Here is a 115,343-nt window from a genome sequence, read left to right as displayed (position 1 = left end):
TCGCTTTCTTCTCCCTGACCTGTTATTGTCAAAAAGAAAAAAACTGTGGAACTTCGATTAACGGATGAAGTCTTATTATTCGTTTCTTAACGATTTGACAGGATTGGCTATTGCCGCTTTGATAGCCTGGAAGCTCACCGTCAAAATGGCGATGACGCCCGCTAGTAATCCAGTAACTATAAAAACTTGCCAAGGCACAGAAATACTGTAGTTAAAACCCTGAAGCCATTGATACATGATATACCAAGCTATTGGAGCAGCAATAAGAAAAGCTATGCCTACGAGCCTGATAAACTCACCTGATAACAACCGAACGACACCCTCAACGCTGGCACCCAACACCTTACGAACACCAATTTCTTTACGCCTTTGCTCTGCGGTGTAGGCAGCAAGTCCGAATAAGCCTAGGCAGGATATAACAATAGTAAGGCCAGAGAAAAATCCTGTTAGTTTAGCTGTACGTTGCTCGTTTTCAAATTTCGATGCATATTCCTCCGCTACAAATTTATAATCAAAGGGATATGCCGGATTGTATGTATTAAATATTTGCTCTGCCGCATTTAGATTTTCTGTCATGCGGTTTTGTGGATTGAGACGGATGTGTACCACCATTGCTTCTTGCTTAGGTCCTTCGATAATCATAGGTGTAACAGGATTATAGGGCGATTCAATGATAAAGTCTTCCACAACACCTATGACGTGATATTGGGTGCCACTATCACTAATCAACTGACCGATAGGATCCGTGAATCCCATCGCCTTTACCGCTGCTTCATTCAGCAACATGGCAGTTGAATCGGTGGGAAATTTCCGAAAATCGATATCCCTACCCATCACGATCCTGACACCGGCAGTTTGAGCGAAATTTGCATCGACACTGTATCTATTAAAATTTATGGTAGCACCTGGCGCTTTGCCTTTCCAATCAACACCCCACGTGGTACTCCAGCTTTCGGACAGGGGTGAAAAAGTTTTGCTCATAGAAAGAGCAATTCCTTTGTCTATCAGCTCCCTACGGATCAGTTCATAATTTTTCCCTATATCTCCCTCGATATCATGATAGATTAACTGATCCTTTTGATACCCGGCATCCCTATTTTGCGTATATTGAATCTGCTTCCGAACGATAAAAGTACAGGCTATAAGTGTTATTGCAAAGGTAAATTGCAAAACAACCAATATTTTTCTGGCTGAAAAAGCTGAGGAGGAAACCTTAAAAGATCCTTTCAACACTTTCGCAGGGCTGAACGAAGAGAGAAACAACGCTGGGTAACTTCCAGCTAGCAAACCTGTTAATAAAACAAAGCCAATTGAAGCTACCCAAAACCAGCTGCTTTTTATAGGAATATGCAATGGTCCACCAATAAGATTACTGAAAGTTGGCAATACCCCCAGTATGATTATCATCGCGATTAAGGCTGATAAACAGGCTAATAGTATAGATTCGCCAATAAACTGACCGATCAGTATACCTTTTTTTGCACCCGAAACTTTCCGTATACCTACTTCTTTTGCCCGCTGCTCGCTTCTGGCAGTACTGAGGTTCATAAAATTTATACAGGCGATCAACAGGATAAAACAGGCGATTAGGCTAAACATCCTGACCGTTTCAATACGACCCCCTGTATTTACGCCATTCTCGAATCTTGACCATAAATGCCATTTCGCGGCAGGATGCAAGAAGATAATTCCATTATAACCCTCTATCCGTCGCTGTACGACATCTTTGATCTGGTGATTAAGCTGTTGCTCAGAAACACCGGCTTTGGCTTCCACAAACGTTTGTAACCAAAGGTTTGTCCAATTTTCATCATATCCATAGTTTGCTACATAAAATGACCAAGAGAAAAGCGCGTCTACCGAACGGAACCGACTATTAGCGGGCATGTTTTCATAAACACCTCTGATTGTTACCTGTAAAGTGTCATTGAGAGAAACCTGCTTATTGATTGCAGGCTGATGGCCAAATAGTTTTTCGGCAAAGCGTTCGCTGATTACCACACCCCGCGGATCAGCCAAAGCTGTGCTTTCGTCTCCCTGTAAGAGTTTGACATCAAACATGGAAAGAAATTCGGGATCTACATAAACTTCTTTCTGCCGGAAGGATTTATCTCCCACTTTCCAAAGAAACTCGCCAGCAGCACGGAATCTCGTAGCGCGCTCAACCGACGATATTTCGTCTACCAGTGCCGGTGCCAATGGCTGTGTAGTAGCGTTCATGCTTCTAATCTCTCCATCAAAAGGCAATTGCAGATAGGCTTCATATAAGCGTTCGCTTTTTGAATAAAACTTATCAAAACTAAGTTCGTGCTGAACCCACAGCAGAATAAGCATTGTACCAACCATACCAAAGGCTAATCCAAAAATATTGATAAATGCGTATCCTTTGGCTCTTACCAGATTTCGCCATGCTATCTTGAAGTAGTTCTTGATCATGCGCTAAACTTTTAATCGTTGGCTTATTTTTATAAAAGTATCATTTGTTACGCCAAAATCAATACCTTCTGATAATGAGATAGATAATTTACATGAAACACGATTAACTGTCCGTTTTCGAACATTTGATGTTCAGTATTGGACAATATCTTTATCGAAAGGGAAAAAGAAGGAAACGATCATTCATATCTTGTTCGTTATATCGTGGGGTCACATCCGCGTTGTCTTCCGGATGAAAGTTTATTGGTCGGCTGATCATCGGAGAAAAACCTGCACTAACAAGGTATTCGTCTATAATTTTTTTATTTTTTCTTTTATGCTAGGTGGTCTCAAATGGTTTCCCTGCTCCTTTACTACCCCCTTTTGATCAATTAATATATAATAGGGAATGCCATTTATCCCCAACATTTGTCTTAGCTCTTGGCTCTGTTGGTTCGATAAAAAATAGTGCTGCCCTCCCAACTGATATTTGGAAACCGTGGACAGGTACCTGTCTTTTTCTGAGTCAATGCATATGTATACAAAACTCACACTGTCTTTCAATTCATTCTCTACTATTCTAGAATTGGGAAATTCAGCTAAGCACGGGACGCACCATGTAGCCCATAGATCGATATAGATGATCTTGCCTTTGTTCGCGGTTAAAATTTCATCAAAAACTTCTTTTGAACCTGAGGAGGCTACATCTCTAAAAATCGCTTCGCTGTAGAACTCGGGTTTTTCTATCCTATTCTTTGTTTCGAGATACAATTGATAAAGTGGTTCCCTTAAATATGGCTGTTTTATAAAGTCTTCGGCGATGTAATAATATTTTTCATAGGGCGCTATATTTTGTTTTTTTAAAGCATCGAAAAAAACATTGGTCAGCATGATTTCCATTAAAAGGCTGTCGGGGACGTATTTTATTATGCCGTGAATTTTTATTGAATCAACAGATTGGCTCGGTGCCATCAAACCTCCCGCCGGAGAAACGCCCCAATTATCGCCGACCTTGTGTTCACCCCTCAGTTTTTCGTTTACATAAGAAGTGAAGGCATTTGCAAAACTGTTAAGGGAATATGTGTTCATTAAATTGGATAAAGTTAGGGGTAATCGTTCCCTAAGCTTCTCAAAATAACCTTTCGGAACAACCCAGGAAGTGTCTGTCCATTCCAGGTGCCTTGATTCTCTATGATCCATCGGATAAAAATGGATATTATTATAATAATCGTCCTCGATGAAAAAGGAAGCCCATTGTCTGCTTTCTTGATTCGGCTGATGTTTTTGAATAAACGCTTCATATAACGCCTGGCCCTTCCGCCTGATTATATCATTAAATGCTAAATAGTCTTCTGTTTCCAGTTCTTTCACAGCCTTTGTCTGATTATCCCGGTTGGTATATATTTCATTTGAAAAATACATTTTTTGAAAAAGGGCAATATCCCGGTTGGTTTCCGCTCTGTCACCTCCGAATTGCACTGTTGATAGAAGTTGGGGTCTGCCGTTTTTGCTGCCATCAAATTCGATATACAAACTATCATTGGGGTGGACCAAGATCAGAAAGTTTGCATGATAAGTTAGCCAGGCATCGGTGGGATTATAAACCTCAAAGGTTGTATGGAACCTTCCGTTACTATCAGGCTGTATTTGCAGGGGTTCGTTTATCTGTCCAAGTCTATTTATAAACAATGTAACGGATGTTTTGGAATCGTAATTGGTGATCTGTCCAGCTAGCGTAGCTTTTTTGGCCTCTTGATACGAAAAGGATATCGTAGAATAAAAATTCAGTAGGATGAATATAAAAAGACAAGGAGTCAATGGATGCTTCATATTGTTCAAAAATTATATATCACGCTTTATTACAATGCCTTGGCGGACCGGTTTATGGGGGTTTTAACGTCTCTAATAAAATCAAACAGCATCTCATAGTCGGTATTTACAGTTGGTTGTCATAGGATGCACTATTGGACGCAGTCGGTTGAAGACAACAATTGCTTCAGCTGGGCAACCAGCTTATTGGCATCCATAGGATATTGTGTTTCAGCCAGCCGATAATTTCCTCCTTTATCCACGATGATATAGGTAGGAAATCCTCTCCCTCCTGTTTTTTTCATGATATCGTCTGTTAAAGCCCTTCCGGCCAGAATATGATGACCCTCCAAATTATAGTAAGGGATGAGTTTTCTCCAAACAGCCGTATTGTTGATATCATGGTTTGCAACATATAGAAATACCACTTCATCGTCCTTAAAACCGTTACGAATCTCCTCTGAATGTGCCTGAAGTTCTGATCTACAGGGGCCGCACCATGTACCCCACATGTCTAAAAAAACGACCTTACCTGCAAACTGTTGCAATAGCCCCTCTATGGTTTCAAAAGCTGTGCCTGTACTGTCCAATAACTTCATTTGCTCATTCAACGGGCGCTGATAAGCTTTCATTTTCTCTTCAAAACCAGCTCGAAAATGCGTAGCATACGCACTTGAAGGATATTCGTCGTTAAAGGCCTGATAAAGCTTGTCCAAGTTCTCCAAAAGACCTTCCTCCAACGATGTAGTGATGAGTCTGGCCATTAAAAACTCCTTCGTTTTCGCCTCGAAGTGGTGATCGATAATCTGCCTGCAGATCAGATTAGTTAGATCGTGGCCCAAAATAGCCTTCCCTTTAATAGTATCCGCATCAAACCAATCGCGGTAGAACGACTCCGGATTTTCCCGTTTCTGTTGCCAAAGTGCTTCCTTTGTTCTGCCGACGAACAACCAGCCCATCCGTTTATATGCCGGAATATGCAGCAATGCGTCATTTTGCTTAGGTGTGATCGTCAATAAGGAATCTAAGGCCTGATACCATAAGCCATTATTCCTTTCAAAAGATTCTCTTATTTGAAATTTATTATTCTCTAAAAAATGGTAATAATGGTAGGTTTGGGAATAAACGAGCTGAGTTTTTACATCTTTGACAAATGCATTTTGAGGTTGATATTTTACAATGTAATCGCTAAATAACTGCTCTTTTTTCGCCCTGTCGGCGGCCAAGTGGCCCAATACTCGATCAGGGGCTGTATCTTCCCTAAAGACCTCCAGATCCGTATAGAATAGGCTGAAACCAAGCGGTTGATTGTGCTGGCTCCCCCGTCCGCTCACTTGGGTTTCAACCTGATTGCTATCGCCTGCAAATTTAATTAATAGCGATAAACTATCTGTTGGCGACAAATAAAATTGCCTATCCCACAAAACCCGATCTTTCCCAAAGATAAATCCCTGCAAAAAAGTACCGGATGCTACACTTTTGCTGAATTCGAAACGACCGGTTGTATCGGGATAAACGGAAGAAATTTCCTGCTCACTACTACCGAGCTGCTCGGCCGGAAAATAAAAATTGATGCTATCTACTTTTTTGCCTAAAATTTTTCCGCTAACGGTTTGTGACAAGCATTGTTGATAGGAAATTGTAAAAAAGAAAACACCGCAAACAGTTAACACAAAAAGAAATCTATCGCTAAAAACATGATTTGCCATATATTATAGAAATGGATTGTTATAACTTATTTCATTTTTTGTAGCTATTTCATAGTGCACTACCTATGGAATCTGTTGTTTATAATGGTCGTAGCTCTGAGTACTATTTTGTTACGGATAGCGCTGTTAGTGGATAAAATACTAATATAATCTATATAAAATATAAAGACAAATGCTCAATTGTTAATAAAATGTTAACTATAATTCAAAAATTTTCGATTTGTTTTTTTTAAACATGAATTCAAAAATATTGTCTGACAACACAGTCAAAACAGTCATAACTGAAAATTTTGATTACAAAGAGATTGATGGATTGGGAAGTGGAAAAAAGAAACAAGTGTTTGCTAATAAACCGTTATTAAAAGATTTTGACAATCAATACGAGGAAAAAAAACGATATTCTGTTTGTTTCCGGTTATTTGGAAAGTCTGAAAGCAGATGGCACACCTATAGCCGATGGATATATAACATCGTGTTTTAACTTATGCTCCAAGCCCCCCGGCACAATAGATGATTGCATTGTAAAATAAGCAAGTTCTTCAACGAGAAAAGAGTTTAGAAACTATGTGGGGCCCCTGTTACATTAAATGATGGAAGTTGATCGCCTAAAAGCTTACTATCAAAAGGGATACGAAATGATCTTTCGATAAACAAAAAAGCCGTCCCGAGGTCGGGACGGCTTCCACAATATATGCAAAAATCAATTAGATCAACTTAACATTTACTGCATTGAGGCCTTTCTGGCCTTGTTGTACCTCAAAGGATACATCATCATTCTCCCGAATGTTGTCTTTAAGACCCGATGAATGGACAAAAATTTCACGTCCACCGTCTGACGGGGTGATGAATCCGAAACCTTTAGTTTCGTTAAAAAATTTTACTACGCCTTCTTGCATGGCAATTGAATTAAAATAAAAAAATAAATAATTGTCATAAAGATAGATATAAATTATTGTTATGCAAGTTTTTATCGAATAAAATATTTTCTGACCGACTGGTTACCAGGATTTCCGAACAGAATTTCTTTTAATTTTTTGTCTAAAAAATTTTTGTGTCTGTTTAAGTCCAATCAACGCTGAATATCACGACCCACCTTCAAATCCGATGAACATCGATTCTGATGCCTATACCGGCTTAACAACCCACAGACATTACTTAATCGATTTTATTTAATTAACTTTAGCACATGGATATCCTGCATACGGGTGAGTTTTTCGGGCAAACGAATGAAACACTTCGGTTTAATGGGCTTACGCTAACAGATACCGAATATACACATGAGTATGTAGATTGGCACTATCACGAGAACGCTTATTTTACATTTATCCTACAGGGAAATGTTATAGAAGGCAATAGAAAAGAGGTCTACCACTGCTCGCCCGGAAATCTAATATTTCACCACTGGCAGGAAGCACACTACAATATAAAACCCAAAGGCTTTACCCGTGGATTTCATATCGAGCTGACACCAGAATGGTTTGCCCATTGTAGTTTAGATAAAAATATGTTACAGGGCAGTATTCATTTAAAACACCCTGCGCTGACAACGCTGATGTATAACATTGTAAAGGAAACCAAGCTCGATGGCAAAGGGGCCCAACTGGCAGTTGACTCTTTACTGGCTGCATTGTTTACGACTGCTACAGGTACTGGTAAACCGCAAAAGAACACAAAGCCACTATGGGTAAAACAGCTCAGGGAATTATTGCATGATGCTCCAATGGATCAGCAATGGACGCTGTCTGCTCTTTCGCAATACCTGAATCTTCACCCTGTGCATTTATCAAGAGATTTCCCTAAATACTTTAATTGTGGTCTGGGAGATTATCTCCGAACATTGAAGGTACAGCGAGCGTTAAATTTATTTGCCGACGAGCAACTCTCGCTAACAACAATAGCGCTTCAGAGTGGTTTTGCGGACCAAAGCCACTTCATCCGCTCGTTTAAGGCTCTTCATCATATTACTCCCCTAGCTTACCGCAAGCTGCTCACTTAGGTTGATTTCATGTTAATACCGTTCTATTTTATACGTTAAACGATGCTTACCTTTGCGTAAATAATTAAAGAATGAAATTATACTGTTTATCGGTTCTGCTTAGTGGATTACTTCTTGCAGCACTTTCTCGTGATCATCTATATGGCCAAACAAATGATTCTGCCGTAAAGTACAACGAGCATATAGGAAAAATCAAATTTTCTGAAACAGCTATACAAGAGGATAAAGCCGACTCGGCCAACTTTCTAAGCCGATACACGTTAACAAACAGAAGTAACCTGTTTATTTCTGTTTTTCTCGAAAAACCACTCACTGGTTTCCTGAGCTTTCTGGCTCCAGATTTATCGACCGACTCTCTGGCAAAGATAGGGAACTACCAGTTCTCGTTCTATGTTGATGAGCACCTGATTTACCAAACCGAATTAATCCCCGGGGCACCTCTACCTCCGCAGCAGCAAACGGAAACCTTCTGGAGCCGCCCTTTAATCGACAACCAACATGAAGGAGCATTGTGGAGCCAATCGGCCTGGAATCGCTTTATGTATAATGGTGGTGATAATGCCTTGACCGATGGTAAGCATAGGCTAAGGATTGAGCTCCGACCTTACGTAAAAACACCTCAAATGAAGGTGGGTGATATCATTGCGTCTGGACAGCTGCCAATACAGGTGAACCGTAAAGTTATCGTCAATGTCGATACCGTGGAGCTTTCTTCGTTAAAACCTTATACTGGACTCGAAATATCCACTGATGATTTTGACAGTAAGCGAATCAGAGAACTTAAGGCCAATATCGAAGCGGACGTATTTAAACACATATCAAGTGTAGTCATACTGAAAAAAGGAAAAATATTGGTAGAGGAATACTTTAACGGTGCTACCCGTGATAGCTTACATGATGTACGATCGGTAGGAAAATCATTTGCTTCTACGCTTACAGGAATAGCCATAAACGAAGGATATCTGCATTCAGAGCATCAAACGTTAAAGGAGTTTTACGATCTGGAAACTTACGATCATTTCTCAACAGCGAAAGGAGATGTATCTCTAAAAGATCTACTGACCATGAGCGCCAATTTCGATGGAGATGATGATGATGCCAGCTCGCCTGGAAATGAAGAGTTTATGTACCCTACTGATGACTGGGTAAAGTTTACCCTAGGTTTACCAATGGATACGGTTAAATATGCTGGCCAATGGCACTATTTTACTGCGGGCGTTATGTTGCTGGGTAATACCTTGAACGATTTAGTTCCCAATAACTTGGAGGATTACGCGGAAGCTAAACTATTTGTCCCGATGCATATTACTGAATATCAATGGCAGTATACCCCACAACGTGTGGTAAGTACCGCAGGAGGTATTCGGATGAAGGCACTTGATCTGGCCAAATATGGACAGCTGTACCAAAACAAAGGTTCTTGGAAAGGTAAGCAACTCGTGCCAAAATCCTGGATAGGCAAAACCTTTACCAAACATGAAATCATCCCCGATCGTGAAGAGGAATATTACGGTTATCTATTCTGGAACAAAACCTACCAGAGTGATGGCAAAAGTTACGAGACTTTCTACTGCTCGGGTAATGGGGGAAATAAAATATTTGTATTCACCGATGAGCCTTTGGTTGTGGTTATCACGGCTACCGCTTATGGCCAGGCTTATGCCCATAGTCAAGCAGACAAAATCATTGAGCAGTTTGTTATTCCCGCTATACTACGCTAAGACTATATTATATAAAGTAACAAATTTAAATAGTTGGTCTTAATGACAAGTACTTGGTATGTGCGGCCGAACGGGGAGTTATTTACATTTTCACAAAACATGTTTCATCGGTAATGGAAACGGGATGAACGTGCGATCCATATCGGAAACACGGACCGAACACCCGGAGTTTCCGCTAACGAAACGAGAAGTACACTACGAGGAGTAATTACTTCTCAAAGGGGCAGAGTAGTTAATACCTCACACCCAATTGCTTCTCCAGAAAGCTCCCGATTGCCTGTACCAGCGCCGGTTCCAATAACTTGGCATTGCTGCCCGCCTGATCGGCTACGACTGCCCGGAACCGGCGCTCCTCATCGGGCTCAAAGCTCACCGTTGCTCCCGCAACTTCTACATCTATTTTATACGTATAGCCGATACTCAACAAACGTGCTTCAAAGGTATATGTACTATTTCTATAGGGCACTTCGATTAAAAATATTTCGTTCATTGTAACGTTTTTCAATTGATATTTTATTTTGTTGGGGCATGTCTTTGTACGCCCCTCAACTATAGCTCACGCGTTTTGAGTTTCGCCGCAGCGGCTTCTACATCAAATGTGTCAAAGCCTAACAGCCGGCCTATTGCCGACAGGCCTCCGTGTGTGAGCCGGTGGCTGTTCAACAGCGCAAGCAGCTCATCGTCACTGCCCATCAGGTCTTCTTCCCGGATAACTTCCAGGTACAGCGCATGATGAAGCAAATCTGCCAGGTGATGGTTGACATATAGGTATTCGGGTTTACGGAAGTAATCTTCGTTGAGCTGCCTGAATTTTGCCCTGAACCACTGCAGTTTTACATTGTTCTCACAGGTGATACGCCCATCACGTATGGTAAGCTCCCGCATGAACTGCCGGATCTCGTCAATAGTCATCAGCCCAGCCATGTACGAATCGCGCAGCGCATAATCCACACGATCTGCGCACAGATAGGGATATGGCTGTTCCAGCAAGGGATAGGCTTTGGTAAACAGGTCTTCAACATGGTAGCCGTGGCTTAAAAGTATATCAGGTATGGCAGATTCCAGAATGACCGTTCTGAAGAGATCTTCATGGTAATCCTCCCCTTCGCGCTCGAACAGATAATCGACTACATGCGAAAATGCGGTATGCGACACATCATGCAGGAGCGCAGCGATCTGCTCTTCGATATTACCGCCCAGATGCTTCACCAGATACATCACGCCAATGGAATGGTCGTAACGGGAATGGTTGATAGCTGGTGCTATAAGGAAGATAGCTCCACCCTGATGGATTTTTTTCAGGCGCTGCACAGGCGCCGAAGCGATAAGCGCCTCAATAACCGGTGCAATTTCAAATTCCCCATACAGGGTATCGTATATGATCATTATATGATTTATTCCTTGTGTTTCTATTCCTTCGTCCACTTATGCTGCATATCTGCTAGCATCTTTTTGATCTCTTGTAGATCGGTTTCCGGTTCCGGCAGTTTATCCGTCTGGTGTTTGACATATCGCCATATCTCCAGCACCTCGTTAGCCTCCACCGTATAGGGGGCGTAGTTTTTATTGAAGGAGCGTAATAGCAATGTGCCGTTTTTCTGCACGGTGACTTCCTTGAAAACAAAGTCTTGCTCGCCCCTGAGAATGACAATACATAATGTAGCGGGGTTTAGCGTTTTCCAGTCCTGTACGTAACGAGCCACCACCTCACTCCCCTCTGGAATGGGCAACATGGAATCTCCCGTAGTGGGGAACATCCTGTAGGTACCTCCACTGGGTAGGTTGGGCAGAGAAAACTTGGGCAGAGCCGCCAGAAACTCTGGATCGGCATAACCGGCACTGTAACCGGCTTTGGCCTTGATCGGTACATATTCCATATTTTCCCGGTTATCTGGCGTGACGGTAATCGAAAGTACACGCAGGTTTTTACCATTGATATATTCCCTACCGCCGGTTTCCATTTTGCGGAGATCGTATTCGCTCCAGTAGCTCAGATCGGTTTTTAGAAGGCGATCCACTGATATGCTAAAAAATTCCGATATCTTGATTAAATCTGCCAATAGTGGGTTTTCGGTCTGCCCGTTCTCCAGTGCGGTGTACTTGCTACGCGTGAACCCCAGCAGCTTCGCAAGATGCTCCTGGCTGAACTTTTTACGCTTCCGCAGAAAAAGCAGATTGTTCCTGAAAAAAACTTTTGTGCCTTCGCTTTCCATTTTTTATTGTCATTATTAATGACATTTTAACTGTTATTAATAATGACAAATATAAAAATTAATTTGGGAGATGAAAAAGGGCGTTGAAAAAAAGCAAAATCATTACAGCGCTTTATAGATCCAGACTGATTCGACCTAAACTGCCCGCTAAACTGTCGCATACGACCCTGCTAAAGATGAAATTTTGTTATGACCTTTGTTAAAAGTAAGATTGATAGCAATACAATCATCCAAAAAGTGGAGCAGCGACCACATAAAAAAAACGGGCTAACCGAAAAGCCATACGAGTCGGAATAATAAAAAAAATAATGTTATGTTAGAGAATAAGGTCTCATTGCACAGAGTTATTAAAGCATCTCCAGAAAAGGTTTACCGGGCTTTCACGGAAGCCCTCGCCATTGCATCATGGTTGCCACCCTATGGTTTTCTTTGCACCGTTCATGAAATTGATGTTCGTGTAGGTGGCACTTATAAAATGTCGTTCCAAAACTTCACCACCGGCAATAGCCACTCGTTCGGAGGGGAATACTTAGAAGTGAAACCCAATGAATTCTTAAAGTATTCGGATAAATTTGACGATCCCAACCTGCCGGACGTAATGACAACGTCCCTGTGGCTTAACAAAACATCCGTAGGGACAGAATTAAAAGTGTTGCAGGAAGGAATACCTGCTGTGATTCCCGCAGAAATGTGTTATCTGGGCTGGCAGGAATCACTGGAAAAGCTAATCAAGTTGGTAGAACCTGAAATCCCAGATGCTTAATGGGTTTATCTTACTTCGCTTTGACCCAGTCCAAATTTTATACATTGGACTGGGTCAAAGTGAAATTTTTACACTTTAAGATCAAAGACGTAAGCCTGATGGGTTATCTGCTTTCAATCTTGCCGATTTATTTAGAAATTTTATAATCCATCAGTGATTTTCCCAAGTCGCAGCGTGTAGGCATATAATGGAAAAAACAGCATCTACCGGAAGCTGAACCATAAAATCCTTCCTGTATTTATCTCTTTTTTTTACAGGAAACATATGCCAGTATCAGCGCAACCCAGCATCAGCCGTATACCTAAATAGTTACCAGCATTCATCTTTTATCTATTTGAAATTCACTATTCAACTAAAAAGGGGATAACGGCACTCGCTACCTTATTATGATCATCCCGAACATACACATACAGCCGGTATTGCCCTGCTCCGGGCGCTGTAAATGTAATTTCCGAGGCCATTGGTTCATCAATTAAATTTGGGATACCGGGGTGCGGACCATTATTGGGCCCTCCCAGTCCTTCGGGTGCAATCAGCCAATGATAGCTCAAGGGATCTCCATCCGGATCAGATGCCACCACCGTCGCCTGGTTCGTGCTACCCGGCGCTATTATCACCGTATCTTCCGCCCGCATACCATTCAACAGCATATCTTGCCGGGAATGGATCTGGGGTGCCCGGTTTGAAGGGTATTCCTCAGTCCAACAGAAGTGCATCGCATCCAATACGCCAAAAGCCCGTCCGTCTATATCATTCAGCCCAAACCAAGTCAATACCTCTCCATGGGTTTGGTAGCCGAGCGCAAAAACGAAAGAACCTATACATCCATTATTGGCATTTGCCATGATATGGTCTTGAAAAACCGTTCGGTAAACCTGTTCCTTTTCCGTGCTAGTTTGCTCCACCAAACGTTTTGGGTTTCCCCAGGGCAGTATACGATCTGGCTCTGGGTTCATCTGCCAGGTGCCACGCGGGCCGAACTCCGAAATAATATAAGGTTTATCCCACTCAGCAGCCTGTAGATTTGTTATTACACTGGGCAAATTGGGCGCATAAGAATTTATCGACAGGAAGTCCAGTTCAGTTACCTTCTCTTTGATCAGTTCCACCTTCTTCTGCTCTGAGTTTACCAACGCCGTTGTAACAGGATGATCTGGATCCTTCTGATGAATCATGGCGCAAATATCATTGATGGCATCCCACAGCTTGGTATTGGTATATGAGGCGTCTGCTTCGTTTCCCACGTACCACATAAGCAGAGCAGGATGATCCTTATACTGCTGTACCTGAACCGTCAATTGTTCCAACTGCGCCTGCACTGCTGCCTCGTTATCGTAGTCGAAATTATCTGCCTCTCGGTTTACCCAAAGACCCAGTGCCACCACCAGGCCATGTGCCTGTGCGGCATCCAACATCGCTTGGGTATTTTCGTTCACACTATAGGTGCGGAAAGCATTACCTCCATATTCGCTTAGTAACTGGCAATAATAATCTGGATCTGTCGCAGTAGACGCGCTGGCCGCTGCACCCCGGATGTAAAAGAGCTCCCCGTTTTTGTACAGGTGCCATTCTCCGTTGTTCTGTGCTAACTGCACCTTTTTGTTGGCCAGTTGCACCTCACTTACTTTTTCCGGTGCGGTATATGTTTCTAAATTTTTCTTACAGGAAACCGATAGGCATACCACCATCAGTCCTGTCATGTACATTTTGATAGGCATAAGATTTATAATATGGTTTGTAAACAATTTTTGTTAAGGCACGGCGATGATCTGTTTATCCTTTAGCAACTGGTCACGCAGTTTCTCATAACTTACTTTCTGCACCGCTTTGTTTTCATTCTTCAGTGCCAGGGCTGCAGCCGTTGCCGCTGCTTGCCCCAATTGCATATACACTGGTTCCATTCGGATAGAGCTATAAGCCACATGTGACGAAGACAAACAGATAGGTACCAGCAGGTTCTTACACTCTTCCGCTTTTGGTATCAATGCCTGGTAACTGACCGGATAAGGTTTTACGCCTTCAAACATGGTCCCCTCATAACGGAGCCGACCCGTGCTATCTACCACCTGCGAAACGAAATGGCAGTCCAATGCATATGTAGCCAATCCTACCGATTGTGGCGCTTCCACCTTTTCTTCTCCCCTGATATTATGTTCGGTCATCACATAAGACCCGATCATACGGCGGGCTTCCCGCACATAAATCTGGTAGGGAAAGTGTTCTGTATCAAGAAATTCGTCCTTCGGTAAGCCCCAGTTTTTCATTTCCTTCCGAATGGTATCCGTTACCCTCGGATCATTAGCCAAAAACCACAACATTCCCAAGGCATAATCCTTGTGCAGCTGTTCAATTTGCTGGCGTTCTGTATAGTCCCCTTCTGCATAATCGTAGCTTGCACCAAAGAAGTCGAGGTGATTTGTATCTGTTTTTCTGTTGGGCATGGGTGTTAAGGTAATGATCTGCTGTAAGGTTGTTTCCGGTTGCATCTGCAGTTTACGTGCCAGCACCTCGTACCAGTGTGCGTTATACCCTGCGGGTTTAGTTATTTCCAGGCGATTCGCCGGATCATCCGTAAGCGTTAGGCGGTAACAATAAGCCTGTGTGCGTCCATCGGCTGTTCCCGGAGCTCCCCACAGTTCCCCGTCTATATAAGGCAGCAGGCCACTGGCTGGGTTGCCCACTTCCACGTAAGGGCTCACCGATTTTTCATCCGATCCGATGACGTGATTCATACGGATTCCGTTCAAGGTTTCTTTGTAAGCACTATTTGCTTCTCTACCCACGATATAAGAGACCCCTGCCCGCGCCATCAGATCGCCCTCATAGGTTGCGTCAATGAACATCTTCCCCCCGAAAGAGCGTCCGCTTTCCATTGTAATTTCGCTGATATAACCTTTATTTTTCCTGACCTCTGCCTGTAAGTCCAGCCTTTCACCAAAAATCAGCTCTACACTCGCTTCCTCTAGCATCTCCTTCAAAATCTCTTCCGCCACATGTGATTCGTATACCCACTGCATGCGTAGCGAGTCATTCTTTCCTGTATACGTGCGTTTAAGCGTAGATAGCATAAAACTTTCTCTATCCTGATTGCGCCAGGCATTTGCCTTTTCATAATAGGCATATATACGTTGATAGAATTCCCTGGTGACACCCCCCACCAGCTGATTTCTGTTCATATCGGTTGCCGTAAGCCCCGAAGTAACCATTCCTCCCACATGTTGACCGCGTGCTATCAACGCCACCTTTTGCTGCATTCTACCTGCCTGAATCGCTGCGACAACTCCAGCAGCAGTTTCACCATAAACCACTAAGTCATATGTCTTTTGTATACCCAAAGCTTGCATTGTGCAGATGATCGCCACCGCAAGCGTTCCTAAATATCTGTTCATTATTATTTTTTGTTAATTTTTTAATACCCTTCATTTTGATCGAGCAGGGGATTTACCATTAGCTCGTCTTGAGGAACAGGCAACAGAACGTGCCAGTCCTGCACCGTAACGGTCGGATCTTGCCTGTTCATGGCTTCCTTCAGTTTGCCCATACGGAGGAGGTCGAAGCGCCGATGCCCTTCAAATGCAAATTCCAGGCGGCGTTCCAACAGAATGCTATCCCTGAACTGCTCGACAGACAGTCCCGGTGTGAGGTCGTGATCCGAGGCAAGTGATAGCGGCAGGCTATACGCTCTTCTCCGCACCTGATTAAAAGCATCATAAGCTTCAACGCTACCCGGTTGCAGCTCATGTAGCGCCTCTGCATACATCAATAATACATCTGCATAGCGGGCGATGTAATAATTATTCCCGCCATCATCAACATTAAAAGCATCGGGATCCTGATACTTGTTTACGTAATAAGGATAGCGGATAGAGGCGGGTGCCGCAGGCACGTGCAGCACGTTCACATCGCGTCTTAGATCACCCTCCGGATAAGCCTGAAAATGATTCAAGGTCACCGGATTATCGCCAAAACCGCCAAAACCATCCGGCGGTGGTGGTATGACCAAAGCCGAAGGTTTAAAATAACCCGCATAGGACGAGCCATTGGTATTACCGGAAGCGCCCAAGCTCAGGTATTGAATCTCAAAAATAGATTCTACCTTGTTTTCATTGGTTATTTCGAAGACCTCTTTATAGCTTGGCCATAAGTTATACTGCCCCATATCAGTGATTTCCTTTGCCTCATTCACCGCCTGTTGATAGCCTTTATTCGTCAGATAAACCTTTGTCAGCAAAGCCATGGCTGCCCCTTTCGTAGCCCTTCCCAATTCTGCAGTCTCATAATTTAATGGAAGGTGCTCCTTGGCAAAGACAAAATCAGCTACAATCTGTTCATAGACCGTTTCTATCGGTGCCCGTGCGATCTGGAGATCATCCAGCGATTCTGTTGCTTCCAGCACGATCGGTACTGCGCCATATAAGCGCACCAGGTTAAAATACATCAAACCCCTGATAAAATGCGCCTCCCCCAGATACTGCGCTCTTTTCTCCTCGGCAAAATCTATCTGTGGAATATGTTTCAAGGCAATATTTGCCCGGTTTATATTGCGGTAATGCACCTCCCAGTAACGGTAAACCAGATCGCTCGTAGCCGTAAATGAAAACTTATCCATTGCCAGCTTATCCACATTGGATGTATTCCGCCCGAAGCCCCACTCTGCATCATCGGTTCCCTGCGATTGTATGGTTTCATTAAACTGGTTATAGATATCAGGCGAGCCCAGCGAAGAGTACATCGCGTTGACCGCCGCCCGTGCATCGCTCTCGCTTTTAAAGAGGTTATCCGTTGTATTAATACCATCTGGCACCTGCTCCAATTTAGCGCAGGCAAGCCATACAGCGGATAGCAGACAAACGATATAAATATTTAAATTCTTCATGTTACAATAGGTTATCGATTCCATCATAAAATAGTCAGCTTCCATTAAAAGCCGGCGCGGACGCCAAACGTAAAAGTTTTCACATTGGGGTAGGCTGCCGAGTCGTATCCCTGCCGTACATTATTGCTACCGTAACGATTCGTTTCCGGGTCCATCCCCGAATAATTGGTCAGCGTAAACAAGTTCTGTGCATTCGCAAATAGCGTTAGCTGCTTCAGAATCTGCTGCGTCACTTTTTCCAATGGAATCTGGTACGAAAGCTGCACATTTTTTAGACGCAAATAAGATCCATCCTCCACATAACGGTCATAAGCATCATTATTCGGCTTCACGGTAGTTGCCCTGGGGATTTCCGTATCCCTATTATCGGGTGTCCATCGATTAAGCACCGTGCGACTCTGGTTGCGGAGGCCGGTGAGATCTTCCAAGGTAATGGTGTTCTGGTTGAAAATGGCATTGCCATACACAAATTGCAAAAAGAAAGAAAGATCAAAACCTTTATAAGCAAAGCGGTTGTTTAGCCCACCATAAAAATTCGGTTGCGCGTTCCCCATCACACGCCGGTCGGCAGCGTTGATAATACCATCGCCATTGAAGTCGATGAAGCGTACATCTCCCGGGCTTGCATTTGGCTGTGCGCCTTCCGCCACCTCTTCAATGGATTGAAAAAGGCCATCGCTGATATACCCCAAAAAATTACCGAGCGGTTCGCCAACCTTCAGCAAAGTGGTATTCACCCCTGCCGGTATGATCTGATCGGCATTACCCAGACTTAATATCTTATTTCGGTTCCACGAAATGTTAAAGCCCACATCCCAGCTAAACTCACCCTGCAGCGGCACCGCGTTAAGCGTCAGCTCCAGTCCCTTATTCTCCAGGGAGCCTATATTTTTCGTACCCTCTACAAAACCCGACGTAGCAGGCACGGTCACATCCAATAGCAGGTTACGCGTCTTTTTATAGTACACATCAGCGGTAAACGTAATACGGTTGTCCAGAAAACCCATCTCCAAGCCGATGTCGGTAGAAGCAGTCGATTCCCACCGTAAATTCCGGTTTGCAATCTGCGTAGGCGTAATCCCTGTGACGATCTGGTTTCCCAGTACATAATTGGCCCCTCCCCAGAGGTCTAGTGCCGGATAGTTGCCAATACCATCTTGGTTACCCGTTGTACCGTAGCTAGCCCGTAGTTTCAGGTCGCTGAACACATTCCAGTTTTTGACCATATCTTCCTCTACCAGCCGCCATGCCACCGCCACAGAAGGAAATAAACCCCAGCGATTGTTGGCGCCGAAGCGTGAAGAGCCGTCGTAGCGCCCGGTGAGGGTGAGCAGGTACTTATCCGACCATCCGTAGTTCACCCGGGCAATCCAGCTCAGAATAGTCCAGTTGGCCGTTTGTGAAGTAGGTAACACCGCTTGATCAGGGTTTCCCAAGCCCAAGTCATTACTGCTCGTATTGTCATTCAAGAAACCTGTTGCGGAGGCTCCCAACGCTTCATAGCGCGATGACTGTTGCGTATAGCCCAGTAAGGCATCCACTCGGTGCTGACCAAATTGCCTGTTAAAATTCAGCGTATTCTCGTTTATCCAGATGAAAGTTTGGTTGGTAGAAACCGTCCCTTCGCCTCCAACTAACGCTCCGGCATCCACCGTTTGCGGCATATAGCTATCGTTCTTCATGAAATTTGCGTCCAGTCCCCACATGGTTTTAAAGCTCAAGCCCTCCAACAGTTCGATCGATGCAAAGACATTCCCCAGCCCTCTGAAGACACGATTGAAATTTTTATAATCGTTCATCAGCCCCACCGGGTTATTAAAGCCAATACCCTGTTGATTATAGCGCGTATACGAGCCATCCCGTTGAAAGACCGGCAGATCGGGCGGTGTAGTCAACATGCTGAACATCGACGCACTATTTACCCGATTTGTTGTCACATGGCTGAAAGTAAGGTTATTACCGATCTTTATCCGTTTACCGATATTCCGATCCATATTTAAACGGGTAGAATAGCGTTCTATATCCGATGATTCCATGATCCCCTGTTGATTAAAATAACCCAACGACAGCAAGTATTGGTTATCCTCACCTCCCCCGGAGGCCGACAGTTGATAGTCGTGTAAGGGTGCCCCATCACGGAATAGTGCCTCCTGCCAATCGGTTGTTTGCGGATTCAGCGCCGGGTCATACAGCTGCGGCCCACCTTCAGACACACTTGCCTCGTTTGCCAATAGTTCAAACTCCTTGGCCGTTAACAGGTCCAAGCGTTTGATTTCCTTTTGAAAGCCTGTGGAAGCATTCAAGCTAATATTCGTTTGACCGCTTTTGCCACGCCGTGTGGTAATCAGCACCACACCATTTCCCCCTCTCGCCCCGTAGATTGCCGTTGCCGAGGCATCCTTCAGCACCTGAACCGACACGATATCCGTTGGGCTGATGGAATTCAAAGGGTTTAATGAGGTAGCATCCGTAGGGCTTACATAAACCGGAATCCCGTCGATTACATATAGCGGCTCGTTGCTTCCCGTGATCGAGTTTCCGCCCCGTATGCGGATACTATTTCCCGCTCCAGGTTGCCCGCCCGTTTGCGACATCATCACCCCCGAAACGCGTCCCTGCAGTGCTTGGTCCATACTCCTGATCGGCACCCCATTCAGATCGTCCATCTTTACCGAGGCAATTGCGCCAGTAATATCCGATCGGCGTTGCGTACCGTAACCCACCACTACTACCTCATTAAGATCGGCCACGGAAGATCTTAAGGTGATCTGCAAAGTGTCATTCCCTAAAATCTCTCTCTCCGCTGGCACGTAGCCAATACTTGAAAACACTACCACAACAGGTACTTTTGGCATATTTACCTTAAAATAGCCCTCGCTATCGGTAGAGGTTAAAGACTGCGTGCCATCTTTCAGTGCAATACTCACTGCAGGAATAGGGAGCCCCTGCTCATCCAACACTCTTCCGGAGAACATTATTTCCTGCTTTGTTATCAGACCTTGAGATTTTTGCCCATCCTCCTGCAATCGTTTAATCAAGATGTTCTTTTCCTTGACCGTATACGTCAAGGACTGCTCCTGTAGCACCTTTGTCAGAAATGCTTCCAGTGGCATATCCTTTACCTGGATGTTAACCGGCTTGGTATTACCGATTACCCGATTGCTATAAATGACAAGATAGCCTGTTTGCACCTTCACCTCTGCAAAAATCTGTTGCAGGGACTGGCCTTCCGCATGTAAACTCATAGTTTGCGATAAGGAAGTTGCACTTAGGTGCATACATGCCACGAACAATAAAAAGGCCGTTATCCGCATGACGAACAATAATTGGTTCATCGCTCCGGAAATTTGTATTTTCCAGAGCGATAATATCTTTTTTATCATTAAGTTTGAGTAATAATAGTTTACATTTCTGGTTAATCTTGGCTAGCATGTAGCTATTGCTTAAAAACAGGGGGTGGTTGCGACACTTCCCTGTTTTCAGACTAAAGGTTCATCAATTTACCATCCTTACCTCCTTTCTAATCTGGATAAAAAATCAATCAATATACAGTTTCTTATTTTCTAGCTTGAAGTCGATATCAGACCCCTTTAAGAAATCGAGAACCGTAAGCAGGTCGAGCTTCTGGCTCATTTCTCCCGTAAAGGTATCTTCCGGAATCTGCCCCCGATAGATCACTTCTATTCCATACCAGCGCTGCAGCTGTTTGATCATGTCATCAAAAGGTGTCTCCATAAAATAAAAATTACCCACGCGCCAAGCCTTCGCTTCATTCAGGTCTGCTGCCTTTAGCAAAACTTTAGCATCTAGTAGCCAAGCTTCATATCCGGGCCTCAGCAATTGCGCATCCCCTGACTCCCGCTCTTCCGTGAGCGCCTTCACGTTAACCGCACCATCAAACAAGGTGGTACGTGTTATCCGTTCATTGGTATAGGCCTTCACGTTAAAAGATGTGCCCAATACCTCGATCTCCTGCCCTTCACTTTCCACTTTAAAGGGTAGTTTAGGATTCTTTGCAACCTCTAGATAAGCCTCTCCCTCAATCTTCACTCGTCGCTCTGCACCTTCAAACGCCTTTGGATAGGTGATACTACTGGCCGCATTCATCCACACCTTTGTTCCATCGGGCAGTATCAGCTGATATTGTGTACCTGTTGGCGTATGCAGCGTATACCACCCGGCTGTTGCATCCAGCCCCTGCAGTGGCGAGCCGTCCTGGTAGGTTAATCGCTCTCCCTGCACCGCGATCCCCTTTTGATCTACCGCGAGCTGAATCGTTTGGCCATTATCCAATGTTAGTGTAACCGGACTATTTTCTGCATAGATCTTTGGGGCCTCATACATTGCCATTTCGCGTTTCTCAGCAGGGCGGTACGCGTATTGATAAAGTGCCCAGGAGAATAGCACAAGCACCAGCGAAGCTGCCGCCGCCCATTTCAGCCGCCAACTCATGCTGACCTTTTTCGGCACTGGCCGCTCAGCTATATCTTTATAGATATGTGCCATCATGCGCAGCTGTGCTGCTTCTTTTCCACCGTGATACACCCGTTCAAAATCCTTCAGGTGCTCCAATAGTTGGTCCTCATCCTTTGTCTCCCGCAGCAGTTGCTGTAAGGAAGGGTTGTTGACGAGGCAGGCACGTAGCTCTTCACGCTCAGCAGCTGTTAACGTGCCGGCAGCATGTTTATGCATCAATGCCAGGATATGATCTGTTTTATTCAAGGCTCAATTCGTTGTTATATCTATAGATACAACAAGAATTACCAAACCTTACAAACAATTTCATTTTTTTAGGGAAGTTTGGCTAGCAGATAAATGAGCCAAAGGAGGATAGGCTCTTTGAGCACCTTACGCAAAGCCTCCAATGCGCGCGATCGGTTCGCAAAAACCGCATTTGGTGACATTTTCAGTTCCGCGCAGATTTCGCAGGTAGTCAGGCCCTCTAGAAAAGACAGTTTGAATACCTCCCGTTGTTTAGCTGGAAGCTTCTGCAGTGCCTCATGCAGTTGCTGCAGCCATTCTGCGCGCAGTATTTTGGTGTAAACCTCCGGGTCGGCCATAAGCAATGCTTCATCCAGTTCATGATCAAAATACTGTTTGGCATGGGCCGACTTATTATAATTGAGGCAGGCATTTTTCGTGGCAATATAGAGAAAGGCCTTGATGCTATCCTGTTGCTGTATACGCATTCTTCCCTGCCAGAGTTTCACGAAGCTGTCTGCCACGATCTCTTCCGCCACACCATCATCACGCACCAAACTTTTAGCGAAGTAAAGCAAACGTTGATTATAGTATTTGAAAATTGGAGCCAATACCGTTGTGTCGCCCTCATGCATGCGCTTCAGCATATTCGGAATTTCCTTCATTTTGGTCATTGGTTACGGATAGGAGCTCCAATTGTGTTATACCTGGCCTGCAATTTCAGCATAAATTTTAGCATTGTCCAAAATTTTTTGATTTAAATAGGTGTGTCATTCATACTTATCGTTATTTCGATTTTTCGATTTAAACAAGTTGACATAGGCCGGTTTAAAATAGGATGTACGCTACAAAGTCGAAAAATATAATTTGTCAGACTATTTATATAAAGTACGATAAAATCAGCTAAATTAGTAAGTGTACTTCGGGCAAATCATTTTTACGATTCTTGCTATCTGTGTGTTTTTAACTATCGAAAATTTGTAATTAAACCCGCTTGAGCGAGCTCCGGAAACTGGGTTATATAAAAAGCTTGAGTAAATAAACTCATCGGAACTGATCTAGATATTTTTGCAGGGTACCCAAACCAACTGATCTTCTTCTTTCATTTACATGAGCTCCGTCTTCGATAGGCATGATTTGTGCTTTACCGCTTTCATCATATTTGATCTGTGTTCCGTACAATTGTTTCTGTCTGTCTGGATAGGTATCTTTCTTGATATATTGGTTAATTTATTCTAAAAGATATTATATAGCGTCATTAGGTTTATCGTTCATTTCTAATATAAGTTCGCCTCCTTTAAGCATTTCGTCGTGCCGAAGGGCATATTGATGATAAGGTTTTCCATTTAACTGCATACTTTGGATATAGCGATTTTTCGACGAATTATGAGGGGCACTAATGGTAAAATAAATGTCTTTCCCTCGTTCATTCCCAATACGGATGCGGATACGATTAAAAACAGGGCTTGTGATTTCATAGGTCCCGTCTGCTGCTGCAACTGGGTGGATACCACTGGCCGCCAATACATACCAGGCAGACATCTGGCCAACGTCTTCGTTTCCTGCCAGCCCTTTTTCAACCGCATTATGATACGCTTGTTCACAAATTTGTCGCGTCCACTTTTGTGTCAATGAAGGCTTGCCAAGCTTATTGAACATGAAAGGAACGTGATGAACCGGTTCATTGGCGTGGTTGTAAAAGTCGTTCCAACTGAAATCGGGGGGTGTTTTTTCGAAGAATTCCTCCAAATCGTTTAACATAACATCCTTCCCTCCCATCAAATCAGCTAAACCATCAACATCATGTGGAACAAACCAACCCTGCTGATAAGGGTTACATTCAATGGTACCATACCAATGTTCTTCTCTGCCCTTCGCTGGCCAGGGAAGCCAGTTCCCTGCTTCATCCCTTGGCCTGAACCATGCCTTTTTGATATCAAATACATTTTGGTACGCCAAGGATCGCTTTAAAAACTTATCCGCATCATCTTGTTTACCAAGCTTTTCTGCCAATTTCCCAAGGCACCAATCGTTATAGGCATATTCCAAGGTTAAAGAGACACCCTGATTGCCCGGTGAATAATGCTGAGAACCATTCCCAAACTTTTCCAAAGAACCGACTGCTAATTGATAAGCCGCTTCCACATCGTAATTACGGATCCCCTTTGCATAGGCTTCCGCTAAAACATTCACTGCGGGATTTCCAATCATACAGCCCGAATAGGCATTTAACAATTCCCAACGTTCAAAATACGTTTTGTTCTTTTCCCTGGCCAAATCGGTCAACGAATTTACCACATCACCTACCACTTGCGGATTAATGAGGCTCTGTAAAGGCATTTGGCTTCGGAACACATCCCAGCCACTGAAAACCGTACGTCGTACGTGTCCGTTACTGGCTTGATGGATTTTTCCATCTCCCCCCGGGAAACGACCATCCACATCCTGCAAGCTACGCGGATCCAGTAGGGTACGGTACAGAGCGGTATAAAACACGGTCTTTTCTTCTTCGGTACCACCCTCAACCTGTATCTTCGACAATGCAGCTGACCAACTTTCTCGAGCGGCAATATGCACCTTGTTAAAATCCCAGTCTGTTATTTCTGCTTTCAGATTCCGTTCGGCACCGGCTTCATCCACAAAAGAGATACCGACCTTCATCAATACTTGCTCCTGATCTTCGGTAGCAAAAGTGGTGTAAAAACCAATATGTTTACCCTCCGCCTGCTGTGTTCCGGCTAGTATCTCGGCATTTGCAACCCATTGCTGGTAGTATTCGGCCTCGACGTTTTCCTTTTTTCGCTTAGCAGTATCTGGAATTGACGCGCTCCAAACACCGACATTTTCCAGCGGTTTACTAAATTCTGCATAAAAATATACGGTATAATCCGCTTGTCCCTCCCCATTGCCCCATCCACCACCATCGGGGGTACAACGCATCCAACCTGAAATACTATTTTTATCGCGAACCTGTACAGATTGAGCGGTTGATGTTCCTCCCACCCGTCTGGCCAAATCAATCTGGATGTTGGCTTGTTCGCTCTCTGGAAAAGTAAAACGCAAGATACCACTGTGCGGTGCAGCAGTCATTTCAGCCCCGATAGCATTATCTGTTAATTCTACCCCGTAATAACCAGCGGTGGCCTTTTCCGTTTTCTTTTCGTAATGACTTCTATACCCCGTGGTTTTACCCTCGACGCCTGCATTGGTTTTAAGCGGTCCTGTGGTGGGCATCACCAAAAAATTACCTAAATCACCAAACCAACCAATCCCACTCATCTGTGTAAAAGCAAAACCTTCGATCGTTTTATGTTCATAGCTATAACCCGACCCGTTATCTCCTCCTGTGATGGTATTTGGACTCAATTGAACCATCCCAAAGGGGGTGGTTGCGCCCGGAATTGTTTTTCCCAAACCGTGATAAACGCCAGCAGCCCCCACACTGGTGCTGGCCCCAATAAATGGATTAACATAGTCTGCCAAAACAGGTTCTTGCTTATCGTTTGGTGCACTGCAAGACAAAGAGACCAAGAGTAGAAAAAAATAGATATAGCCCAAATTCCTTTGTAACTGGTTATTCATATGATCATGGTGTTATAGTGATATGGTGTTTCTCTGTTATCAGCTTTGAGCCCTCTATTATCAGCAAACATGACGCGACCGCCATCTTTAAATGGTTTGACCGACTGGCTAATAATTAGCGTGAAAATGATCAGGAACGCCAGTCAAAAGTACCCCTTTTTTAACATTTATTTGTTTTTATTCTTATATTTTGATGGGTAGTGTACGATGGCGGGGGATTTGTTGTGCGATAGTATGGACACGAAGCTTTGAGGCGTCAATTGGTGATCTCATCCGTCTATAGACAGATGAGACCGTTATGCAGTATTATTCGATGCAATTACTCCGATAGCTTTCGACAATGCTCTAAGTGCCCTTTTATCGTGGGAAGCGTATTTTCTATAAATGTTTTGAGTTCGGGATCCTTTACCGATGTCATCTGTTTCTCAAATAACGAGATGGTCTTTGTATGATCTTTTACCATCTGTTCGATGTAAGCTTTGTCGAATTCTTCCCCGGATAGTGACGACAAATTCTTTTTGACCATTTTTTTTTCTGCTGTTGGCTCGATTGGCAAGGAGATCTCTTTTTTGTCTGCCAATATTTTCAGTTCTTCGTTCGCTTTTGTATGGTCGGTAATCATCATATTGGCAAATTCTTTGACTTTAGCATCTTCGGCTTTTTCGACGGCAAGCTCGCCGAGTTCGACTTCAGCCATGCCTCCATTAACCGCTTCTTTCACAAATTCCTCGTCATTCAGGTTGCCTCTTGCTGATTCAACGCCCCCGCCCCGATCTTGACCTGTAGCGGTTAATGTTGTATCTGAATTGCTGGTACCACTTTCAGATGTGCTACTGTTACACGCAAATAATGTAAGTATTGCCGGTGTGATTAATGTTAATATTGCTGTTTTCATAGTTAGCTACTTAATGTACTATTAGGACATTCAGGAATCCCATTTTGTTTTTTAAATCACAACAAAACACCAAGTAGAGATGTAATTGTACATGAAAAACAATAGTTAATAATTTGATGATATCGCCAACAAAACGTAAACTTTTTTGTAGATCAAGTATCTCAGTAATGTTTTACTGATTTCTTTTTTTGTTGATAGATAGATAAAAATATGGGTCTAAATATTCTTTCAGTCGTTTGGGGAGTGAAAAACTTACAGACAGCCATTGATTTTTGGAGTAAAGCTTTAGACTATGAGTTGAAGCGAACACCAGATGAAGATTTTGCAATATTAACACCAAAGAATAGGTCGGGAATTCAGTTGTCACTTAAGTTAACAAAGTCAGCCAAACCTCAACGGCATCATATAGACTTAATAACAGACAACCAGCCAGCAGAAGTAGAAAGATTAATCAAGTTAGGTGCCAGGAAATTGACAGAATGGAATTATGAACAGGATGCAGATTACGTAGTTCTGCATGATTCGGATGGAAATTCGTTTTGTGTTGTCCAAGCGGAGGATTTTTCTGACACACAATTTTTAGTTAACTTTTAGCAATTGTAGCAGGATATTGACAAAGGTCAGGATCTATGTTTTTTTACCTTGGGAGCTCGTGGTAGCATTAACAACAATAAATACCCAATCAAAAACAAAACCAGTGGAATCGACATACTAGCTACAAAATCCGTTATCATATATTTACATCCTACCCATACAAAAAATGCATTGCAAGAGATGGTTAAAATGAACACGAAATGTAACCTACTTAAATACGGAAAATCCTTCACGACTAGATATAATATTATCGAGCCTAAAAAAAATAGACCTGCGCCGAACATCGCATTAAAACCTATCCATAATTTCCACATGATCCCAGACTCGTCCATTTGTATATTCGATGACTTAAGTCGAGCTATTAAATCGTTATCCGCTGGATAAAGGTCTGTCGAGAAAAACGTCCCGTGCAAATGTAATATTCCACAGACCAGGATAATGGCAGCAGCAATGATAAAACTAATCTTTGCTATGTAATAACTTTTTAAATTTATACGCATTGTTTTTAATTTATTTACCAAACAGGTCAATACAAGATTGTATAAGTTTGAACCATCATATAACAGAAGAAATGGGTGCGGATAAACGGCGTTGCCAGTTATACCACTAATTGATTGTTGCTTTCTTTACTGTCTTACCTGCGGAGTAAGGCTGTTATAATCGTCGTTCCCAGCATAATAATGGTTAATACCATAACATGTGGCTCCGGGATAATGTTCGACAGCAGAATAAGGAAAACCAGCATGGATAAATTGGCCGTGATTACGCTGAATTTAACTACCGGCAATTTTAGTTTCGTGTAAATCAAATTGATAAACCCGTCAAAAAGCATTGCCAATCCCGCAGAAAAAAACCACATCTTAGATTCGACCGTTTCAAAATCATCATAATAAAAGGTGTAAGCCATGTGCCCTAAAGCAAAGATGATGATTAAAGCAATCAATATTTTGTAAGTCGTAAGCATCTTTTTTTTGGTAAAGGTGGTGCTTTAATAAATAATAGTGTTTGTAAAAAAACGACAATTATTTTCCGGAGGGATTGTGACGGGTAATTTTTTTATACTCCCTCGACAGATGGGCATGATCGTAGTAGCCTGCATCCAATGCAACTTGCAATAGGGTTTCATCTGGATTCTTGGCTTCTATTAATTGTTGGGATAGGGTGAATTTAATAATCCTGCAAAACTGTTTGGGCGTAAGTCCTATGGTCTGCTTAAAGAGGCGTTCTGTCTGTCTGGTCGATCTGCAGCACAGGGAGGCTATTTCATCGAGGGAAATTCTTCCTCCTGATCCGGCAATTGCAACTGTAGCTTTTTTTAAAGGGTTGTCGTATGCTTTCAGCTTATCCAAAAAGAAATTATCTAAAGCCTTTTGGAAGTTCTGTTTTAAACTTGCTAACGGTGGCAGCATAGCTTCACTTACACGGGCACAATCATCTTTTACGTCGCTTAAGGAATATGGCGGATAGAAGTATCCAAAACACGCCGGTTGAAATCGAACTCCCAAAAGTAAAACATCGGAGGGTATACGTTCATAGATAGCTTCGGTTAAGGCACCGCCCAGATAAATACCGTTCTCTTCCAGTACAGTGTTTTTCTGTGCTACCATGAACTTTTTCCCTAAGTTTGCTACAATGTCAATACAGCCGTCCGGATATAACACATCATAGCCTTCTTCTCCCCCTTTTAGCAGCCAGTAGGAACGTAAATATGGGGTTAGACATGCAGAGGGATGGTAATATTCAAATGGCATATGCGTATATTTTTAAATATTATTTTTACATATACATATACAAATGTACGTGAAGTTTTTTAGAGCTGTATACAGACGTATAAACGAATCCTCATCTCGGTTTCTTATCTGACACTGGTTTAATACGATATTGCTTTTTTAACACATCGAGTAACACTGCTCTGTCAATCCCTTTTGGCGCCTTCAGTTTTAAATTCAACCATGTATCGTTCAATACCGCAAGATGATTGTCGGCATAAAGGCTATCTATTATTTGTTGAAGAGAACTGTTTTTTAGTTCAATTCCATTGATTGTTCCATTTTCCAATTGGGAGACCCTAAACACCTGTTCACTCCTGTCCAAATAACCCAATTCATGGATCGATAAGGCAAGGTCTTCCCGATTAATCTGCAGCACCTCTTTGTTATGAAACAAAAGTAACGACAACATAATAATCATCCCATTCCAGCAACCGTGCTGTGCAACACCCCACCAAAAACCTAGTTTTAAGCGCGTGTAACTTAGCAATAAACCTCCGAACAATTGCGATCCGACTATTAACGGAGCCATCAGATAAAAAAGAAATTCTTCATTACTATAGTTACTTAAGTGTATCAAACCAAAAACAGCCACAAAGGTATATAGGATATACCGATAGTTTTTTGCCCAAAATATGCGGGGTTTTAAACGAAACCAACCTTCTATTTTACGCCAAAGCCAATTTCTGTCATAACGCAATGGTAAGCGGAATACCAATTCTTCAAATAACGGAGCGATAATAACGGCATATAAAAGTATCACCCACAACTGCATGCTGAGTAAAGGTCCCCGCAACACCAACAGATACCGATCAACCAGGTAGATAATAAAAAGTACCATACCGGTAAATAGTGCTTTATAAGAGATGGCGACTAAGAAAATTCGAACTTTATCTTTTGCAGTTAGCCGCTCCTGAAGGTATTCTGCCGGCTGCTTTATAAAAGCATTTATTTTTTTTATTTCTCTTGGGATGAGATTCATATGGGATTTCGGATTAAACCTGCAATATAATAAAATAAAAACCGCCCTTCAAGTCTTGCGGAGTTTAGCCTATTACCATTGGAGGTATGTCCGCCACATCGTTAATCCTCCTGCTGCACAGCTTTAAAGAAAACAGTGTTTGCTCCATCAAAGTGAGGCTGAAACAGCCCGTTGCCTATGTCTTCAAATGTTACCGGGACTTTGGCTGTCCGACGGGGTCGCACCTCGTCTTCGGAGAAGTGCGTATGGAATACATAGTGGTAGTTGCCATCACCCCCCACAAATAAATCTCCATGTCCGCTTCCGGGCCAGTCCGTGTTATGTACGCTCAGAATAGGGTTTTCGCCTGCTTTCTGCCACGGTCCCAAGATATTGTCACTTACAGCATAGCCTACTGCGTATTCAGGGTGACGAAAATCATTTGCTGAGTAAAACATGTAGTACCGGTCGCCCAAGCGGATCACGGTGGGGCCTTCGGCTACAGGCCAGCTTACATTGTCGACATTTTCCCAAGGCTGATCGGCTACAATTAAGGTTTCCAGTGTTTCGCTCTTTATACCCGAGTAGTCATCTTCCAACTCCACTACGTAAATACGGTTTCCTTCCGACAACCGCACGTGAAAAAGATATCGCTTGCCATCCTCATCGGTAAAGACAAATGGATCAATTTGTTTTATACCATCTGCCAAAGGGCGCTGTTCTGCTTGTTCAAATGGCCCTAGTGGACTGTTACTGGTTGCAATCGCAATGTTTTCATTGGCGGTATAAGCCATGTAAAAAAGGCCGCCTTCATACCACACCTGAGGAGCCCAAAAACCTTGGTCGCCAAATACATCCGCACGATCTAGGGCGTATCCTGAACTTGGGCCTGCCGGCCCCTCCCATATCTCAAGATCTGTCGATGTATATACTTGAAACCCCTGGTTGGGATTCTGGTCATTGGTGCCGTACAGATAATACACGCCTTCATGATAAAAAACCGTTGGGTCCGCTTGAACCACATCTTCATAGTCTGTATCATCCACTACTTCATGATCTTCATCTACCGCCCTATACGCATCGCTTTTAGCACATGCGCCAACCAAAACTGCGATCGCAACTCCAAAAATCCAAAACCTTGAGAAATGCATAGTCAATCTTTTAAATTAAACATTTGATTAATTAATCGTTTTAACTACCAGGCAATAAAACTTTGTGGCGGACAGCATTGACCTCAACGTCACAAAATAAATGGTAAATACCATGTGTAGTCTACGAATTTCCATATGGGTATAACGAATTATACAATTGGTTATTTAAACAGGCGTAATTGGTATTTTACGCACCTTCACAAAAGAAGGTAATTCATCCTAAAGAGGCACATCATTTTGATTCATTGTTTCTTCGGTTTGTCTCAAAACGCAGGTTATCCCCGTTTAACTTGCGAAATCCCAATTTTAATTTGATCGGCACCTAATTTTACCCATTCCCCTATGGTAAAGGAAACTATCTAGATGTTTCGAAACTTACTGACATAGGGTTGTCACCCGTACTTTTTTAATTTGCTATGGTAGTGTTAAACACTGTTCTAAAATGGAAAAATTAGATTTAACAAAGGAGTATAAAACCTACTTCACAGCGAAAACGACACCCGAGATTATTGAAATAGGAACGGCACAATTCCTTTCTTTAACTGGCAAAGGTGACCCCTCGGGTAAATCTTTCTTGGAAAAAATCCAAGCACTGTACACAACTGCTTACACGATCAAATTTATGTTTAAGCAGTCGAGCAAAGATTTTACTGTTTCAAAATTGGAATGCCTATGGTGGTTTGACGAAAATAAATTTGGTGGGCTTTCCTTTTCAGAAACACCAAAAAAAATAGCGAGAAGCGAGTGGGAATATCGCCTTTTAATCAGGTTACCTGAATATGTAACTGAAAATGATGTAAAAAAAGGTATTGAAACAGCCTTTAAAAAAAAGAAAATCGAACTTATCAAGAAAATTGAGTTTTATGAAATGACAGAAGGGAAATCTGTACAGATGCTCCACACTGGACCATTTTCAACAGAGCCGGAAACATTGGAGAAAATGGCTTGTTTAATGAAAGAGAATGGGTTTGAAAAAAATGGATTGCATCACGAGATTTATCTATCGGATTTCAATAAAACAAAACCGAACAGACTAAAGACTATATTGAGAGAGCCCGTAAAATAAGAAGCCCCGCAGCTAGGGTTGTATAAAGCGTATGGATAATCTGAAAAACCTACAATATGAAAACGCGAGAAAAATCCATCGGACTAACCAAAGATGTTGGTTGGCAATTTGGACTGAGAAAAACGTTCTCCTACTCACAGGAATATCTATGGGATTTTATGTTTTCTGACAAAGGACTGGAGATTTGGCTTGGAAAGCTTAATGAAAGACTGGAAATCAAAAAAACATATAAAACCAAAGAAGGAATAGAAGGCCTTGTCCGGGTATTTACGCCATATTCCCATATCCGAATGAATTGGAAAAAGAAAAGCTGGGATAATATGTCAACCGTTCAGGTAAGAGTAACAGGCAATCAGAAGAAGGCGACGATCAGCTTTCATCAGGAAAAGCTTCTAGACGACACCCAGAGAGAAGAAATGAAAATCTATTGGAATGAGAAAATGAAAGAAATTGAGAAAAGATTAGCGATTGAGAACTGATATCACTATGGATAACAGCATAATTATAACAACCATTATTGTATCACAGTACAAGGCAGGTCTCGGTATGCTTCGCCAAGCCATTGAGAAAATACCGCTAGAGCAATGGAACAATGAAGAATATAACAATCCAAACTGGCAGATTGCCTATCATATTTTATGGGGAGTAAAATTCTATCTTGGAGCTAACCCTGAATGTTATATTCCTTGGGAAAACGCTATTGATGGTGCGGAAAGCCTTGGTGGAAGCCAAGACTGGGAAAACCCTGATGAAGGCGTAGTTGTGGAAGGCAGTCATACAAAAGAAGAATTGTTCGCATTCATCGACGACATTGAAAACAACCTACAACACGCCGTTGAAACGTTACCGCTCGACCAAGATTCGGGGTTTGAATGGTATCCTTACACTCGTTTAGAGCTACATATTAATAGTATCCGTCACATCCAACACCATACAGCACAACTTATTGAGCGGCAAAAAGAAAAAAGAATGACAGGGTTTCCCTGGTGGGCAGATCAAAACCCACCACAGGAATGGTAAAATTGCCTTCTTTGACAATTCTTATAACAAGCGGAATGATCGGCCGGGCTCATCTATGGGAACTTAGTACATCAACTATCTATCTAACAGCTTAAGCCATGTACCGAACGATGCCGCTTTCTTATACCGTGAATATGCTCTCCATAGCTCTTCGGTTAATCCTCAACTGCCTCATAGTCTAGGGGTACCATATTTGCGATTCGGCTCGCCCATCCCCAATAATCCCCAATCAGGAGATCATGCGGACTGTAAAAAGTGCCGTTCGCGTCGATGACAACCCGACTTCCTGGTTTAAAGTGTAACATTGAGATAGGATGTTGTACTCCTCTTCTCGTTTTTAACTGTTGCATAACGAATAATGGTTCTTCTTTAGTCTCAGTGCCAACAATTTGCAGATCGTGTGTACTTGAGAACCATTTATTTCCATCATCGTCAACTTTTATAACACTGTCGGCCGTTAATAGATCCGAAGAGAGATAAGATAGCGTGTCCTGCTGTTTCATGACTTTCCGATAGTACGAAAGTGAATCGTCGGGGTAGTTTTTCCGCTCTTTATCAATTTGCATTACACGAGATTTCTCTTTATTTGGGCTTTTAATTAAATAGCGTGCCTCAAAACCTTCTTCAATGATATTGTTTTTATAAAGACTTCTAATAAAATGCATAAGTGAATTCTTATAAGCCTGCTCTCGACGTCGTTCGAATTTCTTTCCGGTATCAATCTTAACAAAATGCGGATAACCTGCGTAAAAATGCGTTTTACGGCGATAGTCTATATGAAAATCGATCAATAGATAATCTATCTTATACCCCAAAGCTTTGTTTTCAATGGTAATTGGCTTACGCGCAAAGACCTGCAGTAATCTTCTTTCTTTATCGTATTCAAAATAGATATCTTCTTTGTTCAATATTTTACAAGATCGGGCGTTTCTCCCCGTACCGATAAAAGCTTCTTCGAAAACCCTCCCCCACTTACGCCACCCAGCGCCCGGATCAGCTTCAACAACCACCTCATCTAATACATTAGATGCCGGCTTTATCTTAACCAGCCGCTTTGCAAGTTTGTTTTTACCCACTTGCAGGATAAACACCAAAGGCTCAAAGCCTACCGAGGATACGACTACTTCATAATTGCCCGGCTGCTTGATCGAAAAAGAGAATTTTCCAAATTCATCGGCACTACTGCCGATGCTGGTGTTATTTAAGTATATACTTGCTCCAGCAATAGGCTGGTCATTCTCGCCGTTAACGATTCTGCCCTGTAAGACAACCTGGGTGTAGCCTAAGACAGGAAAAGTTATGAAAAGAAAAAGGCAACTTAACTTTCTGAATTGGCACATATGACTGAGCTACGGATATCCTTAGTTATTTATAACATAGTAACATTTAGTTTTGTTTACCTATAAATTGGCGGTAAAAGCGGCCTGGATGATAGACTGTCTTGTTTTGGTTGACTGGAAAACACATATTTCTTTTTAGAATGAATACCAGACCAACGAGACTTCTCTGCTTCGCTCATGTTTCTCATTTCTAATTTCAATGCTTGTCTGTCAAGTTGAGCTTTACTGTTCAACTTCTAATTCCTAAATACCTTATTATCTCAAGTTCAGCATTTGAATTTGGGTATAAATTACTCCAAAAAGGTCTCTTTAAAAATAAGTTTTCTTTCGAAATCCTGAACTTAGTTTTTCACAAAGATTTTTCAAGGGGTGTTGACCGTTTTTTATCATGTTCCATTGTATCCATTCGAACGGCATAATCAACGTGATTAAGTTTTTTTGTAAAAAACGGCTGTTTTATGACTTTGGGAAAAAATCTGAACAAAGTAGTTTGGATAATCTTGTGCTTTATTATGGAAAGTGTATTTTGGGTTCCTCAATATATGCAAAGGTTACCATACGCGATGCAAGCGATAACCAGCCGGTTAACATTAAAAAGCTTCTTGTTTCGCTGGAAGAAACCATGCAACGTGAACAGATCCCGGGAACCCATGCTGTCAATAGTGAAGATACGGTCTTGTTCTGGTCTTTCTTTTTTACCTAGTTGCCGTACTTTTCATCAACGGCCGGGTAGGTATGTGTATACGGAGTCTTTAATTGTTTATTCTTTGAAATCCCATATATTAGTAGGGTTAAATAGATTTTTGACTTTTAGGTTTTGGAATTGACGCACTTTTTTTTCGCTTTTACTTCGGGTAGCTTATGGTTACTGTCCTTTCTTTTCCTGATGAACGTTCCGGGTGTTAACGTCAAAGCTAACCGATGGCTAGGAGCTTTTTACTTTATCCTTGCCTGCACTTTTACACAACTTTACATCGAATCCTCTGATTTTGTTCATCGATATCCCTTACTTATTCATTATTTGGAACTACCAAGGTGGGCTATGCTCCCCTGCTTTTATATGGCCATGCTATACTTTGTTAACCCTGGAAGGAAGTCTTTGACCATTTTTTTTCATTTTACACCTGTACTGCTTTTTCTTCTTTTTTCACTTGTGTATATTATGCCTCCATTTTCGGGAAAAGCCAATCCATTACCAGACTTACCTAATTTTGCTCCTTTGATAATCAGCCATTTCTTTTCCCTTCAACTAGTCGTTTACTGGTTGCTGTGTTTTGTCGCGGTACGCATCCATGCCCAGAATATACGCCTGATAGCTTCTTCCATCGAGCGCATCGACTTGACCTGGATAAAATATGTGCTGTTTTCACTGCTGTTCTTATTGTTTTTACGTATATCCGCAAGCGTATTTGAGCCACTATCGGCCTACCTACCGGTGCTCTATTTTCTCGGTACCGCGCTGCTTGCTTATTTTTCTTTGAAACAGGGCGTCATTTATCCTATACGGCCAGCACAGTTACACGAATTGACCGAAGTATTCAGTAAGAAACCAACAACTGAAAGACTGACTACCGAACAAGTTGACATGCTCAAAACAAAAGTTGTGACTTTCATGGAAAAGGAAAAATTATATTTGGAACCCGGACTAACATTGCCTGCGCTAGCTGATAAAATTGGGATCAGTACGCACGAGCTTTCTTATGTGTTAAATAACGGACTATCTAAAAATTTTTATCAGTTTGTTAATGAGATGCGTGTGGAGGAAGCGAAGCGTTTGCTGGCATCTGACGAGGTTAACCGTCTGGACATGCGTGGTATTGCCACCTACGCCGGATTCAATTCTAAAACCACCTTCAATACAACCTTCAAAAAAATAACCGGCCAAACGCCAACAACATTCTTAAAATCTTTCGAAAATCCCACCTAGGTCAAAAGCACTTACCCATTTATTAAAGATGTATGTAACGGTGTACCTCTAGAGCGGGAGGAATTTTGAGCCTATTAAATCATCGATCGAGCTGATTTTGTTGTTTTCGTGTAAGGAAATAAGCTTTCTGTGTAAAGATTTATTATGTTCAGGACAATTTAAATAATTTCGCCTCCTTACAAAAGTACCTAAACTTAAAAGATCTGCATGGTTCGTTTATATCTCATCCCCTTGTTATTTCTGCTGTTGTCATGTAGCCATCAACTGAAACATTCGGCGGCATATGTTCCGCAAAGAAATGATACAACAGCTATTTTTGCAAGTTGTATAAACTCTACTGAATTTGAGAGTATAACTGAAACGGAAATCGGTGACACCATAATTCTTATTAAAAGCCCCATTATAGAAAACACTTGTACAATTAAGCAGGAAGTGCAGAAGTATTCCTTGTATGCAGAAAATCCAATTTTTGGTAAGCAGACAATACATGCTTTTCCGGTTATTTCCATGGAAAACATAAGCATTGGAGGTAATAGAGCTAGCTGTCAATTGCTAAATCGGCAAACAGGCCTTCTGGGAAGTTTCAAATTGGAAAAAGGAATAGATGAAGAATGGATGGTAATCGACTTTGCCTGTTCTTCTCTTCTCAGTTATCGATACCCTTAGAAGTGTTTTACCGAATAAATTTATCAATGCATTTTCCCGATTCATATAAAAAAAGGCCGTTAAAAAAATTAATTAAAATAATCTTGAAGGTCCGGTGCAACGACTTATACATACAATACCTTTAAGGCATCTCCGCTTGTATTTTTATTTTGTTAATAAATAGATTTGTATAAATAGCTGATTACCTACTTTAGTATAACGGTTATATGCGATACGGGATCCCTCGTTGGAATATACAGGTGCTCCTATTGGTCGCTCTTCGTCAGAAAATCTTGTTGTTATACGGTTTGTTTGTCCCGTTTCAATATTCGTAAGCAGTATACTGTTATCCGCTACATATATAAACTCTTTACCACTTGGATGTATATTAAATGGGCCTTGAATGCTAAAAGCATTTTTAGTAAACTGTTATGGTTCACCACCATTTAAGGGCTTCTCTGCCTTTATTTTGCCCCGTTTTGAAGAGGATCTCATCAGTTTTCTCATTTGATGGATGGATGAACTTATTAATTAGCGTATTTTAAGTTGTATTCATCTTAAAAAATTATAATCAACAAACGAATAACACAACTGTGTGGGGTCAAGTAAATACCTACTAAATTATAGGCCCTAGCTCTTCAAGTTCTGCCTCGGTAAAAATACGAGACCGGATAATAAAACCCATATCCAACACGCTCTCTAAAGAAAACGAAGCGCCTCTACCTTCTAAAACATCCAACGTTAGTTGTGTATGTTTCCAATAAGTAAACTGATCTTTTGCCATGTAAAATTTGCAACCTTCAATTTCGCCTAGGCAAATATCGCTATCCCCAATTCTAAATTCATTTGCTTGAAAGCAGTGAGGATAAGAGCCCTCGCAACAACCACCGCTTTGATGAAATATAAGATCACCGTAATCTTCTTTTAACCGCCTTATCACTTTCGCAGCCTTTTCTGAAACTAAAATTCTTTTGGTGCCCATGGTGTTTTAAATTAATGGACGTCTCAAAACATACGATAAACAATGGTACCGTACATTTTGGACATCCTATATGTTTGAATGTATCACCCTAGAAAAAGCCCAGTTTCTGCTTACTATAGGAGATTAACATGTTCTTGGTTTGGCGATAGTGATCAAGCATCATTTTATGGTTTTCTCTACCGAAACCTGATTTTTTATATCCACCAAATGGCGCATGCGCGGGGTAAGAATGATATTGATTTACCCAAACACGGCCAGCTTGGATGGCTCTCGGAACCTGGTATATTTCATGAGCGTCACGTGTCCAAACGCCAGCTCCAAGGCCGTATAACGTATCATTGGCAATCTCAATGGCTTCTTCAACCGTTTTGAATGTTGTTACGCATACCACGGGGCCAAAAATCTCTTCTTGGAAGATGCGCATTTTATTATTCCCCTTAAAAATCGTCGGTTGTATATAATATCCTCCCCCTAAATCTTCTTCTAAGTTGTTTATTTCACCACCAAGTATTACTTCAGCTCCTTCAGACTTTCCTATTTCCAGATAGGATTTAATTTTTTCATACTGCTCATTTGATGCCTGTGCTCCCATCATACTGGCATCGTCGAGCGGATGACCTGTTTTGATCGCTTTTGTACGTTCTATAATACGAGGCATCAGCTTATCATATATGTCTTCCTGGATGAGAATGCGCGACGGACAAGTACATACTTCTCCCTGGTTAAGGGCAAATAATACCGCTCCTTCTATGGCCTTATCAAGATAATCATCATCTGCATCCGCAACTGAGCTGAAAAATATATTGGGTGATTTACCGCCGAGCTCCATGGTTGAAGGAATGATATTTTCTGCCGCATATTGCATAATTAATCTTCCAGATGTAGTGCTGCCAGTAAAGGCCACTTTCGCTATTCTTGGCGAAGAGGCTAAAGGCTTACCCACTTCTACGCCATACCCATTTACCACATTGAGTACCCCTGGAGGGATGATATCTCCAATCAGTTCCATTAAAACCATAATGGAGGCTGGAGTTTGTTCTGCAGGTTTTACCACAGTACAACACCCAGCTGCAAGCGCCGGCGCTATTTTCCAAGTGGCCATCAGTAAGGGAAAATTCCAGGGAATAATTTGTCCAACCACACCAATAGGTTCATGCAAATTAATGCTCACGGTATTTTCATCATGTTCTGAAATACTTCCTTCATCAGTGCGGATAGCGGCAGCAAAGTATCTAAAATGATCGACTACCAAAGGTAAATCTGCGTTGAGCGTTTCGCGTATAGCTTTGCCATTATCGACCGTTTCAACTGCCGCCAAATACGTTAAATTATCTTCTATTTTTTGCGCTACCTTCAATAAAATGTTACTCCTATCTGCAGCTGAGGTTTTGCTCCAAGTTTTAAAGGCACGATGTGCGGCATCTAAAGCGAGGTCAACATCTTCTTTGCTTGATCTGGCGGCCTTTGTAAAGACCTTACCATCTACCGGTGATATGTTATCAAAATATTTACCGTTTACAGGCGGCATAAATTTACCGTCTATAAAATTGTCGTATCGTTCTTTGAACGATGGTTTTTCTATAAGTGCCATAAAATCAGTTTAAAGAGTTTTATAAAAAAGTAGATTATTCGAAGATAGGTCTATAAAAACTTTATCTTTTGCACAATGTTATCAGAGTAGTGAACAATACTATCTAAGGTGTTTCGGCACGTTGATTATGTTGTACCGTAATTTGAAAATTTATAAATTTGATATTATCCCAATTGTAATATTATGGCAAATGGACAAGTATTGACTCAGGTACGATTAAGCAAAGAAAGGGAGTTAAGAACCGTTGTTGAGAACAGGAGAGCTTATACCTTGAATAATTGTGAGCTTAATGTATTCGAAACCTATCAGCGGTGCAACAAAGTCCCTTTAAAATTCAATGATTTTGTGATTACCAATATGTTGAGAGGTAAAAAAGTGATGCATCTTTTTAACAGTCCAGGGTTTGACTACCTGCCTGGCGAAACAGTTATAGTGCCTCCAGCCATCCAAATGCTTATTGATTTTCCTGACGCAACTTTAGATCAACCAACGCAATGTACCGCCTTAGCAATCGATAGGCAGCAGATTATAAATACTGTTGATTACTTAAACGAACACCATCCACGTGAAAACAACGAAATTTGGCAGCTGGACTTTACGAATTATCATTTTCTGAATGATGCAGCTTTATCTGCAACAATTAACAAGTTAATTGCAATTGGGAGCAGTGATGAGATTCATAAAGACGTACTGGCAGATTTAACACTCAAAGAGCTTTTGATTCGGATCATGCAAACACAACATTTAATACTTGTTGAGAAAGAAGGATCTTTTGTAGGAAACGAGCGTATGACCGTAGTAGTTAATTACATTCGTGAGCATTTAGCAGAAAATCTACATATAGATACGCTTTGCAAGAAAACCGGAATGAGTAAACCCGTATTTTTTAGAGTGTTTAAGCGGGAGCTGGGGGTAAGTCCAGTCGAGTTTGTAATTCGTGAGCGTATACGTTTAGCCAAAAAATACCTTTCTAATAATAGTTCTATAAAAGAAGCCTGTTTTGCTGCCGGATTTAATAGCTTAAACTATTTCTTTCGGATGTTTAAAAAACATGAAGGGATAACACCTGGTGCCTACCAAACGATCACTTAATTTCACAAATGCGATTCATGGCTAGACTAGCTCGAACATCCTATGAAGAGTATCGTATTTAATTCCTATATAATCGTTGGTAGTTTATCTCTTTATAATTTATTCCTTTGCTCATTTCTGCTTGATATCCGACAACATTTGCTCGACCTTCAGGAGACTGGTTTCCGGTTCTGGCAGGTTATTCTACTGATAGTTGACGTATTGCCATATTTCCGGCGTCTCATTCATGTTTACTGAATAAGGCTGGTAGTTTTTAAGCAATACTGTTCTGTATTTTTGTAGGATTTATCGGATGATTTTTGATTTCCAGCATTGATCCAGTCAAAAATCATTGGAAATATCCTATCCATAAAAGTTTCACTTTGTTGGATAGCTGTTTGATCGTTTATTTCCTGATTAACGGATATTACCGCATCTAAATCGGGAATTAAAATCAAGAACTGCCCACCCCAGCCCATACCGTATGTAAGTTTTTTATCCTTATACCTTTTGTGGTAAAAACAAAGCCCATATTCGGTATTTGGCAAGCCCCAGGGAGCCGGAAATGTTTTTGTAGGTTTAAGTAGAGCTTCTACCCACTTTTGAGAAACAATCGGTTTTCCTCTATAATGACCACCGTTTAGTAACAGCCTTCCTATTTTATTCATGTCAATGGTACTCATACGTACACTTAATAACCCACTGCCATCATAATAGCCATCTTTCATCTTCGCCCATTCTACCCGTTGAATACCCAAAGGTTCAAATAAGTATTTGCGAGCAAAGTCGAAGGTAGTTTGTCCGGTGGCCTTTGAAAGGATTACTGATAATAGATGGGAAGCTGCGTTGTTGTAATAAAGTTCTGTACCGGGTTCTGACAGCAGAGACTGCTTCAATACGTGACCTGACGGGTTGTTAAGCCCCAGATAAATATCCAACCGTTCCAGATTTTCATGCCACAACCCGGAAGACTGGTTCATTAGGTCCCCTAATGTAATATTAAGCTTACGTTTGTCGGTTTCGTCTTTTAGCTCGGGCAAGAAATCAGCAATCTTTGTATCAAGTGATCTGATAAAACCTTTATCAATCGCGATTCCTATCAGCACCGCCTCAACATTCTTAGTTAAGGATTGATTATTGAAAAGATCATTGTTCTCTTTACCGTTAAAAGACCCCGCATAGGCAATGCTGTCTTTTACGGACACCACGAGCGAAAAAATCGCCCGGTTATTGTTGATATGTGAAGAGGTATCAAAAAAAATCTGGGACCTCCCGGTCTCCGTGGTGACGACCAATACTAAAAAAATGATTATTCTCATGAAATAGGAATAAATACATAAATTCGACAGCTCAAAATAATCTTTTGTTGTCAAAGACGCAAACCAATTAGTGGCCGATTAATTTTGACCACCTACTATTGGAGACGATAATTGAAGTATATAACTTTTGAAGAACCACCTCGCATACGGCCTTCAGCATTAAATATGCAATAATAACACTGATAAGCACATAGCTTTTGGTAGAAGGATGGCTCAATTTTTGTCGATTCATTGTGAACTTGTTACACCTTTTGCAAACGTTATGAAATTAATAGTTATATCGATAGGTATTATCCTGATTTCTGCATGTACCTCTACTTCTGATAACTGCACGGAAACTTCCGGTAAAGACAGTGATAAAATCGAAGTTACAGGCCAGTACGGTTATGGGCCGGGGGCAGACAAAGGACGGACGGGAACCATGACCGTTTTTCCGAACGACAATAAAACCTTACTGTTCGGAATCGATTTATCGGTAGGGCCACCTTCTTATAATATGGGCGCGCTGTTCGATACCCTAACGGTTGATGAATCCGGTCATCTGGCAATTTTTGAGAACGACAAAGGCTATGGTGATAAGGGCTGTAAGTGGGAGGTGATGTTTCATGGTGATTCGTTGACTATAAAAACGCTTAATGGAGCAAACGAATGTGGCTTTGGCAATGGTGTATACGCAGATGGCACTTATCGGCTAATCGACCGGAATCTACCTGACGCCTATACAGACCAAGTTGGCGATACGATATATCAGACCAAACGCCAATGACAGGTTAAACCGCTGGTTTGGGGCTAATTAATCGCTTTTCTAGCTTGGTGAACCTGAACCCGCTACCGTCTTGTTTAAGTACCAGCACGGGATACATAAAATAATCAATATTAATTTATCTATTCGTCAGTTCTAAGAACGGTCACTGGCTTTGCATTTGCAGCTCGCAGAAGTTGATAGCTAATTATAATTAACATAATTAGGATCATCATTCCACCTGCAGCAACGAACACCCATAAATTTAGGGATGTTCTGTAGGCAAAGTCCTGTAACCATTGATTCATAAGAAAAAATGCAGCGGGAAATGCAATGAGCATGGAAAAACCAATCAGATAAAGGTAAGTTTTTGCCAGCATACCATAAATACTGTAAACATTGGCGCCGAGAAGTTTGCGGAGACCGATTTCCTTCATTCTTCTCTGTATAATAAACCCTAAGAGGCCAACCAGTCCAGATGCCGCCAGAATAATTGCAATACACGAGAAATATAAAAACAATTTACCAAGTTTTTCTTCAGCTTGGTAAAGATTTTGATAACCTTCATCCAGAAAGCTATAGTTGAAGGGCACATCTATTTCCTTTACCGCATCACGGTATGTCTCTTCCATTCTTGAAATAATATGATGCATATTTTGACGGGAATTGATTTTAAACGCCATCATAGTGGAATTTTTACTGAGCATTAACACCAAAGGTTGGGAGGAAACCTTCAAAGAACCATCATTAAAATTATCCATTACTCCCAACACGCTCAACTTAACCGGCTCACCTCCCATCTGGTAGACAGACTCGCCACCGTTTCCCTTATAACCTAGTATATCGGCTGCTTTAGCATTGATTACAACAGCAGAAGAATCGTTTATTTCGTTAGGTAAAAAGTTTCTCCCTTTTAACATCGGTATTTCTAACGTAGGAATAAAATCAGCATCCACAAACCAAGTTCGCAAGGCATGTGCCTGGCCTGGTGCTGCTGTTGCCTGTGTGTTAAAAAGGCGGGTATTATCTCCAGCATAGGCGGGCAAAAAACCGGCCATAGTACCTTTTTCCACACCATTTATAGCTAGTATGTCCTGCTTAAATGACAGCGCGTGAACACCTAAAACAGCGGTGTTGTGCAGCACAATTACTTGATTTCGGTTGTAACCCAGTGGGGTATTTAGCACAAAGTTCAGTTGCTTATACACGGTTATTGTACCGATAATTAGCATAAGCCCTGCGGCAAACTGTACCATCATCAGACCGTTTCTGAGTTTTTGTCCCTTTAAATTAAATGGAATTCGTCCCTTGAGGGCTTTTGAGGGTTGAAAAACGGAACTAAAGATAGCGGGATAAACAGATGCTAATAGCCCTGCAAAGGTGGCAATAATGAGACCTATTGGCGTGAGCCACTTTCCCGTTCCGCTAAACAGCCTGATATCTTTACCAGAAATTTGATTAAAAACAGGGAGGGAAACATACAGAAGAATGAGGCATAGTACGATTGTTATAGTAGCAATCAGTGCAGATTCTGAAAGAAACTGCAAAATAATACCCCGTCTGCCAGATCCCAGTACCTTTCGCACCCCCACTTCCTTAACGCGAGTAATCGATTGTACCGTACTGAGATTAATATAATTGAAGCATGCAATGATGAGGATAAATAATCCGATACATCCAAGCATATATACATATTTGATGTTACTCCCAACTTCCAGCTCTTCAATTGTGGAGTATAGGTGGATGTCTGTTAAAGGGAATGCATAGAATCCAAAACGCCCTCCTTTCACTTCAATGTCTTCTAATGAGCTATTTATAAAGTTTTTCAATTGTGGTTCGGCGTAGCTTTTCGTTAAATTCTTGAGATAAGCATCGATTTCTCCAATGGAAACTCCTTCGTTTGCCAACACATAAGTGGTATATCCAACATTGAGCCATATGTTGCTGCGTGAGGGGAGTTCCGGGTCATCTGCTATAGATCGTATAATATCAAAGCGAACATGAGATTGCCGAGGTAGATCTTCTATCACACCTTCTATGCTGTAATTCATGCTATCATTGAGCATAAGCGTTTTTCCAGCGACGTCAGTGTGGCCAAAATACTTCAGAGCGGTTCTTTTGGAAACAACTACTGTACCTGGACTATGAAGGAATCTATCAGGGTTTCCTTGTAAGGTAATGAAATCAAAAACACGAAATAGATTGGCATCGGCAAAAAAACTGTGCTCTTCCCGGAAAAGCTCATTGCCCGTCTTTACGACTACTTGTTCTGGCTTGATCCGAACCGCATCCGCTATCTTGGGGTAGTTATGTTTCAGAGCAGGGCCTAGTGGAGCAGGCGCGTGAGCAACATGAAACGAGCTGCCATTTACTAAAAAATCCGAGTTGATACGGAATATCCTGTCAGCTTTCGTGTGGTATCGGTCGAAACTAAATTCGTCACAAATGAAAAGGGCAATCAAAATCGCTACGGTATACCCGACAGCTAAACCAGTAATATTAATAGCCCCGAAGACTTTGTTTTTCAGCAGATTTCTAAAAGCGGTCAGCAGATAATGTCTCAGCATCTTTATGATTTATATTATCCGACCTACTAAAATTATACCACTCAATTAATAACCTGATATACAAATAATTACCATAAACAAGCAGCATACTTCGTTCAAAAACGAACACCAAATGTTCGTTTCCGACACACAACATCTTTGCTATTCAATGATGAATTAAGAAAACCACTTTCCGCTAACAACCGCTTGTTCAACTTGTTGATGCTGCCTTTTGGCACAGCTGCGTACCAGCGCTTACAGCTATAATTCAATAGCTCACCTCAATATTAAAACCCACTCCCAAGCTACCGTATTTTTTATATTTTGCCTGACTTGATTCTTTATACATCGTTCCATTACCCAGTAAACCCAGCGAGAAAAAGATGGCTTCACCTTTATGGTTTTTTCCTTCTGAAGCCACCCATTCAAGCATTACGATTACATCATCTCTTAATACAATACCGTAGTCTTTCAGATCAACCGTTACCAAACCCGTCTGCTTCGGTTCAATAGCAATCAATATGTTTTTGGTCAAAATGTTATCAAGGGGTCTATTGTCTTCTACGCTATAGAAATTCAAGCGGAAAACTGCACCGGCGCTGAGCCTGTTATGGGGAATATTGAAGTTAAAAGCTTCCACCATCGTTGGTTTCTTACGGATGTTGATTTTTATACCCATTTCTGCGCCAAGCTGGTTATATCGGAAGCCCGCACTTAAAAACCTAGATTTAGTTTTATTGCCAAGTGTCTGCTTCCGAACTCCTTTGGCTGTGATAATAACCTCGTCAAGGTTATTTGTTTCCTCTTCCAACGCAACGGATAACGCCGATCTGGTTGTTATATCTTTGATTAGCATTTTACTGGGTTTATATCCGGTTGATGAAATTTTTAAGGTGTCATTTTCATATTCTTTTTCAATCGTAAGACTGAATTTACCTTGATCGTCGGAAACCGTCCCTATTTCTCTATCTAGAATGCCTATGTTTGCATACTGCAACGGCGTTTTTGATCTGGCATCAACTATATGTCCAGACAATTGTACCTTAAGTCCACTTTTAGTGCTACTTTTTTCCATTTGAAATGGGATTATCGAAATATTATCTTTTGTGATTAAATCTGTCCACACCTGATTAAACTCGGAATTTCTACTTTTAAGTATTTTGTTAAAAAAAGCCAAGGCAGTATTCGTCAAGTCTGTATATATGTTGACCGAAGCGTCAGAAGCATTTAATACGGATGGGATACAGATAAAGTCTTCATGCCTACTGTCTGTAAAACGCAAATAGTATTTCTCTGCATTTGACTTTTTGTAATAATCGTACACTGCTGTTGGCACAAACTCATTTAGTTTATCTCCGCTTTCAAAATATAGGTATGCCGTATGCAGACTTTCTGGATTTAGCAGGTTGGCTTTGTGTATGGCGTTAATATACTCATCATTATCTTGACCGTCTGCTTCATTGGCGTACAGATTACGATCATTGATATCTCCAAAATAATGTGATTCTGAGCCATCAAATGAAACCATGGCTTTTATGTTAGGGTTTCTATTGAGTAAAACGCCCCCACCCATTCCTCCCCAACTGCAGCCAAGCACGCCGATTTTATCGAAATCGATATTGAACATTTCTTTTTCTTTCAGGTATTCCAACGCGAATTCAGCGTCGTATACCTGCTCCATCATATCCTTCATTTCATTGGTCATGTTACCCGGGTATTGTCCTACTGACCAGATAGAAACCACCACAAACCCGCTTTGCGCAAGTTTTTCCAGTACCTTATAATTCTCAAAACCCATTCCGTTGAGGCCTGCCATGTAAATTATTATTGGATGCTGTTTATTATCCACCGGAAGATCCACATAACTATCTGTGACAATATGAAGTAAGTCTTGGCCATTCATTCCCAGGCCTAATTCGGCAACGTAATATTGTGCCAATTCATTGGTTATTCCAGAATAGTCTTCATTATCTTGATAGGCAACCGCCCGTTGTTCAAATAGCGTAAAAAGTTCACCAAAATGCATAGGCTCGCCTTTATTTTTAGAAGATGGATACCAAATATCTAAATCAACCGGTCGATAATGTAGTCTGTCGTTTTCGCGCGTGGCTGGCTTATATAGTCTACTTGTATCGCTTAATGTTAGCGACATAAAGCCGGCATAGCAATTATCCTGGCCGAATATAGGCATTGGGATGAGGAGAATTAAAAGGTAGAGAGCCGTTCTCAAAGTCATAATTTCTTAGTGAGCGATAGTTGTTGTAATAGCTCCGATAGACAGACCTTATATATTAGGTTGATCAATCTTATTGCAAATTAAACCCGACCAGTACCAGAACCTAGTATTTTAACATTTTTAACGCTATTGGATATTCTCGGGCATAATTGGCTTTTGCCCAATTTGGTACTGACAACTAGACGATAACGCTGTTAAGGCGGCGTTAGCTAATCCGGCTGACAGCTTGAGAAGTGAATAATTTCAGCTAATTTCACTATGTTTCCAGAATAAACTGCTAAGCTAAGCAACTTAAAACACTACCTAGCAATTTAGATATTTGTTAATTACGTAGTCCCGACTGCCTCGACAGCAACTCTAGTATAGCTTGATCATGTTCACTTTGATAAATATAAAAAGAAACGTAAATTCGGGAAAGCGCAGTATAAAGATGGAGCAGAATAATACCATTACCCATATTGAGATTCCGGCGCCAGACTTGGCGAAAGCTATTTCTTTTTACTCAACAGTATTTAATTGGAGGATTGAAATAGTAACCGAAAACAGCTATGCGTTTTTTTTAATCGGTGATACCAACACAGGCGGTGGGCTTAACACTTCGCTGAAACCGGCAGCAGAAAAATGCGGACCGCAAATCGTTGTGGATGTAGCGGACATTGGACAGACGCTGGACAAAATTAACGCTTCTGGAGGTTCAGTCACCCTGAAAAAAACCGAGATCGGCGGCGGACATGGGTTTTATGCGTCTTTTCGCGACCCTAACGGGAATCATTTACAAATTCATTCCCATGAGTAGGATTTCATCCGTCTATAACATTGTAATTTTTGTAAAAAATCGCCAAGATGAAATATAATATTGAGGAATTAATGAAACAGGAAGGCTCCATAGGTGCTTGGATCAAGGATTTGGATATGGCATTTACCAACTTAACCAGGGAGACTCCTTATGGCTCATTTGATAGAATTGATTGGCAATCCCTTACCTTTCTAAATAATCATCCAAACACTTCGGTTGCAGAGGTAAAAAAATTACTGCAGTACTTTACAGATGAAACGGAACTGAACCATAGGATCAAGGACTTTGAAAACAAGAAATTTATTTTGATTGGGAATGAAGGTCAAATCGAGTTTACTGAATTGGGTATGAAGGCCTTCAAAAAAGCATCAGCAGTTCAAGCTGAAATTCTTGAAAAATCTTTTACTGACATTACACAAGCCGATTATGTAACGACTATTCGGGTGGTCAAACAGATGTTGCAAAATATACAACCCTACATAAACAATACACCGAAAACATGAAAATATTCCTATTTGGGTCAACGGGCGGAACAGGCAAGGAAATTTTGTTAAGCTTATTGGAAGACAACTTTCAGGTGACTGCATTAGCAAGGGATCCTTCCGCATTAGCATTTGCGGATATTTCCAGTAATTTCCATATTGTAAAAGGCAATGTCTATGACCCCGAATCCTATCAGGAAGAATTGGGCAATTGCGATGTCGTGATTTCGACCTTGGGCCCCAGAACATCAAGAAGCAAAACAGAAATTTACTCCAAAGGCGGACAAGCTATCCTTTCTGCCATGCGGAAAGCGAAGATAAAACGTCTCATAACGCTCACTGCCGCTGCATTTGATCCGAATGACCCTAATTATAATAACTTTCTTCTCAGGTTTATCGTGAGACCCTTACTAAAGAACATTTACGTAGACATGCAGAAATGGGAGGATATTTTAGAGCACACTACAGACATCTCGTGGACGTGCATTCGCCCAAGCCGCCTGACCAACGGATCAGAAAAAGGGAATTATCGTATCCAACAAAACTATTGTCCGAACGGCGGCCGAAAGATCAGCAGAAAAGATCTGGCAAACTTTGTCATTAGTCAAATTCATTCAACCGACTTCATACACAAAAAGCCTGCAATTGCGTATTAATACATGACGAGTCAAATACAAAAAGGTTGATTAGCTTTTACAGTGATACAACCTATCTATAACCTATACGCTTTAGCTGACTATTTCACAACGGTAGCCTCAAGTTCTACATGTAATGTTTCAAAATACTTTTCACTTCTCAACACCGTAAGCGCTTGCTTAATGTCATAATTAGTTGTTCAAGCTTGTAAAATATCAAAGTGTATCTATAGTTCTGCTGAAGAAGTTGTATAGATATTTAACTAAGTGGTACTATCTGCTCTATATGCGCTCTTAGTTTGTCTTGCATGGCGAGTATTTGTAAAAAGATGATCACAAAGTTATGGTATTCAGGGGTAAAGTACATCTTTTTCGATTATCTACTCTCCCCTGAAATCAAACCATAAGGAAATTGGATAAGATTCATCGCCTTTATGCGAACCGATTTCTCCTTTTTGGGACGATGGTCCCATCTTTTCTGCTTTCTTGAATTTGGTTCCTATTGCGGGTATTTCATGTAGAAACGATATATCTCCTTCAGGAAAAGCCGGTGCAACACCTCCAGCTACTGCTCGTGGAGTCGGAGGTGTAAACAACCTGAAAAATAGACCGGGAGTTTCGGTAAAGATTCTAATAGGGGTCTCTGCTGTTTGCAATTCCATCCAATAGAGGTCCGCATGGTAACCCTTGAATTCCGGATAGATGAGACTATCGTATGATTCTCCGGTTACGGTATTATTATAATCCTTCTGCCAAACGGCTACCTGTGCACCCTTCATTCTATTTTTCCAAACACGGTAGGGGCCTTTTCCAAACCAGCGCACAGCCCTTACCAATGACTCAGGGTAATTAAAAGAAACCCCCAAGTAGTCTAATTCATTTTCACTTGCAGCTAAAGGAGATACCTTTAAATTTAATAGACCTGATTGGGTGAGTTTCCATTGTACCAATTCAGGGTATTTGCTTCGTTTTACTTGTAAAATAAAATCACCATTGTTATCTATTTTCCACTGAACTTCTTCGTCGGCTTCCTTTCCTGTTCCTACCGCTAACGGTCCTCCATGAAAGGAAACCTCGCCATATGCATTGGTAACCTTTTCTAAAAAACCATTTTTCTTATTGAAATCAAAATGTAGTGGTCCAACGCCGGCGGTTACCGCTTCGGTTTTCTCGCTTAAGTTAACGTCATTTAAGTCGCCCGTTTGCCTTATTCGCTCCAGCATATTCTCCGCTACTGTTTGTGGTCTTTTTATTGGCCAATTCCAGGTGCACACTTCTTCTCCGAAAGCATTCTTCGCCGTGAGCGTCAGCAACTCTGCGTGTGCCAAAACAGCTGGCAGATTTAACGCTATTGTTCCCGATTCGCCCGGAGGCAAATTGGGTCCTATTACAGTGCCGCTATCAAGCACTTTACTATCCGACCAAGCATCGATTGTACAGATACTCCAAGAAAAAGTACACTGATTAAGGTTTGTATACAAGTAGGTGTTTTTAACCGATAACTTACCATCAAATAGACTATCGATAACCAAGGGATGCACCTGTACGGGAGACCAAATCTCCCTGATGGTGTAAAAACTACCTTCTTTCTCTCGGTAGGGTCCCAGTATGCCGTCAGGAGCGTGGTTACCATCACTATCTAGTATGTTACCTTTATCAGTTCTCACGATCGCTTCGTCAGAGAACACCCATAAAAAGCCCCCAGCAAACAACGGACTGGTGGAGTAACTACTCCAAAAATCATCGAGTCCTGCACCATGCCCTCCGTCATAAAGGCCATGCATAAACTCCGTTGGCATGAACACATCTTGCCCCTTGGAAAGCCGCTGGATACCGTAGTTATAACTGGGATAATGGTAGGTGTCTACACCGTTACGTTGCAACCATGGATAAATAACCGGACGTTTCTGTATATCATAGGTATGAAACCACTTTTCATTTGCAAAATCCCAACCACCTTCATTGCCATGGTCCCAGATCACGACGCTTGGGTGATTCTCGTCTTTCAGGACAGCTTCTCTAATCAGCTTCGGACCTACAATAGTATCGTAAGCAGCCTGCCACCCTGTGACCTCATCTAGAACGAACAATCCCAAGGAATCGCATAATTCCAAAAACCGTTCATCCGGTGGGTAATGTGACATCCGAACAGCGTTCATGTTCATCTCCTTGATAAGTCTGATATCCTGTAAGTGATTTTCTTCGCTAAGTGCCCTACCGGTTTCAGGCCAGAATGAATGTCGGTTCACGCCCTTAAATACCACCTTTTTTCCATTTATGTAAAAGCCATTGTTTTTTCGTAATTCCACTGTTCTGAAACCGATGCGTTCCTCTTTTTCGTATAAACGTCTGTTATCTCGCATCAAGGAAAATTTGACTGTATATAACTGGGGCTTTTCGGGATTCCATGGTCTGATATCGCGGAATGCGCCATGCAACGTCAAGACCGGTTCACCTGCTTTAAATTCACCTGCCAGCGTTCCACCTACTTTTTCACCGTCTAGCGTGTAAAGCTCGACCACGCACGAAGTATTTGGCTCCATCCGGTTGACTGACAATTGCGCGGTAAAAGCTCCATCTGCTTTGGCATCAATAGCGATGCGCTCAAAGTGTTGTTCTGGAAGTACTTCCAGATATACTGGTCGAAATATCCCCCCGAGAATCCAGAAATCAGCCTCCCGCTCTGCCTGGTTGACCGATTCATTAGCCGAATGTTTAGCGACATCTACTTCCAGCAGATTCTCCTTTCCATAGTGCAAAAGATTGGTGATATCGTATTTGAACCGGTAAAATCCTCCTTGATGTAAATCGCCAGCAGATTTCCCATTGATCCTTACTTTGGTATCTGTCATAGCGCCATCAAAAACTATATGGATGGATTTTCCTTTCCACGAATGGGGTACTTGAAAATGGTGTTTATAAAGACCGTGTTCTTTTCCCAAGGTAGCTCCTTCCTTATCGTGGTCGTGCCCGTAATTATAATTACCGAAACCTTGCAACTCCCAATTGGATGGTACGGGAATGGTTGTCCACTCATCACTTCTACGTCCCTCGCTCATCATAAAATCCCAATTTACGGTATTGGCAGCATCGTAACCCGACAAATAGACCCGTTGATAGCCTTGTCCATCCTGTGCATGCAATGAAGTTACGCCATACAGTAATACCAAAAAGCATAAAATTAGGTTAAATTGCAGATGTTTATTAGCTATTATCATATTATGCTTATTTAAGTTTATGGGTTATAAATTTGCCTGAACCTACCTGTTTTTTGACTATTGATAAATGCCGTTATCATAACCCTGCGCTCATTCGATTTCAGGTTTCTAAATGTACATATTCCCTATCTAATATCGATATCTTTATAATATATTAGCCTATTACCCTGATCGGAAAACACGTCCAGATATTTCCTCAACCTCCTGAAAGTGAAAAGGGAACATGACTTTATAATTAGTTTATGATAGTTTTATCCATATAAAAAAGTGAGTATTTTCTATAAATTAAAAATAGACGAACATATTTGATTTAGGAATATGATGACTCCAAGTCAAATGAACGCGTATAAAGCTTCTTTCTACGCAGGAAACGCTTTAAAAACAACCCGTTTTGAATCAGCCAGTTGCACCTCTTTAATAGCACCTGCACCACGAAAGGCATAGATTAAGCCGAGGATTTTAAGCTTCTGTGCGGGTAAAACAGAACGATATACAAGCGCACCGTTGATATAATAGTCGATCATCTTGCCCGCACTACTTTTGCATGCAACTTCTATCCAATCATCCGTAGCAATTCCGAAGGAGGACAGGTCGTTTTCTTTACCCGAAATCACCCGTTCCCCGTCTAGCAAACTGAGCTCAGAAACGCAGCCCTTTTGCGATAATGGGATGCTGATTGGCATACCATCGGTTAAAAGTATAATCGAAGAAAACTGGCAAGCTGAATTGCCTCCACCATACGTGTTTTTGACTCGCGTACTAAATGAAAAATCATTGAGGCCGATCGCTTCAAAATTGCCCACATTGAAATATTTAATCACTGGTGCCTGTGGCTGCATTTTTATGCCTTGAGATATAATCGTATCAATAGGAAGGTGAAGTTCATCAGATCTTAAATAACTTTTTTGCTCCAAATAAATAGGGACAGTTTCGGTCGATATAGTGGCCAGCCAGCCTTCTGTGGGAACAATCAATGGATGCTCTTTAATAATCTGACTGCCAACAACGAGCTTAGCCTGATAAAAACCCGGTTCATAATAAATGGCCGTATGGTAAGTTCCGTTCTTATCAACGGAAACTCGGCGTGTTGAGTCCCAAGATTGCTGGATGTAAACCGGTTCGATACCAGCTGCCTTAGCGTCATAGCTGAAGACGACTGAATTGGGAATTCCGGTGGTAACGGGTTTACTACTGAATTTGAATTCCTTTGATGCTGGGTTCTTCGGACTAAACTGAACTAAAAATAGCGTTGCACCGAACAACGCGACCAGCACAGATACCGATACAATCCACCATCGATATTTCGCAACGCTAGACTCGGCCCGTTCTAACTTTGGGATTGAGTCTTCTTCTTCTTCCGTGTTAGACATTTCGGCAGTAGATTGCTGAATATGCTGCCTGAACACATGCCAGTTTTGATAGCCTAGAAAACAAGTCAGTGCGTTTAATGTGGTGCGTGTTGGAGTGGATTCATACCTCACCCGGCCCCAGAGGCGTTTCAAAGTACTCACACTCAAATGCACTTTTGTTTCTGCCCTAATGAGATCGCTCAGTTTTTCAAAGTCATCTGTTGCCCAGTCTTCGCCACTTCCCCAGGCCAATTTCTGCTCGATTAATTTAAGGCAAATAGCGAGCTCCTTATTTTTTGCATGCAATGTCAATTGGTTTATTTTCAAGTAATTATTGATATGAACAAAATTGAACCTCTATTGATCAAGATTGAACGGTGACGTGCTGCCATTTTTCCCGACATTAGCTGTGCTTACAAGTCATCTCTTTCATTTTATTAGGTTCGTTACCTTGATTATAGTAAAAATAGCAAAATTCTGGCATAGCAAATCTGCAACAATAACCTAATATAAAGTTAATAATCAAAATACAATTAAAGCAACATGAAAAATTTCTGGTTTATTTATCTGATTACATTTATTCATACTATCTGTCAAGCACAGATCACCCTCCCTCCTGACGGAAACAAAAAGGCTTCCGTCAGTGAAAACATAGGAATCACTAACGTTAAGGTAGATTATTCCAGACCCGGTGTCAATGGTCGAGAAGGCAAAATATGGGGTAATTTGGTTCATTATGGTTTTGAGGATCTGCACTATGGAACCAGCAAAGCAGCGCCATGGCGAGCAGGTGCAAATGAAAACACGACGATAGCATTCAGCACGGATGTTTTTATCGAGGACAAGGCCATTCCGGCAGGCAAATACGGATTTTTCATTGCGATGGGGCCAGATCAAGCGACTTTGATCTTTTCAAGGGTGAATTCAGCCTGGGGCAGCTTTTACTACGATCCTAAAGATGACGCCTTGAGGGTCGAGGTACCTATTGAGCATTTACCCTATACGGTAGAACGCTTGAAATATGAATTTGAGCGGCAAACTGAAAACGCAGCTATCCTTTCTTTGCAATGGGAAAAAGTAAAAGTCCCGTTCAAAATTACTGTCGATCTGCACAAAATCCAGGTCGAATCTTTTAGAAGGGAGTTCAATTCGGGGATTTTCTATCGATATTGGCAGAATATGCAAATGGCGGCAAACTATTGTTTGATCAACAATGTCAATCTTGAAGAAGCCTTAAGCTGGGCAGAGCGTTCGATCAATACTTATTTTGGCGAGTCCAACTTTCAGACGTTGTCTACATACGCTGGGTTGTTAAGAAAATTTGATCGTAATGTGGAGGCAGATTCGCTTATGAAAGAGGCCATCCCTATGGCCACTTCTGTGCAACTGGTGATGTATGGAAGTGGACTAAACAAAATGAAAGAACATCAGCAAGCATTTGACATCTTCAAGCGTAATCTGAATTTACATCCAGAAGATGATTATGCTCACCTGGGGATGGTTATGGGCTTTTACTTTCTAGGTAAAAAAGACGAGGCAATAAGAACAGCGGAAGAGGGCATCAAACAAAGCGATGACCCCCAATGGAAAAATCGATTTGAATCGTTGGCTTCCGATCTGAAAGCCGATAAAAAAGTCTTCAACTAACAAATGATGCCTGTCAGTTTTCACGTGAAGGTTTCTGGAAAGCGCTTGTGCAGTAACAAAATTTTAATAGTAATCTAATCCATATTATTATGAATCGGTCTCTGATCTCGGTATCTTTGTATATGTTACCCGGACGAGACAAACTTGCGCAGCGGTTTCTTGCTGTCATGAAGATTACCCATCGAAACAGGATGCTAAATACGGTAATTAGCAATGGTTTTAATTCATTGCAACAAGCGCTCATTCATTACAAAAAAAATGGGAATGAAGATATGTGTAATAATATATCGAGCGCCTTAGAATACGAAAATGATATTCATAGGGTCAATAATTCTATATATATGTAAATTTCATCTAGTCTCACCATAACGGTGGGACTTTTGTTTTCGACTTCCTCGATAAAAGTATTAGCTTTTTTATAAAAAAGGACGCTATTTTCTTATCGTAAAAGTCTATGTTTGCAAATTATGTGCTTAAAATAAAACGGGACAAAAAGTTTATAAAACCATTTTGTCCCGCCAAGGGTGGAATACCGGGCTCGAACCGGCGACCTCCTGAACCACAATCAGGCGCTCTAACCAACTGAGCTAAAACCACCGTTTTTTAGTGAGGCAAAGATATATAATATCTTAACACGTCGCAAATATTTTTTTATCAATTTTTATGGTTTTGTTTTTTAGTAATTTAGCCATATACCCTTATACGGTATATTTTAACCACAAGAAAAACGAAATGGACTGGAAATCAGCACTGAGAGATTTTACACAGTATTTACGCCTAGAACGATCTTTAGCAAAAAATTCTATTGAGGCGTATGTTCGTGATGTAGAGAAGTTAGCACAGCACGCCACATACGGCGTTCTGAAGGGTCCGCTGGATATCAGTACACAAGATATCCGTGATTTTCTGGCATGGGTCAACGCTTTGGGGATGACAGCCCACTCCCAGGCCAGAATATTATCGGGCATCAAAGCTTTTTACCAATATCTAATGATAGAAGGCACGATAAACAACAGTCCTGCAGCGCTAATTGAAGCACCGAGGTTGACCAGAAAATTACCAGACACCTTAAACATTCCAGAAATTGATGCATTGATTGCCGCTATAGACCTATCTACACCAGAAGGTATTAGAAATAAAGCCATACTCGAACTATTATATAGTTGCGGACTTCGGGTAAGTGAATTAACTAACCTGAAGATATCTAATTTGTTTTTAGATATTGAGTTTATAAAAGTTACTGGAAAAGGAAATAAAGAACGTTTAATACCTATTGGAAAAACCGCTGTCAAGCATCTTAAAATTTACTTACAACATACGAGAAAAGTTTTCCCAAAAAAAGTAGGAATGGAAGATTATGTTTTTCTCAACCGAAGAGGTTTGCCGCTATCGCGTGTTATGGTTTTTATCGTGATCAAAGATCTGGCGGCAAAAATAGGTCTAAAGAAAAAAATTAGTCCGCACACTTTCCGACACTCATTTGCCACACACCTCATCGAAGGGGGTGCAGATTTACGAGCGGTACAAGATATGTTAGGCCACGAAAGCATCAGTACAACAGAAATATACACTCACCTTGATCGTGATTACTTGCGTTCGGTGATGATCGATTTTCACCCCAGAGCTTAATATTCACAGCAATATTACTTGCAATGCAGATGCATTTATCCTACCTTTGCAGTAAAATTAGGTGAAACGCGATACTTATGCCTATCAAAGCAAACATATTTAAGCTTTTAGCCATATGCCTGATTGCAACGTTTAGTTACATTCAGAGTGTACAGCTTATGCATGCATATCACCACCAAGATGATCTATTAACTCATCAAGCAGAAACGCATTTCACCGTAAAAAAAGACGTTAACTGCCAAGTTTGTGATTACATTTTAGTAAAACAAGCACAGCAATTACCTGCAGGGATTTTTACGCTTAGCGAAGTTTTTAGAAGTAAACCTATACTTCTTCAGAGACTTGATCTAGCGACGCCTTGCGAAATAACATTGTCCAACGACCTGAACAAAGGTCCTCCTTTCGTCTAAATCTTTTCCGTTTGTTGTCTTCCGTTGGGAAACGATACTTATACCGTTAACTAATATTGGTTAGAGTATGTTTACGATGTCAAGGCTTCAAGTTGCAGATGTTTTTACAAGGTAGATACATCTTAGTGTTGTGGTAGATCATACCCAACACACTCAAAACCACTAACAATATGCGAATTAAAGAACAGCTGACTCTGTTTTTATTGCTTTTGTGCTTACAATATGTTTGTGCTCAAAGCGATGAATGTAATTTTATGATTAACGGACGTATTACCGACCACGACACCAAGTTACCCGTAGCTGGCGTATCCATTACAGTTACGCCGGGCAACTTGTCTGCGAAGACGGATGGTCACGGGTATTATCGTATACAATCACTATGTGAGGGAAATTACACACTTACCTTTAAGAGTTTAGGATTTACAGATATTGCCAAGCAAATCGTTCTGCAAAAGAGCACAACACTCAATATAGAAATGGAACATGGCGATATCCTGCTTCATGACGTGGAAGTTATCGGGCATGCACCAATAGCAAAATCCACTGCTAAAGTGGCTACATTGGAAGCGGAACAGCTAGAACAGAGTAGAGGAAGCACATTGGCTCAAGCGTTATCCAAAATAGCCGGAGTAAGTATGCTCACCACTGGCAGTACAATAGCTAAACCGGTAATTAATGGCATGCACAGTAACCGCGTACTCATACTTAATAACGGTGTACGTTTAGAAGGTCAGCAATGGGGAACCGAACATGCTCCTGAAATTGACCCTTACGTTGCCAAAACGCTTAGTGTGATAAAAGGAGCAGAGGGTGTGAGATATGGTGCGGATGCATTGGGAGGAATCATTTTAGCCACCCCCGCCCCCCTTCCTATTGACCGCCCGATAAGTGGGGAGCTAAATCTAGTTGGCGCCTCTAATGGCCAGATGGGAAACTTTTCGGGAATGCTCGAAGGAAACATAAAATCACTAAAAGGTTTAGCTTGGAGAGCCCAGGGGTCTTATAAGAAGGCTGGAAATATTAAAAGCCCTGATTATTTCATTAATAATACGGGAGTAACGGAAAGTAATTTCTCAGCTGCTTTGGGTTATAATGCCTCATGGGGTAAAATTGACGCGTATTTTAGCCATTTTAACACCGAAATAGGCATCTATCAGGGATCGCATATAGGTACGGCAAGTGATATCTACGAACGTATACAAGTTGGCCGGCCAATAGATGATGGTTCTTTTACCTATACTATTGAGAATCCACGACAGAAAATTATCCATGACCTCGCTAAACTTAAGCTGCATAAGGATTTCGATAATGGCGCCTCTCTGGATATACAATATGCCTTTCAGAAAAATCATCGGAGAGAGTATGACATACGTTTATTCGAATCGCCAACAACGCCGTCATTAGACTTGACATTAACGACACAGACACTTGATGTCTCCTATGATCATCTCAAGAAAAATCACTGGCGTACCATAATTGGCGCAAACGGGATCATGCAAGTGAACAATAACAAACCTGGAACGGGTACTACTCCACTCATACCTAACTACGATAGCTACACCCTGGGCGTGTACGGAATTGAGCGCTATATTGGTAATAACTATGAGTTGGAGGCAGGGGTCCGCTACGATTATAAATATTTTGATGCTGCTGGATATCGGTACGATTATCAACATCCAAATCCCGATGGCTCCCTCAATCACGTTTTGTATACCGGAAATAGAAATTTCAACAACGTATCGGGGTCATTAGGTGCCGTATGGCACATTAATAATCAGTTGAGCTTACGTTCAAATGCTGGTTTGGCCTGGCGTGCTCCAGCTGCCAATGAGCTTTTTAGCGATGGTGTACACCACGGAGCTGCGCTATATGAAATAGGTGATCCGGATCTAAAAAGTGAACAAGGATATAAATGGGTAAATTCCGCGACTTACTCGTCAGACAAATGGCATCTAAACCTAGATGTTTATGCGCAATTCGTGAACAATTACATCTATGCTACGCCTGATCCTGACAGTGTACGTCAAACTATCAGAGGTACTTTCCCAGTTTTCATTTATGAGCAAAAAGACGCTCGGTTCTGGGGAATAGACTTTGACGGCTCCTATAAAATATTAAAAGCACTAACCTATAACATGAATGTAGCCATCGTGAGAGCCAAAAATTCAACAGATAATATTTACCTGCCCTATATTCCGGCAGACCGTTTAGAACATAACCTGCGCTGGGATATTAACCTGCATAACGGCAGCAATTGGAATGCTCCCTATCTTCAAGTAGGCCATCGCTTTGTTGCCAGGCAAACCCGCTATGAACCTAATAGCGATTACGCAGCTCCTCCTCCATCCTATAACCTGATCAACCTAATGGCAGGCGTTAAATACAAATTGGGAGGGCAGACCTTTAGTTTCCATGCATCTGTTGACAATCTTACAAACAAACTTTATAAAGACTACATGAATAGGTTTAGGTATTATACCCATGAAATGGGCCGAAACATCACATTACGACTACAATATAACTTTTAACATAAATAATACGATCATGAACACATTAAAAATTTACTCATTGCTTGCATTTTTATCTGTTGGGACGTTGACTTTTTCCTCATGTTCCAAAGATGATCCCCAACCGGAAGTTGATCAGGAAGAAATTTCCAATGCGCAGATTACGTTTACTGAGGTAGAACGTGAATTACATGGCGATCATTATCACTACCATGACGTTCCTGATGGATTTACGGAAACAATTACTTTTGATGGAAGTTTTGTTCCAAGTACCGATCATTTTGACCTGGAAGAAGGAAAGACTTATAAAATGGAGGTTGCGACCTATAACTTTCAAGGGCAGGAATCACAACAAGTATATATTGAGCGTGCAGACATACACCAAGCCGGTATCTTCGGATTTACGGGAAATGACGAAAATAACCGCTTCGACTTAACAGAACATATGGAATTCGACTATGGAGATGCCGAAAATGCACGCGTAGGTATTACAGGTTATATAACCGTGACTGAACACTCGGATTCATTTAATTTTCAATACCGCCTTTTTCACCTGCAAACTGGCGCAAAAGAAGGACTTACAGCAGACGATTGGAATGATTTCAGCAAATTAAGCAATGCCGGAAGCACAGATATATCGTTGGTTATACCTATGCATTTTGTACATGGGGGTGATGATCACGATCATGATCATTAAAACATCAGTAAAAATATTTTATTTAAACGTCTGATTTACAAATAAAACCGCTCTTATTGGGCGGTTTTTTACATAAAAAGAGTCGGATACAAGTACCCGACTCTACATCTACCTATGAAAAACATGCCTTAAGCAAGGCACTACAAAAATAACGCATTATATTTACAACACAAATAAAAACTTACGTTATCGCGAAAATAATTTTACATAGGATTGGTTTTCTTAATAGTGAATTTTATGTTAGGTTTGCAAATAGATAAATTATCCGTTAAAAATGAGTCTTAGTTTATTAGAGGAATACATCGAATCTGGAAATGCGGCAGCGATAGACAACCTGTTACATACCAATCCTGCCCTATGCCAGCAAAAAACCAGTCATGAGATATCCCCACTTTTGCTTGCCTGTTATTATAACAAGCATCAGATTGTCAAAATTATTTTGCAACATACGCAGGAAATAACAATTTACGAAGCTGCCGCCGCTGGATTAACGGACGTTGTCAGTGAGCTGTTGGAAGAGTCGCCATCATTATTAAATGCCTTTTCTGAACATGGCTTCACCCCACTCGGCATGGCAACACATTTTGGAAACGCAGAGATTGTAAGATACTTATTGCTGAAAGGTGCAGATGTGAACCTTCCCTCGCAGAATGGTTATAATGTATATCCACTTCATGCAGCCATAGGATCCAATTTTGATGAAATAGCTAAAATGTTGGTAGAGGGAGGAGCTGAAGTGAATGTGTTGCAATCATCGAGAACCACTCCATTACATGCAGCCGCACAAAATGGAAATATAGAAATGCTTATCCTTCTACTGGAAAATGGCGCCAGGATCGATATCAAAAACGATTTTGGAAAAACCGCTGCTGACCTTGCTGCTGAGAAAGGGTTTACAGAAATTTCAAAAATACTGCGTTAAATTGACAGTAAAACTTAAAAATCCCACAACCGATGCCGCATACGTTTAACGAAATTACGTATATCTAACACAATTCCTGCCAATAAATAAAAAATGATAGGAAACCCTACGGCAAGAAAAGACGAGTAAATAAAGAACAACCTAATCTTAGAAATAGAAACACCTAGTTTCTCTCCGAGATATGCACATACACCAAACGAGCGTTGTTCAAAAAAAATCATGACACGTTGTATCATAGCATTCTATTTTGTTTAAATATCTGCAAGCCTATACCACAATCCAAACATTTATTGATACTACAGTATGACTGCTTTAACTGTAACAGAGCCTGTGAATCCGCCGCTGATCTGACCTTTATGCCCAATGACTTGTACTTACTAATAACGTCATTGCGCTCCGGATTTAACTGCTCTAAAAAGCTAATCGCACGGTAAATATACGCCTCTTTTCCAATATATTTACCATAGCTAAATAAAATTGTTACCATTGTGTTCAAAATGATATTGTCAATGGAAGCTGCTCCTAACCTTAAACTGTGTTTTTTTGCAGGTACATCAAACCTATAATGTTCCGCCCAATATTCGTTAACATGGAGATTTGCAAACAGCTGTCTCAATTCCTGAAGGCTCTGTGCGGCGATGATTTGAGAAAAAAAACTACCCAACTTTATACATATTGCTGCAAATTGTGCTAAGCGAAGGGATGGGAAATTACCAGGTCGCATCCTCAAAAATTTCCAGGCGGATATATCCATGGGTTTTAATCCATATTGTTTGCGATAATACAGATAAGTTCTCCGCAGCTTATTTGGATAATCGTCTATAAATATTTGCTGTTGCAACATCCCCGCCTGACCAAAAACCAGGGCCTCTAGTACCTGAGCATTATCCCTATATTTCATCACTAAATTATACGGCAAACTTACTGCGAGATGTTCAAAAGGCAGCGCATTGACTTTAAAACCAAAACTTTTTGCCAATAAAATATAGGTTACGTCGTCCCAGCTGCCCTTGCTTGCCTTTAAAACAGTAGCTGTCGATTGCTGCTTAACTATCAACCGCTCGATGAGTAATCTTTCTAACCAATGCGATATATTAAACGTATTGACTACGGAAATTTGTGAAGCACAGGGAATCCACTCACAGCTTTCCACCATTACACGGTATCCATCAAGTAAAGATTGATCGATAAAGCCCTTCAACTCAAAAGTTTCTGGTGTAGTACCATCTTGTAATCGGATGGGCATGTCGGCTTCATACACCACATGCAAGATAACATTATTGTATGCGGCATTTACATGATGCTTATGCCTGTACCAATCAGAAGCTTTAATATGTATTTCTATATTTCCTACCCATTCTATTCCCTCCATTATAATCCGGGCTTCTTCGAAATCTGGTCCGGCATGCTCATTGTACTTTCCTACGGAGCGTATTTGCAGGCTTTTGCCTTTTTTTGTAATAAGTGTAGAACAGTTAAATAACCCATATTTCCATATATACTGTAATACGTCTTCAGATAACTTCATCTATTTAGGGCTGTGGTTTTCCTAAATAAAGATAGTTGATTGATGAATTTAAAGTAAAACCATTCTGTTCATTTTATCTAGGCTTAACTTTCCCATTAACAAATCTATTTACCAACATAGCAGCTGGGGTATCACCAGTAGCATTAAGTACTGTTGCCATCGGATCAACTAACGTACCAATGATCATTACAGCGGGTATGGCTTCAATAGGTAAGTCGTAAGCAGAAATCATCAGCATTTCCCCGATATACCCCCCATTGGGGATTCCACCAGCAACGATACTTACTAATATAGTTAGGGCTACGGCTACAATAAGTGTATTAGGTTCCATAAACGGTCTGCCGATAAGAGAAAACGCAACAGCTATCTTGATAATGGAAGAGATGGAAGAGCCATCTTTATGTAAGGAAGCTCCCAGCGGGACCACGACATTAGCTATCGACTCTGGAACGCCGATACGCTTACAAGCATCTAAATTAGGCGGTATCACCGCAATACTGCTACAGGTACTTACAGCAGTGATCGATGGCAAAATGTTATTTTTCCAAAACAATCTGACGCCTCTTTTACCCTGAGCCAGCAAGGCATAAAGTGAAAAAAAGACCAAGAAATAAAAAAGGCCTAATAAGTAGTAAATACCTAAGGGTTTCGCGTAGATACCGAACAACTGGGGGCCAACAGTGCCTACCTGATATGCAAAATAAGCACCTAAACCAATAGGTGCAGCCTTCATGATATAAATAAGAAGGATTTTCATTACTTCATTGCCTGCATATAGAAATTTTCTAAAAGGCTCGCCTGCCGCACCCGAACGCAGAGATGCAATGCCCACTAAGAAGGAGAAAATAATAAAAGCCAACATATGTTCGCGTGAAAGCAACTGACTGAACTCACTCACCGTTAAAAAATCAACGGCTCTTTCTCCCCAATCTTTACCGTCACCTTCATCTAGTACAAAATCGGCCACCTCTCTGCTACCAATCTGGTTGTTCAATGGAAAAACCCATAATGCGATGATGGTGACAATTGCTGCGATAATAACTGTCGATACGAACACTGCCAACATCACAGAAAGTATTTTGCCCAGCTTTTGCGATTGGTCAATATTAGCCACGGCCGAAGCTATTGCAAAAAATATAAGCGGAATTACAGCCGTAAATAGAAGGTTGAGAAAGATGTCACCAATAGGTTTAAGATGAGCTACCCAGTCTCGGGCAAACAAGCCTACAAGGCTTCCCACAAAAATCCCTGCCAATAACAGCAATAAATTACTGTAGTTTTTTAAAAAACCATTACTCTTTGCATTCATGCTAAATACTAAAGTAATGGTTTTTTTATATTATAATACGTTAATATTAAGAAAATTTACTTTTAAGCGCGGCAAGTTTTGCTGCCATATCTGTTTCTGACTGCCGTTTATCATTTTTGAAGTTACTTCGACGACGATCTTTCGTTGGAGCGGACTTTTCTGCTGCTTTCATACTTAGCGAAATTCGATTTCTGGCAACGTCAACTTCTACCACTGTCACTTCAACAGGCTGATGTACTTTTACAACTTCATTAGCGTCCTTAATAAAACGATTTGCCAGTTGGCTTAAATGAACCAAGCCGTCTTGATGAACACCAATATCCACAAAAGCTCCGAAGTTAGTAATATTCGTTACGATTCCCGGTAACTTCATCCCAACCTTAAGGTCACTTACGCTATTTACACCTTCTGTAAACGAGAAAGCTTCAAACTTTTCACGCGGGTCAAGTCCAGGTTTTGCAAGTTCACTCATAATATCATTCAAAGTGGGTAGCCCGATCTCCTCGCTTACATATTTGCCTAAAGGGATACGCTTTCGAAGTTTTTCATCTTTTAATAAATCGGTTACATTTTGTCCTAAATCAGCTGCCATTTTCTCTACTACATCATAACGCTCTGGGTGCACGGCACTAGCATCTAATGGGTTTTCCGCACCTCTTATACGCAAAAATCCGGCCGCCTGTTCAAATGCCTTTTCACCTAAACGTGGTACTTTTTTTAGATCTGAACGTCGCCTAAAGGCACCATGCTGATTACGGTATTCAACAATACCCTGTGCCAATGCTGGACCTAAGCCTGAAACATAAGCCAATAGCTGTTTCGACGCCGTATTCAATTCAACTCCTACCGCATTCACGCAACTTACCACGGTATCTGCAAGTGATGCCTGCAATTTGGACTGATCGACATCATGTTGGTATTGCCCCACTCCAATTGATTTAGGATCGATTTTAACGAGTTCGGCCAGAGGGTCCATCAAGCGCCTACCTATGGACACGGCTCCTCGTACAGTGATATCATAGTTAGGGAACTCTTCGCGCGCGGCATCCGAAGCGGAATATATGGAAGCTCCGCTTTCATTGACCATTACTATTATAGGATCGCCCAAATGAAGCTTCCTTATAAAATCTTCTGTCTCTCTACCTGCAGTACCATTACCAATAGCAATAGCTTCTATCGCATATTTATCACATAATTGCTTCAACTCATGAGCAGCCTCTTGTGACTTTGCAGCACCATTATGAGGATATATTGTATTATTTATCAATAACTTACCCTGCTCATCTAAACAAACTAATTTACAGCCTGTTCTAAATCCTGGATCTATTGCCATTATTCGTTTACTGCCTAATGGAGCTGCTAATAAGAGTTGGCGGGCATTCTCTGCAAAAACACGGATAGCTTCTTCGTCGGCACGTTTACGTGTCAATAAACGTACTTCGGTTTCCATGGATGGTTTCAATAGTCTTTTAAAACTATCCTGAATCGCTAAGCTTACCTGAGCCGATGTCTGATTACTCGCTATTACAAAACGACGATCTATAATAGCAATAGCCTCATCTTCGGGCACATCTATATCTAAATACAGTAACTGTTCTTTCTCACCACGTCTCATAGCGAGAACACGATGGGATGGAGCTGTTTTCAACGGTTCAGACCACTCGTAGTAATCCTTATACTTAATGGCCTCCTCCTCTTTTCCAGGAACAACACGTGACGAAAAAACACCTTGTTCCAAGAAAAGGTTACGTATTTGAGCTCTTGTATCTGCATGTTCGGCGATCTGTTCCGCTACTATATCACGCGCCCCGGCAAGCGCTTCCTCCACAGAAGACACGCCCTTTTCCTCACTGATAAAACGAGTTGCCTCCACTTCCAGTTCGAGAGAATTTTGCTGCATAATTACCGTAGCGAGCGGCTCCAGACCTTTGTCACGAGCTACTGAAGCTCTTGTTTTCCGTTTTGGCTTAAATGGCAGGTAAATATCCTCTAACACAGCCATTGTTTCTGCTTCGTTGAGCTTAAGCTGTAACTCAGGACTAAGTTTGCCCAATTCAGTTAGTGATTTAACAATTGCGTCCCGTCTTTTATCTAGTTCTCGCAATTGGGCCACCCTATCGCGGATCCCCGATACTGCCACCTCATCGAGGCTACCGGTAAGCTCTTTTCTATAACGGGAAATAAAAGGTACGGTTGCACCTTCGTCCAACAAGGCAATGGTAGTACGCACTTGCCTTTCACTGATCGATAACTGCTGCGCTATCTGTTGTTCATGTGTTAACATAAGCTAATAATATATCTCTGATTACTCCACCTGGAGAACTGGCCAGGGAAACGTTTTATGGGGAACGGAATTGGATTATTTTGTTCAAAGAAGCAAGAAACACGTAATTGCAAAGAAAATTGAAATGGATTGTTAACGTCTCCTTAGAAGGGTTGTTATTATGATTTTTCCGGAGCATCTGCCTCCGCTGAGCCTGTATCGGTTCCATCAGTATTTGTTGAGTGTGCAGTTTCCACAGTATTTGCATCTTCTTCAGTAAGGTCTTTTTTTTCTGAATCTTGCGTAGTAGAACCGTCGCTATAGTAATTACTCTGGCTTCCGTAATATTCGGGTTGCCTATGCCCGCCATCACTATAATCATCTGCTGTAGATGCTGTCTGATCTGGTTTAGGTGTTTTCTTTTCCTCCTGTGTTTTTACGGGCTCTGATACATCCAAATCTTTACCAAAATTATTGATCTGATCGTTGATATCCTGTTTGATAGACTCCGAAGCATCTTTAAATTCGCGCAGACCTCTACCTAAACCTCTTGCTAACTCAGGTAGTTTTCTACCGCCAAATAAGAACAACGCCACCAAGAGGATCAGCATCATCTCAGACCCACCTATATTTAAAAATAACAATACAGAACTTAACATCTTCTTTATCTTTCTATATCAACAAACTTAGACAAAATTGATTGTATATACAAGTTTGCACATGCAAGCAATTATATCTCATCGCACGCAAACAAGTCGCCAAAGCTATTAATTTTTATCGAAATAAAGGGGATCATGATAAAAACTTAGATAAAAAAGCTTTTATATACCTTTTTTTTGCAAATTGTATATAAAAGCTTTTTATTGATCTCACATCAGCCTTTGAGAGATAATTTCTTTAGATAAAATCTAATCGATGAAGATAGAAAGGGCACCGTGTTAAACTTCCCGGTCTATTTCCCAATTTTCCAGATAATCTGCCACTCTTCGTACAAACATTCCCCCTAAGGCTCCGTCTACAACACGATGGTCGTATGACAAAGACAAGAACATCATATGCCGTATACCAATCATATCGCCCGAAGGTGTTTCAATAACAGCTGGTTTCTTAGTAATTGTTCCTACAGCCAGAATAGCTACCTGAGGTTGATTGATAATAGGCGTACCCATTACGTTACCAAAAGACCCTATATTAGTTACTGTGAACGTCCCTCCCTGCGTGTCATCAGGTTTTAATTGATTTTTACGTGCTCTATTTGCCAAGTCATTCACCGCCTTAGTGAGGCCGATTAGGCTTAGCTGTTTCGCATTTTTAATAACCGGAACAATGAGATTGCCGTTAGGTAAAGCTGTTGCCATACCGATGTTGATATCGTGTTTCTTAATGATTTGTGTACCTTTTACCGATACATTAACCATCGGAAAATCTTTTAAGGCCTTTACCACGGCTTCTATAAAGATAGGAGTAAACGTCAATTTTTCGTTTTCTCTTTTCTGAAAATCATCTTTTATATTATTTCGCCAGCGTACGATGTTGGTAACATCAGCTTCTACAAAAGAGCAAACATGTGGTGCAATTTGTACGCTATGAACCATATGTTCGGCTATCAGGCGCCGCATTCTATCCATTTCAATGATTTCATCTTTTCCGGAAACCACCGTAACCGGTTGTTCTGAAACCCGCTCTACAATCCCTTTTGGTTTCATTTCTTTACCCGCTCCCCTGTCTGCAAGGTAATCCATCAAATCTTGTTTGGTAACCCTTCCTTCAAGTCCAGTTCCCTGTATCGTTTCCAGCTGATCTGCCGAAATACCTTCCTCCGCCGCTATACTTTTCACAAGTGGGGAATAGAATCTACCTGTGCCCTCAGAAGAATCGTTTTCTTCGTGGTTTGAGGAAAATTTATGTTCTTCCAAACGATCTACGCCCGGAATTTGATGATCCTCAAGCGGCAAGTCGACATTTTCAATGGTAGCGGCAGTAACGTCTGTAAGATCTGCCTCCGTCATATTTTGGGCTTCCACCTCCAAAACGGCAAGCACCTCACCAACTTGAACTACCGCGTCTTTGTCAAAACGTTGCTCTACAAGTTTTCCCGCTACAGGTGATGGCACTTCCGAATCCACTTTATCTGTTGCTATCTCCACTATTGTATCATCTACTTCTACCATGTCTCCCGGTTGTTTAACCCAATTAACTATGGTCGCTTCTGATACACTTTCCCCCATCGAGGGGAGAAGTAATTTATATTTTGCCATACTATCTTTATCTTTTCTAAGTTGATTAAGAGCGATGTAAGTTACAATAATATCTAAAAAAATAAAAAAAACCGAACAATATTTGCTTACAACCAACAAACACCAACAACATTCTACGTCTGGCCCGTCAACATATTATACCGGCTTACTTCATTGTATACCTTGCTCTGTCTTAAGTAAATTGAGTAACATAATCAACGCGTTGGCTGCGGCACGTTCTATATTTGGTATTCGTACATTACCAAAACTAAATTTCCGTGTAATCACCTTACCTCTACCAGCCACAGCAATCCAAACGGTGCCCACGGGTTTTTCTGAAGTTCCACCCTCAGGACCAGCAATACCGGTAACAGCGATACTATAATCGGTAGCATACCTTTGCTTGGCTCCATTCACCATTTCTACTGCTACTTCCTCACTTACTGCTCCATATTTTATCAACGTTTCTTCCCGAACCCCTAACATACTAACTTTTAACTGATTACTATAGGTAACGGCCCCTCCCATAAAAACAGTACTACTGCCCGCATAACTTGTGAGTACATGCGAAATATATCCACCTGTACAACTCTCGGCTGTAGACAATGTCAGCCGCCTGTCTTTCATAATAAGAAGGACTGTTTCCTCCAAAGTAGCATCCCCATACCCGACAACAAACGTGGGTATTTTTTCTACAAGCTTGCCCATATATTGATGAACCTCTTCTTGCAATATTTCGAGCTGCTTTCCCATAGCTGATAACCGCAATCTAACCTGCCCATATTTTGGAAGGTAAGCCAAGTGTATATGCTCTGGAAGGTTGTCTTCCACAGATTTTATTTTCTCCGCCAAAAAAGATTCGCCAATACCTGCCGTAAGTAGTGTTTCATGTACGATAGCTTTTCTTTCAGGAAGAACCTTCAATCTTGGCAATACCTCCTCTTTCATTAGAAACTTCATTTCATTAGGAACCCCCGGCATAATCACGTAAATCTTCCCTTCCTTTTCAATCCACATCCCTGGCGCAGTACCTGTTTCATTATGGAGTACCGTAGCATTTGCCAAAACGTCAGCTTGTTTTCTATTTACATCCAGCATTGGTCTATTAAACTTGCTAAAAATAGTTTCCACATGTTTCAGCACCTGCTCATCCCTGTATAAGGTAGTATTAAAATATTCGGCCAAGGTTTGTTTCGTCACATCATCTTTGGTTGGACCTAACCCCCCTGTACAAAAAATAATATCGGCCCTGACCGACGCCGCATCCAAGGCTTCTTTAATAACTGTAGAACGATCCGCTACGGAAGATATCTGTACAAGCTCGATTCCAATAGCGTTCAACTGTCTTGCAATCCAAGCAGAATTGGTATCAACGATCTGTCCAATCAATATCTCATCCCCTATAGTTATTATTTCTGTAGTCATGAAGCAAAGTAAATATTAAAATTTTAAGGCACAAGTATCCCGATTCAACCGCATTATTTCAGAAAAACTGATGCTCAAAAATAAATAAAAAGGCAGTAACAGCAAGCTGATGTTCTGTATCTTATTACCAATGCCTGCCTAAAAGCTATTATAATAGTCGTTACGTTTTGTAAGCTTAAGATCTTGTAAAATAGACGCTTTTACCCTAATATTGAAAGTGTAACTTCTATAAGTTCCAAATGGTATCCAACCAAAGGACATATCCCAACAATGCAGGTCTCTATAAATATTAAACTGCGTCAAACTCATTTTCTTTAATTGAAAATCATAACCTGTATTGTATTGTATCTTCCATTTTGGAGTAATAGAAAAATCACCATGGATATTGATTGTGCTGGTTATTCGTGTATCTGCAAATTGTTTGCTATACTGAAAAGCAAAAGAAGCTGCGACATTCCATGGAATATTAAAATCCACAAAGGCATTCGGATCTGAACTGATACGGGCCAACTCCTGTTGCTGTTCAGGAGTCATATTGGTTTTGTTCTGGTCTAGCTCATTCAAATTCTCATTACGACTTTTGGCAGCCGCTGGATTAAAGCTGAAATCTGCTGACAGACCAAAATTTGTTAAGCGAGCGAGCTGTCCACCCTTTATGGCATATTCGTTAACACGCCTGTAGCTGGGTGTAGCACTACCTGGGGCATTCACCTGTTCAAATCGGTACGGATCAAATGTTCCATTAAAGTTAAGTCCCAATTTTTGGTCGAACAGAGCCGTCCGGCCTGAAAAGCTAATATTGGAAAGTTTAAAAGAGTCTGCCACAAAATTATAGTTTCCACTAAAGGTAAGCCCTTGTAAAATCTGCACTTTCTTAAAACCGGTCCCGGTGGTATCGTCTGCACTCCTCACTTTGGCCTCTACGTTATTATCAATTGAAAAACCTATTCCCATGGAACGGCCAGCGCCCGGTGTACCGTAAATAGCGTTTTGGAAAATAGAATATTTAACCGGTCTGCCCTGATTATCTAAAACCTGGCTTCCGTCAGCATAAAGTTGTTCACGATAGAAACCAAAACTGCTTTCCGAAAAATCAGGCCGATAATTGAAATTTACGGAAGGGGTAATGACATGTCGCAGGGCCGCTAATTTCCCCTTGAAATTTTTCTGCCCATACACTTTGGTAGAAAAGCCACTGGAAAAGCTATAATCGTAAGCCCTATTAAATCCCTGTAAAGTATCAATTACCTCCTCAAATCCTCTGGGCACATTATCAAAACGTTTTCGTATAGATTGAAAGTACCATCTTTCTGTATAATTAACGCTGGTATTGAATTGAAAATACTGCAATACATTTAATGATAAACTGACCGGAACATTATGCTGAATACCATTTTGTAGTTTTTTCAGGGTCTCACTACTAAACAATTCACTTTCGGTAGAGTTCAATGAATTTTTCCCTTGCATACTATACCCCATAGTTATGCGCTGGTACCACTTCTGATCGCCCACCCTATCTTTAGTATCAAAAGGGTTAAAGGTCGCGACGTTAAGATTGAAGGTTGGAAGCTCCAAGTTAATCTGCCCGGTAGAAATATCCTGTCGATGACTCAAGCTTGAAGTAAAATTCACCTTACCATCTGCAAATGTTTTGCCGTAGGCTATACTTGACGACATATTGTTACGTGTAAGCTGATTGTAATCATAAGAGCCACTGGCAGCGGTATTGGAGTAAAAAGAGCCGGTTCCTACATTCACCTGAGCACTAAAAGTTGTTCCGGGATTAGCTTCTTGTCTCTGCGAGTGATTCCATGTGATATTAAAGTCTCGTGCCCGAGAGAAACCAGGTGTGTTTTCCTCTCCGCTCTTGGTATAAGCATAGCGTAAACTGAAGCCCCCATCATACTTATAATTCTTTTTATAACGTACCCTAGCACTACTTTCCCAAGATCCCTTGGAATAAAGATTTGCCCGTAACTCGGCATCCCAATAATCATTAAGCCCTATATAATAACCGGCGTCGCGCATAAAGAAACCTCTCGTAAAATCTTCTCCGAAAGTTGGAAACAATATGCCCGACTGCCTCTTATTCGTTTTTGGAAAAAATCCAAAGGGAATCATAACAAAGCGCAAAGGCACTTCTTCTACAACCATATATGCACTTTTGGAAACCACTTGATTTTCTGTTAAGATGACACGGCTCATCTGGATACCGAAATGTGTATGCGGAAAAGGGAGATTACATGTACTATAAAAGCCGTGTCGAATAAATTGCTCGTTATATTCGTTCTTTTTTATTTCCCGAGCTTGGATGGAGGCACCATCCATCTCCGTAAACACACCATAGGTTTTTCCTTTTTTACTATCGAAATTAAATAATAGCGAATCGACAGTTACCGGAGGGTCTGTTGCTGTTTTAAATATCGGTCGTCCTCGATATCGACCGTTATGATCTATCAGCCCACTGGCAAACATGGTACGTGTACTATTATCTATACGAATATAATCAGCTGTAAGTTCCATATCTTCGTACTTAATCTTGGCATTTCCGTATAAGTGCAGCTGATTATTTCGGCGATCGGTAATGGTAGAATCCTCGGCATTACTTAAAACCATGGAAGATATTCCGTCAGCATTACCGCTGTCCTGTTTTAAGGAATCTCCATCTAAAGAATCAGCCAATAAGGAATCTGTAATTAAGGAGTCTTGCTGAAGCGTATCTTGTACGATATTGATCGGTTGACCAACGCTGTCTTGCACAATAAACTGTTGTCCGGAAGCTGATTTTGGCAACAACATTCCATAAATGGATAAAACCAACCCAAAAAAAACACTAACAGACTTCAAATTTGACAACGAATATTATTTTTGCAGTATATAAATTTACGGCGCCCAAAATTAACGAAACGATTAGCAGCTTGCAATAGCTACTACCATTTCGTTTAACAGATTTTTATTAAGAGATGCTACATCGACACAACATGCTTAAAATTTATAGTAATAGTGTTTTAGCTACTTATCTCAATGTAAGTCAAATTAAAATTCTATTAAAATAACATTTATTAACATATATATACAATAAGATTAACTTTATAGCATTAATAAATAAACAGAACAATTGAAAGGATGATTACGTCAGTGTTGAAACGAATTATTTATCTATTTTTAATCCCTTTACTACTCATACCAACGCAAAGTTTGGCTAATAAGTATAAAAACCCCTACAAAGTCAAAACTATTGTTATTGACGCCGGGCACGGCGGAAGAGACGGCACTACCCATGGAGCGTTCTCAAAAGAAAAAGACGTGACACTAGCTATTGCATTAAAGTTAGGCAAAGCTATTGAAAGAGAGTTGCCCGGTATGAAGGTTGTCTATACCCGCACAGACGATAGTTTTGTGGAACTCTACGAACGCATAGGGATTGCAAATCGTAACAAAGCAGATATATTTATCTCTCTCCACTGTAATTCTATGCCCAATACCAGCAAAAGGGTGGTAGCAAGGTACGTAAGAAACAAACAGGGCAAAAGGGTTCCGGTATATAGAAATGTACGCTCACAAAACAGCTCCGTTAAAGGAGCCGAAACCTTCGTTTCTGGATATAATCGATTAGGCGAGCAGGATGTGGCAGTGCGAGAGAATGCATCCATGTTACTCGAAGAGAACTACGAGGAAAATTACGATGGCTTTGATCCCAAGGATCCCGAGAGTTACATCATTTTTTCGTTAATGAAGAACCAATATCGCGATTTAAGTATTAAATTAGCATCTTATATTCAAGACGAATATATCAAGTCTGACAGAGTTGACCGAGGCGTGAAAGAACAAAGCCTAGCTGTATTAGCGAGAGCCGGAATGCCTGCCATACTTACCGAAATGGGTTTTATAAGCAACCCGGAAGAAGAACGCTACATGAATTCGGCTGCTGGCCAAGCCGAAATAGTCAAAAATATTGTAAATGCTATTAAAAACTATAAAAAACAGGTTGAAAACTAATGCAAAAGATTAGCCTATCCATTCTCATTATTCTACTGTCAATGAATGCTTTGTTGGCATCATCGATGAGCAATAAGCCTAATAAACGACAAAGCCAAGACTACCGAATCAAAACCATCGTCATAGATGCGGGACATGGAGCCCATGACGCAGGTGCAAGAGGAAGAATTTCTTTGGAGAAAGATGTAGCCTTACAATTAGCACTTAAATTAGGGAAAGCGGTACAACAGGAATTAAAGGATGTACAGGTGTTCTATACACGCACAAGTGATGTTTTCGTACCTTTATATGAACGCATTGGTGTGGCCAATGAAAAAAAAGCAGACCTGTTTATTTCTATCCATTGTAATTCGATGCCTAACATAAAAAAAAGAACTGTAAGTGGGTATAGACGAAAAGGAGGAAAACGAATCCCCATATACAAAACCGTAAGTGTACCCAACACCACTACGCGCGGTACTGAAACCTTTGTTTCGGGTTTTGGTAGGCTAGCGGAACAAGATGCTGCTATTCGAGAGAATGCCTCCCTCCTGCTGGAAGAAAATTATAAAGAAAATTACGAGGGTTTTGACCCAAATGATCCCGAGAGTTATATCATTTTTTCGCTAATGAAAAATGCCTATAGAGATCAGAGCATTAAATTTGCCTCGTTAATAGAAGGCGAATACGTCAAATCTGGAAGAGGCAGTCGCGGCGTGAAAGAGCTCAGCTTGGCGGTTTTAGCTAGGGCAGGAATGCCAGCAGTGCTTACCGAAGTTGGCTTTATAAGCAACCCAGACGAGGAGCGTTATCTTAATTCTACCGACGGACAGACAGAAGTAGTTAATAATCTGCTAAATGCAATTAAATCATATAAAAAGCAAGTGGAGAATTAAACAAAACAACTAAATCGTTGTTCCAAGTACAGAATATTTGTATACCATATTTGTAAAACAAGTACACATGGTATATATTTACAGATAATACTTAACGCTAATGAGGATCTCTAATGAAACAAAAGTTGGCATTTTAGCTACTGTAGCCATTGCTGTACTTATTATTGGATATAGTTTTCTTAAAGGAAATGACGTATTCACCAATGAAAACACTTTTTATGCCACCTATGATCGGGTTGATGGTCTGAGTGTATCAAAACCTGTGATGGTTAATGGTTATCAGATAGGAAGGGTATCAAAAATGAAGCTACAACCCAACGGTGATATCCTTACACAATTCAAAATCAAACAAGATTATGCGGTTCCTGCTAACACCATCGCGCGAATAGCGAGTACAGATTTGCTTGGAGGAAAGGCCATTGTTTTTGAGTTGGGAGACAGCGATCGTTATGCCGAAGATGGTGATACGTTAAAAGCAAACATACAAAGGAATATATTGGAACAGGTCGAGCCCGTGCAGAAGAAAGCGGAAGCTGTAGTAGCTGTTCTCGATTCTGTACTTGGATCTATAAACAATACGATTAATGCCGATTTCCAACGTAATTTCAACAGGAGTATTGCAAGTATTGCCAATACATTAAACACCTTGGAGCATACAACTACTCAGGTAGATGCTATTGTTGGCACACAACGCACCAAGCTTTCTAATATTTTGAGCAATGTAGAAGCTATATCGGCAAATTTCAAAAATAATGGCGAACGGATCAATAATGTTATGGGAAACCTTGAAAGTATCACTGATCAGGTAGCAAAAGCAAATTTTCAGCAAACCATTGACAGTGCCAATGCTGCTGTAGCCGATCTGCAGTCGATAGTAAATAACATCAATAACGGCAATGGTTCTGTGGGTATGTTATTAAACGATGAAGAATTATACAATAATCTCAATAATGCTTCAAAAAATCTAGACAACCTCATGATTGATCTTAAGCAAAATCCTGGCAGATACGTACACTTTTCTATATTTGGAAGGAAAAATTAAATTAGATAACATTCATCCTGCGAATTACCGGTAAAGAATTAGGAAATAAAAGACTATTGGATTTCAAATGTTTTCCCTTCAATAGCCAACTCGGTGTTATCGAATACGGATTTACTTTCTTGCAGCATTGGGAGTAAATCTTTATACCTGGCAGAGAAATGACCTATTATTAACTTCTTTGCACCAACATTAAGTGCTGTCTGAGCCGCTTGCAGCGCCGTAGTATGAAAAGTTTCTGTTGCTCTTAACACCATGTCCTGTAAGAAGGTCGCCTCATGATAAAGCATATCTACATCAGCAATATATTGCCAGTAACTATCCGTACAGATGGTGTCTGAACAGAATGCATAACTTCGGGGTGCATCAGCAGGAATCGTTAGTTGATCGGCTTTATACACTTTACCTGTTGCATCAATATAGTCTATACCCTTTTTAAGGAGCGAGTAATACGCATTTGGAATAGCTAATGGCTCAACAACGTCTTTATTTATACGGGGTAAGCGTTGCCTTTCCTTAAAAAGGAAGCCAGTGCAGGGGATACGATGGCTTAGGGGGAAACTTATCACCTCCAAATTATTATCCTCCAGAATCTGTTCGGAAAGCGTAGGATTGGTTGGGTAAAAAATGAGTTTATAACGTAAGCTAGTTTCTGAATATCGAAGTTGAAGATCAATAATTTCTTTCAGTCCGGCAGGGCCAAAAACATACAAATCTTCTTTCCGTCCATTTAGATGCATTGACGATATTAGGCCTACTAAACCGAGGTAATGGTCTCCGTGCAAATGGGAAATAAAAATATATTTTATTCGGTTAGCTTTAAAACTGAACCGCTGCAATTGTAATTGTGTCCCTTCTCCGCAATCTATCAAGCTCAACACATCATTGCAATTCAACACTTGTGCGGTTTGATTCCTTCCATATAACGGTGTAGCAGAATTACTACCTAAAATCGTTACTTCAAACCTCATTCTTCATCTGTGGCCACCGGTCCTCTAAATTCCTTTTCTAATTCTTCCATAAAGATTAGGTCTTCGGCCTCGGCTGCTGTTGGTACTACAATGAGTACATCTTTCAGGTTAGATAACTCGATCAGCTTTACTATTTCCTCATTAGCACCGCACATAACAAATATACCTCCAGCGGCGTGACATAATCGGTGAGCCGTAAGTGCACATCTGAGTCCGGAAGTATCAGCAGTTTTAGCATTCGACAAATCCAATACTATATTTCGCTGACCATCGGTATTTAACAGAACAAATTCTGATTTTATTTTGGGCGCAGTAACACCATCCAAAACCTCTTCATGAGGAGTGATCATCACATAACGCTCATGTTTATCAATGGTAAATTTCATAACTTTCTATTTTTTGTTAAACAGCGATATGGAAAGTTGCTGCATTAACGTCCTGACATCAACATTCCATACCTTTACGATATTTTATTGTTATTAATTATAACAGTTGCTCTAGCGCGGTATTTATATTTTTTTCAACCCTATCTTGAACATGCTCTATTTTATGCCTAATAAATGTCTCTCCCGTAATATGTTCATATAGTTCTATATATCGCTCTGAAATGAGCGCTACTAAATCATCATTCATTTCAGGGATCTGCTGGCCTTCTTTACCTTGAAAACCATGCTCAATTAACCATTTGCGCACAAATTCCTTTGAAAGCTGGCGTTGAGGTTTTCCCCTTTGCTGTAATTCTTCATAACCTTCCTGATAGAAATACCTTGAAGAATCGGGAGTATGAATTTCATCTATTAAGTAAATTTCATCATCCACCTTTCCGAACTCATATTTCGTGTCAACCAAGATCAGACCTTGTGCAGCGGCCATTTCCGTTCCTCTTTTAAAAAGTGCTCTCGTGTAAGCTTCCAACTGTAGATAATCTTTCTCGCTTACAATTCCCTCCGAAAGGATAGCAGCTTTCGAGATATCCTCATCGTGACCTACGGCGGCCTTTGTTGTTGGCGTGATAATAGGTTCCGGAAGCCTGTCGTTCTCCTTTAAACCTTCAGGAAGAGATTCTCCACATATCATCCTCTTACCTGCTGCATATTCTCGCCAAGCATGCCCAGATAAGTATCCCCTGATAACCATCTCGACTTTAAAAGGTTGCGCAATTTTACCGATTGTTGCGCTTGGATCAGGCACATTGATAACCCAGTTCGGTAAAATGTCTTCCGTGGCTTTTAAAAACTTGGCAGCAATTTGGTTTAAAACCTGCCCCTTGTAAGGTATTGCCCGAGGTAGCACCACATCGAAAGCCGAAATACGATCAGAAACAACCATAGCCAAAAATTTATGATCTATCGTATATACATCTCGCACCTTACCTTTATAGAAAGCTGTTTGCTTTGGAAAGTTAAAATTTGTCTCTTTTATTGTATTCACCTATTTTCTAAATAAAAATTCAAACTTAGATAAAATGCTCTGCATTCACGAACGCAAATAACAAAAAATTCATCTTGAATAATTCACTTTCACATGCAATATGATTGGTTTACATCTATCGGCAAAGCCGGCTTGAACGCAATTGAAACCAACGCTTGTAAAAAAAGTGAGTTTTTCGACCTCTCCTCTATAAAACGGCAACAGCGATGATTTAAATATCGCCGTAAGCTTCCAATATACGCTTTACTAGCTTATGCCGTACTACATCTACGCCGCTTAAATAGATCATATCAATTCCCTCAATATTATCAAGCAGTTTAAGCGCTCCTTGCAGGCCCGACTGCTGCTTTTTGGGCAGGTCAATCTGTGTTACGTCTCCTGTAACGATAAATTTAGCTGTTGGCCCCATTCGTGTAAGAAACATCTTCAACTGCATTTCGGTGGTATTTTGTGCCTCATCTAATATCACAAAGCAGTTATCAAGTGTTCGGCCACGCATGAAGGCTAGAGGAGCGACCTCAATCGTTCGATTCTCTAAATAAACCTTTAATTTTTCTGCCGGGATCATATCATCTAAAGCGTCATACAACGGTCTCAGATAAGGATCGACCTTCTCTTTTAAATCCCCGGGCAGAAACCCTAAATTCTCTCCTGCTTCCACCGCAGGTCTTGTCAATATGATTCGTTTTACCTCTTTATTACGCAATGCGCGCACCGCAAGTGCTACTGCAGTATACGTTTTCCCGGTACCTGCTGGTCCAATGGCAAATAAAATATCGTTCCTTAGAATACTATCTACCATTTTTCGCTGATTGGCGGTGCGCGCCTTTACAACGATTCCATTTGGCCCATAAACAATTGGCTCCCCGCCAAAAGGCGCTGCCGCCTTTTCGGTTATACTCTCCCCCGTCATAACTGCAGGTGTTGCTCCTAATATGGTTTCTATATCATTATAGTTAATATGGTTGTACTTTTCCAGGTGTTCAAGAATTGCTTTAAATTTATTCTTGAAAACGTTACTCTCTTCTTCATCACCCAACACTTTTAACTTTGTACCTCTGGCGACGAGTTTGAGTTTCGGAAAATACTTTCTTATCAGGTCAAAGTGCTCATTTTGTGCGCCCCACAACAATGCAGGATCCACATGTTCTAATGTTATCAGTAATTCGTTCAAATTTAGCTTTTAATAATTTAAATACAAATGGAGGTGCCCCATCCAATACTTCTCTTTGCTGTATCTTAACAGCTAACTGGATTTTTTATATTTTTGGAAATAATCACAATCAAATATGAAAAATTCATGTTAGGTTTGCACCTTTAAATCCCTACGCAAGATTACTAATAATGGAGCATAAAAAAAAGTATTTGCAACATTAAGCCAGTGAGCGTAGCACTTAAAGACACCTACATTAAAGCGAGCAGCGAGAACAGCGATTAAGAGACCGTGAATAGATATGGGCATTATTACGTTAACCACAGATTTAGGACACAAAGACTTCTACCAGGCAGCGTTAAAAGGGAGTATCATCAGTTTATATCCTACTGTTAGGCTAGTTGATGTTTCTCACGATATAGCGCCTTTTAATATTCAGCAAGCTGCATTTGTATTAAAGAATGCATATAGATATTTTCCAAAAGATACTGTACACCTGATCGGTATAGATTCCGTTTTTAATAAAAACATGCGATATTTGGCTGTAAAATATAAAGGACACTATTTTGTTGGAGCAGATAATGGAATTTTTTCCTTACTGTTTGAGGATTCGCCTGAAAAAGCTGTTGAATTGAACATCATGCAGGACTTAAAATTTTTACATTTCCCGTTAACGGATATTTTTGCAAAAGCGGCCACCCATTTAGCAAAAGGTGGCACGATGGAGGATATCGGAGAAGTAGTAGACTCTTTAGTAAAACGGGTCATCATTCAGCCAATCATCGATGGAAGCACAATCCGTGGCAGCGTTATTTACATTGACTCTTTCCAGAATGTAATCACTAATATCAACAAGGAGCTGTTCAATCAGATTCAGCAAAACCGAAACTTCGAATTATATTTTAGACGAAATGAGTCGATCAAGCATTTAAGCTGGCACTATAACGAGGTGCCTGAAGGCGAGAAGCTCTGTTTGTTTGGCATTAGCAATCACCTTGAAATTGCCATAAACAAAGGAAACGCGAGTGGTCTGCTAGGACTTCAGGTAGGCGATATTATAAGAATAGAATTTAAAGAGTAGGTTGATACTATGCAAGCAACAACTAGTAATCTTAATCCGAGACACGCCAAGGTTTTATATTCAAAGATGAAACAGACGGCCCTTTTAACTCTTCTAAGCATCTACTTTAGCCTGAGCTGGTGTCAGGCATATTCAAAACAGGACAGTACGGGCTACGAAAAGCAACGAGAAAGAGTTAATAACCTGCTGCAGAAAAGGAGTCAGCGTTTCGGGGAGTTTGATGCCAGCCTACAATCGAGGACAGGTATATTCGGCCTTAAAACCAAAAAGGACATGCAGGCATCTATCGATATTTTAGAGGAAATCGTTACTACAGATAATTACATTTTCAAAGAAACTAAAGCTTTACTCGATTTTAAAGATATCGAAAAACAAACAATAGCAAGCCAAGCAACCGAATCGGGTGAGCGTATTACCGGTTATATAAATACCATCAGTAAACTTCAAAAAAATCAAGATGCCCTGAATAGGGAAATCAATATCTTGAAAAAACAGCGTAATATATACATTAATCTTTTACTTTTCGCTACTACAGCTCTATTAATAGTCATTTTCCTATTAATAAGAAGGTCAAAAAAATTGACTTTAAAGTGATAGGTAACCTTTTTTATCTCGCTAATTTTGCATGTTATTTTAACACTAAAACAGACAAATTCAATTAATGGCACGTGCTCGATTAAATAGTGGAAATGGAAATACCGATGAATTACCAAAAACCAAAATCAATAGAGCTTCTCTAAGCAATGTCGGAAAGTTCCTCAGATACTTAAAACCCTATCGAGGCAAATTTCTACTCGGTTTGTTTTTCTTATTTTTATCTAGTATTTCGCTATTGGCTTTTCCAGCCTTGATGGGCAGTATGGTAGATGCGGCACAGGGTCAGCAAAATCTGGCTTTTATTCCTGCAGATATCAAAACAATAGGAACTATCGCATTTTTCATCTTGTTTTTCCAATCGTTTGTGTCATTTTTTAGAATACGTTTCTTTGTAGAGGTTGCAGAAAGGACACTTGCCGATATAAGGAGGGATACCTACTTTAATTTGATTACGCTACCTATGGATTTCTTTGCCAACCGTAGGGTTGGGGAACTGAATAGCCGTCTTTCTGCCGACTTATCGCAGATTCAGGATACGATGACCACGACGTTTGCTGAAATGATCAGACAAGCCATATTATTGGTAGGTGGAGTCAGCTTCTTATTTATCGTGTCTGCAAAGTTAACCCTACTGAATCTGTCCATCTTACCCGTTATTGTTGTTATTGCTGTTTTTTTTGGAAAGTTTATAAGAAACCTCTCTAGAAAAGCACAAGATAAACTGGCCGAGTCTAATACCATTGTGCAAGAAACACTACAAGGGATCAGTAATGTCAAAGCATTTGTGAATGAAGCTTATGAGGCTAACCGTTATCAGAACTCACTAAAAGCAGTTGTTAACCTTGCACTAAAAGGTGCTACATACAGAGGCTTATTTGCATCATTCATCCTATTCTGCATTTTTGGCGCGATCGTGAGCGTTATCTGGTATGGTTCATCCCTGATCTCTACTGGTGAATTGTCTGTAGGAGATTTGACAACCTACATCATATCTTCTTTGTTTGTGGCAGGTTCTATGGGGAGCTTTCCAGAGCTCTATGCCAATGTACAGAAAGCTGTAGGTGCTACTGAACGTGTGATAGAACTGTTAGAAGAAACAAAAGAAGATGTATCGATCCGTCAGGAAGACAACGAAATAAACAAAAGAATTGCAGGAAATTTGGTTTTTGACCAAGTACAATTTGCCTATCCTTCAAGAAGTGAAATCGACGTCTTAAAAGGTGTTTCTTTCTCGGCCAAGGCCGGTGAGAAAATTGCCATCGTAGGACCTAGCGGAACCGGAAAATCAACTCTTGCGTCGCTAATTCTGGGTTTTTATAAACCTCAAGACGGAAACATTCTATTTGACGGTAAAAATGTCGACTCTTTTAAACTCACTGATATTCGAAACCAAGTGGCTATTGTTCCGCAGGATGTACTATTATTTGGCGGTTCTATAGGTGAGAATATAGCCTATGGAAAATTGACCGCTACTCAAGAGGAAATCATAGCTGCTGCCAAAAGAGCCAATGCCCATGATTTCATTATGGGATTTCCTGAGGGATACCATACCTTAGTAGGAGAAAGAGGCGTGAAACTATCCGGAGGGCAACGCCAACGTATCGCGATTGCCAGAGCTTTGTTAAAAGATCCGGCTATTCTGATCTTGGATGAGGCTACTTCTTCATTGGATTCAGAATCGGAAAGACTCGTGCAACATGCATTAGAGGAGCTCATGAAAAACCGAACATCCATTATTATTGCTCATCGACTATCGACTATTCGAGAGGCATCGAAAATTATCGTTATAGAGAACGGCCAAGTAGTAGAATGTGGCACTCATTATGAACTTATACAACATGAAGCCGGCCTTTACCGATATCTCAGTAATTTACAACAAGAAAAAGTTGATGGTTAATGTAAAAAAAACATACTTACCTTATTTATGAATTTAACGATATGGGGTGCTGCTCAGCAAGTTACTGGAAGCATGCACCTCTTAGAAACTGATCATTACAAAATCCTAATAGACTGTGGCTTAGATTATGAATATAACTCAGATGTATCGGAAAACGAGCATTTCCCCTTTGATCCCGCCACTATCGACGTAGTTGTGTTAACCCATGCACATATCGACCATTGCGGTAATCTCCCTACTTTGATTCGTCTGGGTTTTCAGGGGCAAATCTTATGCTCCTCACCAACGGCAGCCTTGAGTGAACTATTAATGTTAGATGCCGTCAATATATTCCTCAAAAAGGAAAAAAGAAAAATTAGAAGAGGAAATAAGCGCTTTGTTAAATATGAACGTCCACTTTATTTACAGAAACATGTCATGGATACAGTTGAGCGTTTTGTTCCTATTGCATTTGACAAACCTTTTAGAATAACTGGAAAAATTGAACTCACTTTAATTCCGATAGGGCACCTTTTAGGGGCTACTGCTGTAATTCTAACTATAGAAGAAAACGGGGAAACAAAAAAAATTGCATTTACAGGTGATGTGGGAAGAAAAGATTATCCTATATTAAAAGATCCGCAGCCAATTCCCCCGGTTGACTATATCATTTGCGAATCGACCTATGGAGGAAGAGATCATAGCGATGATAATCTCAGCGATGTGCTGATCGACACCATTACCGAAACTTGTCTGAAAACACCTGGAAAATTAATTATACCCGCATTTAGTGTTGGTCGTACCCAAGCACTGGTATACAGTTTAAACCGGATATTCAGCAAGGGGCTTCTCCCTCCTATCCAAATTTTTGTAGACAGTCCGTTAGCAAACTATGCCACTGAAATTTACCGACGGTTTCATCATTTGTTAAATAATGAAGCACAGGCTTTTTATTCAAGAGAAGGTGACCAATTTGATTTTGAGAATCTTAAATATGTAGAAAACCTAGATGAAAGCAAGGATATATCTAATTATTTTGATCCCTGTATCATCATTTCATCTGCTGGAATGTTGGAAGGTGGTCGTATACAAGATCATCTCTATGAAAATATTCAGAACTATTACTGTACCATCCTTTTCATCGGCTACTGTGCAAAGGGTACACTTGGACACCGTCTATTAAGGGGAGACCCCATAGTGAAGATACGTAACCGGGAACTATCCGTTTATGCTTCTATCAAAAAGACGGATAGTCTGAGTGGTCATGCCGACCATCAAGATCTGGTAACCTTAGTCGGCCAACAGCCCTTACACGAATTAAAAAAGGTGTTTTTAGTGCACGGTGATTTAGGTAGTATGCAAGCTCTTGAAGTTGCTTTAACAAGTAAAGGATATTCGGTTGAAATACCGCAGAAAGGGAAAACGATAACGCTATAATTAAGGGCTATCTATGGTAAAAACACCAATACTACACAAGCTATTGAGCATTTATAATGTACTCTGGTATATACTAGAATAGGATACAAGTGCTCGGAGATCCTCAGTGAAAACAAAAAGATAAATCTCTTGTTTTTCATTTATGGCAGTAAAAAAGAAATTTTTTAGAATGCTGGTGGGACTGAACAAGAAAATCCTTCCCAGTCTGGTGCATAAAGATCCCTCTAAGCTCACCAAAACACAAAAAGCACTATTAGGATGGCGTTATTGGACCTTAATTAATTCAAAATAAACTTTCCTAAGGCGTTCTATAAATTTTACCTGGAAGAGCTACGATTAATCCCTTCATCTCTAATGACAACAGTGAAATAGCTAGCTTACTTTGAGGAATACCCGTTTGATTAAGCAGGTTGTCTATCCCTATTTGACTATTGTTTTTCACCTTATTGTATACCTGCTGCTCCAGAGCGTCTAAATTAACAGCCGGCGATTGCTCTACAACACGATCGGCTACAGGTTCCCAATTCATTAAGTATTCCAGATCTTTGGCAGAATTGATGAGATTTGCACGATGGGTTTTAATCAAGTGATTACAGCCTTTAGAATATTCACTATAAATACTTCCCGGGAAAGCACAAACGTCTCTATTATAGGTATTGGCAATCTCAGCAGTAATAAGAGCTCCACCTTTTAGTGCTGCTTCCACCACAACGGTTACATCCGCCAGCCCGGCAATAATGCGGTTTCTAGAGGGGAAATTTTGTCTGTCGGGTTTTGTATTGGAAGGGTATTCTGTCAGCAGACCACCATTTTTTATCATTTCCAAGGCTAATGAGCGATTCGATGATGGGTAAATACGATCCAACCCATGGCCCAATATACCTAAGGTAGGGATGTTATGTTCAACACACGCTTTGTGTGCGCAGCTATCTATACCATAGGCCAGACCGCTAACGACCAAAACGCCATAATCCTTTAACGCTTCCACAAATGAGTGACACACCCTACGGCCATAGTCAGTCGCATTACGGGTTCCTACAATGCTAACAATTCTTTGGTTGGTAAGATTGGCTTTCCCTTTGAAATAAAGAATCAGTGGTGCATCAATACAGTCTTTAAGCTTTTCAGGGTAATCCGAACTGTTCCAAAAAAGTATCTGGATTTTATGTTTTTCAACAAACAGGAGTTCTTGTTCAGCCTCATGTAAGGTGTTCGCGTGAAGGATGGCATTTGCCAGATAATCGCCTATCCCCGGTATCTGCAATAATTGGTGTTTAGAGGTACGAAAAACTTCTTCAGCACTTCCACAATAATTTAAAAGTTGTTTGGCTAAGGCATTACCGACACCCTTGATACGTATGAGTGCTAGTTGATAAATAAGGCTCATGTTAACAGTAAGGTTTAGGAATTAAACTTGAGGGGTAAAATAACATTTTTTGCTTTAAAATCAAAAAAGTTTCAGAAGAATACCTATTGTGGAATATAAACTATATATTTTGTCTCAAAAAATGCTTCTTCAAAGCAGTCGGCCAAAGGGAAAAGTTCTGTTTTTAGTTTGGAATCGGCTATTTCTTCCGTCAGGTCTCCTCCTTTTAAATACAAAATTCCGTTCGGGATGCTATGTACAGCGTCTTTCTTGAATTTACCTTTAACCCACGGATAAAATTCGGCTAACCTAGTCACTGCCCGGGAAACAACAAAATCATACTTATTCTTTATCTGCTCTGCACGAATATGGCTAGCTTGTACATTTTTAAGTCCAAGGGAACGGGCAACCTCTGTGACTACTTTAATTTTTTTTCCTATTGAATCAACCAAATGAAAATTAGTCTCTGGAAACATAATCGCTAATGGTATCCCTGGGAAACCTCCCCCTGTACCTACATCCAATATATTAGCTCCCGGTTTAAACGAAAGGTATTTTGCAATGGCAAGGGAATGTAAAATATGTCGTTCATATAACCCCTCAATATCTTTACGCGAGACCACATTGATCTGTGCATTCCATTCTTCATATAAAGCACCCAATGCATCGACCTGTGTTTGTTGTTGCGTGGTCAGATTCGGAAAATATTTATAGATAATTGATGAGGTATTGTTTTCCATTTTCTTATATATCGATAATCTAACTGTTAAACTTTATTCAAACTCAACTTTACCCCTAGTATACTTGTTAAGCGATAGTGCTATTATTTCCATGTCACGTTTTTCCTAAAAAGGGCTGTTGCTCCCATGAACGACACATACAATAAGTGATAGATTTCCATTAAAGGCAACCAACCAGTTAAATTGCCTACTTGCATTTTTTTCATAATTGGGATGCAAATCAAGAACTGGGCGATGAGTCTAAGGATGTATATGCCCGTCACAATAGGCCAATACGTGGGCTGAAAAACCAATAAAAGTACTGCAAGTGCATAAAAAAACAGGACACTCAGCACCTGCAAAGTAATCATTCTCTTATGTTTGGATCGATACGCTTTTCCCGCGCCAAAATGCCGCTGCTTTTGCCGTTGATAAGCAGCATAAGTAGTTTTAGGTTTACTCCACGTCATAGCATCCGGATGAATACAAATAGCTACATTTTCTTTCGTCGCATTTTGGTTCACAAAAAGATCGTCATCACCAGAAGGAATATGCATGTGAGAAGCAAAACCTTTTCCTTTAAAAAACAATGATTTTTTATAGGCCAGATTTCTACCGACCCCCATATAAGCATTTCGCTTGAGCGCGTACGATAGATAATTCTGCGCGGTATAGTAAGTTTCGAAACGTATATATTTATTCAAAAAACCTCGCATCGATAGATATGGCGAATATCCAAGCACGATTTCAACACTTCCTACAAACTCTTGGGCCATATATTGAAGCCATTGATTAGAAGCAGGATAACAATCTGCATCTGTAAACACCAAGTGTTCATGTTGCGCAGCTTTTACCCCCAATGTAACTGCAAATTTCTTACCATGTTTATACCGTGCGTGTTCGGAAATGTCTACGACACGCAAGTGTTTATAGCGTTGTTTAAATTCTTTAAGAATCCAATTGGAATCATCACTAGAGCAGTCGTTTACGACTATGACTTCATACAACGGGTAGTCCTGTTCTAGCACCTCCGTCAGGTACAATCTTAGGTTAGCTTCTTCATTACGTGCACATACAATAACCGAAAGCGGCGGAAGGTCTATATCTGATAATAGGCCCCGAACATTATAATTACGCAATCTTCTATATACCAACAAATAATAATACATCTGATGCAGTAGAAAAACCAAGAATAGAGCAAGTAAGATATTTGAAAGATTGAGATACGGTTCCAAAGATATTTGCTGAAAAGTAATATAATAATCAGGTACAAACTTAGAGAAAATGCTTTTTATATGCAACTTATAAAAGGTATATACCGGCGAAGCCAGCTTGAACACAATTGAAATGAACACGAGTGAAAAAAATAAAAAAATAAAACAATCGATGAAAACTTAGTGAACATGCTTTGCATGCACTAGCGTCACCAATACAATTTCAAATGAGCCATTACCTTTTACAGGCGAATAGCGGGTAGCGTATAATATTGAACAATTTTAGTTAAGTTTGCACCTTAAAAGAAGAAGGTTATTTTCCCCCTCGGAGGCGGCACATTACATGAAATTCACATTACAATCTACAGATAAATTGTCAAAGGCCCGCGCCGGCGAAATTGAAACAGCCCACGGAACTATACAAACACCTATTTTTATGCCGGTAGGCACTGCTGGATCCGTAAAAGGTGTGCATCAGCATGAACTAAAAAACCAAGTTGAAGCGCAGATTATTCTAGGCAATACCTATCACCTTTATCTTAGGCCGGGCCTGGATATTATCAAACAAGCTGGCGGGCTACATAAATTTAACGGTTGGAACATGCCGGTATTGACAGACAGCGGCGGCTATCAGGTATATTCCTTAACGGAGGTGAGGAAAATAAAAGAAGAGGGTGTGACGTTCCGCTCACATATCGACGGATCAAAACACTTATTTACGCCGGAAAATGTAATGGATACCCAACGTATTATCGGAGCAGACATCATCATGGCTTTTGACGAATGCACGCCTTATCCCTGCGATTACAAGTACGCAAAGACGTCGCTCGACATGACGCACCGTTGGTTAAAACGTTGCTGCGACAGATTTGACAGTACTGCCTCTCTGTACGGATATGAACAAAGCCTTTTCCCAATCGTGCAGGGTTCTGTATATAAAGACCTGAGGGAAAAATCCGCGGAAACCATTGCTTCTTTCGAAAGGGACGGAAATGCCATAGGGGGATTATCTGTTGGTGAACCGGCAGAAGAAATGTATGCGATGACTGAGGTGGTGACCAATATTTTACCTAAGGACAGGCCACGCTATTTAATGGGGGTAGGAACCCCTATTAATATACTCGAAAACATCGCTTTGGGAATCGACATGTTTGATTGTGTAATGCCTACCCGGAACGCAAGAAATGGTATGCTTTTCACCCGTCAAGGCATCATCAACATTAAAAACAAAAAGTGGGAAGCAGACTTTTCGCCTATTGACCCCGACAGCAGTCTTGAAACAGACCTGTTTTACACAAAAGCTTATCTACGCCACCTGATCCATTCCAAAGAATTATTGGGCGCACAGATTGCAACTTTACATAACCTACATTTCTATTTGTGGCTAGTGAAGGAAGCTCGTACTAAAATTAAGGAAGGAACGTTTTACGATTGGAAAAACAAGATGGTAAAACAGTTAGGACAAAGATTATAGATGACTATCATTGATAAATATATCATTAAGAAATACCTGGGCACCTTTGTGTTTACCATGGCTATTTTTACAGTGGTTGCTGTTATCTTTGACATCTCTGAGCGGCTTGACGATTTTTTAAAAAGAAATGCACCGCTAGACAAGATTATTTTTGAATACTACGCTGGTTTTATACCCTTTTATCTTAACTTTTTAAGTCCTTTAATTAATTTCATAGCGGTGATATTTTTTACCGCAAAAATGGCAGACCAAACGGAAATTGTTCCTATACTTAATGGTGGCATGAGTTTTAAACGATTTTTAAGGCCTTATTTTATCGCAGCTTCTGTTATTTGTGTAGTTACTTTTATTTTTAACATTTATATCATCCCTCGCACGAATAAACTCAAAATAGGTTTTGAAAATATCTATGTTAAACCGCTAGACAATAACAGTAAGAGTTCTACGCATATGCAGATCGATCCGAACAGTTTTGTATATATTGATAACTTCGATAACGATCGAAAGATTGGATACAATTTCATTCTGGAGATCTTTGAAGGACAAGAGCTAAAAGAAAAACTGATTGCAGATAGGATCACTTGGGATTCTTTGAAAAATAACTGGAAAATCGAAAATTACACCGTTAGGACAGTAAACGGTATGGATGAACAGATGACCAAAGGAACCAGCAAAGACACCACTTTGGATATGACTCCACGCGATTTTGAAATACGCGATAATGTATATATGGCCATGACCACTGAAGAGCTTAATGAAAATATTGCAAAAGAAGAAATCCGGGGAACGGGGCGGATGGTAGATTTAAAGCTTGAAAAATACAAACGATTTGTCTATCCATTTTCTGCTTATATTCTTACACTAATGGGCGTGTCACTGTCATCAAAAAAAGTTCGTGGTGGCATCGGGTTAAGTTTAGGTCTAGGTATCGCCTTAAGTTTTACCTATATTCTCTTCATTCAGTTTGCCACAATGTTTTCGCTCAAAGGAGGACTTCCTCCATTGATTGCCACATTTATCCCCAGTCTTATTTTTCTATGTGTAGGTCTGTATTTACTATATAAAGCCCCCAAATAGTTTGTTGTTCTCTTCATGACGAAATTAGCTATCAATAGAAATCTCCTATTACTACACCTAACTGTTTTAGTATGGGGGTTTACGGGAATACTAGGCGCGCTGATCTCCATATCTGCTATCCATCTCGTTTGGTACAGAGTACTTATTGCCGCGTGCTCACTCTTCATTTACTTTAAGTTTACGCGCAAATCAATTAAGGTTAGTAAAACCCAATTTGTACAATTGCTATTTACAGGCGGACTTGTAGGTTTACATTGGATATTATTTTTTCAATCAATAAAAGTAGCAAATGTTTCGGTAACATTAATCTGCCTGTCTTCTTTAACACTCTTTACTGCATTGCTAGAACCCCTGTTCAATAGGCAAAAAATAGAATTATTAGAATTAGCCGTAGGCATATTGATCATTTTTGGAATATACCTCATATTTACTTTTGAAACGCAGTATGTAATGGGTATTATTTTAGGTTTGCTATGCGCGCTTTGTGGCAGTCTCTTTACGATCATCAATGGAAAATTGGTCAAACACACCAAAGCAACCACTATAAGCTTATACGAAATGTTCGGTGCCTGGGTATGGGTCTCCATATTTATGTTCATTTTTGGAGGTTTTGGTCATGATATGCAGCTTAATAGCAGTGATTTATTTTATCTTTTATTACTGGGCACAGTATGTACGTCAGCTGCATATGTTGCAGGAGTTTCGGTAATGAAAGAATTGAGCGCTTTTCGTGTTGCGCTTGTCACAAATCTGGAGCCTGTATACGGCATATTACTCGCATTACTGTTTTTTAAACGAGAAGAACAAATGAGTATAGGATTTTACGGTGGCGCCATTATCGTTCTGGGAGCCGTATTCCTATACCCGATTGCCAAAACAAAATTTGAGCATAAAAAGGTAAAAAAACAACTTCCAACCATTTAAGGTATCTATTCGGACCTTACCTATTTTTTACGATCTAAATTAAAAGTATATCCTGTCGTCCATTCTATAAAATCGGCCTTACCGGCATGCGCCTTTATGGAGACACCTGCAAAAAAATCTCTATAAACATTATATCTTGCGCCAATTCTTAGAAAGAAGGGTCTATTTTCTATGTTAAACTCATTCCTGTGCAAATAATAACCTGCATTGCCGTTCAGATACAACCTTGAGGTTAGTAGATGATCCACGTAAAATGCCGGTCCTCCCGAAAATAACGATCCAAATCGACCAGCTTCTTCACCAGCTACAAGCCCATCATTTCCGGAAGCCGAATAAAAAATATTGCCCCCTAATCCCAGACGCCATTTATAACCCACAAATCTACTCCAAAAAACACCAACTGTAGATTTAAAATATTTATTTGGATTATCACGCTCCAATTGTTTAAAACCGAAAGCATAATTAATATGCAGTTCATCACGCTTCGGATTAGGGCCAATATACTCCTTACTAAAGTCGAAAGGCTCGGCATTCGGAATATAGGTTATAGCCGCAGTAAAAGGCAATAAATTGATACCTGTATTAGGAAGCTTTAACGCACCGTTGGAGAAATGATGGAACGCAAGTCCAGCTCCTACCTGAAAACGTTTGGTAAGCCGATAGTTTACCTGTCCACCTAAATCTATAAAAACGTTATTACTTGTACCGATAATTAAATTAAACGGATTTTCATCTTCGTCATATGGATTAAAACGCCCGGAGAGGCCCAAAGAAATTCTATAGCTAAAATTCCAACGGCTATTTATTCTCGGTTTTATAGGAACAGAAACAAATCCATAAACAGCATAGGGACTACCAACATGAGCCAAACCAAACGTACTACTGTAAAAGCCTACACCATAAATAGGATAATTATACAACTGATGATAGAAATCTCCACCCCTTCTTGTTTGCCATCCTATTTTCAAATTGAAGGCATTATAATATGCGTCGCTTAGCGACTCTTTCGCACGCTCATTACCCGTCATAATCCCCCCGTTTTCATGTTCTATCTGAACAACCAAATGCCGTTTGGCTCGAGTAAAGGTGTATGAAGAATCCGAAATCGATAGCCGCCGTGGGTGAAACTGTGCATGAACTTCGAATGAAAATAAACAAATAAAAACCAGTATAAAGGATCTGAACATAAATCAATAGCGGCTTGCAAACAACAATATTTTAAAGCCAACTAAGGTACAATATTGAGCAAAACAAACTGTAATTGCTTGGTAAAACTTGCATACGTGCAAAGGACTTTATTAAAAACAACACAAATACAGCCCACGTGAGACAAGATTTTCAACCTAACGAACAACAACACTCGTTAACCCAAAAACAAAAGCTTCAGCAAGCTAAAAAGGCGAAATATCGAATTCAGATCATCTATCTTCTATAAAAGGATGTATTTATTAGCAAGAAAAAGCCTAAAATTGGAAAGACAAAAAGTATTGCTTTCGAATCAAAAAGAGGTCCCTTAGTGTACAATATAGAAAAATAAAGGAAGAAAAAAATCTCGATAAATAATCAAATTACTTCATTAAGCTATAAAAGATTCCACTTAATCTACAAAGAAAACTTAACGCTGCGCCATCTTCCGTAAAGGTGATTTCAAACGTCAAACATCTTTTGTCATTACCTACGGACTAAAACCAAAAAATCGAAGATGATCCGAAAGTGTTGTATTTATAGAAATCTCCATTTCGCCAACAGAACATTAGAAGCTTCATCTACCAGAAAACCAACCAACGAAAATCGCTTTAAAAAATTACCGGCCCTCTATATTATCTGCCAAAAAAATTTAAAAAAAACTTAAAATAAAACCACGTATCCGATCACTATCGAAAGTTTAAAAACACGGAAAATTAAAAACAAAAAACCACACTAAGCCATATAACCCAAAAGACAAAATAAGTAAAATCGATCAGACACAAGCTAACACACATATGGTTCAACTCTTGAAGTACCGGATATCGTCATAATAACAAAATCAATACGCCCGCGCCGCATAAAGATTTTATTTTTAGCCAGCGAGAAGAACAACTAGTTTATTTAGCCAATGCGCGAGTCAAGCAACAAATAATCTTGTTGTTATTTCGCCAATTCAATATGACGAGATATAATGGAAGCGATAATCATGACGGCTATATCTCAAAAAATAAAGAAGAACTGCATGCAAATAAAAATTGTACTTTTTAAGGATTAAGCTGGGCTAACTTAAAATTCTGTCACATATAACAACATCACAAACATGTGATATCTTCAGAAGTGAAAAACCTTCACAACAAAAAAAAGCATTTCTTTTCACGATTGTTCGTGTAGTTATTACAAAAAAATACATACATTTATAACAATGCGCATAATCTTTAAAATCACCGGTAAATAAATCATTATTTTATAGATAAAAAACATATAAAATCAATATTAACACAAAATATATAAATTTTAAAATCAGTAATTTAACATAATTACCGTAATTAAAATTTCATATAAAAACAATCACTCAAAACTGCGAAATACTATTATTTTTAGCAACAAATATTAATGACTAACTTAAAAATACATAAGTATATAATAATCAAATATTTAATATGTTATTTATTAACTATCAGTACACTAGCTTGCTTAGCGCAGATTTTCGACGACAATCAAAACCCTCCGAGTGTAAAATGGCGCCAAATAAAAACCGAGCATTTTCAAATCATTTATGCTACCGAATTTGAAGATGGGGCTCAAACACTCACAAATATTTTAGAAAACTCCATAAAAAGGGTAAGCAAATCAATTGGTATAAAACCAAGAAAAATATCCATCATCCTTCAAAACAGAGACGTTGTTTCCAATGGCTTCGTGCAGCTCGCACCTAGGAGATCTGAGTTCGCCACTACCCCACCCCAACAAATGGACTACCAAGATTGGCTGAACAGCCTAGCCATCCATGAACTGAGACATGTGGTACAATTTGATGGGTTAAGCGGCCATTTTAAACCTCCCCTTCTCGAGCAATTAGGTCTAGCAATTTTTGGCGTTACACTACCTCCGTGGTTCTATGAAGGCGATGCGGTAGCCATCGAAACTGTTCTGACACCATCGGGTAGAGGACGCCTTCCTTCTTGGGAATTACCATTCAGAACAAACACACTAAGTAATCTAAAATATAGTTATCAAAAAGACTTTTTAGGCTCACTTAAAAGCATCACTCCAGGCTATTACGAATTAGGCTATTTCATGACTACGAAGATGCGGCGAGATTATGGAGAAGACTTCATAAATCAACTCATGAAAGATATGGTAAAAAAACCTCTTCGTCCGTACAACTTCAGCAGAGCGCTAGTCCACGCTACAGGATATAATACCAAGTCCTGGCACAGAAAAACCGTGCAGGAGCTCGACAGTCTATGGCGCGAACAACTTCAAAAAACCAGTCCAATAACCTACGAATATTTTCCACATACTAAGCCACAGGAAATAGTTGATTACCTCCTTCCTCAAGCACTACCCTCAGGAGAAATCATAGCACTGCAAAGGAGCTACCATAGTGTACCTAAGATAGTCATACTCTCTAAAGAAAATACCGTCAAAGAAGTTATCAAAACGGGAATACAAACCCACCCGCATTTCAGCTATGGTGGAGGTAAAATTATTTGGGATGAAATGCGATATGATAAACGTTATCATAAACGGTCTTTCCACGTAATCAATAGTTATAACTTAGCCACTAAAAGTTACAGGCAGCTCTCTTTTAAAACACGGCTCTTCTCACCTACTGTCTCCCCAGACGGGAAAACGATAGCAACCGTTGAAATAGATTTAAGTAACCAGGTAAACTTAATATTATTGGACAGTGACACTGGGGCAGAAAAAAAACGGATAACTATACCAAGCCATATCATGATCCAAACTCCTTCATTTGATAAAGAAGGAAAGAACATCATAGCAACTGCTACCAGCAGCAATGGAACCAGCTTAATAGAAATCAATTCATACACGGAGGAGACGAACCTATTAATCGATTGGCAGGAACAACAAATAGAACGTCCGATATATACCCCTTTCGGCATTGTCTTCAAAGCGCACTATAATGGTATTGATAATATTTATTGCTTAGAACCCTCAAAAAACATCAGGCAACTTACAAATGTTAGCTACGGTGCGTTCAATCCATCATACGACCAGTTTTCAGAAACACTCTATTTTAACAATTACCAGCCTAATGGTTACTTGATCAGCAAGGAAAACGCAACTCATTTCCGAGAGAAAACATTTGAACAAGACAGTAATTTTTTTATCAGCTATTATAAGCCGCTCTTAGCTCAAGAAGAACCTATAACCGCACCAGACTCCACTCAACATAAAACGTTCGCCTCAAGCCCTTATAAGGAGGTAAAAAACCTATTTAATTTTCATAGCATCTCTCCCGTTGGAGATGATTTCACGAGTGTCAGAAATTTTGATCTTGGTTTACAATTATTATCTGACAATTTGCTGAATACACTCTCAACCCGAGTGGGCTTTAACTATGACCAGAACATCAGCCGTTCAGACTACTTCATCTCAGCCACCTACAAAAGATGGTTTCCAACCTTCACACTACAATACCGAAATCAGGCACAGTTGAGCAATATCCGCATGCAGAATCGCCCGGATGAATTAATACCTTTGCGTTGGCGTGAACACTACACAGAACTTCGAACAACGATCCCGCTAACTTTTAACCGCCTAAATACCATCTATAACACCGGTCTATCATTGGGCACCAGTTTCACAAAGCGCTATCAACTCAGTTTAACTGATATCCATATACCAAATTTCTCTGAGGTAAGGTTTCCATTATTAGCCCAACTCTATTTTAATAGAAATAGTAGAAGGAGCCTACACGATCTGGCACCAAAATGGGGGCAGAATTTTAATTTCATATACCGTGATCTAACTTTTGACAGACGGACCGATGGCAGCATTTTCTCCATGCGCTCTACCTTATACTTTCCGGGCTTAGTAAACAACCATTCTCTTCAGGTCCGATTCAATTTTCAGGAGCGTTCAGGCAATTATCGCTTGATGAATGACATTCCCATGGTAAGTGGTTATGATCAACTCACCACCACACGTGTAAACAACACTTTATTCCTGGACTATCGCTTCCCTCTTATATACCCTGATTGGGATATTAGCCCTTTGATGTTTGTTAAACGCATCAAGACAGGATTATTTGCCGACTTCGAAAACTTTGTACAACAAAACAATTTATCACCACGTACTTTGGGTTTAGAAGTTAGGGCGGACCTAAATTTATTACGCTTTTACCTTCCAAATTTTGATGCGGGAGTAAGGGCAATATATGTTAATGAACCACACACAAAAAGGCTTATATTTACATACGGACTAAGTTATAGCTATTAAAAGCAAACAAGCGCGCCCTTTTTATGTTTTCCATACGCGAAGTCCTTTTTGACAGTATAAGTAGAAATAATTAACTTAGCTTTAAAATATTCATCATATGAGTGCAAAAACGATATCCATCATTATATTAACGGTTTTAGTTACTATTATATTAATGAAAAATACTGATGAGGTGATTTTCTGGATTTTTGGAGACAGGTACATCCCTAAACTGGCTATTCTAGGTACCATGTTTGCATCCGGCGTAATCGTTGGTTTTTTATTGGGCAGGCCGCGCCGTAAAACAGATAAACAGCAATCTATTGAAGAAGGATTCCAAACCGATAGCGAAGCTAATGAATCGGGCGAGCTTACAGATCCTTACCGATCAAACCTAAGTGATGACGACAGGAAGTACATTGACTGATCAAACAAGATTAAAGGAGGAAACCCTGTCAATTAAGATGAAAAGGTTCGTTTTTATTCCGTTGGATTACACTTTTAGACGCGAGCACCAGTACGACTACCATTACTCCAATAACGATAGAGAGTATCACCTGCAAGGTGGAAAAAAAGCGTGTTCCGGAGACAACAAACTGCGCATCCGCCATAATTTCCCGTCCAACATGAGTTTGTAACTTTTCCAGCTCCGATAACTTGGCTATTGTTTGGTCCAAAGCCTTCCGTCCTCTTACATGATAGCTAGCACGTTCTTCATTTAGCGTTCTCATATCCTGTGCGCCTATTAATTTAGCTTCAAGATTTTCGTAATTTCGCAACAGCATTTTAAAACTATTTAAATATTCCTGCTCTTGATCTACCAAATAGGTTTTTTCATATTTATTTAGTAACGTATCTATTCCTAGGTCGTGATAAGCCAATTCCTCTTTCAATTCTGCTAGCTTAGCAAATGAAGTATCGGTATCATTCACAAAACTCACCGTCAATGATTTTTTGGCATATAGATGCTCAGCGATATAATATATATCAGACGCTGGAACTAAACGGTCGTCATATAATGTCAAAAGTGAATTACTAATACTCTTCACGCTTTTATCTTCTAAAATCCGTATAAGTATTGTACACGCCATTATACTGAATAAAAGAAACGCAACTTTTAGCTTCTGCCTGATGTAATAAGTCCACTTCATATAGGTATATAATTACTAGCATATTTGACAAGCAGGTAAACATAGGCAAAATAATACAGGCACACAATTAATAACACATTCTTCCACCACATCAAATTAACACGTCCAGCACATTTGGTCGGACCTCTATATGGAGTTTGACCTTACTACTTTTCAACCGAATCAATTCATCATCAATATGAGCCAGCGCCCCATCCCATTGCAATTGCACCTTAGCGGCCTTTAATCGTTCACAGGGGAAAGGAATTTCTTTATTATTCAAACGCCCTAATACATACGCCGCCAGTGCAGCACGTTTATCTTCAGGCACCAAAACCACATCAAATTTACCATCTGCCGGATTCGCCCTCGCTGCAGCGCGGATATTCGGACCTATAGACTGTATATTAAGCACTTCCACCATTAAGAATTTCCCTTCACGCACTTCATCGTCAGCTGTGACCTTACAAGCGCATGCTTTATATTCATGCACAATACCGTATAATACCGTAAGCGCCAGTTGAAGCTCTTCTGTTGCCGACTCTACATACTCAAGGTTCTTACGGTCCATTTCTTTAATAAGTTGAGGAAAAACACCGCAACCGGTTCCTTCCAAAAAAAAACCTTCCCCGCTTTTATATTTTGCAAAACCAACATCGATCGTTCGTTTTTTAGCGTTACGCCAGTTTTTTATCAACTTCCCTATATTTCCGTCAATACCCAAAGTTAGGCCAATATTATTGGCAGTCCCCAAAGGCAGCATGGCAAGAGGAATACGTTTGTCTAATTGTTTTCGACTTAGCAGTCGTGATACAACTTTCCTAATTGTTCCGTCTCCCCCTGCCGCAACAATCAGGTCTGTATCCAATCCCTCTTTCAACCAGTTATCCTTTACATTTACATGTTTGCAAGAGAAACCATTTGCAGTTATCTGCTCAATTAATTCTGCACTGGAGGTTCCTTTCTCTCCCGCACTTGGGTTATAAACCAATAAGGTTTTTTTCATTGATCTAATTTCTTTTTTTTAAAACATACATCCTCCTTATTGGTTCGCATTATAGATATTTTTTTTACGCGTATGTCAAAGGCATGATTGTTTTCTATTTGACAGCATATACTCATTTAATGACTATAAGAAAAAATCACATGAGAATTTTAGTGACAAATGACGACGGTATATATAGTCCGGGTATCGCCTCGCTCGCCAAAATAGCTTCTTCTTTTGGTGAAGTAACCGTTGTGGCACCAGATGTGGAGCAATCTTCTATGGGGCATGCCGTTACCCATTCCCGACCATTGAACTATAAAAAGTCACCTATTGAGTTTCCTAGCATTTCGGCCTACCGGGTAAATGGCACACCTGCCGACTGTGTTGCATTGGGCACGCACTTGCATAGTAATACGGATGTAGTGTTATCCGGCATCAATATGGGGCCCAACCTTGGCAATTCCATGTGGCATTCGGGCACGCTGGCTGCTGCAAAGCAGGCAGCGCTCTTTGGCATTACCGGCATTGCGTTGAGCACACCCGTAGGTAATGACGAACCAGATTTCGACCTCCTCGAACCTTTTGTTAAACAAACACTTCAACAGCTTTTGAAGCAGCCAAAAGGCTCGCTGTTTAATGTAAACCTTCCTGAACAGCCAACAGGTATTCGCTGGACCAGACAGTCTGTGCGTAAATATGACGGCACTATAATACCAGGTAAAGACCCTATGAACAGAAAACATTATTGGTTTACGGTGACGCCATTAGCACCATCAGAAGAAGGAACAGACCGCTGGGCGGTAGAAAATGAACTGGTTTCCGTTACTCCTCTTCGTCTTGATCTGACCGACGAAGGGCTGCTTGCAGAAGCTAAACAGAATTTATCTTGGGACCAGTAACATTGGTTGGTGGTATCCACGGAGACAAATTCCATCGTTGAATACCACAATAACAAATAACAACAGGATAATCGCTTTCCCTGTTATTATTTGATATAGAGTATGATGTCTTTTTTTATTTAATTTAACTTTCTTTTTAAAGTAAGCAGATCTTGTTAAATTGAATTTCTTTTCAATAATGCCTCTGGGCAAGTCTGAGATATTACTTACGATGAAACAAAAAACATCCGAAATTTAACAGCATTCAGCTATATTAGTTTTTGATAAACTTTTAAACTTTGGCATCCAGGGCCAAATGTATAGCTCCATCAATTTATTCATTAACAAACTGAATGATAAACCCTCCTTTTGGGGCTAAAATATAGGACCAATCAGCAGCTATTGGATACGTTTGTACTTTAAATTCCATCAATGGTTCTTCTCCTTCCGTAATTATTCTAAATTTAGAAAACCCCTTTCCGTATTTAGCAAGATCCAGTTTAATAGGTAGTTCTTCATTAGTGCCGTTTATACCCACAATATAAGAAAGAGCGTCTTTTTTGCGGGAGAGGACTAATAACTTACCCGGTTCAGCCATAACACTTTCGGTTTTATCCCAAGTGGCGGGCATATCTTTTAATAAATTTGTAACCTCTACAGGAAGCGAATCAAATACCTCTTTTGAATCAGCAAAATGAATAATTCCAGAGGTATAGGTCATGGCAGTGGCAAGCTCATGAACCGCTGTGTTTAAACGGGGATATTTTCTAAAGGTTAGTGCAAACGGTGTATAATCGGCAGGACCTGCTACATTCCTTGTAAAAGGTAACACTGTATTCTGTTCTGCAGCTTTCTCAGGAAATGCTGGTTCATAAAAATAACTTTCAGTTCCCAATATAGCTTCAGCTGTGACAAAATTCGGCCAGGTTCTGTGCCATCCTCTCGGCACCGTAGTACCATGAAGGTTTACCATTAAACCTTCTTTAGCAGCATCTTCAAAAACCGATTGTAAAGCCGCCATTACCTCCTGCCTGTCTGAGCACCAAAAATCTATTTTAACGCCTTTAATGCCCATATCGGCCAGTTCTTTGAATCTTTTTTTTCTTTCTTCTGAATCAAAATACGCTGATGAATAACCCCAAACCATTGGTTTAATCCCTTTTGAGATAGCATAATCAATAATCCCTCCTTCTTTGTTCGCTTTTTCCCAACCAGCATCAAAAAGTGTATACTTAAAGCCGAATGAGGCAGCAAGATCTGTAAATTCATTATAAATTTCAGGTGAATGATCATCGGGATGCGACCACCATGACCATGAGGCTTTCCCCGGTTCAATCCATGAAGCATCTTCAATTTTAGATTCAGGAGCCAAATCCGTGATTAAGGTTGACAGCAATATGTCTCCGGCCTGTTCACCAATGATAATAACCCTCCAGGGCATAATCCAGGGAAGATTTGATTCCGGATAAACATGTTCTTTTTCATCTAAAGGAAGCGTATATCTCTCGTCTTCTTTAGCAAACGCAACTTTATAGGTTCCTCCCTCCGAATCTGGTTGTAAATGGCAACCCGGAAAAGAACCATCGGTTCCTGACTCAGCAATGAGAATCCAGTTTTTGCTGTCATTTACATTAAAAAGCGCAGGCATACACCAGCCAATAGAAGGATTGCGCGGATTACCAATCGGGTCTCCCGAATTTACATTAAGGTAAAAGTCTTCATAACCCGGCGTATAGTCACCAGCTTCATTATACGGTTGCATCCAGCCTTTTGCACCTTTTTCAATATGGAATCCTGTGATTTCATCTTTTACCTGCCGTATTTTTTTGTCCTTATCTGAAAATCGATAGCGAAAAGCAACCCCTTCTTCTCCGGCAATTAAATCAAGTATCATTAATGCTCCCTGGCTATTTTTAAAAGTTATACGCTTACTTTCAAAAACATGATCTATTTTTTTATAATTACCTACCTTTAATTCGTACTTTTCCCTTCTTTCTTCAATGGGCGAAATTTCAGCTACCGATAACCCGGATGTAAAATCCTGATCGTCACAATTTAGGCCAAGAGGAGAATCTGAAATGATTATTTCATCTCTGCGGGTTACATTATAGTATAGCTCTCCATTCTCATTTAAAGACAATGTAATTTTATTTGAACCATCCTTCGATTCTACATACATAGATTTCTCTGCTACTTCACCACAAGCAAATAAAAGCGTTCCAAGGACAGATAAAATCAGCATTTGATAAATAGATTTATTTTTCATTTTTAGCATATGAGTTTTTGAAAAAATTGGTTATTCTTCACTATATTGTCAAGTAGCTAATGTATGCCATATACGACATAAGAAACATGGAGAATACTACCTTTATAATGGATTTTTATGCTGAATAGTAAAACCCCGTGGGCCACAAGTTACGAATTATGAGATTGGTTGTGTCCCGCATCCACACACACGGAAGCCACAGGCATCCCGGAAGGAGGAGGCTTAAAATAAAAAAACAATATGAAACGCCCATACAAAGTAGGGGACGTACCCTGAACCATTGGCCATACGCCGTAGTGCCAAATGCTACCTCTGAACGCCAAATACTACCTCTGACTGCAACATTGAAAGGTCGGGTATCTTTTCACGGTAGCTTTAAAAATGAAGCTGATGGCCAGCTTTCATTTTTTATCTACATAAAGGAGTGTAGCGATGGGAAACAATGATAAAAACAAGGAAACTCCCGAAATCGACAAGACCATTTTGGAAATTAACGAGCAAAGGGAGCGAGAGTGTAACCACAAAACGATACCACTTGTATCTGAACACACCAAACCCGGATTTGAACACATCCGAAAATACTTTTTATTTGAATTTTGCATTGTAATTAAAATAAAAATATTATGAGCAAACAAAAAGTTTGGTTTATTACAGGAGCATCCAAAGGAATGGGGCTTGAAGTGGCAAAGACTGTTTTAGCAAATGGTGGCAAAGTAATTGCAACCTCCAGAAATTTGGATGAGCAAATAGCAAGCGTCGGCGAAGCGTCAGAAAATTTTCTTCCGTTGAAAGTGGATATTACCAGTGAAACTGAAGTAATATTAGCTATCGAAAAGGGTATTGAAACATTTGGACAAATCGATGTAGTGCTAAATAATGCGGGCTATAACCTGCTGGGCAATATCGAAGAGCTGAGTGATGCGGAGTTCCGTCAAACAATGGATGTGAATGTATTTGGGATGACTAACGTTATCAGGCAGATATTGCCTTATCTTCGCAAAAATAAGTCTGGGCATATCATGAATACCTCTTCAATGATGGGCTATATGAGTTACCCCGCTAATGGCAGCTATAGTGCATCAAAGTTTGCCGTCATCGGACTATCCGAAGCACTTGCACAGGAGGTGGCTCCTTTTGGTATACATGTTACTGTTCTTGCCCCCGGAACATTCCGCACAAGTTTTATGAGCGATAGCAGTCTGGCAGTGGCAAAGAATAAAATCGATGACTATAACCTGGATCAACAGGTGGAACTTTTCAGAAGTTATGATGGTAAGCAACCGGGTAACCCTGCAAAATTAGCTGAAGTTCTATACTACATCAGCAATCTTCCAGAACCACCATTACACTTGCTTTTAGGAACGGACAGTTATCAATCCATCATTGAACAGCGAAAAAAGGAAGCAATTGAATTGGAAAAATGGAAAGCGTTATCTTTTTCCACTGATTTTAAATAAAACGAAGGATGAAAAAAGCTACTCCATATAAGATTAATTCTATTTCTGAACTGCATCGTTTGTTTGGTTTGAAAAAACCGGATCATCCATTGATAAGTGTTATCGATTTTGAATTGCTCAAATTTGGAGATAGCGAAATTTGGAAAAGCTTCTATTATGATTTCTATTGCGTTGCCTGTAAAAAAGGTTCTTCCGGGAAGTTTAAATACGGGCAACGTAATTATGATTTTGATGAAGGTATAATGGGTTTCACGAAACCAGGACAGCTATTTTCAGTTACAAATGTCTCAGATGATCCTGTATCCGGTTTTATGTTAGTCTTTAAACCCGAGCTGATTCGCCATTATAGATTGGGTAAGGTAATCGGTAGCTACAATTTTTTTTCTTATTCCACGGCTGAGGCCTTACATCTTTCGGAAAAAGAGGATGAAATAATGATATCCCTTTTTCGGCAAATGCAGAATGAATTAAAAAATAACATCGACCAATACAGCCAGGATCTTATTGTTTCACATATAGAGCTACTTCTTAACTATGCGAAGCGTTTTCACAACAGACAATTTCTCACACGGAATACCGAGAACAATGATCTGCTGACAAAAATTGAGCAATTAGTGACCGATTATCTAAATAATAAATCAGCAGTCTCTGGACTGCCGACCGTTCAGCACATATCGAATGAACTCCATATGTCGCCCGATTATCTAAGTGATATGTTGCGAAACCTGACTGGTCAAAATGCTCAAACATATATCCATGGATTTGTCATTGATAAGGCCAAAGAATTACTTTCTACCACAAATTTTAGCGTCAGCGAAATAGCATACCAATTAGGTTTTGAATATTCGCAATCATTCAGTAAGCTATTTAAAAAGAAAACCAATAAAACAGCTTTGCAATATAGGGCATCATTTAATTGAGTAATAAGTGTTTCTTACTGCTGCTAACTCATTTTAATTTAGAATAAGAACCCCAAAAAATAGTTGATTCCCTTTCTGATGGGAAAGAAATTAGAATGTTACTACAAGAAATTTGCGTGGGTGCTTTTTAGGAATTTACACGGATCAATTTTCGTTATTCAGCGATTCAATTTTAACAAAATGAAAGCATAATGAATAAAAGTAAAAGAATATCAAAAGGCCTTTTATGGACTTCCTATATCATAAAAAGCATATTGTTTGTATTGTTCTTAAGGGGAGCACTCAACTATCTTTTACTATCGGAAAGGACTGTTAGCAGTGTCGTTGAAATGGGCTATCCAAAAACTTCAATACCCTATTTGGGGTTCGTTTTACTCTTTGCTAACATTTTATATTCAATTCCTAAAACAACATTTGTTGGAGCATTATTTCTTACGGCCTATTTAGGAGGTGCAGTTGCTACTCACGTAATCAACGACGACCCAATCTTAAATATCCTGTCACCTGTAATTTTTGGTGTTTTTGTTTGGGTGGGTCTTTGGTTGGGACATGATAAATTCGAATGCAAAGCCTCACCAATTTTGATTTGCCCAGAACCTGTAAAACGTTAAATATAATAGTTTCCAATAAGGATCTATTCTTATATCGAGCTTAGTGAAATTTTCACCATACGATTGTTGCCAGACACGATATGGACATTTGGTGCAAAGTTGTTTCGCGTTCTGATAAAAGTAGTAGGTTGATCGCCCCAGTTGAGGAAACCCTTTGTCGGGCGCACCCTCAAGGGGTAAATCGGGCAAGTATTTCTATTACTACAAATGCAGGCTCTCCAAGCACAACAATATAAGTGCCATCAAAGCCCATAACCAATTTTTGGAAGCCTGTGAACTGATGAGCCTGCCGAGTGCAAGGGTAAGGAAGATTAGGACAGTTACCAAAAGCTCGCTCGATGTGGAAATGGAGAGCAACCGTAAAAAGGTAATCGAAAACAGAACCCAATTACAGGAAGTTGAGGAAAAACTGTTCTCGGTAGAGGAGAAATGGATAAAGAACGAAATCGACAGGGATACCTATGACCGTTGGTATAACGATAGTATCCTGAACCTGAAAGGAGCTATCGAAAAGCTAAGCAATGACCAGAGCCAAGCATTCAGCATCTTGGAAAAAAACCTAAACCTATTGACCGATATGCGCCATGTATATTCCAAGTCCAATACGCTTCAAAAAAGGGAATTTGTAAATATGGTGTTCGACAGCAACCTGCACTATGAAAGCGGCATTTATCGAATACCGACCATGCTCGGTATCCTATCGCATAACCATTTGAAAATGAAAGAAAAGGGATTACTAATATACGAAAAAAAAGAAGGTCCTCTTGATGAAGACCCTCTTAGCGGTGAGAGCGGGATTACCTTCGCTCTGCTCGGTGATCCCTGATTGGGAAGACTCCAAAGCATAATCAGGCTATTCGTTTCACTCATAGTTTTTTATTTATATATGAAAGTTAAAGCTAGCTTTAACTTTCATATATAAATAAAAAACCCCGCTAATGCGGGGCTTCATTTCGCTTTGGCGGTGAGAGCGGGATTCGAACCCGCGGTACCGTTTCCAGTACGACAGTTTAGCAAACTGTTCCTTTCGGCCTCTCAGGCACCTCACCTTCCCTTTTGGGACTGCAAACCTAATACAAAAAATTATTATTTCAAATTTTTACACAAATGATTTGCATCTATTTTTTTCACTGCGAACTTATCAAATTGGAACACAACTCAATAAAAAACTTCCAAACATATTTTCATCCATTTATTAATTACTTGCTTTAGTTTTTTTTGCATCATAATCTACTCGTACATGATATATACTCATTAGCATTCGCTTAAATATAGCACGAATAGTTTCTATCTCCTGCATGGTGATATTGCTATTTTTAAATTGCCCTTGCGCTAACTTACCCTCAATAATCTTATCGACCAGGTTGCTGATATTCTCTGCATCGGGCTCTTTAATACTCCTTGAGGCAGCCTCCACAGAATCTGCCATCATCAACACCGCAGTTTCCTTAGAAAAAGGGATCGGTCCAGGATATCGAAACTCTTGTTCATCTACTATTTTTTCCGGAAATTCTTTGATGAAAGCATTATAAAAAAAGTCAGTTCTCGTAGTCCCGTGGTGTGTACGTATAAAATTAATAATAGATTCTGGCAATTGATGTTTGTGAGCGAGGTCAATTCCCTTATTAACATGCGCTATAATAATCTGCGCGCTCTGCTCAAATGTCAACCCATCATGCGGGTTATAGCCTTTAGTCTGATTTTCTATAAAATATTGCGGGTTTTGCATCTTACCAATATCATGATAAAGAGCTCCTGCTCTTACCAACAGCGCATTACCTCCTATCTTATATATAGCCGCTTCTGCAAGATTTGCTACCTGTAATGAATGCTGAAAGGTACCGGGAGCCTTGTACGACAGCTCTCTCAGCAATGAGGAGTTTGTATTGGTTAACTCCATTAAGCTTACGTCTGAGGTTATACCAAATAACCGCTCAAAAGCATAAATTAACGGGTATGCCAATAAGGTAAGCAGCACACTTACCACGAAAGGCACGAATGAAGTATAACCAATATCAGCGATAGAACCATCTCTAATTAAAATAATTCCCAGATAAGCAATAAAATAAGTTATTAAAATAATGAGTGAAGATAACAGGAATTGCTCTCGCTTAATCAGGGTTTTTATACTGTAAATACTGACCATGCCAGCAGTAACTTGTAAAAATGCAAATTCAAAACTATTGGGAACAAAGAAACCGGAAACAAGCACCATCAACAAGTGGATATTCAACGCCATACGGGTATCAAACAGAATACGGATGATAATTGGCACAATACAGAACGGAATATAATATAAACTTGATAACTGCAATTTAAGGGCCCACGAAAGCACTACCAACATACCTGTTACCACTAGGAGAATCAACGAAAGCAATCTATTATTTGAAAATACGTCTATCCTAAAAAGATAAAGGAAAACCATTAATAAGGTAACTACCAGGCCGACAATTAGAAATTGCCCAACCACCACCACCTTTCTATCACCCCCGATACGCGCTTCCTCTTCATAAGCTACACGTAAAGACTCCACCTTCTGAAACACCTCATTATTAACCATACTGCCCGAAGCCACGATCAGCTCACCTCGCTGTACCATCCCTCTGGTAGTAGAAATACTTGCCAGAGCATCAGCTTCCAGTTTATCTGTCAACCGTTCGTTATAGATGTAGTTCGGCTGTATATAGTCTCCCACTATACTTTTTAGCCACTCCTTCTCCGTTACCGCTTTTCTGTCATCGATAATAGTATTTGCATAAGCTAAAGCTGTTTCCCTGGTATAAACCTCTGCCGTATTTTTCCTTTCGGTTACACTTTCTGTAACTAAATTGAACGTGTAATGCTCTCCATCAATTTGAAATTTTTTGGTCAACGCTATAATACCCCGATTATATACGTGCGAAAGAATTTGTGTAACCATCAAACTGTATACAGACATCTCCTTATCTTCCAAGCCGCTTCCTTTCCATTTATTCTCTAACTCATTCAGAAATCGTTCTGTCTCCTCATTTCGCATCGCTATATGATTATCATATACAGGATACACTGCGCGCAACACCTGCTCCCGATCAGCTTTGATCTCGGCTGGGGTTTTAAGAATAGCGAAGTTATATGGGGCGATTAAATCTTCATGCATCCATATTTTTCCCTTTTCATACTCAAACCTGAACCTTGGTTGTTTGGGCAGAAAAATACAGATAATGATCACACTGAGCAGCATCATCCCGTATTTGAACACAAGGGGATTAGCAGTATAAATGGATTGGCTTTTTCGACTGTTCGACACGATCTACTAAATTTAATTTATTTCAAACCTAATAAAATATCTTGTATTTTGAACGTCACCTATCGGCTTTTAGCGTTATCTCCCCATTTTCTATATGATAAAGACATTTATTTTTTAACTCAAACCATCTTAATAGTATAAACAATCCTATTTCCGTCTATTGTTTAAAAACAAAAATTCATTAGACGTATAACATGTTTGAAGAAATAAAATATATTTTCAGGTATAGGATTTTTCATAAAAAAATGATATCATTGTGATATCATTATAACATATAAAAATCCGATTATGAAACAGGAAAAATCAACAACGGCATTCTCAGGCTATTTAGCCATTTCTCTGCTTATTTTAGCAGTGGCAGGCGCTATTATTGGCGGCGTTTTAGCAAACAAAACGCTGCTCATCATTAGCATTATCGTAACGCTGTTAATCATTAAAGGGCTGACCATCGTCAATCCTAATGATTCAAAAGTGCTGATTCTGTTTGGAGAATATATAGGCACGGTAAAAAAAGATGGTTTCTTTTGGGTAAACCCTTTTGCCATCAAACATAAGGTTTCGTTAAAAGCACGCAATCTGAATGGACATAAAATGAAAGTAAATGATAAGCTGGGAAATCCGATAGAAATTGCGGCGGTAACGGTTTGGGTAGTAAAAGATACCGCCAAAGCACTCTTCGCCGTAGACGACTACATGCAATATGTACAGGTACAAAGCGAAGCAGCTGTTAGGCATCTCGCTAATTTATTTGCATACGATGACTTTGAAGATGAAGAATCCAGTATCACACTGAAAGACGGTGCGGAACAAGTAAGCCAAATGCTGGAAAAAGAACTAAACGAACGTCTAGAGCGTGCTGGAATTGACGTGATCGAAGCACGTATTACCCATTTGGCTTATGCTCCTGAAATAGCCAGTGCGATGCTTCAAAGGCAACAGGCTACCGCTGTAGTAGCTGCTAGGAAAAAGATTGTTGAGGGTGCGGTAGGCATGGTAGAAATGGCTTTGGAGAAGCTTTCGGAAAAAGAGATCGTACAATTGGATGAAGAGCGTAAAGCTGCTATGGTGAGCAATTTACTTGTAGTGTTATGCGGAGAAAAAAGCGTAGCTCCAGTAGTAAACGCAGGCACCTTATATAACTAAAGGGATGAACTATTATGAAACACAAACCATGAAAAGGCAAGGAACCTTATCTGTGGCAATCCTTTTCATTGGTCTGGTAATAGCTTTTAATTATTACGAAGGCCGCAACTTTCTGACGATCATTCCCTATGCTTCGCTAACAGTTATCGTTTTGGGCATGATCTATCTTTGCCGGCTGGACACGGAAGTTAACAGTGTTGCAATTCGGTATCGCTTCAAGCCATTCCATGTAAGGAGTCACACAATTGAATGGAAAGATATTGAGGAAGCGCGTTTAAGGAAGTACCACCCCCTTTGGGAGTATAAAGGATGGGGCATAAGCTGGGGAAAAGCGGGGATGGCCTATAGCACACAGGGAAACGTTGGTCTTCAGCTGGTGTTGAAGAACGGCAAAAGAATACTTTTTGGCACTCAGAAACCAAATGAACTGAAGAATTATTTAACTAAACTGAGGGAAACATATGCTATTCCTTTGGTTGATTTAACAGAAAGTACAAGCTAATGGGAGAAAAAAAAGCATTTGCCTTACGTATCAATCCGGAAATGCTTAAGGAGATAGAAGCATGGGCAGCAGATGAGTTCAGGAGTACCAATGGGCAAATAGAATTTTTGTTACATGAGGCATTGCGTGCCCGTAAAAAGAACAACAGAAAATCTTCCCAGAAAGACGAAGAGAAAAAAGACTAAAAAATATCAGAGAACTAAGATTTTAGCTATATTGGGCACATAACCAATTTCTGTGTGCCATGTTAAATGAAGTATACATTGTTTCTGCTGTTAGAACACCCATAGGAGGTTTCGGCGGTAAACTCTCTAACCTGACAGCCACCCAATTAGGTGGTATTGCAACTCAAGAAGCCGTAAACAGAGCAGGTGTTGCTCCTAGCGATATTCAGGAAATTTATTTTGGAAATGTTTTATCTGCAAACTTGGGGCAGGCACCCGCTACACAGGTGGCAAAATATGCCGGCCTTAACAATATTCCTGCTACTACCATCAACAAAGTGTGCGCATCGGGAACCAAAGCTATCATGCTTGCTGCACAAAGCATTGCCCTAGGCAATCAGGAAGTAATCGTGGCGGGCGGCGCAGAAAGCATGAGCAATGTTCCATATTACTTGGACAAAGCTAGAACAGGTTACCGTTTAGGACATCAACAAGCAACAGACGGGCTTCTAAAAGACGGGCTATGGGATGTATACAACGATTACCACATGGGATCGGCCGCAGAATTATGTGCTTCAACCTGCCATATCTCGCGTGAGGAACAAGATGCATATGCTATACAATCCTACCAAAGAGCGCAAAGCGCTTCACAGTCAGGAAAATTTAAGCAAGAGATTGTTCCCATAGAAATTACAGATCGCAAAGGCAACAAAACTATTGTTGACGAAGACGAAGAGATCAATACCGTCAATTTTGACAAAATAACTTCCTTAAAAACCGTTTTCAAAAAGGATGGAACAGTTACCGCAGCAAACGCCTCCACACTGAACGATGGTGCGGCAGCTTTGGTACTCATGAGTAAACAGCAAACAGATCAGCTTGGTATAAAACCGCTAGCCCGTATAATAGGTTATGCAGATGCTCAGCTAGACCCCGAATGGTTTACCACTGCACCTGCTAAAGCTATTCCTAAAGCATTGGAAAATGCGAAAATAACAGCAGATCAGGTGGACTACTATGAAATAAATGAAGCCTTTTCCGTGGTTGCGCTTGCAAATAATAAAGCGCTTGGTCTCAACCCCGAAAGGGTGAACATTTACGGCGGTGCGGTTTCATTGGGACATCCACTGGGTGCCTCGGGTGCAAGAATAGTGGTAACATTGCTATCCGTATTGCAGCAGAACAAAGGACACATTGGCGTTGCTGGAATATGTAACGGTGGTGGTGGCGCTAGTGCTCTAGTGGTGGAAATGTTATAGTTTTTTTGGCTGTTATGCTGAAAGAAATTAAACAGATACTACTCTTGTTACTTCTCTTAGGTTTGCCATCATTGTATGCAAAATATTACGAGATGATAGCGTTAATGGCGCGGAGCAAACCCTACGATTACCCAAAAAGTCATTGAAATATTAGAACTTTCAGAGAAAGGTGTTTTATTTGGAAAAAATATTTTTATAGCCAATACCAACAACACAAAAAGTACACGAAAAATCTATACATTCAACAGTACCGTAACCATGCTGCTGAAGCACGAGAAGCAAAGTCAGCGGATTGTACTGGATCATCTCGCACCGAGCGACCCGAAATTAGAAGGAGATTTTAAGTTTTATGGACCAGATATGAGTTACGACGCTTGGGAAATAAAACACAATAGACTGAAATCCAAAGAAGATCTTCCTTTAAGAAATGCCCCCTCAACTAAGGATGAAGCCACGAATGAAACCCACCCCTTAAAAAAACCCGAGCCAATTATAGACAACAGAACAACATTAAATTAACAACAAACCTATTACAATAGAGAGAATTATTGCTAATTTTATTAATTTCGACGCCATGTTGTATCAACCCGCAATTGCCAAACACACAGAAACCAAACGCGCCTAAGCGTTTTCAAAAAACACATGATTAACGAATAATATACGAATGAAGAGGTCTTTAATTATTTTAATGTTGATGGGAAGTACATCTTTCGCACAAACAAAAAAAGAAATCACCCTTGAAGATATTTTCCAAAAAGGCATATTCAACACCAAAACTGTAAGTGGTCTTCGATCATTAAAAGATGGGAAAACCTATGTATCTATTGAAACAAATTCAGAAACAGGGTTAAAATATGTCGCTAAAAACAATTATAGTGATGGCAAGGTATCCGAGGCTATTTTTACAGAAAAGGATTTACTTTTTAAGGGACGAAAATTGCCGATGAGCACCCATTTTAATGAAGACGAAAGCAAAGTGCTCATAGCCGATGAGGAAGAGAGTATTTACCGCAGATCTTCTAAAGCTAATTATTATGTGTTCGATTTGCGATCGAAAAAGGTCACCGAAGTATCCTCCAACGGCAAGCAACTATTTGCAACACTTTCTCCTGATGGCTCTAAAGTTGCTTTTGTAAGAGAGAATAATATTTTTATCAAAGATTTACATACTGAGGAAGAAGTACAGGTTACGCATGATGGTAAGAAAAACGAAATTATCAATGGTGGTACAGACTGGGTATATGAAGAAGAATTTGCTTTTGCCCGCGCTTTCTTTTGGAGCCCGGATAGCAAAACGATTGCTTACTATAAATTTGACGAGTCGGAAGTACCAGTGTATTCCATGACCGTATTTGATAAGCTATACCCTACAGAGTATCAATATAAATACCCAAAACCAGGAGAAAAAAATTCGGTTGTAAGTATCCACTTATATGATATAAACCAACAAAGCACATTAACGGTAGATGTGGGTAAGGAAAAAGATCAGTACATTCCAAGAATAAAATGGACACAAGATCCGGAAACACTTTGCGTATTTCGAATGAACCGTCATCAGAATAAACTCGAATATCTCTTTGCCGACACTAAAACAGGTGCTTCAAAAGTGATTTTGACGGAAGACAATAAATATTATATCAATATCAACGATGATTTAACTTTCCTGAAAGATGGTGAGCATTTTATACTTACCAGTGAACTAGACGGCTACAACCACCTGTATCTATATAATAACAAGGGTAATATGGTTCGGCAGATTACAAAGGGCGATTGGGAAATTACCAAATTTTACGGCATCAATGAAAGTACGAACACGCTTTATTACCAATCTACAGAAAGTTCTCCCCTACAACGTGATGTTTACGCCGTTAAACTAAATGGCAAAAATAAAACTCGGTTAAGCAAGGAAGCAGGAACAAATAGTGCTACCTTCAGTGCGGATTACAGCTACTACATCCTAAACCATTCAAGCACCAACACCCCGGCCAACATTACATTACATAGCAAAAATGGAAAACTGGTCCGTATGCTGGAAGACAACAGCCAAGCAAAGCAAGTAGCCGACAGCTATGGTGTAAAGGGCTCCGAATTCTTTCAATTCACCACTTCTGCAGGTGTGGAATTAAATGGTTATATGATCAAACCTTTAGATTTTGATCCGCAAAAGCAATATCCCGTACTGATGTACGTGTACGGTGGCCCAGGGAGCCAAAATGTTGCCGATTCCTGGAATGGTTCCCGCAGTTTATGGTTTAACTTTTTAGCCCAAAAAGGATATATTGTTGCTTGCGTAGATAACCGGGGCACAGGCTTTCGAGGACAGGAATTTCAAAAATCCACTTATCTCAACCTTGGCAAATTGGAGACAGAAGATCAAATCGAGGGAGCGAAATGGCTGGCCCAGCAGCCATATATAGACGGAAACCGAATAGGTATTTGGGGTTGGAGCTACGGAGGATATATGTCATCTTTATGTATTACCAAAGGTGCAGATATCTTTAAGTTGGCCATTGCAGTTGCCCCGGTTACAACATGGAGATACTACGACAGTATTTATACCGAGCGTTATCTACGTACCCCTCAAGAGAATTCTGAAGGTTACGACGACAATTCGCCGATTAATTTCGCCGATCAATTAAAAGGCAAATTTCTGTTGATCCATGGAACAGGTGATGATAATGTACACTTCCAAAACAGTGTGCTATTTTCTGAAGCTATTATACAAGCAAATAAGTCGTTTGACCAAGCATACTACCCCAATAAAAATCATGGTATTTATGGTGGTAATACCAGTTTACACCTGTACGGAAAAATGACCGATTTTGTTCTCAACAATCTTTAATTTTTAATAACAGACAGTCGTATTTTCATCGTATATATTCTGTTTTTTTACTTATATACAGTTAAAAATTTGTTATAATGCGACTGTCTAACTATCTTGCGCGATTAGTCATATGAAGGTAAAACTAAACCGCTACAACAATAGCAAATGTCAGTAACAAAACCCAAACACCCTAAAGGATTACCCATTTTATTTTTGACTGAAATGTGGGAAAGGTTTGGTTATTACCTGATGTTAGGTATCTTACTGCTATATCTGAAAGATCCTAAGGGAGGCTTTGGTTATGATAATAAAGAAGCCTCTGATATTGTGGGCACGTACTTAGGCCTTGTGTACCTTACTCCTTTTATTGGTGGCCTACTAGCTGATAAAGTATTAGGTTATCGAAAATCGATCATCATTGGTGGCCTATTACTCTCCGCCGGTTATTTCTGTCTTGCAATTCCCAATAAGGAAGTATTCTGGATAGCAATTTTACTACTCGTTGTAGGTAATGGCTTTTTTAAGCCAAACATTTCTACTCTATTAGGAAATCTATACAACACGAAAGAAAAC

General features: G+C 40.4%; 93 protein-coding genes and 2 tRNA genes (1 of these 95 running past the window's edge). 46 read left to right on the top strand and 49 right to left on the bottom strand.

Going from position 1 to position 115,343, the window contains the following annotated elements:
* Positions 1-75: 75 nt before the first annotated feature.
* The 3 genes from H8S90_RS13585 to H8S90_RS13575 all read right to left on the bottom strand — a co-directional run bounded on the left by H8S90_RS13585 (position 76) and on the right by H8S90_RS13575 (position 5,933).
* Positions 76-2,436, bottom strand: a complete 2,361-nt coding sequence (locus H8S90_RS13585; RefSeq protein ID WP_187338414.1) for an ABC transporter permease — start codon at positions 2,434-2,436, stop codon at positions 76-78.
* Positions 2,437-2,727: 291 nt separating this feature from the next.
* Positions 2,728-4,245: a TlpA disulfide reductase family protein gene (locus tag H8S90_RS13580; RefSeq protein ID WP_187338413.1), complete on the bottom strand. Its 1,518-nt coding sequence runs from the start codon at positions 4,243-4,245 to the stop codon at positions 2,728-2,730.
* 131 nt (positions 4,246-4,376) lie between these two features.
* Positions 4,377-5,933: a TlpA disulfide reductase family protein gene (locus H8S90_RS13575; RefSeq protein WP_187338412.1), complete on the bottom strand. Its 1,557-nt coding sequence runs from the start codon at positions 5,931-5,933 to the stop codon at positions 4,377-4,379.
* Positions 5,934-6,168: 235 nt separating this feature from the next.
* Between H8S90_RS13575 and H8S90_RS13570 the strand changes: the two genes are divergently transcribed.
* The gene (locus tag H8S90_RS13570) at positions 6,169-6,414 is read left to right on the top strand and encodes a hypothetical protein (protein ID WP_187338411.1); all 246 of its coding nucleotides are present in this window, start codon (positions 6,169-6,171) and stop codon (positions 6,412-6,414) included.
* A gap of 223 nt (positions 6,415-6,637) precedes the next feature.
* Here H8S90_RS13570 and H8S90_RS13565 read toward each other — a convergent pair whose 3' ends face one another.
* Positions 6,638-6,829: a cold-shock protein gene (locus H8S90_RS13565; RefSeq protein ID WP_187338410.1), complete on the bottom strand. Its 192-nt coding sequence runs from the start codon at positions 6,827-6,829 to the stop codon at positions 6,638-6,640.
* A 290-nt stretch (positions 6,830-7,119) separates the two neighbouring features.
* On the opposite strand from H8S90_RS13565, the gene H8S90_RS13560 reads away from it, so the two are divergent.
* Positions 7,120-7,929, top strand: a complete 810-nt coding sequence (locus tag H8S90_RS13560) for a helix-turn-helix transcriptional regulator (RefSeq protein WP_187338409.1) — start codon at positions 7,120-7,122, stop codon at positions 7,927-7,929.
* Positions 7,930-8,000: 71 nt separating this feature from the next.
* Positions 8,001-9,650 carry a serine hydrolase gene (locus H8S90_RS13555; protein ID WP_187338408.1) on the top strand — a complete coding sequence of 550 codons (1,650 nt, stop codon included), beginning with the start codon at positions 8,001-8,003 and terminating at the stop codon, positions 9,648-9,650.
* Between the two features lie 232 nt (positions 9,651-9,882).
* Here the strand turns inward: H8S90_RS13555 and H8S90_RS13550 are convergent, their stop codons facing one another.
* From H8S90_RS13550 to H8S90_RS13540, 3 genes are read right to left on the bottom strand one after another with little or no spacing between them, the layout of a single operon-like run.
* Positions 9,883-10,140, bottom strand: coding sequence for a hypothetical protein (locus H8S90_RS13550; RefSeq protein ID WP_187338407.1), 258 nt, complete (start codon positions 10,138-10,140; stop codon positions 9,883-9,885).
* Positions 10,141-10,199: 59 nt separating this feature from the next.
* The gene (locus H8S90_RS13545) at positions 10,200-11,075 is read right to left on the bottom strand and encodes an HD domain-containing protein (RefSeq protein ID WP_187338406.1); all 876 of its coding nucleotides are present in this window, start codon (positions 11,073-11,075) and stop codon (positions 10,200-10,202) included.
* On the bottom strand, positions 11,060-11,863 hold the full coding sequence (locus H8S90_RS13540) for a helix-turn-helix domain-containing protein (RefSeq protein ID WP_187338405.1): 804 nt from the start codon (positions 11,861-11,863) through the stop codon (positions 11,060-11,062). Before H8S90_RS13540 ends, H8S90_RS13545 begins: the two co-directional genes overlap by 16 nt.
* Before the next feature lie 313 nt (positions 11,864-12,176).
* On the opposite strand from H8S90_RS13540, the gene H8S90_RS13535 reads away from it, so the two are divergent.
* A complete protein-coding gene (locus tag H8S90_RS13535) occupies positions 12,177-12,626 on the top strand; it encodes an SRPBCC family protein (RefSeq protein WP_187338404.1) in 450 nt (149 codons plus the stop codon).
* A gap of 344 nt (positions 12,627-12,970) precedes the next feature.
* Here H8S90_RS13535 and H8S90_RS13530 read toward each other — a convergent pair whose 3' ends face one another.
* The 8 genes from H8S90_RS13530 to H8S90_RS13495 all read right to left on the bottom strand — a co-directional run bounded on the left by H8S90_RS13530 (position 12,971) and on the right by H8S90_RS13495 (position 26,680).
* Positions 12,971-14,344 carry a glycoside hydrolase family 2 TIM barrel-domain containing protein gene (locus H8S90_RS13530; protein ID WP_187338403.1) on the bottom strand — a complete coding sequence of 458 codons (1,374 nt, stop codon included), beginning with the start codon at positions 14,342-14,344 and terminating at the stop codon, positions 12,971-12,973.
* Between the two features lie 33 nt (positions 14,345-14,377).
* Positions 14,378-16,015 (bottom strand): FAD-dependent oxidoreductase, encoded by a 1,638-nt coding sequence (locus tag H8S90_RS13525; RefSeq protein ID WP_187338402.1) that lies wholly within the window; start codon positions 16,013-16,015, stop codon positions 14,378-14,380.
* 20 nt (positions 16,016-16,035) lie between these two features.
* The gene (locus H8S90_RS13520; protein ID WP_187338401.1) at positions 16,036-17,502 is read right to left on the bottom strand and encodes a RagB/SusD family nutrient uptake outer membrane protein; all 1,467 of its coding nucleotides are present in this window, start codon (positions 17,500-17,502) and stop codon (positions 16,036-16,038) included.
* 44 nt (positions 17,503-17,546) lie between these two features.
* The gene (locus H8S90_RS13515; protein WP_187338400.1) at positions 17,547-20,885 is read right to left on the bottom strand and encodes a TonB-dependent receptor; all 3,339 of its coding nucleotides are present in this window, start codon (positions 20,883-20,885) and stop codon (positions 17,547-17,549) included.
* A gap of 154 nt (positions 20,886-21,039) precedes the next feature.
* Positions 21,040-21,744, bottom strand: coding sequence for a FecR family protein (locus tag H8S90_RS26450; protein WP_370525701.1), 705 nt, complete (start codon positions 21,742-21,744; stop codon positions 21,040-21,042).
* Positions 21,745-22,292: 548 nt separating this feature from the next.
* Complete coding sequence (locus H8S90_RS13505; protein WP_187338398.1) at positions 22,293-22,877, bottom strand: RNA polymerase sigma factor; 585 nt, start codon at positions 22,875-22,877, stop codon at positions 22,293-22,295.
* 571 nt (positions 22,878-23,448) lie between these two features.
* Positions 23,449-25,785, bottom strand: coding sequence for a GH92 family glycosyl hydrolase (locus H8S90_RS13500; protein WP_187338397.1), 2,337 nt, complete (start codon positions 25,783-25,785; stop codon positions 23,449-23,451).
* A 319-nt stretch (positions 25,786-26,104) separates the two neighbouring features.
* On the bottom strand, positions 26,105-26,680 hold the full coding sequence (locus tag H8S90_RS13495; RefSeq protein ID WP_187338396.1) for a DUF4142 domain-containing protein: 576 nt from the start codon (positions 26,678-26,680) through the stop codon (positions 26,105-26,107).
* A 210-nt stretch (positions 26,681-26,890) separates the two neighbouring features.
* Here H8S90_RS13495 and H8S90_RS13490 point away from each other — a divergent pair, with 210 nt between their 5' ends.
* Positions 26,891-27,274 (top strand): VOC family protein, encoded by a 384-nt coding sequence (locus H8S90_RS13490; protein ID WP_187338395.1) that lies wholly within the window; start codon positions 26,891-26,893, stop codon positions 27,272-27,274.
* A gap of 634 nt (positions 27,275-27,908) precedes the next feature.
* Here H8S90_RS13490 and H8S90_RS13485 read toward each other — a convergent pair.
* The 4 genes from H8S90_RS13485 to H8S90_RS13470 form a co-directional block, all read right to left on the bottom strand.
* Complete coding sequence (locus H8S90_RS13485; RefSeq protein WP_187338394.1) at positions 27,909-28,238, bottom strand: hypothetical protein; 330 nt, start codon at positions 28,236-28,238, stop codon at positions 27,909-27,911.
* Between the two features lie 58 nt (positions 28,239-28,296).
* Complete coding sequence (locus tag H8S90_RS13480) at positions 28,297-29,025, bottom strand: helix-turn-helix transcriptional regulator (protein ID WP_187338393.1); 729 nt, start codon at positions 29,023-29,025, stop codon at positions 28,297-28,299.
* A 91-nt stretch (positions 29,026-29,116) separates the two neighbouring features.
* A complete protein-coding gene (locus H8S90_RS13475) occupies positions 29,117-30,025 on the bottom strand; it encodes a CPBP family intramembrane glutamic endopeptidase (RefSeq protein WP_187338392.1) in 909 nt (302 codons plus the stop codon).
* Between the two features lie 101 nt (positions 30,026-30,126).
* The gene (locus tag H8S90_RS13470) at positions 30,127-31,155 is read right to left on the bottom strand and encodes a glycoside hydrolase family 43 protein (protein WP_187338391.1); all 1,029 of its coding nucleotides are present in this window, start codon (positions 31,153-31,155) and stop codon (positions 30,127-30,129) included.
* A 442-nt stretch (positions 31,156-31,597) separates the two neighbouring features.
* On the opposite strand from H8S90_RS13470, the gene H8S90_RS13465 reads away from it, so the two are divergent.
* The 3 genes from H8S90_RS13465 to H8S90_RS13455 are packed head-to-tail and all read left to right on the top strand — an operon-like array spanning position 31,598 to position 33,241.
* Positions 31,598-32,221 carry a GyrI-like domain-containing protein gene (locus H8S90_RS13465; protein ID WP_187338390.1) on the top strand — a complete coding sequence of 208 codons (624 nt, stop codon included), beginning with the start codon at positions 31,598-31,600 and terminating at the stop codon, positions 32,219-32,221.
* Between the two features lie 56 nt (positions 32,222-32,277).
* On the top strand, positions 32,278-32,700 hold the full coding sequence (locus H8S90_RS13460) for an SRPBCC domain-containing protein (protein ID WP_187338389.1): 423 nt from the start codon (positions 32,278-32,280) through the stop codon (positions 32,698-32,700).
* A gap of 7 nt (positions 32,701-32,707) precedes the next feature.
* Complete coding sequence (locus H8S90_RS13455) at positions 32,708-33,241, top strand: DinB family protein (RefSeq protein ID WP_187338388.1); 534 nt, start codon at positions 32,708-32,710, stop codon at positions 33,239-33,241.
* 155 nt (positions 33,242-33,396) lie between these two features.
* On the opposite strand, the gene H8S90_RS13450 is transcribed toward H8S90_RS13455, so the two are convergent.
* Positions 33,397-34,581: a carboxypeptidase-like regulatory domain-containing protein gene (locus H8S90_RS13450; protein WP_187338387.1), complete on the bottom strand. Its 1,185-nt coding sequence runs from the start codon at positions 34,579-34,581 to the stop codon at positions 33,397-33,399.
* Between the two features lie 490 nt (positions 34,582-35,071).
* Between H8S90_RS13450 and H8S90_RS13445 the strand changes: the two genes are divergently transcribed.
* The 3 genes from H8S90_RS13445 to H8S90_RS13435 all read left to right on the top strand — a co-directional run bounded on the left by H8S90_RS13445 (position 35,072) and on the right by H8S90_RS13435 (position 37,174).
* On the top strand, positions 35,072-35,284 hold the full coding sequence (locus tag H8S90_RS13445; protein ID WP_187338386.1) for a hypothetical protein: 213 nt from the start codon (positions 35,072-35,074) through the stop codon (positions 35,282-35,284).
* Positions 35,285-35,398: 114 nt separating this feature from the next.
* On the top strand, positions 35,399-36,508 hold the full coding sequence (locus H8S90_RS13440; RefSeq protein ID WP_187338385.1) for an AraC family transcriptional regulator: 1,110 nt from the start codon (positions 35,399-35,401) through the stop codon (positions 36,506-36,508).
* Positions 36,509-36,715: 207 nt separating this feature from the next.
* A complete protein-coding gene (locus tag H8S90_RS13435) occupies positions 36,716-37,174 on the top strand; it encodes a hypothetical protein (protein WP_187338384.1) in 459 nt (152 codons plus the stop codon).
* Between the two features lie 595 nt (positions 37,175-37,769).
* Here the strand turns inward: H8S90_RS13435 and H8S90_RS13430 are convergent.
* Both H8S90_RS13430 and H8S90_RS13425 read right to left on the bottom strand, forming a co-directional pair.
* On the bottom strand, positions 37,770-38,135 hold the full coding sequence (locus tag H8S90_RS13430) for a DUF779 domain-containing protein (RefSeq protein WP_187338383.1): 366 nt from the start codon (positions 38,133-38,135) through the stop codon (positions 37,770-37,772).
* Between the two features lie 88 nt (positions 38,136-38,223).
* Entirely contained in the window at positions 38,224-39,726 is a 1,503-nt protein-coding gene (locus H8S90_RS13425) for an aldehyde dehydrogenase family protein (protein ID WP_187338382.1), read from the bottom strand.
* A 183-nt stretch (positions 39,727-39,909) separates the two neighbouring features.
* Between H8S90_RS13425 and H8S90_RS13420 the strand changes: the two genes are divergently transcribed.
* Positions 39,910-40,818, top strand: a complete 909-nt coding sequence (locus H8S90_RS13420; protein ID WP_187338381.1) for an AraC family transcriptional regulator — start codon at positions 39,910-39,912, stop codon at positions 40,816-40,818.
* A 230-nt stretch (positions 40,819-41,048) separates the two neighbouring features.
* Here the strand turns inward: H8S90_RS13420 and H8S90_RS13415 are convergent, their stop codons facing one another.
* Positions 41,049-42,116, bottom strand: coding sequence for a serine hydrolase (locus H8S90_RS13415; RefSeq protein ID WP_187338380.1), 1,068 nt, complete (start codon positions 42,114-42,116; stop codon positions 41,049-41,051).
* A 262-nt stretch (positions 42,117-42,378) separates the two neighbouring features.
* Between H8S90_RS13415 and H8S90_RS13410 the strand changes: the two genes are divergently transcribed.
* Positions 42,379-42,882 carry a hypothetical protein gene (locus H8S90_RS13410; protein WP_187338379.1) on the top strand — a complete coding sequence of 168 codons (504 nt, stop codon included), beginning with the start codon at positions 42,379-42,381 and terminating at the stop codon, positions 42,880-42,882.
* Positions 42,883-43,001: 119 nt separating this feature from the next.
* Here the strand turns inward: H8S90_RS13410 and H8S90_RS13405 are convergent, their stop codons facing one another.
* A complete protein-coding gene (locus H8S90_RS13405; protein ID WP_187338378.1) occupies positions 43,002-45,425 on the bottom strand; it encodes an FtsX-like permease family protein in 2,424 nt (807 codons plus the stop codon).
* Positions 45,426-45,672: 247 nt separating this feature from the next.
* Positions 45,673-47,556: a carboxypeptidase-like regulatory domain-containing protein gene (locus tag H8S90_RS13400; RefSeq protein ID WP_187338377.1), complete on the bottom strand. Its 1,884-nt coding sequence runs from the start codon at positions 47,554-47,556 to the stop codon at positions 45,673-45,675.
* A 514-nt stretch (positions 47,557-48,070) separates the two neighbouring features.
* On the opposite strand from H8S90_RS13400, the gene H8S90_RS13395 reads away from it, so the two are divergent.
* Genes H8S90_RS13395 through H8S90_RS13385 form a run of 3 tightly spaced genes read left to right on the top strand, consistent with a single transcriptional unit; the run spans position 48,071 to position 49,574 of the window.
* The gene (locus H8S90_RS13395; protein WP_222852089.1) at positions 48,071-48,436 is read left to right on the top strand and encodes a VOC family protein; all 366 of its coding nucleotides are present in this window, start codon (positions 48,071-48,073) and stop codon (positions 48,434-48,436) included.
* A gap of 47 nt (positions 48,437-48,483) precedes the next feature.
* On the top strand, positions 48,484-48,939 hold the full coding sequence (locus H8S90_RS13390) for a hypothetical protein (RefSeq protein WP_187338375.1): 456 nt from the start codon (positions 48,484-48,486) through the stop codon (positions 48,937-48,939).
* The gene (locus H8S90_RS13385) at positions 48,936-49,574 is read left to right on the top strand and encodes an NAD(P)-dependent oxidoreductase (protein ID WP_187338374.1); all 639 of its coding nucleotides are present in this window, start codon (positions 48,936-48,938) and stop codon (positions 49,572-49,574) included. The genes H8S90_RS13390 and H8S90_RS13385 overlap by 4 nt, the downstream gene beginning before the upstream one ends.
* Before the next feature lie 359 nt (positions 49,575-49,933).
* Here H8S90_RS13385 and H8S90_RS13380 read toward each other — a convergent pair whose 3' ends face one another.
* Both H8S90_RS13380 and H8S90_RS13375 read right to left on the bottom strand, forming a co-directional pair.
* The gene (locus tag H8S90_RS13380; protein WP_187338373.1) at positions 49,934-52,771 is read right to left on the bottom strand and encodes a glycoside hydrolase family 2 TIM barrel-domain containing protein; all 2,838 of its coding nucleotides are present in this window, start codon (positions 52,769-52,771) and stop codon (positions 49,934-49,936) included.
* Between the two features lie 359 nt (positions 52,772-53,130).
* Complete coding sequence (locus tag H8S90_RS13375; RefSeq protein ID WP_187338372.1) at positions 53,131-54,432, bottom strand: hypothetical protein; 1,302 nt, start codon at positions 54,430-54,432, stop codon at positions 53,131-53,133.
* 231 nt (positions 54,433-54,663) lie between these two features.
* On the opposite strand from H8S90_RS13375, the gene H8S90_RS13370 reads away from it, so the two are divergent.
* The gene (locus H8S90_RS13370) at positions 54,664-55,767 is read left to right on the top strand and encodes a DUF2911 domain-containing protein (RefSeq protein WP_187338371.1); all 1,104 of its coding nucleotides are present in this window, start codon (positions 54,664-54,666) and stop codon (positions 55,765-55,767) included.
* Between the two features lie 522 nt (positions 55,768-56,289).
* Here the strand turns inward: H8S90_RS13370 and H8S90_RS13365 are convergent.
* Positions 56,290-56,365 (bottom strand) — tRNA-His (locus tag H8S90_RS13365).
* A gap of 134 nt (positions 56,366-56,499) precedes the next feature.
* Between H8S90_RS13365 and xerD the strand changes: the two genes are divergently transcribed.
* From xerD to H8S90_RS13345, 4 genes are all read left to right on the top strand, one after another.
* On the top strand, positions 56,500-57,396 hold the full coding sequence (gene xerD / locus H8S90_RS13360) for a site-specific tyrosine recombinase XerD (RefSeq protein WP_187338370.1): 897 nt from the start codon (positions 56,500-56,502) through the stop codon (positions 57,394-57,396).
* A gap of 664 nt (positions 57,397-58,060) precedes the next feature.
* On the top strand, positions 58,061-60,334 hold the full coding sequence (locus H8S90_RS13355) for a TonB-dependent receptor (protein ID WP_187338369.1): 2,274 nt from the start codon (positions 58,061-58,063) through the stop codon (positions 60,332-60,334).
* A 16-nt stretch (positions 60,335-60,350) separates the two neighbouring features.
* Entirely contained in the window at positions 60,351-61,010 is a 660-nt protein-coding gene (locus H8S90_RS13350) for a hypothetical protein (protein WP_187338368.1), read from the top strand.
* Positions 61,011-61,284: 274 nt separating this feature from the next.
* Positions 61,285-61,932 carry an ankyrin repeat domain-containing protein gene (locus H8S90_RS13345; RefSeq protein ID WP_187338367.1) on the top strand — a complete coding sequence of 216 codons (648 nt, stop codon included), beginning with the start codon at positions 61,285-61,287 and terminating at the stop codon, positions 61,930-61,932.
* 14 nt (positions 61,933-61,946) lie between these two features.
* Here H8S90_RS13345 and H8S90_RS26215 read toward each other — a convergent pair whose 3' ends face one another.
* The 8 genes from H8S90_RS26215 to H8S90_RS13310 all read right to left on the bottom strand — a co-directional run bounded on the left by H8S90_RS26215 (position 61,947) and on the right by H8S90_RS13310 (position 73,550).
* Complete coding sequence (locus H8S90_RS26215) at positions 61,947-62,168, bottom strand: PspC domain-containing protein (RefSeq protein WP_255501600.1); 222 nt, start codon at positions 62,166-62,168, stop codon at positions 61,947-61,949.
* Positions 62,165-63,460 carry a DUF2851 family protein gene (locus H8S90_RS13340; protein WP_187338366.1) on the bottom strand — a complete coding sequence of 432 codons (1,296 nt, stop codon included), beginning with the start codon at positions 63,458-63,460 and terminating at the stop codon, positions 62,165-62,167. The genes H8S90_RS26215 and H8S90_RS13340 overlap by 4 nt, the downstream gene beginning before the upstream one ends.
* A 73-nt stretch (positions 63,461-63,533) precedes the next feature.
* Complete coding sequence (locus H8S90_RS13335; RefSeq protein ID WP_187338365.1) at positions 63,534-64,769, bottom strand: dicarboxylate/amino acid:cation symporter; 1,236 nt, start codon at positions 64,767-64,769, stop codon at positions 63,534-63,536.
* A 46-nt stretch (positions 64,770-64,815) separates the two neighbouring features.
* Entirely contained in the window at positions 64,816-67,053 is a 2,238-nt protein-coding gene (locus H8S90_RS13330; RefSeq protein ID WP_187338364.1) for a Tex family protein, read from the bottom strand.
* 158 nt (positions 67,054-67,211) lie between these two features.
* Positions 67,212-67,691, bottom strand: coding sequence for a twin-arginine translocase TatA/TatE family subunit (locus H8S90_RS13325; protein ID WP_187338363.1), 480 nt, complete (start codon positions 67,689-67,691; stop codon positions 67,212-67,214).
* 279 nt (positions 67,692-67,970) lie between these two features.
* Complete coding sequence (locus tag H8S90_RS13320) at positions 67,971-69,290, bottom strand: dihydrolipoamide acetyltransferase family protein (protein WP_187338362.1); 1,320 nt, start codon at positions 69,288-69,290, stop codon at positions 67,971-67,973.
* Between the two features lie 150 nt (positions 69,291-69,440).
* On the bottom strand, positions 69,441-70,694 hold the full coding sequence (locus H8S90_RS13315; RefSeq protein ID WP_187338361.1) for a competence/damage-inducible protein A: 1,254 nt from the start codon (positions 70,692-70,694) through the stop codon (positions 69,441-69,443).
* Positions 70,695-70,832: 138 nt separating this feature from the next.
* Positions 70,833-73,550: a putative LPS assembly protein LptD gene (locus H8S90_RS13310; protein WP_255501599.1), complete on the bottom strand. Its 2,718-nt coding sequence runs from the start codon at positions 73,548-73,550 to the stop codon at positions 70,833-70,835.
* Positions 73,551-73,820: 270 nt separating this feature from the next.
* Here H8S90_RS13310 and H8S90_RS13305 point away from each other — a divergent pair, with 270 nt between their 5' ends.
* The 3 genes from H8S90_RS13305 (at position 73,821) to H8S90_RS13295 (ending at position 76,610) form a co-directional block, all read left to right on the top strand.
* Positions 73,821-74,693, top strand: a complete 873-nt coding sequence (locus H8S90_RS13305) for an N-acetylmuramoyl-L-alanine amidase (protein ID WP_187338360.1) — start codon at positions 73,821-73,823, stop codon at positions 74,691-74,693.
* Positions 74,693-75,568 carry an N-acetylmuramoyl-L-alanine amidase gene (locus tag H8S90_RS13300; RefSeq protein WP_187338359.1) on the top strand — a complete coding sequence of 292 codons (876 nt, stop codon included), beginning with the start codon at positions 74,693-74,695 and terminating at the stop codon, positions 75,566-75,568. Before H8S90_RS13305 ends, H8S90_RS13300 begins: the two co-directional genes overlap by 1 nt.
* Before the next feature lie 100 nt (positions 75,569-75,668).
* A complete protein-coding gene (locus H8S90_RS13295; protein WP_187338358.1) occupies positions 75,669-76,610 on the top strand; it encodes an MlaD family protein in 942 nt (313 codons plus the stop codon).
* A 53-nt stretch (positions 76,611-76,663) separates the two neighbouring features.
* Here the strand turns inward: H8S90_RS13295 and H8S90_RS13290 are convergent, their stop codons facing one another.
* From H8S90_RS13290 to H8S90_RS13275, 4 genes are all read right to left on the bottom strand, one after another.
* Entirely contained in the window at positions 76,664-77,578 is a 915-nt protein-coding gene (locus H8S90_RS13290; RefSeq protein WP_187338357.1) for a ribonuclease Z, read from the bottom strand.
* Positions 77,575-77,964, bottom strand: a complete 390-nt coding sequence (locus H8S90_RS13285) for an STAS domain-containing protein (RefSeq protein WP_187338356.1) — start codon at positions 77,962-77,964, stop codon at positions 77,575-77,577. The genes H8S90_RS13290 and H8S90_RS13285 overlap by 4 nt, the downstream gene beginning before the upstream one ends.
* A gap of 97 nt (positions 77,965-78,061) precedes the next feature.
* The gene (locus H8S90_RS13280; protein WP_187338355.1) at positions 78,062-79,009 is read right to left on the bottom strand and encodes a phosphoribosylaminoimidazolesuccinocarboxamide synthase; all 948 of its coding nucleotides are present in this window, start codon (positions 79,007-79,009) and stop codon (positions 78,062-78,064) included.
* Positions 79,010-79,220: 211 nt separating this feature from the next.
* The gene (locus H8S90_RS13275; RefSeq protein ID WP_187338354.1) at positions 79,221-80,183 is read right to left on the bottom strand and encodes a PhoH family protein; all 963 of its coding nucleotides are present in this window, start codon (positions 80,181-80,183) and stop codon (positions 79,221-79,223) included.
* Positions 80,184-80,463: 280 nt separating this feature from the next.
* On the opposite strand from H8S90_RS13275, the gene H8S90_RS13270 reads away from it, so the two are divergent.
* The 4 genes from H8S90_RS13270 (at position 80,464) to H8S90_RS13255 (ending at position 85,153) form a co-directional block, all read left to right on the top strand.
* On the top strand, positions 80,464-81,243 hold the full coding sequence (locus H8S90_RS13270) for an S-adenosyl-l-methionine hydroxide adenosyltransferase family protein (protein ID WP_187338353.1): 780 nt from the start codon (positions 80,464-80,466) through the stop codon (positions 81,241-81,243).
* A gap of 66 nt (positions 81,244-81,309) precedes the next feature.
* The gene (locus H8S90_RS13265; RefSeq protein WP_187338352.1) at positions 81,310-81,837 is read left to right on the top strand and encodes a hypothetical protein; all 528 of its coding nucleotides are present in this window, start codon (positions 81,310-81,312) and stop codon (positions 81,835-81,837) included.
* Between the two features lie 67 nt (positions 81,838-81,904).
* A complete protein-coding gene (locus tag H8S90_RS13260) occupies positions 81,905-83,737 on the top strand; it encodes an ABC transporter ATP-binding protein (protein ID WP_187338351.1) in 1,833 nt (610 codons plus the stop codon).
* Between the two features lie 27 nt (positions 83,738-83,764).
* Positions 83,765-85,153, top strand: a complete 1,389-nt coding sequence (locus H8S90_RS13255; protein WP_187338350.1) for an MBL fold metallo-hydrolase — start codon at positions 83,765-83,767, stop codon at positions 85,151-85,153.
* Positions 85,154-85,451: 298 nt separating this feature from the next.
* Here H8S90_RS13255 and dprA read toward each other — a convergent pair whose 3' ends face one another.
* The 3 genes from dprA to H8S90_RS13240 form a co-directional block, all read right to left on the bottom strand.
* On the bottom strand, positions 85,452-86,540 hold the full coding sequence (gene dprA, locus H8S90_RS13250) for a DNA-processing protein DprA (protein ID WP_187338349.1): 1,089 nt from the start codon (positions 86,538-86,540) through the stop codon (positions 85,452-85,454).
* Positions 86,541-86,623: 83 nt separating this feature from the next.
* Positions 86,624-87,259, bottom strand: a complete 636-nt coding sequence (gene rsmG, locus H8S90_RS13245) for a 16S rRNA (guanine(527)-N(7))-methyltransferase RsmG (protein WP_187338348.1) — start codon at positions 87,257-87,259, stop codon at positions 86,624-86,626.
* An 83-nt stretch (positions 87,260-87,342) separates the two neighbouring features.
* The gene (locus tag H8S90_RS13240) at positions 87,343-88,407 is read right to left on the bottom strand and encodes a glycosyltransferase (RefSeq protein WP_187338347.1); all 1,065 of its coding nucleotides are present in this window, start codon (positions 88,405-88,407) and stop codon (positions 87,343-87,345) included.
* Positions 88,408-88,795: 388 nt separating this feature from the next.
* Here H8S90_RS13240 and tgt point away from each other — a divergent pair, with 388 nt between their 5' ends.
* The 3 genes from tgt to H8S90_RS13225 are packed head-to-tail and all read left to right on the top strand — an operon-like array spanning position 88,796 to position 91,927.
* Complete coding sequence (gene tgt / locus H8S90_RS13235; protein WP_187338346.1) at positions 88,796-89,926, top strand: tRNA guanosine(34) transglycosylase Tgt; 1,131 nt, start codon at positions 88,796-88,798, stop codon at positions 89,924-89,926.
* A complete protein-coding gene (locus H8S90_RS13230; protein ID WP_187338345.1) occupies positions 89,927-91,003 on the top strand; it encodes an LptF/LptG family permease in 1,077 nt (358 codons plus the stop codon).
* Between the two features lie 15 nt (positions 91,004-91,018).
* A complete protein-coding gene (locus H8S90_RS13225; protein ID WP_187338344.1) occupies positions 91,019-91,927 on the top strand; it encodes a DMT family transporter in 909 nt (302 codons plus the stop codon).
* Between the two features lie 20 nt (positions 91,928-91,947).
* On the opposite strand, the gene H8S90_RS13220 is transcribed toward H8S90_RS13225, so the two are convergent.
* Positions 91,948-93,114, bottom strand: coding sequence for an acyloxyacyl hydrolase (locus tag H8S90_RS13220; RefSeq protein WP_187338343.1), 1,167 nt, complete (start codon positions 93,112-93,114; stop codon positions 91,948-91,950).
* 1,393 nt (positions 93,115-94,507) lie between these two features.
* Between H8S90_RS13220 and H8S90_RS13215 the strand changes: the two genes are divergently transcribed.
* Both H8S90_RS13215 and H8S90_RS13210 read left to right on the top strand, forming a co-directional pair.
* Complete coding sequence (locus H8S90_RS13215; RefSeq protein ID WP_187338342.1) at positions 94,508-97,363, top strand: hypothetical protein; 2,856 nt, start codon at positions 94,508-94,510, stop codon at positions 97,361-97,363.
* Positions 97,364-97,460: 97 nt separating this feature from the next.
* Positions 97,461-97,769: a hypothetical protein gene (locus H8S90_RS13210; protein ID WP_187338341.1), complete on the top strand. Its 309-nt coding sequence runs from the start codon at positions 97,461-97,463 to the stop codon at positions 97,767-97,769.
* A gap of 28 nt (positions 97,770-97,797) precedes the next feature.
* Here the strand turns inward: H8S90_RS13210 and H8S90_RS13205 are convergent, their stop codons facing one another.
* Both H8S90_RS13205 and H8S90_RS13200 read right to left on the bottom strand, forming a co-directional pair.
* Entirely contained in the window at positions 97,798-98,493 is a 696-nt protein-coding gene (locus H8S90_RS13205) for an MCP four helix bundle domain-containing protein (RefSeq protein WP_187338340.1), read from the bottom strand.
* A gap of 91 nt (positions 98,494-98,584) precedes the next feature.
* Positions 98,585-99,478, bottom strand: a complete 894-nt coding sequence (locus tag H8S90_RS13200) for a diacylglycerol kinase family protein (protein ID WP_187338339.1) — start codon at positions 99,476-99,478, stop codon at positions 98,585-98,587.
* Between the two features lie 140 nt (positions 99,479-99,618).
* Here H8S90_RS13200 and surE point away from each other — a divergent pair, with 140 nt between their 5' ends.
* Positions 99,619-100,359, top strand: a complete 741-nt coding sequence (gene surE, locus H8S90_RS13195; RefSeq protein ID WP_187338338.1) for a 5'/3'-nucleotidase SurE — start codon at positions 99,619-99,621, stop codon at positions 100,357-100,359.
* Positions 100,360-100,672: 313 nt separating this feature from the next.
* Here surE and H8S90_RS13190 read toward each other — a convergent pair whose 3' ends face one another.
* Positions 100,673-102,604 carry a glycoside hydrolase family 97 protein gene (locus H8S90_RS13190; RefSeq protein ID WP_187338337.1) on the bottom strand — a complete coding sequence of 644 codons (1,932 nt, stop codon included), beginning with the start codon at positions 102,602-102,604 and terminating at the stop codon, positions 100,673-100,675.
* A gap of 158 nt (positions 102,605-102,762) precedes the next feature.
* Between H8S90_RS13190 and H8S90_RS13185 the strand changes: the two genes are divergently transcribed.
* The 5 genes from H8S90_RS13185 to H8S90_RS13165 all read left to right on the top strand — a co-directional run bounded on the left by H8S90_RS13185 (position 102,763) and on the right by H8S90_RS13165 (position 106,418).
* Positions 102,763-103,050: a hypothetical protein gene (locus H8S90_RS13185; protein ID WP_187338336.1), complete on the top strand. Its 288-nt coding sequence runs from the start codon at positions 102,763-102,765 to the stop codon at positions 103,048-103,050.
* A gap of 177 nt (positions 103,051-103,227) precedes the next feature.
* Positions 103,228-104,061 (top strand): SDR family NAD(P)-dependent oxidoreductase, encoded by an 834-nt coding sequence (locus tag H8S90_RS13180; RefSeq protein ID WP_187338335.1) that lies wholly within the window; start codon positions 103,228-103,230, stop codon positions 104,059-104,061.
* 8 nt (positions 104,062-104,069) lie between these two features.
* Positions 104,070-104,981 carry an AraC family transcriptional regulator gene (locus tag H8S90_RS13175; protein WP_187338334.1) on the top strand — a complete coding sequence of 304 codons (912 nt, stop codon included), beginning with the start codon at positions 104,070-104,072 and terminating at the stop codon, positions 104,979-104,981.
* 191 nt (positions 104,982-105,172) lie between these two features.
* A complete protein-coding gene (locus tag H8S90_RS13170) occupies positions 105,173-105,592 on the top strand; it encodes a DoxX family protein (protein WP_187338333.1) in 420 nt (139 codons plus the stop codon).
* Positions 105,593-105,872: 280 nt separating this feature from the next.
* Positions 105,873-106,418 (top strand): hypothetical protein, encoded by a 546-nt coding sequence (locus H8S90_RS13165; RefSeq protein ID WP_187338332.1) that lies wholly within the window; start codon positions 105,873-105,875, stop codon positions 106,416-106,418.
* Between the two features lie 133 nt (positions 106,419-106,551).
* On the opposite strand, the gene H8S90_RS13160 is transcribed toward H8S90_RS13165, so the two are convergent.
* Together H8S90_RS13160 and H8S90_RS13155 are read right to left on the bottom strand one after the other, a co-directional pair.
* Positions 106,552-106,641, bottom strand: a tRNA-Ser gene (locus H8S90_RS13160).
* A gap of 146 nt (positions 106,642-106,787) precedes the next feature.
* Entirely contained in the window at positions 106,788-108,812 is a 2,025-nt protein-coding gene (locus H8S90_RS13155) for an HD family phosphohydrolase (RefSeq protein WP_187343041.1), read from the bottom strand.
* Between the two features lie 354 nt (positions 108,813-109,166).
* Between H8S90_RS13155 and H8S90_RS13150 the strand changes: the two genes are divergently transcribed.
* The 7 genes from H8S90_RS13150 to H8S90_RS13120 form a co-directional block, all read left to right on the top strand.
* Positions 109,167-110,021, top strand: coding sequence for an SPFH domain-containing protein (locus tag H8S90_RS13150; protein WP_187338331.1), 855 nt, complete (start codon positions 109,167-109,169; stop codon positions 110,019-110,021).
* Between the two features lie 4 nt (positions 110,022-110,025).
* On the top strand, positions 110,026-110,523 hold the full coding sequence (locus H8S90_RS13145; RefSeq protein ID WP_187338330.1) for a hypothetical protein: 498 nt from the start codon (positions 110,026-110,028) through the stop codon (positions 110,521-110,523).
* Positions 110,523-110,708, top strand: coding sequence for an Arc family DNA binding domain-containing protein (locus tag H8S90_RS13140; RefSeq protein ID WP_187338329.1), 186 nt, complete (start codon positions 110,523-110,525; stop codon positions 110,706-110,708). Before H8S90_RS13145 ends, H8S90_RS13140 begins: the two co-directional genes overlap by 1 nt.
* A 59-nt stretch (positions 110,709-110,767) precedes the next feature.
* Positions 110,768-111,946 (top strand): acetyl-CoA C-acyltransferase, encoded by a 1,179-nt coding sequence (locus H8S90_RS13135; protein ID WP_187338328.1) that lies wholly within the window; start codon positions 110,768-110,770, stop codon positions 111,944-111,946.
* 258 nt (positions 111,947-112,204) lie between these two features.
* Positions 112,205-112,465: a hypothetical protein gene (locus H8S90_RS13130; protein ID WP_187338327.1), complete on the top strand. Its 261-nt coding sequence runs from the start codon at positions 112,205-112,207 to the stop codon at positions 112,463-112,465.
* Positions 112,466-112,610: 145 nt separating this feature from the next.
* On the top strand, positions 112,611-114,788 hold the full coding sequence (locus H8S90_RS13125) for a S9 family peptidase (RefSeq protein ID WP_187338326.1): 2,178 nt from the start codon (positions 112,611-112,613) through the stop codon (positions 114,786-114,788).
* A 147-nt stretch (positions 114,789-114,935) separates the two neighbouring features.
* Positions 114,936-115,343 carry the beginning of a peptide MFS transporter gene (locus H8S90_RS13120; RefSeq protein ID WP_187338325.1) on the top strand. 1,230 nt of this gene lie beyond the right edge of the window, so only the first 408 of its 1,638 coding nucleotides appear in the window; the start codon lies at positions 114,936-114,938; its stop codon lies off the right edge, out of view.

The organism is Olivibacter sp. SDN3, from assembly GCF_014334135.1.
Classification (GTDB): Bacteria; Bacteroidota; Bacteroidia; order Sphingobacteriales; family Sphingobacteriaceae; genus Olivibacter.
This window is presented reverse-complemented; position numbering and strand designations above follow the sequence as displayed.

Excerpts from the sequence above, each read along its gene's own strand:
- H8S90_RS13260 (WP_187338351.1), top strand. The coding sequence starts at position 81,905 with ATGGCACGTGCTCGATTAAATAGTGGAAATGGAAATACCGATGAATTA.
- H8S90_RS13215 (WP_187338342.1), top strand. The coding sequence starts at position 94,508 with ATGACTAACTTAAAAATACATAAGTATATAATAATCAAATATTTAATA.
- H8S90_RS13535 (WP_187338404.1), top strand. The coding sequence starts at position 12,177 with ATGTTAGAGAATAAGGTCTCATTGCACAGAGTTATTAAAGCATCTCCA.
- H8S90_RS13225 (WP_187338344.1), top strand. The coding sequence starts at position 91,019 with ATGACGAAATTAGCTATCAATAGAAATCTCCTATTACTACACCTAACT.
- H8S90_RS13230 (WP_187338345.1), top strand. The coding sequence starts at position 89,927 with ATGACTATCATTGATAAATATATCATTAAGAAATACCTGGGCACCTTT.
- H8S90_RS13400 (WP_187338377.1), bottom strand. The coding sequence starts at position 47,556 with ATGTCGCTAACATTAAGCGATACAAGTAGACTATATAAGCCAGCCACG.
- H8S90_RS13325 (WP_187338363.1), bottom strand. The coding sequence starts at position 67,691 with ATGTTAAGTTCTGTATTGTTATTTTTAAATATAGGTGGGTCTGAGATG.
- H8S90_RS13390 (WP_187338375.1), top strand. The coding sequence starts at position 48,484 with ATGAAATATAATATTGAGGAATTAATGAAACAGGAAGGCTCCATAGGT.
- H8S90_RS13185 (WP_187338336.1), top strand. The coding sequence starts at position 102,763 with ATGAGATTGGTTGTGTCCCGCATCCACACACACGGAAGCCACAGGCAT.
- H8S90_RS13165 (WP_187338332.1), top strand. The coding sequence starts at position 105,873 with ATGAGCCTGCCGAGTGCAAGGGTAAGGAAGATTAGGACAGTTACCAAA.
- H8S90_RS13205 (WP_187338340.1), bottom strand. The coding sequence starts at position 98,493 with ATGAAGTGGACTTATTACATCAGGCAGAAGCTAAAAGTTGCGTTTCTT.
- H8S90_RS13425 (WP_187338382.1), bottom strand. The coding sequence starts at position 39,726 with ATGGCACTTATAGAAAAACCATCGTTCAAAGAACGATACGACAATTTT.
- H8S90_RS13395 (WP_222852089.1), top strand. The coding sequence starts at position 48,071 with ATGGAGCAGAATAATACCATTACCCATATTGAGATTCCGGCGCCAGAC.
- H8S90_RS13480 (WP_187338393.1), bottom strand. The coding sequence starts at position 29,025 with ATGCCATTTGAATATTACCATCCCTCTGCATGTCTAACCCCATATTTA.
- surE (WP_187338338.1), top strand. The coding sequence starts at position 99,619 with ATGAGAATTTTAGTGACAAATGACGACGGTATATATAGTCCGGGTATC.
- H8S90_RS13290 (WP_187338357.1), bottom strand. The coding sequence starts at position 77,578 with ATGAGGTTTGAAGTAACGATTTTAGGTAGTAATTCTGCTACACCGTTA.
- H8S90_RS13350 (WP_187338368.1), top strand. The coding sequence starts at position 60,351 with ATGAACACATTAAAAATTTACTCATTGCTTGCATTTTTATCTGTTGGG.
- H8S90_RS13285 (WP_187338356.1), bottom strand. The coding sequence starts at position 77,964 with ATGAAATTTACCATTGATAAACATGAGCGTTATGTGATGATCACTCCT.
- H8S90_RS13450 (WP_187338387.1), bottom strand. The coding sequence starts at position 34,581 with ATGTGCCAATTCAGAAAGTTAAGTTGCCTTTTTCTTTTCATAACTTTT.
- H8S90_RS13490 (WP_187338395.1), top strand. The coding sequence starts at position 26,891 with ATGGGTCTAAATATTCTTTCAGTCGTTTGGGGAGTGAAAAACTTACAG.
- xerD (WP_187338370.1), top strand. The coding sequence starts at position 56,500 with ATGGACTGGAAATCAGCACTGAGAGATTTTACACAGTATTTACGCCTA.
- H8S90_RS13270 (WP_187338353.1), top strand. The coding sequence starts at position 80,464 with ATGGGCATTATTACGTTAACCACAGATTTAGGACACAAAGACTTCTAC.
- H8S90_RS13370 (WP_187338371.1), top strand. The coding sequence starts at position 54,664 with ATGAAAAATTTCTGGTTTATTTATCTGATTACATTTATTCATACTATC.
- H8S90_RS13505 (WP_187338398.1), bottom strand. The coding sequence starts at position 22,877 with ATGACCAAAATGAAGGAAATTCCGAATATGCTGAAGCGCATGCATGAG.
- H8S90_RS13240 (WP_187338347.1), bottom strand. The coding sequence starts at position 88,407 with ATGTATTATTATTTGTTGGTATATAGAAGATTGCGTAATTATAATGTT.
- H8S90_RS13500 (WP_187338397.1), bottom strand. The coding sequence starts at position 25,785 with ATGAATAACCAGTTACAAAGGAATTTGGGCTATATCTATTTTTTTCTA.
- H8S90_RS13585 (WP_187338414.1), bottom strand. The coding sequence starts at position 2,436 with ATGATCAAGAACTACTTCAAGATAGCATGGCGAAATCTGGTAAGAGCC.
- dprA (WP_187338349.1), bottom strand. The coding sequence starts at position 86,540 with ATGAGCCTTATTTATCAACTAGCACTCATACGTATCAAGGGTGTCGGT.
- H8S90_RS13320 (WP_187338362.1), bottom strand. The coding sequence starts at position 69,290 with ATGGCAAAATATAAATTACTTCTCCCCTCGATGGGGGAAAGTGTATCA.
- H8S90_RS13455 (WP_187338388.1), top strand. The coding sequence starts at position 32,708 with ATGGATAACAGCATAATTATAACAACCATTATTGTATCACAGTACAAG.
- H8S90_RS13295 (WP_187338358.1), top strand. The coding sequence starts at position 75,669 with ATGAGGATCTCTAATGAAACAAAAGTTGGCATTTTAGCTACTGTAGCC.
- H8S90_RS13470 (WP_187338391.1), bottom strand. The coding sequence starts at position 31,155 with ATGCATTTCTCAAGGTTTTGGATTTTTGGAGTTGCGATCGCAGTTTTG.
- H8S90_RS13145 (WP_187338330.1), top strand. The coding sequence starts at position 110,026 with ATGAACTATTATGAAACACAAACCATGAAAAGGCAAGGAACCTTATCT.
- H8S90_RS13540 (WP_187338405.1), bottom strand. The coding sequence starts at position 11,863 with ATGGAAAGCGAAGGCACAAAAGTTTTTTTCAGGAACAATCTGCTTTTT.
- H8S90_RS13125 (WP_187338326.1), top strand. The coding sequence starts at position 112,611 with ATGAAGAGGTCTTTAATTATTTTAATGTTGATGGGAAGTACATCTTTC.
- H8S90_RS13355 (WP_187338369.1), top strand. The coding sequence starts at position 58,061 with ATGATTAACGGACGTATTACCGACCACGACACCAAGTTACCCGTAGCT.
- H8S90_RS13210 (WP_187338341.1), top strand. The coding sequence starts at position 97,461 with ATGAGTGCAAAAACGATATCCATCATTATATTAACGGTTTTAGTTACT.
- H8S90_RS13180 (WP_187338335.1), top strand. The coding sequence starts at position 103,228 with ATGAGCAAACAAAAAGTTTGGTTTATTACAGGAGCATCCAAAGGAATG.
- H8S90_RS13575 (WP_187338412.1), bottom strand. The coding sequence starts at position 5,933 with ATGGCAAATCATGTTTTTAGCGATAGATTTCTTTTTGTGTTAACTGTT.
- H8S90_RS13465 (WP_187338390.1), top strand. The coding sequence starts at position 31,598 with ATGGAAAAATTAGATTTAACAAAGGAGTATAAAACCTACTTCACAGCG.
- H8S90_RS13345 (WP_187338367.1), top strand. The coding sequence starts at position 61,285 with ATGAGTCTTAGTTTATTAGAGGAATACATCGAATCTGGAAATGCGGCA.
- H8S90_RS13265 (WP_187338352.1), top strand. The coding sequence starts at position 81,310 with ATGAAACAGACGGCCCTTTTAACTCTTCTAAGCATCTACTTTAGCCTG.
- H8S90_RS13580 (WP_187338413.1), bottom strand. The coding sequence starts at position 4,245 with ATGAAGCATCCATTGACTCCTTGTCTTTTTATATTCATCCTACTGAAT.
- H8S90_RS13525 (WP_187338402.1), bottom strand. The coding sequence starts at position 16,015 with ATGAACAGATATTTAGGAACGCTTGCGGTGGCGATCATCTGCACAATG.
- H8S90_RS13520 (WP_187338401.1), bottom strand. The coding sequence starts at position 17,502 with ATGAAGAATTTAAATATTTATATCGTTTGTCTGCTATCCGCTGTATGG.
- H8S90_RS13200 (WP_187338339.1), bottom strand. The coding sequence starts at position 99,478 with ATGAAAAAAACCTTATTGGTTTATAACCCAAGTGCGGGAGAGAAAGGA.
- H8S90_RS13415 (WP_187338380.1), bottom strand. The coding sequence starts at position 42,116 with ATGAGAATAATCATTTTTTTAGTATTGGTCGTCACCACGGAGACCGGG.
- rsmG (WP_187338348.1), bottom strand. The coding sequence starts at position 87,259 with ATGGAAAACAATACCTCATCAATTATCTATAAATATTTTCCGAATCTG.
- H8S90_RS13175 (WP_187338334.1), top strand. The coding sequence starts at position 104,070 with ATGAAAAAAGCTACTCCATATAAGATTAATTCTATTTCTGAACTGCAT.
- H8S90_RS13140 (WP_187338329.1), top strand. The coding sequence starts at position 110,523 with ATGGGAGAAAAAAAAGCATTTGCCTTACGTATCAATCCGGAAATGCTT.
- H8S90_RS13410 (WP_187338379.1), top strand. The coding sequence starts at position 42,379 with ATGAAATTAATAGTTATATCGATAGGTATTATCCTGATTTCTGCATGT.
- H8S90_RS13560 (WP_187338409.1), top strand. The coding sequence starts at position 7,120 with ATGGATATCCTGCATACGGGTGAGTTTTTCGGGCAAACGAATGAAACA.
- H8S90_RS13170 (WP_187338333.1), top strand. The coding sequence starts at position 105,173 with ATGAATAAAAGTAAAAGAATATCAAAAGGCCTTTTATGGACTTCCTAT.
- H8S90_RS13460 (WP_187338389.1), top strand. The coding sequence starts at position 32,278 with ATGAAAACGCGAGAAAAATCCATCGGACTAACCAAAGATGTTGGTTGG.
- H8S90_RS13190 (WP_187338337.1), bottom strand. The coding sequence starts at position 102,604 with ATGAAAAATAAATCTATTTATCAAATGCTGATTTTATCTGTCCTTGGA.
- H8S90_RS13380 (WP_187338373.1), bottom strand. The coding sequence starts at position 52,771 with ATGATAATAGCTAATAAACATCTGCAATTTAACCTAATTTTATGCTTT.
- H8S90_RS13300 (WP_187338359.1), top strand. The coding sequence starts at position 74,693 with ATGCAAAAGATTAGCCTATCCATTCTCATTATTCTACTGTCAATGAAT.
- H8S90_RS13155 (WP_187343041.1), bottom strand. The coding sequence starts at position 108,812 with ATGCTGCTCAGTGTGATCATTATCTGTATTTTTCTGCCCAAACAACCA.
- H8S90_RS13385 (WP_187338374.1), top strand. The coding sequence starts at position 48,936 with ATGAAAATATTCCTATTTGGGTCAACGGGCGGAACAGGCAAGGAAATT.
- H8S90_RS13435 (WP_187338384.1), top strand. The coding sequence starts at position 36,716 with ATGGTTCGTTTATATCTCATCCCCTTGTTATTTCTGCTGTTGTCATGT.
- H8S90_RS13515 (WP_187338400.1), bottom strand. The coding sequence starts at position 20,885 with ATGATAAAAAAGATATTATCGCTCTGGAAAATACAAATTTCCGGAGCG.
- H8S90_RS13430 (WP_187338383.1), bottom strand. The coding sequence starts at position 38,135 with ATGGGCACCAAAAGAATTTTAGTTTCAGAAAAGGCTGCGAAAGTGATA.
- H8S90_RS13305 (WP_187338360.1), top strand. The coding sequence starts at position 73,821 with ATGATTACGTCAGTGTTGAAACGAATTATTTATCTATTTTTAATCCCT.
- H8S90_RS13495 (WP_187338396.1), bottom strand. The coding sequence starts at position 26,680 with ATGAAAACAGCAATATTAACATTAATCACACCGGCAATACTTACATTA.
- H8S90_RS13330 (WP_187338364.1), bottom strand. The coding sequence starts at position 67,053 with ATGTTAACACATGAACAACAGATAGCGCAGCAGTTATCGATCAGTGAA.
- H8S90_RS13335 (WP_187338365.1), bottom strand. The coding sequence starts at position 64,769 with ATGAATGCAAAGAGTAATGGTTTTTTAAAAAACTACAGTAATTTATTG.
- H8S90_RS13565 (WP_187338410.1), bottom strand. The coding sequence starts at position 6,829 with ATGCAAGAAGGCGTAGTAAAATTTTTTAACGAAACTAAAGGTTTCGGA.
- H8S90_RS13420 (WP_187338381.1), top strand. The coding sequence starts at position 39,910 with ATGGCAAATGGACAAGTATTGACTCAGGTACGATTAAGCAAAGAAAGG.
- H8S90_RS13340 (WP_187338366.1), bottom strand. The coding sequence starts at position 63,460 with ATGAAGTTATCTGAAGACGTATTACAGTATATATGGAAATATGGGTTA.
- H8S90_RS13555 (WP_187338408.1), top strand. The coding sequence starts at position 8,001 with ATGAAATTATACTGTTTATCGGTTCTGCTTAGTGGATTACTTCTTGCA.
- H8S90_RS13315 (WP_187338361.1), bottom strand. The coding sequence starts at position 70,694 with ATGACTACAGAAATAATAACTATAGGGGATGAGATATTGATTGGACAG.
- H8S90_RS13405 (WP_187338378.1), bottom strand. The coding sequence starts at position 45,425 with ATGCTGAGACATTATCTGCTGACCGCTTTTAGAAATCTGCTGAAAAAC.
- H8S90_RS13150 (WP_187338331.1), top strand. The coding sequence starts at position 109,167 with ATGAAACAGGAAAAATCAACAACGGCATTCTCAGGCTATTTAGCCATT.
- H8S90_RS13475 (WP_187338392.1), bottom strand. The coding sequence starts at position 30,025 with ATGAATCTCATCCCAAGAGAAATAAAAAAAATAAATGCTTTTATAAAG.
- H8S90_RS13255 (WP_187338350.1), top strand. The coding sequence starts at position 83,765 with ATGAATTTAACGATATGGGGTGCTGCTCAGCAAGTTACTGGAAGCATG.
- H8S90_RS13570 (WP_187338411.1), top strand. The coding sequence starts at position 6,169 with ATGAATTCAAAAATATTGTCTGACAACACAGTCAAAACAGTCATAACT.
- H8S90_RS26215 (WP_255501600.1), bottom strand. The coding sequence starts at position 62,168 with ATGATACAACGTGTCATGATTTTTTTTGAACAACGCTCGTTTGGTGTA.
- H8S90_RS13530 (WP_187338403.1), bottom strand. The coding sequence starts at position 14,344 with ATGCCTATCAAAATGTACATGACAGGACTGATGGTGGTATGCCTATCG.
- H8S90_RS13220 (WP_187338343.1), bottom strand. The coding sequence starts at position 93,114 with ATGTTCAGATCCTTTATACTGGTTTTTATTTGTTTATTTTCATTCGAA.
- H8S90_RS13550 (WP_187338407.1), bottom strand. The coding sequence starts at position 10,140 with ATGAACGAAATATTTTTAATCGAAGTGCCCTATAGAAATAGTACATAT.
- tgt (WP_187338346.1), top strand. The coding sequence starts at position 88,796 with ATGAAATTCACATTACAATCTACAGATAAATTGTCAAAGGCCCGCGCC.
- H8S90_RS13135 (WP_187338328.1), top strand. The coding sequence starts at position 110,768 with ATGTTAAATGAAGTATACATTGTTTCTGCTGTTAGAACACCCATAGGA.
- H8S90_RS13485 (WP_187338394.1), bottom strand. The coding sequence starts at position 28,238 with ATGCTTACGACTTACAAAATATTGATTGCTTTAATCATCATCTTTGCT.
- H8S90_RS13130 (WP_187338327.1), top strand. The coding sequence starts at position 112,205 with ATGCTGCTGAAGCACGAGAAGCAAAGTCAGCGGATTGTACTGGATCAT.